The sequence below is a fragment of the Tatumella morbirosei genome (assembly GCF_000757425.2).
Taxonomy (GTDB): domain Bacteria; phylum Pseudomonadota; class Gammaproteobacteria; order Enterobacterales; family Enterobacteriaceae; genus Tatumella; species Tatumella morbirosei.
Map to the genome: position 1 here is coordinate 230,687 of NZ_JPKR02000002.1, position 114,447 is coordinate 345,133.

Here is a 114,447-nt window from a genome sequence, read left to right on the forward strand (position 1 = left end):
AGCGCGAAGATGATGCACCGCTGAAGTCGGTCTCCGCCCGGGTTCAGATGGCCTGGCCGGACTCTGTCGATGAGGGGCATCAGTTCGGTAAAGATGATTTGGACCGAACGACCCTGAAAGCGACTCCTCCGGTGAAGCGGGCCGGGATGTATCCTGATCCCTGGGAAACCAACCCGATTACCCGGATGTGGGGAGCGATGCGTGGACGGGCGAAAAAGCATGTCCATCATGATCAGGCCAGCATTGATGAGCGGATTGCCGAAGAGAAATGGCGTAATGTCGGGACTGTCCGTCGCTACATTCTGCTGCTTCTGACGATGATTCAGACGGTGATTGCAACCTGGTACATGAAAACTATTCTGCCTTACCAGGGCTGGGGGATGATTGATTCCTCTGATCTGCTGAGCCAGAGCTGGGAACAGACGGTGCTGCAGTTACTGCCCTATGTACTGCAAACCGGGATACTGATTCTGTTTGCTATCCTGTTCTGCTGGGTTTCGGCTGGTTTCTGGACCGCGCTGATGGGCTTTTTACAGCTGATGATTGGCCGGGATAAGTACAGTATTTCTTATTCCACCACCGGCGATGAACCCCTCAATCCGGAGCATCGCACGGCGCTGATCATGCCTATCTGTAATGAAGACGTCGAACGAGTATTTGCCGGGTTGCGTGCGACCTGGGAATCGGTGGTCCGTACCGGTAATAGTGAGCATTTCGACGTCTACATACTGAGTGACAGTTATGATGCGGATATTGCGATTGCGGAGCAGAAAGCCTGGATGGAACTGGTCCGTGATGTCGGCGGGGCAGGTAAGATCTTCTACCGTCGCCGTCGCCGCCGCGTAAAACGTAAAAGCGGCAACATCGACGACTTTTGCCGTCGCTGGGGCAGCGCGTACAGCTATATGGTAGTACTGGATGCCGATAGTGTGATGAGTGGAGAATGTCTGACAGGACTGGTTCGTATGATGGAAGCGAATCCTAATGCCGGTATCATCCAGTCTGCACCTAAAGCGTCAGGTATGGATACCCTGTATGCACGCTGTCAGCAGTTTGCCACCCGTGTGTATGGCCCGTTATTTACCGCAGGCCTGCATTTCTGGCAACTGGGAGAGTCACACTACTGGGGCCATAACGCCATTATTCGTGTGAAGCCATTTATCGAGCACTGTGCGCTGGCCCCTTTACCTGGTGAAGGGTCATTTGCCGGCTCTATTTTGTCACACGACTTTGTAGAAGCAGCACTGATGCGTCGTGCCGGTTGGGGGGTGTGGATCGCGTATGATTTGCCGGGTTCCTATGAGGAATTGCCGCCCAATCTGCTGGATGAACTGAAACGTGACCGTCGCTGGTGTCATGGTAACCTGATGAATTTCCGGTTGTTTTGGTTAAGGGAATGCATCCGGTTCACCGCGCCGTGTTCCTGACCGGGGTGATGTCATATCTGTCTGCGCCGTTGTGGTTTATGTTCCTGGCGTTGTCCACCGCCTTGCAGGTGGTCCACACACTGATTGAGCCGCAATACTTCCTGCAACCGAGACAGCTATTCCCGGTATGGCCACAATGGCGGCCTGAACTGGCGATTGCTTTGTTCTCAACCACTCTGGTGTTGCTGTTCCTGCCAAAACTGTTAAGTATTATTCTTATCTGGTTTAAAGGCTCGAAAGCTTATGGTGGTCCGGTGCGATTGTTTATCTCTCTGATGCTGGAAATGCTGTTTTCAGTGTTGCTGGCGCCGGTACGAATGTTGTTTCATACCGTGTTCGTGGTCAGCGCCTTTCTGGGCTGGGAAGCGGTCTGGAACTCACCACAACGCGATGATGATGCTACCCCCTGGCGAGAAGCTTTTGCCCGTCATGGTTCGCAGATGGCTCTGGGCATTATCTGGGCATGGGGAATGGGTTATCTGGACCTGAATTTCCTGTGGTGGCTGGCACCCATTGTCTTCTCGCTGATTTTATCGCCGTTTGTTTCGGTAATTTCGAGCCGGGCTTCGATCGGCCTGAAAACTCAGCGTGCCAAACTGTTCCTGATTCCGGAAGAGTATGATCCGCCGAAAGAACTGGTCGATACCGATGCTTATCTGCAACTTAACCGTGGCAGAGCACTGGACAATGGCTTTATGCATGCCTTGTTTAACCCGGCATTTAATGCGCTGGCCACCGCAATGGCGACTTCCCGTCATAAGCAAAGCCAGTTATTGGATCATGCCAGAGACCGCAGGGTCGATCAGGCACTCAGCGATGCACCGGAAAAACTGAACCGTGATCAACGGTTAGGCATTATCAGTGATCCGGTGGTTCTTGCCCGGGTGCATAGTCGGTTATGGGAGTCAGGTGAGAAATATCACCAGTGGCTCAGCAGCTATCAGAAAGATACGCTCAACCCGGCAGCGTTACCTCATCCGTAACGCTAAGACAGAACGGCCCCTGGCGACCTGTCAGGGGTTTTTTTTATCTTCAGGAAGGCGAATTAACACAATACTGGTATAAAACAGACCATTCCTTATCGGAAAGGCTGTTAAAACCGGGCTAGACTAACGGCCTGTCCGGAGTAAAGGGTTGTTGAATAATGAGAGTCATAATGATAGTTGCCTGCATGATGTTACTGACCGGTTGTGGTAGTATCATCAGTCGCACAGTGCCGGGACAGGGGCACGGACACCAGTATTATCCTGGTGTCCAGTGGGATATGCGTGACGGCGCATGGCGTTATGTGACTTTGCTTGATCTGCCATTATCACTGATAGTAGATACCTTATTACTGCCGGTGGACGCAAAACACGGCGCTTACGACTGAGCCGTCCTCTGGACATGGCTACCAGCGTTCAGATTCACTATCATCATCACTCCATTCATCTGCCGCTGCGGCGCCTTCTTCGGTATCTGTCGGGGGAGACAGCTGAAATTCACCTTCATCCCATTCGTGCAGCGTATTCTCTTCCTGCCATTCCTGCTCCAGTTCTGTAGGCTCAAAGTCACCAGACCAGACTGCCTGTGCGGCTTCATCGTACAGAAGCGGCAGGCATTCACTCTGTTCTTCATTTTCTTCACTGGAAAATTCAGCCTGCCACATGATGTCACCGTCCTGCATGACATATTTTTGCAGCGATAACTGACTAATCTCCGGATCAGAATCTTCATCAGGTGTGTTTGCCAGATATGCTTCACGTGCAGCTTCAATAGCTTCAGTCAGGGTTAAGTAAAGATCCATAGCAAGACCTCGGGTTGTCGGTGAGAGAAAACTAAAGCATAGATCAAAATACGCACCGGACAACCGGCGGATGAGTGGAAAAAACGTACTCTGTCAGGCACAGAATACGTTTACAATATCAGTAAAGTGACGGTTCGCCTTCCGGACGGGTTTTAAAACGGCGGTGCAGCCACATATACTGGTCGGGTGCCATCAATATAGCCTCTTCAACAATCTGATTCATCCGTGTTGCTGTCGCTACTTCATCAGTCAGAGGAATAGACTCACTGGCATCCGGCAAGATCACCATTTCGTATCCACGGCCATTTGGTAACCGGCGCGGAACAAAAGGAATCACGGTCGGGTGACTGGTTCGGAGCAGCATATAAGTTCCCCGGGTTGTCGCTGCTTTATTCACGCCAAAGAAAGGCGCAAACACACTGGCACGTGGGCCATAATCATGATCCGGGGCATACCAGATAATCTGGTTCGCTTTCAGGGAGCGAATCATCCCTTTAATATCTTTGCGGTCTATCATGTCTTTGTTCGACCGCATCCGTCCATAAGTCTGCAACCAGTCCAACAGCTTATTGTCATTTGGCCGGTAAACCCCGATCCCCGGATTAAAGACGCCAAAAATACGCGCGCCCAGCTCCAGCGTTAGAAAATGCATACCAATCAGCAGAACACCCCGGCCAGAGGCCAGCGCATTATCAATATGTTCCAGTCCCGAAACCCTAAACCATTTACGGATACGCCATTCCGGCCAAAACCATGCCATGCCGGTTTCCATCAGACCCATACCCACAGATTCAAAATTATGTACCAGTAATGCTTCACGATCGGCCACCGGCATGGTTGGGAAACAGAGTTCCAGGTTACGTCTGGCCGTTTTGACCCGGTTCTTAAGAAAACGCATCGACAAACGTCCCAGGTTACTGCCAATGAAATGCAGAACCGGATAAGGCAGTAATACCAACAGGTATAACAAACCAATTCCAACCCAGGTAAACCAGTATCTTGGATGAAGCAGGCTGCGGTTAAATTGAGGTAATTGAGTCATAATCTGTATTTTTATCCATGTTTTTATCCTGGCAGGGGAATCATTTCCCCTGAATTTATCTCTATTGTGCCATTTTTTTGACCCTCCGAAAACGGACGATCCTGAACACTGAGCCCTGGCTAAGAGTTCCGGGCCAGGAATTTAGCATGAATTGTCAAAGAAAATGGCAGGATCATTTTGTGCCGATAACAATTCAGGTATCATACCGACCCTCCGATAACAGTATAGATGACAGGAAAGAACACCATGCCAGTGTTACATAACCTTGTTTCGAATAAAGAGCTTAAAGAACGGATGTTGGCGGAAACTGAACCGCGCACTACCGTATCTTTCTACAAATATTTTCAGATTAACGATCCGCAGGCATTCCGTGACAACCTGTATAAGTTATTAACTGCCTTGCAGGTCTTCGGCCGAATTTACGTGGCACATGAAGGGATTAATGCCCAGGTTAGCGTGCCGGCCAGCCGTTATGAAGCGATGAAGCAGACGCTGTATCATTTTGATCCGGCATTAAATAACCTGCGGATGAATATTGCACTGGAAGATGATGGTAAATCGTTCTGGGTACTGCGGCTCAAAGTTCGGGATAGAATTGTGGCGGACGGTATTGAGGACAGTACTTTTAATGCCGCCGATGTTGGGCATTACCTGAAGGCCGACCAGGTTAACCAGATGCTGGATGATCCCGACGCAGTGTTTGTCGATATGCGTAACCACTATGAATATGAAGTGGGGCATTTTGATAATGCAATGGAGATACCGGCCGACACCTTCCGTGATCAGTTGCCTATGGCAGTCGAAATGCTGGAACAGCAGAAAGACAAGAAAATTGTTATGTACTGTACCGGCGGAATCCGTTGCGAGAAGACCAGTGCCTGGATGCGGCACAATGGTTTTGAAAATGTGTACCATATTGAAGGCGGAATTATTGAATATGCCCGTCGGGCTCGTGAACAAGGTTTACCGGTTCGGTTTAAAGGAAAAAACTTTGTCTTTGACGAGCGCATGGGCGAACGAATTTCTGACGACGTGCTGGCACATTGTCATCAGTGTGGTGCCCCCTGTGATACGCATGTTAACTGTCTGAATGATGGCTGCCATTTATTGTTTATTCAGTGTGCGGCATGCGCTGAAAAATACCATGGCTGTTGCAGTCCGATGTGTATGGAAGAATCTCAGTTGTCACCCGAAGAACAACGATTACGTCGCGCCGGACGAGAGACCAGTAATAAGATTTTCAACAAATCGCGGGGTGTATTGCGAATGACATTGCCGCAACCGGTGAAACCGGAATAAATTCAAACGCCTGACAATGTCAGGCGTTTTTTTAGCAGTGACGATAATCAGCCGGGGAACCGTAAAATTTCAGTTAAATCCCCCATTGGTTTTGAGCCGTTTTTTGCCAGGGCTTCATCACGGGTTTTCAGGCCTGGCAATTGCGGCAAATCAAAGACCCGGGTGATCAAACGCAGGATTGAACCGGTATCGTACTGCGTATGTTCCACATGTCCTTTCAGGGCATAAGGCGAAACCACCAGCGCAGGAATACGTGTACCAGGCCCCCAACGGTCCCCTTTCGGTGGTGCCACATGATCCCACCAGCCACCATTTTCATCAAAAGTAATCACCACCAGCGTATTTTCCCACTGCGGACTTTTCTGCAGGCGGTTAACAATATGCGCGATATGACGATCGCCGGACTCAACATCGGAATAGCCGGCATGCATATTCAGGTTACCCTGAGGTTTATAGAATGTGACCGGCGGCAGTTTACCGGCATCCACATCCGCCAGGAATTTATTGGTTTCGGCGCTGTCACCCAGTCCCCCATCGCGCAGATGTTGATTACGTTGTTCCGGATGTTCAGGTCCTAAATCTGCAAAATAGTTGAGTGGCTGGTGATGCAGTTGGAAATCCGGACGAGTGGGGAAGGTAGTCGTATCTTTTTTACCGTCAATCGCAAACTGCCATCCGCCGGCATACCAGGCCCAGTCAATTCCTTTCTCTGAGAGCAGATCACCAATATGCTGGTGGGTCTGAGGCGGCAGAGTTTTTGGAGACGTCATATCCGCCAGTGCCGGATTATTTTTGTCACGGCTACCTGATGGCCAGTACGGAGGTAGCATGGTATTAACGGCAAAGCCATCCGGCGTGAGCTGACTGGGTCCGAATTTAGGTATCCCTTGTAAGGCACTGGCCGGAGAATCTTCTTTCGGTTTGAGGCGCGGATCGGCCGGGTCATCACTCATCAGCGTTGCAACCTGGTCTTTAGCCGGCGACTGGTGCACGTCAGGATAAAACGGAGGACGGGCACAGACCAGATACTGGTGGTTCAGAAACGAACCACCAAAGGCCCCCTGAAAAAAGTTATCACACAGGGTATATTCCTGAGCCAGATTCCATAACCGCATGTTATAGGCGCTGTCCCCGTAATAGCCCATGGTCAGAGCACCTGAATCGGCCCAGGCGACAAATTTGTCATTTTTCCCGCCATTGATCTGCATCTGATTCTGATAAAACACATGCCATAAATCCCGGGTGACCACCCCTTGCGGCAGAGCTTCACCATCGGGTCCTTTGAGCGGAAAGGGTTCATTAGGTAATTGCTGCAAATAGGCGGCATCTTCAGCGACATGGTAAACCGTATGGTTTACGGTCTGCTCATCCGGGACCAGCCCTTTCCAGACCGGCGGGAAATGACTGAGTTCTGAGCCATCGCGGTCACGTTGCTGATAGTGCTCAGGACGAAGTTCAGCCAGCGGCTGACTCACCCCGGGAAAATTGGCAAATAAATTATTAAAACTACGGTTCTCTGCATAAATCACCACAATATTGCGAATATGCTTTCGCAGTAACTGATCCTGTTGTTTTGCAGGGAGTTTGCTCAACGCAATTTGCTGATGAGCAGGGGCAGCTTTGGCACCTGCCAGGGGCAGAATCCCGGAGCTGAGGCCGATGACTGAAGCTCCGGCAAGGAAACGGCGTCGGGCCGGATTATCCGGATTTGATGTCTGTGCTTCGGGCTGACTTCCGTTGTCTTTTTGCTGCTCATTTTCTGGTTTTTTCATTGCAGATAACCTTAATAGATTCATCAGGGTGAAAGCAGGCTGAATCCTATAAGAACCTGATTAAGGAATTATGACAGTGTAGGGCCGCAAAGGCAGGGAACGGTGATACTTCCACCCTAAGTCAGTATTTCCCCTGATACCCCGGTGAATATGAAATTTTTTTGATAGTGACACTCAGGTGACAGGACGGTGAGCAAACCTGCTCTGCCGCACGACCCTTTGAGTGTGCGGCAGGATAAATATCAGCCGTTGAACCGGCGGAGGGAGAAGGGCACCAGGTTGTCCGGCAGCGGCTTACCGGCAGCAAACTGACTGGCGATTTCCCCGAACAGTGGCGCAAATTTAAAGCCGTGTCCGCTAAGTCCGGTAATGACCAGACAATCAGGATTTTCCGGCAATGTATCGATGATAAAGTCTTCATCCGGAGACATATCGTAACTGCATGACTCACCATACAGACAACCGCCGACCCCGGGCAGGCACTGCCTGAGAAAGCTAAAACACTCACTGCCATCCCGGGACTCGCTGCCGAATGCCGGACGAGGTTTTTCCAGTAACAGCGGCTGCCCACCGTCATGGCGTCCTACCTTCAGGGCATTATCCTGCGCAGGAAAGCCGTAATACTGGCTGCCGTCATCCAGCTCAATGCTAAATCCGGGAAAATGGTTATTTTCACTGTAGCGTCCATCGGCCTGAAACCAGGCAAAGACTTTACGTTTTGGAGATACCGGCAGGTCAGGCAATAAGGTCTGTACCCGGGTGCCACAACTTACCAGCAGTTTTTTGGCGAAGTATTCTCCGTCAGCGGTCTGAACTTTTTGCAGACCATCCTGCCGGCTGACAGCACTGACCGGACAATTAAACAGCTGAGCACAACCCTGTTCACGTGCCAGACGCACCCAATTTTCGACCGCGGGTTCGGCGTCCAGATATCCGGCATCTTTTTCAAACACTGCCTGAAAATGATCTGGCAGCATAATTTCCGGCCAACGCTGCCTTGTTTCAGCAGCTGTCAGGGTCTCAGTATTCAGGGACCAGCGTTCAGCGCTAAGCAGAATATTTTTCATAAACTGAGATCCCTGTGGGCCGGCATTCAGCACTCCACAGGGATGAAGGATTTTCGCCCCGGCGTGCTGTTCGAATTCCTGCCACAATGCCTGACATCGCAACAGCAGTGGCAGATATTTTTCGCCTTCGCCATAGGCATAACGAATCAGCCGGTTTTTACCGTGGTGTGATCCTTCGCTATGAGGAGGGTGGTGAGCATCGATCATTAATACCTTCAGCCCAGCCCGGCTGGCGTAATAACCTGCTGCCGCTCCGGCAGATCCGCTGCCGGCAACTATTAAATCGTAAATCATTACCCGTTATCCCCTGTGAAAATGCACAGAAACAGGATAACAGAGCGGGGGGTGATAACAACAATAAAGGCACCCTTGGTGGGTGCCTGCAGATGAGAGATTAATGTCGGGAAAGCTGTCCGGGCCGGTTTTCTGCGGATTCTATCTTGGCAATTCCGGCTTCAAGGATCGATATAAACTGTCGTGCAACGTCGGTAGTTAACCAGTATGTCGGTCCGATATCCGCTTCTTCTTCTTTCTGTTGGAGGGAAGACAGCGAATGAAGGCGAATCATCATTGCATCGTAGACGTCGACGGTACTGATATCCCAGCCGACCAGTGAATGAGTCTGAATAACATCGTTCTCTCTATCCATAAAACCCCCTGATTACTCGTTAAACGACGTGTAGATTGAGGTTTAAATCCGGCCTTATATAAAGTATTGCAAGGCAATATAATTATAACATGTATCCCGTAAAATGGCAGATTAACGATAAAATTTTGTGAATCCAGTTGGGTAAATAGTCGCGTAAATGACCGGGCAGCCTCAGCAATTAATGGCTGTCTGGCAAAGTCCGACTCTGAATATCTGATGCCAGCTCCGTATATTGTTGCCGGAGCTCAGGTGGGTTTTCCAAAGCCTCAGCCTGGTCAGTCAGATAATGAATCATCTGTTGTTGAAGTGTGGGGCTGAGCAGGGTCATCAGTTGTGAGAGGCTTCCTTCCAGCACCTGCAACCGCTGCTGTTGTTGATGGATTAGGGTCAGTAATTCGCCAAATGTCATGGCCTCTTCTGGCTTACTCTGATTCATGACTTATTCTTCCCTTAAAAAACATACTGGGAAAAAGAATAGGCAACATCACACCCTGCGTCCAGTAGCAGATCGGTCAGGGGAGGAGAATAAAAAAACCGGATGGCGACACCCGGCAGGCGTATCAACGCTTAATCGTGACGTGACAGTCAATACATCGCCGGACTAAATCAGTCCCGGCGATATAAGTTTATACTGTATATAAATACAGTAAAAAGCGAATCAGATCAAGTCTGGTATCAATCTCAGGCGACCACTGACCAGTTCAGGGTTTCTCCTGCCAGGAAAGGGATCAACACATCATCACCGGCGGCCACTGATTCAGGAACCGTCCAGGGCTTACGCAACAGAGTGACGGTATCGGTGTTAACCGGTAATCTGTAAAACTGCGGACCATTCAGAGAACAGAAGCCTTCCAGATGCTGCAGTGCGCCCAGTTCTTCGAACACTGTGGCATAGGCCGGCAGGGCTGTCGGTGCGTTAAACACTCCCGCACAACCACAGCTGGCTTCTTTACGGTGGCGCAAATGTGGTGCTGTATCGGTGCCAAGGAAGAAACGAGGGTGACCACTGGCAACCACCGTACGTAATGCTTCCTGATGGATATTCCGTTTCAGAATGGGCAGGCAATACAGATGCGGGCGGATTCCGCCACTCAGCATATGGTTGCGGTTAAACATCAGATGCTGCGGCGTGATGGTGGCGGCCAGGTTCTGATCACCGGCAGTGACGTACTCCGCCGCATCTTTAGTGGTGATATGTTCCATCACTACCCGTAACTCAGGAAACTGGTTACGCAGGGGAATCAGTACCTGTTCGATAAATCTGGCTTCTCTGTCAAAGATATCGACATGAGAGTCCGTCACTTCTCCATGAATCAGTAATGGCATACCCAGTGACTGCATACGATCCAGCACCGCAGCGATGTGCTGAATACTGGTGACGCCGTGGCTGGAGTTGGTGGTGGCATGCGCCGGATACAGTTTAGCCGCCGTGAACACGTTATCGCGGAAACCCTTTTCGATTTCGTCCGGGTCGAGAGAGTCTGTCAGATAGCAGGTCATCAGTGGCTGAAAACGGTGCTCTGCTGGCAATGCTGCCAGAATACGTTCGCGGTAAGCGTTGGCCGCTGCCACACTGGTCACCGGAGGGACAAGGTTAGGCATGACTATCGCCCGGCCAAATACCTCGCTGGTATAGGGCAGAACGGTGTTTAGCATTTCATCATCACGTAAATGGATATGCCAGTCATCGGGGCGGCGTAAAGTGATCTTTTCAGGAAGGGCAGTCATGCATCAGGCTCCGGCGTGGAAAGTAAACGTTTGCGGGTTTTTACCGGGGACTAAGAATAAAGCCCCTGTGGCAGGAATGCACTGATTATTTATACTGATTTTATGCCACAGGGGGATGGGGACTTGTTCGGTTTACGGTGTCAAAGAGATCACCAGTTCTCCTGGTCTGACTTCCAGTCCTTTCGCCAGCTTTTTCGCCAGGGCTTCGCCGGTGCTGTGATCCGCACTCAGGACGTAAGCCGGGTTCTCTTCGAAATAATGCTTCAGTGACTGATTCAGCAACGGCGTCAGGGCGCTTACCACATCATGCAGTTTCTCCGGGGTGACCTGGATATCGGTGATTTGCAGGTCCCGGAGATAGATAGCTGACTGCTGTGGGTCAAAGACTGGCTGAGCTTTCATTTTCAGGTTCACCACCGCGTGCTTATCACCAAACAGTGACTGCAAACGGATATCTGCACTACCAGACAGCATCACTTTATTTGGCTCTTCGCGTCCAATAGCTGCCTGCAGATTACTCAGGACAATATGGGCGTTTGCCAGTCCGTTAACACCAATGTCTTTCTGATAATTATCATGTTTTTGCAGTGCTTTGTTTACCTGCTGTTCACTGATTGAATATTCTGTCAGGTGGTTACAGCCACTGAGCAGCAATACTGTAAAAAACACCGACAGACAGAAAACAAATTTACGCATTTATTCCTCAACTTACAGATAATATCCTGGCTTGTCTGATGATCATTTTGCCTGAGTTCTCCGGGGGTGTCATCCGTAAGACCCGGCAGAGGATGTTACTGCTATTATCAGCCGCGGGGAATGGCGGTGCAGAATCGTCGCAAAACAGTGCGTTTTTAATGGGATAAATTTACTGTTGGTATTAACATAACCTGCCGGCCGGTCAGAAAGGACAGTGCCGCCTATTATCTGCTCATCAGTCAGGGAGTATTTATGTTTGGATATCGTACAGTATCTTCGCGGGTGAGTCTGACCACTGACCGGATGGTGGTGCGTTTGGTGAATGACCGTGATGCGTGGCGAATGGCAGATTATTATGCAGCTAACCGTGATTACCTCACGCCATGGGAGCCTATCCGTGACCAAAGCTATTTTCAGCCTTCCGGCTGGCAGCCACGGTTGTCCATTATGACTGAGCAGCAACGGCAGGGGGCGGCCTACTATTTTATTTTACTGGACCCCACCGGTCAGGAAGTGATGGGCGTGGCGAATTTCAGTAATGTGGTGCGCGGCTGTTTCTATGCCTGTTATCTCGGCTATTCACTGGGAGAAAAATGGCAGGGACAGGGACTGATGCAGGAAGCATTGCAGGCAGCGATTCGTTACATGCAGCGTCAGCACAAAATCCACCGCATCATGGCTAATTACATGCCACGCAATCAACGAAGCGGTAATCTGCTGGCCAGGCTGGGATTCGAGAAAGAAGGTTATGCACGTCAGTATTTATTGATTAATGGCGTCTGGGAGGATCATGTCCTCACCGCACTGACCTGGGCGGAAGGCAGCGCAGATAAATACTGCTAACTCATGCCTTGTAACAAACATCGCTGGTGATTTTTATCAGCCTCAGTAGACTAACGCCGGCTCGCTGGATGAGCGAACCACTGAACGGGAACCTGACTACCGTTCGGGACATACATGTCGTAATTGCAGGATGTCTGAACACTTATGAATTTGCTTAAATCACTGGCTGCGGTCAGTTCTATGACGCTGTTTTCGCGTGTGCTGGGTTTTGCGCGCGATGCGATAGTTGCCCGGGTTTTTGGGGCCGGGATGGCAACTGATGCCTTTTTTGTGGCGTTCAAATTACCCAATCTGTTACGCCGTATCTTCGCCGAAGGGGCATTTTCTCAGGCATTCGTGCCGATTCTGGCTGAATACAAGAATAAACAGGGTGAAGAAGCGACCCGTATTTTTGTGTCGTATGTTTCCGGATTACTGACACTGGTACTGGCGGTGGTAACATTGCTGGGAATGCTGGCGGCCCCTTGGGTTATCTACGTTACCGCGCCCGGGTTTGCAGATACCGCAGATAAATTTGCACTGACCACGGCACTGTTGCGGGTCACCTTTCCCTATATTCTGCTTATCTCTATTGCTTCATTAATTGGCGCTATTCTGAATACCTGGAACCGTTTCTCTGTTCCGGCTTTTGCACCAACCTTATTGAATGTAAGTATGATTTTCTTTGCACTGGTGGCCGCGCCCTGGTTTCACCCGCATGTCATGGCTCTGGCATGGGCAGTGGTCGCCGGTGGGGTACTACAGTTAGGCTACCAGCTGCCGCATTTACGTAAGATAGGTATGCTGGTTTTACCACGAATTAACCTGCGTGATGCTGGTGTCTGGCGGGTCTTACGTCAGATGGGGCCGGCTATCCTGGGGGTTTCCGTCAGCCAGATTTCATTAATTATCAACACTATTTTTGCTTCATTTCTGGTCTCTGGTTCTGTTTCATGGATGTACTACGCAGACCGCCTGATGGAGTTTCCGTCGGGGGTGCTGGGTGTGGCTTTGGGTACAATACTGTTACCCTCATTATCGCGCAGTTTTTCCAGTGGAAATTTTACTGAATATTCTCACCTGATGGACTGGGGACTGCGGTTATGCCTGTTACTCGCGATCCCAAGTTCGGTCGCCATTGGTATTCTTGCCGGACCGTTGACGTCAGCATTGTTCCAGTACGGTAAATTCACTGCGTTCGATGCGCTGATGACCCAACGGGCACTGGTGGCTTATGCGGTAGGCCTGGTTGGGCTGATCGTGGTGAAGGTGTTGGCGCCGGGGTTCTACTCCCGTCAGGACATTAAAACCCCGGTCAAGATTGCCATAGTGACCCTGATTTCGACACAAATTATGAATTTGGCATTTATCGGGCCACTGAAACATGCCGGTTTATCCCTGTCGATTGGTCTGGCAGCCTGTCTGAACGCGGCGTTGTTATTCTGGCAGTTACGTAAGAAAAACTTTTTCCAGCCGCAGCCTGGTTGGGCTCGTTTTCTTATTCGTCTGATTATTTCGGTTCTGATTATGGCCGCCGTGTTATGCGTTATCCTGCATTACATGCCGTCATGGGGTGAAGGCGAAATGGTGTGGCGTATCCTGCGGCTGGCCGGTGTTTGTGCGATTGGCGGGGCGGTTTATTTTGGCAGTCTGGGACTGCTGGGTTTCAGAGTGAAAGATTTTGCCCGTCGTAGCCAGACCTGATTAGGCTTTACCGGCAGTGACAGCTCTGTGGCTGCCGGTTCATTTCCCTTCCTTTACCCTTCCGTGCGATCTGATCTTCACTTTACGCAGGAGATCTGGCTGTGCTTCGCCCGGAGTTCCGGGGCTTATTCGGATGCCGTTATTCACCTTGTCGGAGAATACAATGGTCAGGAAATTCAGGCAAAAAAGCACCGGACAGGGGGAGCGCCCTGTTCCGGGAAGGGATGACGACACTTTTTTTATCCGTTATTTCGTCTGACCATCCGGGCCGTAGAAATGCTGGTTTTTAAGTGGTGTTAATACAGCCAGTGCCTGTTGTGTCCACTGAAACTGCTGCTGTAAAAGCATACCGGTATGCTGATTGGCTTGCTGTAAAACTGACAGTTGATGACACAGATCCAGCCACATTGAGTGCAACTCTTCGGAACGGGCAAATGGCGCGGTCAACCCGACAGGCTGTCCGGTCTCGGTCAGACGGGTATCAAGATAACCCAGGGTATTTAATGCGGCCTGTTTATCTTCGGTCAGACTTTGTAAGCGGTAGCTGTCAGGCCGGGCACTGCTCAGTTCCTGCTGTTCCCTCTGTATCATCAGTTGTAGTGAGGAAAGGACCTGCTGCATATTCTGTATAATGATCTTCAGCTTCCCGCGGACATTAGTCTGCATCACTTTCCATCCTTATCAGGCTGCCGGCAATTCCCTGTGCAACGGCACGGCTGTTTGTCTGATAACTACCCTCTGCCAGAGCCTTGCGAATTTCGTCCACCCGGGACTGCCGGATATCCTGGCTGTTGTCATTATGCAGCATCTGCTGTGTCTGCTGAAGGTTAATCCTTGGAGCCGGAGACCGGGTTTCAGGAGTCGGGGAGCTATTTCGGTTCAGGATAACAGGGCCCCGTGGTTTTGCTGCCGCCTTTATCACTGCGGCAGACAAGGTTTTATCAATGCTCATCATTTTCGCTCCACTACAGAGGGTTCACTACCTGGATATTCAGGCGGGATACACGGGTTATCGGCAACGGAGATCAAAACATTAGGCTTAGGTTTTGCTTTAATTGATGTTTACGCTCAACTTTCCTTGGGCATCGACTACTGCATTAACGATCTGCCCGTTTTCGGTACGAACTTTGACTTCCCCGCCTGCTGCGGCATTGTTTAGTGCAGTACCGGAACTGCTCGCCCTGAATCCTTCGCCGTTGAGTTCGACCTGCACGTTATCACCACTTTTCACTCGCCAGGGTTTGCGAAACAAGCTGGAAATAATCACTTTTCCAGGCGGAACAGACTGCAATGCGATAGCGGGTAGCAGTGTTTCCGGAACCAGCAAGGCTCGTGCCGGCAGCTTGTCCAGCCTGCCACTCTGTACTGACAACATATTCCGGCTGACCAGGCTGCCTCTGCTGATGGCTTGTGATGAAACATAATATTGACCGGTGACCTGGAGTTCTATCTGTAGAAAATTTCGTCGTTGTCCGCAACTTGCGCTGACCGTCATTCTTCCCCAGCGCTGGCTGTTCCCGGGCAAGCTAAACACTGGTTGTGTGCAGTCTGGCCATTGTTTCGACGGTGTGCGAACCACCACCTGCATATGGGCTGCATAGCCTGGATCCCTGCTGGCAAAAAACACCTTTAGCTGCTGTGAAAGATCGTTGGCCTGGCCGAAAAAGGCAGGGAATAATAACAGTAAACTCAGGTGTTTTCTCATCGGGGTAACTCTAATTGACTGTAATTTAGGTTAATTTTAGACATTAACTGCAATTCTCAAACGATAAACTAGCGCTGTTTTTTTTGGCTATTCTGCCGATTTCCTGATGTTCCGATCCCGTATTGTGACCAGACTTATTTGCTAACCGGAGCAACTTATGTCCGACAAACTGGATGCCAGCCTGAACTTTGCCAGTCAGGCATTAAATCTGCGTGATCAGCGCCAGAAGATACTCGCATCTAACATTGCCAATGCAGACACTCCCGGATATCAGGCCAGGGACATTGATTTTTCTGAGCAACTGACCCGGGCTATCCGTGAGGGCCAACCCCAAGCCCGGGGACTGTCTCTGAACCTGACTTCCGGGCGGCATATTGCCGCGCAAAGTCAAACGTTTCTCTCTCCTGATTTACTCTATCGCGTACCCGATCAGCCAGCCGCGGACGGGAATACCGTCGATATGGACAGAGAGCGGGTACAGTTTGCGGATAACAGTATGAAGTATCAGGCTGACCTGACCATTTTATCTTCACAAATCAAACAGATGATAAGCGTAATGCAAGGATAACTGATGCCATGAGCCTCTTTTCTATTTTTGATATCTCCGGGTCAGCACTGACAGCAGAGTCACAACGACTGAATGTCAGCGCCAGTAATCTGGCTAATGCTGACAGCCGGACCGGACCGGATGGCCAGCCATACCGGGCTAAACAGGTGATTTTCAGGAGTAATGCTTCTGCCGCGAATGGTGCTGGTGGGGTACATGTGGCCGGGATAGTGGATGATCCTGTCCCGTTCAAACGAGTTTACGCCCCGGGCGACCCTCAGGCAGATGGCCAAGGGTACATACGGATGCCAAACGTGGATGTGGTCGCTGAAACCGTTAACACCATTTCAGCTTCGCGCAGTTACCAGGCCAATGTGGAAGTGATGAATACCGCCAAAAGCCTGATGATGAAAACGCTGACCCTGGGTCAGTAAAGGAGACAACATGAGTATTAGTGCGACGGTGGAAAGAGCCAGCAACCAGCCGGTAATACGCGACAGCACAGCCAGCAACAGTAATGGCAACAGCGCCGCAGACCTGCAGAATCAGTTTATGACGTTGCTGGTGGCTCAGCTGAAAAATCAGGATCCCACCAATCCAATGGATAATAGTGCTCTGACCTCACAGCTGGCACAAATCAATACGCTGAGTGGCATTGAGCAGCTTAATACCACCCTGAATTCGGTATCAGGACAAATTTCCGCGGGCCAGTCTATGGAAAATACCTTACTGATTGGCCATGGGGTGATGGTGCCGGGCAACACACTGCTGTCAGGCAAAGACAGCTCTTCAGATGACGGCGCAATGACCACAACCCCGTTTGGTGTCGAGACTCCGGTCAGCATCAGTAGTGCGGTAGCCACCATTACCGACAGCGACGGCAATGTTGTCGCGAAACTGGATCTCGGCAGTATGGATGCCGGGGTACATACCTTCCAGTGGGATGGGACCGGTGAAGACGGTAGCCCGGCTCCGGAAGGGAAATACACGGTAACTATTAGTGCCAGTGCCGATGATACCCCGGTGGATGTGACCAGCCTGAGCTATGCCCAGGTATATGGTGTGACTCCGGGAGTGAACGGTAATCCCGGTGTGCTAAATCTCGGGGCTTTTGGCAACGCGACTCTCGATCAGATACGTCAGATTCTTTAACTTACTTAGGAGCTATTATGTCTTTTTCACAGGCTGTCAGTGGGCTTAATGCCGCTTCAGCGAATCTGGATGTCATAGGTAACAATATTGCTAACTCAGCAACGTCTGGTTTTAAAGCCAGTACCGCAGCCTTTGCCGATATGTTTGCCGCCTCGCAGATAGGGCTGGGGACCAAAGTGTCGAAAGTGATTCAGGACTTCGGCGACGGGGCGACAACCTCGACGGGACGAGCCCTGGATGTGGCACTGAGTGGTAACGGCTTTTTCCGCCTGACCGATACCAGCGGTAATGTTTACTATTCACGAAATGGTCAGTTCTCGCTGGATGCCAACCGTAATCTGGTGAATACCGGAGGACTGAATGTGACCGGTTATCCGGCCAGTGGGATTCCGGCGGTGATTCAAACCGGGGCTAATCCGGGCCCGTTGAAAATTCCGGATACCCAGATGCAGGCCAATGCAACCACCAAAGCCTCATTAGTGGCAAAGCTGAATTCGACCGATTCGGTTCCCGATGTGACCCCTTTTGATCCTACTAATGTGGATAGCTTCAATGCGAAAAGTACCGTTACGGTGTTTGACTCACAGGGCAATCAGCATCAGCTTGACCTTTATTTTGTAAAGAATGCGGATAATCAATGGACCTGTAACCCGATAGATTCAACCACCGGTCAGGCCAGTGCCTCTTTCGGGATGACTTTTGATGAAAATGGGGTACTGACCAGCTCACCGCAACAAACGTTGGTGATTCAGGGCAGTAATGGCGCCGCCGCTAATCAGTCTATTACCCTGAGCCTGTTGAACAGTATGCAGCAGAACACCGGAGCGAGTACTTTTGGCAGCCCTGAACAGGATGGATTTGCACCAGGCGATCTGACGGGTTATCGCATCAATGATGACGGTACTATTACAGGCACATACTCCAACCAGAAAACTCAGCTACTGGGGCAGATTGTGTTGTCATCTTTTGCCAACCCGGAAGGGCTTCAGTCACAGGGGGATAATGTCTGGGCAGAAACCAGTGCCTCGGGTCAGCCGGCGCTCGGTGTTGCCGATACCGGCAACTTTGGTTCACTGACCGCCGGAGCCCTTGAAGCTTCAAATGTGGATATGAGTAAAGAGCTGGTGAATATGATTGTCGCACAACGTAATTATCAGTCGAATGCGCAGACAATCAAAACCCAGGATCAGATCCTTAACACGCTGGTTAACCTGCGTTAAGCGAAGGGCTTTGCAATGGATCATGCGATTTATACCGCCATGGGAGGGGCCAGCCAGACTCTGGAAATGCAGGCCATTACCACCGCGAACCTGGCAAATATTTCGACACCCGGCTTCAGAGCTCAGCTCAGCGCGATGCGGGCTGTTCCCGTCAACGGGCCAACGCTAGCTACACGGACCTTAGTCGCAGCATCCACGCCCGGTGCCGATATGTCGGCCGGTAAACTGGATTACACCGAACGTCCGTTGGATGTCGCGGCCGAGCCTGAGGGTTGGCTGGCTATCCGGATGGCCGATGGCAGTGAAGCCTACACCCGTAACGGTAATATGCAGCTGGATTCGCAGGGAATGCTGACCATTGCCGGCCATCCGGTGGTTGGCGAGGACGGGCCGATTGCGCTACCTCAGAATGCACAGCTGACCATCGCTGCCGACGGTTCAATTACCGCACTGAACCCGGGAGATCAGCCTAATGCCACCGTACAGGTGGCAAGACTGAAACTGGTTCATGCCGGCCCCACTACTCTGCAACGCTCTGACGATGGTTTTTTTCGGCCAACCCCACAGGTGATTCGGCAGTCAGGCGCCGTATTACCGGCAGATTTGAATTTGCGGGTGATGCCCGGCGTGCTGGAGGGCAGTAACGTTAATCCGGCCGAAACCATGGTGGCAATGATCAATCAGGCCCGGCGCTTTGAAATGCAGATGAAAGTGATAGGCAGCGTTGACCAGAACGAACAGAAGGCCAACCAGTTATTGTCATTAAACAGCTAAGGGAACCGACTGACAATGATACGTTCTTTATGGATAGCAAAAACCGGTCTGGATGCACAACAGACCAATATGGATGTCATTTCCAACAACCTGGCTAACGTCAGTACTAATGGTTTTAAGCGTTCACGGGCAGTATTTGAAGATTTGATCTACCAGACGCTGCGCCAGCCAGGAACGCAGTCTTCAGAACAGGATACGTTGCCCTCAGGGTTACAGATTGGTACGGGGGTTCGCCCGGTGACCACCGAACGGCTGCATTCGCAGGGCAACCTGTCTAAAACGGATAATGCCAAGGATATTGCCATCAATGGGCAGGGGTATTTTCAGGTACTGTTGCCGGATGGCAGTTCGGCGTACACCCGTGATGGTTCATTCCAGGTGGATCAGAATGGACAGTTGGTGAACAACGCAGGGTTTCAGGTACAGCCCGGGATTACTATTCCTGCAAATGCGTTGAGTATTACCGTTTCCCGTGACGGTGTTGTAAGTGTCACGCAGCCCGGTCAAACCCGTGCCGCCCAGGTAGGTCAGCTCACTCTGAATACTTTTGTGAATGATGCCGGTCTCGACAGCAAAGGGGAGAACCTCTATCAGGAAACTCAGGCATCAGGCGCTCCGACAGAAAGCACCCCCGGGCAGAACGGTGCCGGGTTGTTGTATCAGGGCTATGTTGAAACCTCGAACGTTAATGTTGCCGAAGAGCTGGTATCGATGATTCAGACTCAGCGAGCCTATGAAATTAACAGCAAAGCAATCAGTACCTCGGATCAGATGCTACAACGTCTGACACAACTCTGATTACACTGACGACCGGCTGCCGCAGGCGGCCGGTGTATTATCACTGAAGAGCGAGTGCTACTGTGGCGAAGTTTGCTTTATATAAAGGAATGGTCACGTCCCTGTTACTGATGACGGGCGGATGCGCCCTGATCCCTCCGACCCCGCTGGTCAAAGGTTCCACCACTGCAGTGCCGCCACCGCCAGGTAACCCGGTGGTGGACGGTTCAATTTTTCAGGGGGTTGCCCCTGTCAGTTACGGCTATCAGCCGTTATTTGAAGACCGCCGACCACGAAATATTGGCGATACTCTGACAATTGTATTGCAGGAAAATGTCAGCGCCAGCAAAAGTTCTTCCAGTAATGCCAGTCGTAAAGGCAGCAGCAGTTTCGGACTCACTGCGACTCCCCGTTTCCTGAACGGACTGCTGGGGGGGGATAAAACCAGTTTTGACGGCAGTGGTGGTCACGATTTTAATGGCAAAGGAGGCGCTACTGCTAATAACACCTTTACCGGTACCATTACCGTTACCGTGGATAAAGTCCTGACCAACGGCAATCTCAATGTCGTTGGTGAGAAACAGATTGCGATTAATCAGGGCGCCGAATTTATCCGATTCTCCGGGGTAGTCAATCCGCGCACCATTAATGCCAGTAATTCCGTGGTATCTACCTCCGTCGCTGATGCCCGCATTGAGTATGTCGGTAACGGTTATATCAATGAAGCGCAACAGATGGGCTGGCTGCAACGCTTTTTCCTGAATGTTTCCCCTATGTAGGAGGCCAGACTGATGACGGCTTTATTCCGATGGACCACCGGGCTGCTTATCTGCAGCGTGCTCTGTTTATCTGCACGTGCGGAACGTATCCGTGATTTAACCACCGTTCAGGGGGTCCGCGAAAACCAGTTGATAGGTTACGGGCTGGTGGTAGGACTGGACGGTACCGGGGACCAGACGACCCAAACTCCGTTTACCACTCAGACCATGACCAATATGTTGTCACAGCTGGGGATTACTGTGCCCGGAGGGACCAATATACAGCTTAAAAATGTGGCTGCCGTGATGGTCACTGCCAGTTTGCCGGCGTTTGCGCATCAGGGACAAAAGATTGATGTTGTTGTCTCGTCAATGGGTAACTCAAAGAGTCTGCGGGGCGGAACCTTGCTTCTGACACCGATGAAAGGGGTGGATAATCAGGTCTATGCGCTGGCTCAGGGGAATATTCTGGTGGGCGGTGCAGGTGCTCAGGCCGGTGGCAGCAGTGTTCAGGTCAATCAGTTAAACGGTGGACGGATTACTGCCGGTGCCATCGTTGAGCGGGAACTGCCCAGTGATTTTGGAACCCGTAATGAACTGGTACTGCAACTGAATCAGCAGGATTTCACGACCGCCCAGCGGATTGCGGATGTTATTAATCGTTATACCGGTTACCCGGCCGCAGCACCACTGGATGGAAGTACGATTCGGGTGAAAGCATCGCCTTCTCACACTCAGCAGGTAGAGTTGCTGGCGGGCATCCAGAATCTGGATGTCACAGTACCGGTGGAAGATGCCCGGGTGATTATCAACTCACGAACCGGGGCGGTCGTCATGAACCGGGAGGTTCAGCTCGGCACCTGTGCAGTGGCTCAGGGAAGTCTCTCGGTCACGATAGACAGGCAGCAGCAGGTCAGTCAGCCCGATACCCCGCTGGCCGGAGGCCAGACAGTCACTACACCGCGCACATCGATAGATATGCGACAACAGGGCGGGTCATTACAGCATGTACAGGCCAGCGCCAGTCTGAACAGTGTTATCCGTGCGCTTAATACCCTGGGAGCTACCCCGAATGACCTTATGTCTATTCTGCAGGCGATGCAGTCGGCCGGATGTCTGCGGGCGAAGCTGGAGATCATCTAATGAAGATCAGTGATACGGTGAGCAACCTGGCCTATGACAGTAATGCGCTGGATAAACTCAGACGAGAGGCCAGAGCACACCCCCGGACTCAGGCGATGGCGGTGGCCCGTCAGGTGGAAAGCCTGTTTATGCAGATGATGCTGAAAAGTATGCGTCAGGCCCTGCCTGAGGACCCGTTGTTTGGTAGCCAACAGAGTAAGTTGTTTACTTCACTGTACGACCAGCAAATTTCTCAGATGGCTGGCAACCGGGGGTTGGGAATGGCACAGATGATAGCCCGACAAATGATTCCTGCCGAAAAACCCGACGAACGGGCGGGTACTGTACCTATGCCACTGGGCACGGAGCGGCGGACCGTGGTATCACAGGCCTCCGCGATACAGCAACAGATCCGTGCGGCTGTGCCTGATTTTTCAACCGCGTCTGGCGGACCAGAAGAATTTCTGAAACGGCTGTTGCAGCCAGCGCGTCAGGTGAGTGCTATCAGTGGTATACCCCATCATCTGATCCTCGCTCAGGCGGCACTGGAAACAGGCTGGGGTCGTCGACAAATATTGCGTAATAACGGTCTGCCCAGTTTTAATCTGTTCGGTATTAAAGCAGGTAATGGCTGGCAGGGAGAAACCACCCGGGTGGTAACCACAGAATATCAGCAAGGGCAGGCGGTGAAACAACTGGCCAGTTTCCGTGTTTATCACTCATACCGCGAGGCTCTGGAAGATTATGCGCGGCTGCTGACCAGTAATCCTCGTTATCACCAGGTGACGACCGCAGATTCGGCAGAATCGGGGGCTCGTGCGCTGCAGGATGCGGGTTACGCGACCGATCCGCGCTATGCGGGTAAATTGATCGTACTGATCCGCCAGCTTAAACAAAACAGCCAACAGATGCTGCAGAGCGTCCCTCAGGATCTACGTGATTTATTCTGATTTTCATTCAGGTTCACTGAAAATTAACCGATAACTGTGAAAGGTAACCAGGTTTCAGGCCGGTGACGGCTTGTCGCAACATCAATTTCCGGAGACAACCATGTCAGCTCTGATTAATTCAGCAATGAGCGGGCTGAGTGCCGCTCAGTCAGCACTCAATATCACCAGTGCCAACATTAGTAATTATACCGTTGCCGGATACAACCGACAGCTGGTGCTACTGGCACAGGCGAACAGTACATTCAATGGTAATGCCTGGTATGGCAATGGAGTAAAAGTGGATGGTGTGCAAAGACAATATGATGAACTGATTAACCGTCAGTTGCGGGCTGCCAGCGCGCTGAACAGTGCTGCCGGTAGCCAGTATACCCAATTGTCGGGTATCGATAACCTGATGACCATGAACGGCAATGATCTGTCTAATGCTTTCCAGTCATTTTTTAAAAATATCCAGAACGTCATCGATAATGCAGAAGACCCGTCGGCGCGCCAGGCGATGTTCAGTGATGCTCAGTCACTGGCCGGGCAGCTGCGTACCATGCAGCAATACCTGGATAACCTGCAAACCAATACCAATGATCAAATCAGCGATACGATTAGTGCTGTCAATAATTATACCCGGCAAATTGCTTCACTCAATAAACAGATAGCCAGGCTGTCCGGTCACGGTGAAGCCCCGAATAATTTGCTGGACCAGCGGGATCAACTGGTGAGTGAACTCAACAGCATGACTGCAGTGAATGTTTCGATGCAGGACGGCAATATGGTGGTGTCGTTGCCAAACGGTCTGACGTTGGTCAATGGTGATCAGACCACGCAGATGAAAGCCATGCCATCGGCGGCAGACCCAACCCGACTGGTGCCAGGCTATACCGATAAAACGGCGGGAGATACTGAACTTCCGGATAAATTATTTAGCGGGGGTTCTTTGAGCGGGTTGCTTAAATTCCGCAGCGAAGATCTGGCTAAGGTACAGAGTCAGTTGGGACAAATGGCGGTGACCTTTGCTACCCGGATGAATCAGATCCAGCATCAGGGTTTTGACAGTGAGGGGAATGAAGGGAGTGATTTCTTTACCGTTGGCTCACCGGTAATTTTCGGTAACAGTAAAAACAGTTCTGATACCTCTGTCAGCGCGGTGTATTCAGATACCAGTGCCCTGCAGGCTTCTGATTATCGTGTCGCTTATCAGGGCGGACAGTGGACGGTGACCCGGCTCTCAGATAATCAAACACTCACCCCAAAGATAAGTAATGAGCAGGGACAAACCCATTTATCATTTGACGGGCTGGATTTGACCGTTAAGGGTTCTCCGGCCGAAAAAGACAGCTTTCTGGTGAAACCCCTCAGTGAGGCTGGCCGGGATTTCACCGTGGCCCTGACCAGTGGTTCTCAGATTGCTGCGGCCGGGGAAACAGGAGCGGCCAGTGATAACAGTAATGTGAAAAAAATGCTGGAGTTGCAGGATGAAAAAATGGTCGGTGGTAAGGCCACTCTGACCCAGGCCTACGGCTCAATGGTTAGCTATGTCGGGAATAAAACCAGCAGTTTGCAAAGCAGTTGTGATACACAGCAAATGGTGGTTGATCAACTGACTCAGCGTCAGCAGTCGGTTTCCGGTGTCAACCTGGATGAAGAGTACTCCATGCTGATGCAATACCAGCAATATTACATCGCCAACACTAAAGTCCTGCAAACCGCAGATACATTATTCAATTCATTGATCGGCATAACCGGCTGATTCAGCGCTAACTTAAGGGAGGCAGAGTATGCGGCTCAGTAACAGTTTTATTTTTGCACGGCAGATGCAGGGGATGAGCAACGCGCAAAACCGTTGGCTGGAGAGCGGAATGCGGATTTCCACAGGAAAAAGGGTCACCAAACCCTCCGATGATCCTATTTCAGCGTCTCAGGCGGTTAACGTTTCTCAGACACAAAACAAAGATGCCCAGTTTGCACTGGCGCAGTCCTTCGCCAGTCAGTCCTTGTCTAATGAAGAAAATGCATTAAGCAGTGTCAGTGATTGTATTCAGACAGCGCTGACTCAGGTGATCTACGGTGCCACCGGGACATTGAATGACGATGACCGGGCCTCAATTGCTACGCAGTTGACAGGAATTCGCAATCAGTTGGTGAATCTGGCGAATACTCAGGATAGCAATGGTCGTTATATTTTTGCCGGGTATAAGACCCAGCAGCCGCCATTTGTTAACGATGGAGCAAAAGTGGTTTATCAGGGTGGGGAAGACGCTATCAGCCAGAAAGTCAGCAGCCAGCGAACGATGACTATCGGACATCCTGGCTCTCAGGTTTTTATGTCTCTGACCAGTAATGCCACGCCGGAGCCCGATGGTTCCGCCAGTGAAACCAGCGTTTTTAATATGCTCGATGCTGCTATCCAGGCGCTGAGCGTGCCACAGTCAGGCGCTTCTGACGATACGATTAAGCAGTTTGGTGAAAGCATGGATAAAGTGAATCGTGGCTTACATAATGCGTTAAATAATGTTCTGAGTGTGCGTTCAGAAATTGGCACCGAACTGTCGGAGCTGGATAAGCTGGACAGTCAGGGGCAGGATCGAAGTGTCATTCTCAGTGCTCAGATGAGCCAACTGACCGATGCTGATATTACTCAGTCGATCTCCGATTACACGATGCAGGAAACGGCTCTGCAGGCGTGTTATAAAACATTCAGTACCATGTCTAAGTTATCGCTGTTTCAGCTTAACAGCTAATATAAAAAAACCTGACCGGTAAGAGTCAGGTTTTTTTTGGCCGGGTGTGAATACCAGGGAGTATTACTGCACTAGTTCCCTGAGGCCTTAGTGACAGGTGCTGTCGCATGATGGCTGGCGGTGTGTCCACCGGCAGCACCTTTCCCTGCAAAATGATACACCGGACGGACCCAGTCACTGTGACGTGCTGGCTCAGCAACCCATTCAGGGGCCGGAGCCCGGGTCATTGGAGCCGTTGCGTGGAAACGAGGGTTAGTCGTCGGTATTGCCGTTGCATTGGCGGCTGGGACGGGTTTAGCTTCCTGTGGAGCCGGAGCCGGAGCCTCTGGCTCAGCACTGACCGGGGCCGGAATTTCGGTAACGGCAGGGCTGACACCTTCAGTCACAGCGGTTGTTGTCTCCGGTTGTGCTTCTGTCTCTTTCGTTTCAACTACTTGCGGTGAGCTAATCACGTCTTCCGGGACAGATTCTGCCGGAGTCACCGCTTCTGTGGTTTCCGAAGCCGGGACAACCTCAGTCCGGTCAGCCGCCAATGGCTGTCTGGCTTTTTCTGCTTCAGTAACCTCTGCCGTCGCCGGTTCAGACGTTTCATTCCCGGAAGTCGCTACCGGGTCAACGACCGGCGCGACAGGAGCTACCGGGGCCTCAGGTGCGGTTTCCACCGGAGTCATCTCTTCCTGAGCCGCAGGGGTTTCCGTCGGGATGGCCGCAGGTTCAGTAGCGAACGGCTCGTCATCCACAGGCGCTTCAGCGACTGCGGGTTCACTCTCCGGTTGCGGTGTAGAGACTTCAGTGGTTGCCGCAGCAGCGACCACCGGCTCAACGGTGGTTTCGTTCAGCGGTTTCTCCTGTACTTCCTCAGGCTGAACATGTTCATCCTGCTGAACCGGGGCTGAGTAACTGATCCATACTTTACCTGATGCTAATTCCGGGGAAGCAACTGCGGTTTCCAGCGGCATTGCAGACTGTTGCGGATAACGTTCATCACGGTAACGACGACGACGTTGGCCGCTGACACGCAGATGGCGTGGTGACCGACGCGAGCGACGAGGAATATTACCGTTGTTTTCACGATTATCCTGGCCATCATCACGGGTGTTTTCACCGCTAACAGCCTCATCGCTGACCGTTACCGTTTCGACCGGGGCGGTGACTTCAGCAGCGTGGGTGCTGTCCTGAGTATCTTCAACACCATAACGAATTTTCTGTGTCAGGGTACGCTGTTTACGGCGAACGCTGGTCTGCACCGGCTCTTCTGCAACAGCCTCGTTTGGCTGAACCTCTGCAACGACCGACGGTTGTTCTGCGGCAGTGGCTTCCTGCTGCTGACGACGCTCTTCCTGGCGACGACGCTGGCGTTCTGCACGCTGCTCACGGCGTTGTTGTTCGCGTTGCTGACGGGCTTCGTCGGTCAGTGGCGTATTCTGACGAGCTGGCTGTGACTCGTCACGATTCTCTGTGGCAGCATTATTCCGGCGGTTATTATTCCGGCGGTTATCCTGGCTGTTCGCATTATCGTTAGAACGAGTCTGTCCTGAACGTTCATTACGTTCATTACGGTCGTTACGCTCTGAGCGTTCGTTGCGTTCTGTTTTCTGCTCGCTGTTACGGTCAGTCCGGTCATTACGCTCGTTGCGGTTATTCCGGTTATTACGCCGACGATCATTACGGTTGGCCGTAGAAGACGTTTCGCTGCTGCGGGCAGGGGTTGCTACTTTAGCAGGCGCTTCACTGACGGCTTCTTTTTCAGCGCCGCCAAACAGATTTTTCAGGCCCTTCAGCAGACGACTAAAGATACAGTTGCCTTTGGTTGCAGGGGCTTTTTCTGTAACCACAGGTGTGACTGCCGGGGCTTCAGTAATCACCGGCGGTGCTTCGGTCATCGCAAAGGCTGCCAGAGCCGGTTGTTCCGGGCGACGGCGTTCAGCAGGCTCTTCATCAGAAATGGCAGCAATTTCGATTTCATGCAGTTTCGGCAGGTGATAGCTGAGGGTCTTGGTCTCTTCACCCTTGCGCACACGCAATACCGAATAGTGTGGAGTTTCCATCCGATCATCAGGAACGATAATCGCCCGCACACCCCCCTGACGGGTTTCGATAGCATTAACGGCTTCACGCTTTTCATTGAGCAGGTAAGAGGCAATCTGTACCGGCACAATGGCATGAACTTCTTTGGTATTCTCTTTTAACGCTTCTTCTTCAATCAGACGCAAAATTGACAGTGACAGCGATTCGTTATCACGGATAGTCCCGGTACCACTACAACGCGGGCAGACGTGATGACTGGACTCACCCAGTGACGGGCTCAGACGCTGACGGGACATTTCAAGTAAGCCGAAGCGTGAAATATGACTGATCTGAATACGGGCCCGATCCTGACGCACCGCTTCACGCAGCCGGTTTTCCACGGCGCGCTGGTGGCGTACCGGGGTCATATCGATAAAGTCGATAACGATCAGTCCGCCCAGGTCACGCAGGCGTAACTGACGGGCAATTTCATCGGCCGCTTCCAGGTTGGTATTAAAAGCGGTTTCCTCGATATCGCCTCCGCGGGTGGCTCGGGCGGAGTTAATATCGATGGCAGTCAGCGCTTCGGTACTGTCGATAACAATCGACCCGCCGGAAGGCAGACGGACTTCTCGCTGGAATGCAGATTCAATCTGCGATTCAATCTGATAATGACTGAACAGCGGGATCTCGCCGGTATACAGTTTGATTTTGCTGCTGAAGTCGGGACGGCCGAGGGCTGCGATATGCTGACGTGCCAGTTCCAGTACTTTCGGGTTATCAATCAGAATTTCACCGATGTCCTGACGCAGATAATCGCGGAAGGCGCGGACGATAACATTACTTTCCTGATGGATCAGGAACGGAGCAGGGCGGTTTTCTGCCGCTTTCTGAATAGCTTCCCAGTGTTTCAGACGAAAGCTAAGGTCCCACTGCAATGCCTCGGCCGATTTACCTACCCCGGCAGTCCGGACAATCAATCCCATGCCTTCCGGCAATTGCAGAGAAGAAAGCGCTTCTTTCAGTTCAGTGCGGTCATCACCCTCGATACGACGGGAAATTCCGCCTGCCCGTGGGTTATTGGGCATCAGCACCAGATAACTACCGGCCAGACTGATAAAAGTGGTGAGGGCTGCGCCTTTGTTTCCGCGCTCTTCTTTGTCTATCTGAACGATAACTTCCTGACCTTCACGCAACACATCCTTGATATTCGGACGGCCGTGCATGGAATAATTAGCAGGGAAGTACTCGCGGGAGATTTCTTTCAGAGGGAGGAAACCGTGACGTTCAGCACCGTAATCCACAAATGCTGCTTCAAGACTGGGTTCAATACGGGTGATTTTGCCTTTATAAATATTTGCCTTTTTCTGTTCATGGCCGGGACTTTCAATATCCAGGTCATACAGACGTTGTCCATCTACAAGGGCGACACGCAACTCTTCCTGCTGAGTTGCGTTGATTAACATTCTTTTCATTTTGAGGTACTCGTCATTTTCTCATAAGTGACTCAGCTGCGGGCATCATTGCCCTGGACGACGATTAACCGATGGCTCCGTGGCTTATTGCAATCACGTCAGCCTCACGGCTGTCGATCGCTAAAGGAGCGCAAAAAATGTCGGAGGTGAGGTTTCAGGCAGAAACCGCGACCAGATGAGGAGAAACCCACTATAAAGGCAGTGATACGTACACCCCACTACGTCCAGGCTACAACCCGCAGCCCGCTAAGTGCCTGATTAAACATTACGTCTTATGCCATTGCTGCGTGTCTGTTCAATCCGGCAAAAATTCTTCTTACATGATCTTTTTTCCCGGGCTTTCCCGGCAAAGATACCTGAGCATTATTCCATTGCTGATACGAATATAGCAAGGTGACTTTCACTGTAGAGATCACTTTATTTGTTATTTATTTGATCTTCCGGACGGCAATACCAGGATATTGCTTAAAAAGCCTGCGCTTTGCCGTTGTAACTGCCTGCAGCGTTGTCAGCGTCGACAAATAAGTAGCACCCGGCAGCCAGTCTCTATTACAATCGCACCCATGAAAAATGAGAACCCGGGCGTACAATTTGTCGCCATCACGGCGGAACACGCCGGACAAAGAATTGATAACTTTTTGCGTACCTTTCTGAAAGGGGTACCGAAGAGTATGATCTACCGTATTTTGCGTAAGGGTGAAGTACGGGTTAATAAAAAACGTATTAAACCTGAGTATAAGTTACTGGACGGTGATGAAATTCGGGTGCCGCCGATCCGTGTCTCTGAAAAAGAGGTGCCTGAAGTATCGCCGAAGCTGGATAAAGTGGCAGAACTGGAACGTGCTGTTATTTATGAAGATGATTCCATTCTGGTGCTGAACAAACCTTCCGGAACGGCGGTGCACGGTGGCAGCGGTCTGAGCTTTGGGGTGATAGAAGGCTTACGGGCATTGCGTCCCGAGGCACGTTTCCTGGAGCTGGTTCACCGGCTGGACAGGGATACCTCTGGCGTGCTGTTGGTGGCGAAGAAGCGTTCAGCACTGCGTTCGCTGCATGAGCAATTGCGTGAAAAAGGGATGCAAAAAGATTATCTGGCGCTGGTCAAAGGTCAGTGGCCATCCCATCTGAAATCGGTTAAGGCACCTTTGCTGAAAAATATTCTGCAAAGTGGAGAGCGGGTGGTGCGGGTAAGTTCCGAAGGTAAGCCTTCCGAAACCCGTTTCAAAGTGGAAGAGCGTTATCAGTTCGCCAGCCTGGTCAAAGCCAGCCCGATCACCGGCCGGACCCATCAGATTAGGGTACATACGTTACATGCCGACCACCCGATTGCCTTTGATGGTCGCTATGGAGACCGGGCCTTTGATCAGCAACTCTCTGATACCGGGCTTAATCGTCTGTTCCTGCATGCTGCGGCCCTGACGTTTACTCATCCTTCGACCGGTGAAACTTTGCGCCTGGAAGCGCCAATGGATGAAACTTTGCGTCACTGCCTGACGCGCCTGCGCCAGCAAAAGGGCTGACCTTCCACCCGGGAGGGGCCCTGCAGCCCTGTGATTTGTGATCTTCGACACTCATCCTGCCGGCTCCCCCTGAGGAAAACTCTGCCGGGAGGATGGCGCAGAGTGGCACCTGTGCCACACTGCGTCATCCCTCCCTGGCGGAGCCCTCTATGAAACCGTTGCTGTTATCGCTGCTGATATTGCCTGTTCCGGTGCTGGCTGACTGGAGTGCTGCGGACTTTCCTGCTTTCCGGCAGACCTTACCTGGCGTTTATGAATCTTCAGCCCACTTGTCAAAAGGTGTCCGGCCGTTAACCCTGAAACTGGATGATCAGTGCTGGCAGCCTGAGACTTCGGTCAGACTGAATCAGAGCCTTTCTTTACGAACCTGTAATGGCGTAGCTCCTTCATGGCATTTATATCGTGAGGGTGATTATCAGCTGCAACTGGATACCCGCAGCGGTACGCCGACAATGAAAATGACGGTACAACCGATAGCTTCAGCAACGTCGGCCGTCACGGTTGCGCGTTGCCTGGTCTGGGATGGTAAGCCACTGAGTATTGATGTCAGCAGCACTTTTGCTGAAGGTAGTCGGGTTCGTGAATTTTATAGCGGCGTGGTCAGTGTGGTACATCAGGGGCATATCACGTTACAGCCGGCTCCGGGCAGCGATGGTTTGCTGCTGCTTGAGGCCGCAGAAACACCGGGACCTGCCGCCTTTAACTGGCATAATGCGACGGTGTATTTTGTCCTGACGGATCGGTACGTCAATGGTAATCCGGCTAACGATCACAGTTACGGTCGGCAGAATGACAATATGCAGGAGATTGCTACCTTCCACGGCGGGGATTTACAGGGCCTGGCCAGTAAACTCGACTATCTGCAACAATTGGGAGTGAATGCGTTATGGATAAGCTCACCGCTTGAGCAGATTCATGGCTGGCTAGGGGGAGGGACCAAAGGGGATTTTCCGCATTATGCCTATCATGGCTATTATACATTGGACTGGACCCGACTGGATGCCAATATGGGAACAGGGGCCGATCTGAAGGCTCTGGTTGATGCTGCTCATCAGCGGGGGATCCGGGTGGTGTTTGATGTGGTACTTAATCACACCGGCTATGCCACTCTCGCAGATATGCAGCAGTTTGGTTTCGGGTCACTCTATTTAACCGCAGAGCAGCAACGTCAGGTATTAGGAAAAAACTGGACAGACTGGCGGCCGGGTAAGGGTCAGACCTGGCACAGTTATAATGACTATATCAACTTTTCGGATAAAGCCGGCTGGGACCGCTGGTGGGGCAAGCCGTGGGTCAGAAGTGATATCGGGGACTACGATTCACCTGGCTATGATGATTTGACCATGTCACTGGCCTTTTTACCCGATCTGAAAACGGAATCACCACAAGCGGTCAGTGTCCCCTGGTTTTTGCAGCATAAACCGGATAGCGGAGCAAAAACGATAGCGGGATATACGGTGCGTGATTATCTGACCCACTGGCTCAGCCAATGGGTGAGGGACTACGGCATTGACGGATTCCGGGTAGACACCGCCAAACATGTGGAAGGCGCCACGCTCAGGCAGCTCAAGCAACAGGCGACCACCGCACTGGCCGCATGGAAACAGCAACATCCGGCGGAAAAAATTGACGATTCTGCCTTTTGGATGGTGGGAGAAGCCTGGGGGCATGGTGTGATGCGCAGTAGCTACTACGACAATGGTTTTGATGCGATGATCAATTTTGATTATCAGCAACAGGCCGCCGACGCGGTCAACTGCCTTGCGCAAATCGACCCTGTCTGGCAACAAATGGCCGGTAAGTTACAAAATTTCGATGTCATGAGTTATCTGTCGTCGCATGATACGCGTTTGTTCCGTGAAGGTGGGCAACGGGCCGCAGAATTGCTGCTGCTGACCCCCGGCACAGTGCAACTTTTTTATGGCGATGAGACGGCCAGACTTTTTGGTCCGACCGGTTCTGATCCGTTACAAGGTACCCGTTCGCAGATGAACTGGCAGGATGTGCAGGGGAAAAGTGCGGCAACACTGGCGCACTGGCAAAAAATCAGTCAGTTCCGTGCGCGGCATCCGGCCATTGGTGCGGGCACCCAGACCACGCTCCCTTTAAAACAGGGATACGGCTTTACTCGCCAGCTTGGAGAGGACAAAGTGATGGTGGTATGGGCCGGACAGCAGTAACCTGAATGACCCGCGGCGGGATGTTTCGCCGCGGGTCACTGTTCTACAGGGCGTCCGGCAGGCAGGTGAGTGGGTCGAGCCCGGCCTCGCGCAGAAATCCGCACAGGGCAATTAACGGCAGACCGACCAGAGTGTTCGGGTCACGTCCCTGTAATGATTCGAACAGAGTAATCCCCAATCCTTCAGACTTAAAACTCCCTGCGCAGTTAAGGGGTTGCTCTCTGGCTATATAGGCCTCAATTTCTTCATCGCGCAGATCACGAAAGGTGACCTGGTAGGTTTCGCAGCATTGCCAGAACTGGCGACGGCGGGCACAGTAGAGCGCCAGTCCGGTATAAAAAGTCACACACTGGCCACTGGCGGCACGCAGCTGCTCATGAGCCCTGGCTGCGGTATGGGGTTTACCTAAAAAAGTGCCATTCAGGACGCCTGCCTGATCGGAACCAATAATCAGACTCTGTGGCGCACTGTCTGCCAGAGCCAGCGCTTTTTGTTGCGCCAGTCGGACCACCAGTTGTCCGGCCGTTTCTCCTTGCAGTGGCGACTCGTCAATGTCTGGAGAAGCGCAGGTAAAAGGCAGGCCGAGTTTAGCCAGCAAAGCCTGACGAAACGGGGAGGATGAAGCGAGTAGCAGGGGTTGTTTCATATTTTTTTCATAATCTGTAGCGAATTAGACTCAGTCATTTTAAACTAACGCCCGCTACAGATGCGAATATTGGGTGAAAGATGCCGTAATGCGGCCTTTTTCTTTGACTCTATGACATTACAAAGTTAATATGCGCGCCCTATGCAAAAGGTAAAATTACCCCTGACACTGGATCTGCTGCGTTCTGCTCAGAAGCGCCTTGATTATCACGGCGTGTATACTCCTGAAATTACGGAACGTATTGCGGCTTCGGTTGTGAGTGTGGACAGTGATGTAGAATGTAACATGTCGTTTGCAATCGACGAACAGCGCCTTGCGGTGCTGCAGGGGACGGCCAGTGTACAGGTCACCCTGAGTTGTCAGCGTTGCAACCAACCTTTTCCACATGCTGTGCACGTAAGCTATACCTTCAGTCCTGTGCGTAATGACGAACAGGCGGAGGCGTTACCGGAAGGTTACGAGCCAGTTGAAGTCGATGAGTATGGCGAAGTCGATTTGCTTGCGGTAATTGAGGATGAAATTATCCTCGCATTGCCAGTCGTTCCGGTGCATGATTCTGAACACTGTGAAGTGTCCGACGCGGATATGGTCTTTGGTGAACTGCCTGCAGAGGCTGAGAAACCAAACCCGTTTGCCGTATTAGCCAGTTTAAAGCGTAAGTAATAGGAGTAAGGTCCATGGCCGTACAACAGAATAAACCCACCCGTTCTAAGCGTGGTATGCGCCGTTCGCACGATGCGCTGACCACTACCACTCTGTCAGTAGATAAAGTTTCAGGCGAAACTCATCTGCGTCACCACATGACTGCCGACGGTTACTACCGTGGTCGTAAGGTCATCACTAAGTAATTTCTTGCTGCGACGCAAGGCGTTACTTTGACACGTTTGACCCTGGCAGTTGATGCTATGGGCGGGGATTTCGGTCCTCCCGTGACGGTGCCTGCTGCATTGCAGGCACTGGCCTCTCACTCGCAACTTGAACTTCTTTTAGTCGGTTTTCCCGACGAAATTCAGCCATTACTCGCCAGAGCAGATTCCTCGGTACATCAGCGGGTGACGATAGTCCCTGCCGAGTCTGTTATTGCCAGTGATGCCGCTCCCCCGGGGGCGATTCGTCACAGTCACGGCTCTTCGATGCGTATCGCGCTGGAGTTGTTGAAAGAGGGACGAGCATCAGCCTGTGTCAGCGCCGGAAATACCGGGGCACTGATGGGGCTGTCGACGTTATTGTTACGCCCGGCCGAGGGAATTCGCCGCCCGGCATTAGTGACAGTGGTGCCACATGTTCATCGTGGCCACACTGTGTTACTGGATTTAGGAGCTAATGCCAGTGCTGACAGCACGATGTTAGTACAGTTTGCGGTGATGGGTGCGGTTATGGCCGAGGAAGTGCTGGGAATACCGGCGCCCCGTGTCGCTTTACTCAATATTGGTCAGGAAGCCTGCAAAGGTCCGGAGCATATCCGAAATGCTGCGGTTACACTAAAACAGATGGAACAGTTAAACTATGTTGGTTTTCTTGAAGGTAGTGAATTACTGACCGGTAAGACAGATGTATTAGTTTGTGATGGCTTCGCAGGAAATGTCTCATTAAAAACCATGGAAGGGGTTATAAAAACATTTCTGAACCTGATGACAGGCACGGAACAGACAAAGAAGCGATCATGGTGGCGTCACCTGGTTGTTCGCAGTATGAAGGGACGTCTGATGAAGCGTTTTGGTGAAATCGACCCCGATCAGTATAACGGTGCATCCCTGTTGGGATTGCCCGGGATTGTTATTAAGAGTCATGGTGCCGCAAGTGAGCGAGCCTTTGCAGTAGCCATCGAACACGCAATTCAGGCGGTAATCCATAATATCCCTGAAAAAATTTCGGTTCGGCTTGATACAGTACTAGCCAGGAGTGACATAGCCTAGATGTTTAGCAAAATTATTGGTACCGGCAGCTATCTGCCAGAACAGGTCCGCACCAATGCAGACCTGGAAAAAATGGTAGACACTTCCGACGAGTGGATTGTCACCCGTACAGGTATTCATGAGCGGCGTATTGCGGCTGCCCACGAAACCGTTGCTACTATGGGATTCACTGCAGCGACAAACGCTCTGGAAATGGCAGGAATTACCGCCAATGACATTGGTCTGATTATCGTCGCCACCACCTCTTCCTCACATGCATTCCCGAGTTCAGCATGTATGATCCAGCAGCAACTGGGAATAAAAGACTGCCCGGCGTTTGACCTGGCGGCGGCCTGTGCCGGATTTACCTATGCCCTGAGCGTGGCTGACCAGTACGTGAAAAGCGGTGCTGTCAAAAATGCGCTGGTGATTGGTTCAGATACGCTGTCACGCACACTGGATCCTAACGATCGCGGTACCATCATTTTATTTGGTGATGGTGCCGGTGCTGTGGTGTTGAGTCAGAGCGAGCAACCTGGCATTATCTCCACCCACCTGCATGCTGATGGTAATTATGGTCAGTTGCTGACGCTGGCCTATCAGGATCGGGAGCATCAGGAAACCCCTTCTTACGTCACTATGGCCGGTAACGAAGTGTTCAAGGTTGCGGTGACCGAACTGGCACATATTGTGGATGAAACCCTGACGGCGAATAATATCGATCGCCAGGAACTGGACTGGCTGGTGCCTCATCAGGCCAATTTACGCATCATCAGTGCCACCGCCAAAAAACTGGGCATGGGGATGGATAAAGTGGTTGTCACCCTTGACCGTCACGGGAATACTTCAGCGGCATCAGTGCCGACCGCACTGGATGAAGCGGTACGTGATGGCCGTATTCAACAAGGACAGTTAGTATTGCTGGAAGCTTTCGGCGGTGGTTTTACCTGGGGCTCAGCGTTAGTCCGTTTTTGATTGACAGGAACTGAAAATGACACAATTTGCAATCGTATTCCCTGGTCAGGGTTCACAGACTGTAGGCATGCTGGCTGAACTGGCGGCGCAATTCCCGTTAGTCGAAGAAACTTTTGCCGAAGCCTCTGCTGCACTGGGTTATGACTTATGGCAATTGGTCCAGCAGGGACCTGCAGAAGAACTAAATAAAACCTGGCAGACTCAGCCGGCATTACTGGCAGCGTCGGTGGCTATTTACCGTGTCTGGTTAGCGCAAGGGGGGAAACAACCCGCACTGCTGGCCGGCCATAGCCTGGGTGAATATTCTGCACTGGTCTGTGCCGGAGTTCTGGATTTTGCAGATGCAGTACGTCTGGTTGAACTACGCGGCAAGTTAATGCAGGAAGCGGTGCCGGAAGGTACCGGAGCGATGCAGGCCATTATTGGTCTGGATGATGCAGCTATCCGCCAGGCATGTGAAGAAAGTGCTCAGGGGCAGGTGGTCTCTCCGGTGAACTTTAACTCTCCGGGCCAGGTGGTTATCGCCGGTAATAAAGAAGCGGTAGAACGCGCGGGGGCCGCCTGTAAAGCCGCCGGTGCAAAACGTGCGCTCCCTCTGCCCGTCAGCGTACCTTCACACTGTGCACTGATGAAACCGGCTGCAGAAAAACTGGCAGTCGCGCTGGAAAAACTAACCTTCAATGCTCCGCAGGTGCCGGTGGTTAACAACGTAGATGTGAAATGTGAACATACACCAGCCGCGATCCGCGATGCGCTGGTCCGCCAGTTATACAGTCCGGTCCGCTGGACCGAAAGTGTTGAACTTATTGCTTCCCGGGGCGTCAGCCAGTTAGTGGAAGCCGGACCTGGTAAAGTTTTGACCGGGTTAACAAAACGCATTGCAGATTCATTGACTGCGGTAGCCGTCAATGATCCGGCATCTTTAAATGCGGCCCTGACACAAGAATAAGAGGATAATCATGGACTTCAATGGTAAAATCGCCCTGGTGACGGGTGCGAGCCGCGGGATTGGCAAAGCCATCGCCGAAAAACTGGCCGCGCATGGCGCGACTGTCATCGGTACGGCGACCAGCGACAGAGGGGCTGATGATATCAGCACTTACCTGGGCACCTCAGGTAAGGGTATGACCCTGAATGTGACCGATGCCGATTCTGTGGAAACAGTTTTAAAAAACATCCGTGCAGAATTTGGCGAAATTGATATTTTGGTGAATAATGCCGGAGTTACCCGTGATAATCTGCTGATGCGTATGAAAGATGACGAATGGCAGGATATCCTGGACACCAACCTGACCTCTGTGTTCAGGCTGTCCAAAGCAGTATTGCGTGCTATGATGAAAAAACGCAGCGGAAGAATCATTACCATTGGTTCAGTTGTTGGAACAATGGGTAATGCGGGCCAGGCAAACTATGCAGCAGCAAAAGCAGGTTTGATTGGTTTTAGCAAATCACTGGCGCGCGAAGTTGCGTCACGTGGTATTACTGTAAACGTTGTGGCTCCGGGCTTTATTGAGACGGACATGACGCGAGCACTTAATGAAGAGCAACGTGCCGGTATATTGGCAGAAGTCCCCGCGGGTCGTCTGGGTGGCCCCGGAGATATTGCCAATGCAGTCGCATTTTTGTCCTCAGATGAGGCGGGTTACATCACTGGTGAAACCCTTCATGTGAATGGCGGGATGTACATGGTCTGATAACTGCGAAATTTATTTGCTTTTTTTGTGCAATAAAACGCAAAATAGGGCAAATCGTGGTTTGACCAGACCGGTTTTAGTTGCATCTTTTTCAACATTTTATACACTACGAAAACCGTCGCGAAAGCGAGTTTTGATAGGAAATTAAATAGTATGAGCGATATCGAACAACGCGTTAAGAAAATCATTGCTGAGCAGCTGGGTGTTAAAGAAGATGAAGTGACTAACTCTGCTTCTTTCGTAGAAGACCTGGGTGCCGATTCTCTTGACACCGTTGAGCTGGTGATGGCTCTGGAAGAAGAGTTTGATACTGAGATTCCAGACGAAGAAGCTGAAAAAATCACTACCGTTCAGGCAGCGATCGACTACATCAATAGCCATCAGGGCTAATGAACATCATCAGGCGGTCATTCGACCGCCTGAGTTTTATGTCCGCCCCCTTAGTGTTGTTTTTTTCCCCCTCTTTGGAGGACAAACGTGTCTAAGCGTCGTGTAGTTGTGACTGGTCTTGGCATGCTGTCTCCTGTCGGCAATACCGTAGAGTCTACCTGGAGTGCTCTCCTTGCCGGTCAGAGCGGCATCAGCATGATTGACCACTTTGATACCAGTGCCTATGCAACCCGTTTTGCTGGTCTGGTCAAAGATTTTAATTGTGACGATATCATTTCGCGTAAAGAACAACGCAAAATGGATATCTTCATTCAGTATGGAATTGCGGCGGGCGTTCAGGCAATGCAGGACTCAGGTCTGGTTGTTACTGAAGAGAATGCTACGCGCATCGGAGCGGCTATTGGTTCCGGTATCGGTGGCCTGGGGTTAATTGAAGAGAACCACTCTTCACTCACCAATGGCGGCCCGCGTAAAATCAGTCCGTTTTTTGTGCCATCCACCATTGTTAATATGGTGGCAGGACATCTGACCATTATGTATGGCATCAAAGGTCCGAGTATCAGTATTGCGACTGCCTGTACTTCAGGAGTTCACAATATTGGTCATGCGGCCCGGATGATTGCTTATGACGATGCGGATGTCATGCTGGCCGGGGGTGCCGAAAAAGCCAGTACTCCATTAGGTGTCGGTGGTTTTGGTGCCGCACGGGCGCTTTCGACCCGAAACGATGATCCACAGGGCGCCAGCCGTCCGTGGGATAAAGATCGTGACGGTTTTGTACTTGGAGATGGTGCCGGAATTCTGGTACTGGAAGAGTATGAACATGCGAAAAAGCGTGGCGCAAAAATTTATGCCGAAATTGTTGGTTTCGGGATGAGTAGCGATGCCTATCATATGACATCTCCGCCGGAAGACGGCGCAGGGGCTGCACTGGCTATGGCTAATGCCCTGCGCGATTCAGGCTTGTCAGTTGAACAGATTGGTTATATCAATGCCCACGGAACATCTACCCCGGCGGGGGATAAAGCCGAGGCGCAGGCCGTGAAATCAATTTTTGGTTCGGTTGCAGATAAAGTGATGGTCAGTTCGACGAAGTCGATGACAGGTCATTTGCTGGGTGCGGCTGGTGCAATAGAGTCGATTTTTTCGATTCTTGCGCTGCGTGATCAGGCCGTTCCCCCGACCATAAATCTGGATAATCCGGACGAAGGTTGTGATCTGGACTTTGTTCCTCATACTGCCCGCCAGGTCAGTGGAATGGAATACACACTGTGTAATTCATTCGGATTCGGCGGTACTAACGGTTCGGTAATTTTCCGTAAAATCTGATCCGTCTGTTAACCTGTCAGGCCCGCTTTGCGGGCCTTTTTTTTGCCTTTGGCGCTTTCGATTATTAACCTGAGTGACCAGGCTGCAAGGAGAAAACCGTGATACTGGTTGACGGAACTGAAACCGATAATATTTCTGTGACTGACCGGGGGTTACAATTCGGTGATGGCTGTTTTACAACTGCTTTGGTATTAAATGGCCAGGTTGTCAGAATCAATGATCACTTGCTACGTCTACAGGAAGCCTGCCTCAGGCTGGCAATTCCATTCAGCGACTGGTCTGTAACTGAGCAGGAAATGCAACGTCTGGCGGCAGGCCATTCGCGGGGTGTGGTAAAAGTTCTCATCAGCCGTGGGTCCGGTGGTCGTGGCTACGCCGTGAGTGGTTGCGACCACCCACGGCGTATTATCAGCGTCTCAGCTTATCCTGTGCACTACACGCAGTGGCGGGAACAGGGAATACGACTGGCAACATCGCCTGTCCGACTGGGGCTGAATCCGGCCCTGGCGGGGATCAAGCACCTTAACCGGCTGGAACAGGTACTTATTCGCCAGTTTATAGACAGTGTCGGAGTTGATGAGGCATTGGTACTGGATTACCACGGTCGAATTATTGAGTGTTGTACCGCCAACATATTTTGGCGCTGTGGTGAGGAAATATTGACCCCACGACTGGACGAAGCAGGTGTGGACGGTACAATGCGGCGTTATCTTATTCGTCTGCTGACAGCGCAAGGATATGCTGTGCAACAGGTAGCCGCAGATGCCAGCGTTTTACAGGCGGCTGATGAAGTGTTTATTTGCAACTCATTAATGCCGGTTGTCCCTGTCATCAGTATTGATGGCCAGAATTATGCCCCCGGCAGGCTGACACGCAAACTTTCAGAAACAGGGAATACACCAGGGTAAGCATGCACAAAAAAATAAAATCGACACTCGCTACAGTGATTATTGTTGGAGCAATAGTTGGCGGCGGTATCTGGAAAACCCGGCAATTTGCCGGCTCGCCGTTATTAATCACAGGGCAGACGATTTATACTCTCCCGGCAGGTACCGGGCGGGTTGCTTTGGAACAACAACTTGAACAACAGAAAATTATTCCTGAAAGCTTCTGGTTCAGTTGGCTGCTTAAGGCCGAACCTGAACTGGCTCGATTCAAGGCCGGAACATACCGGCTGGAACCCGGAATGACGGTCAGGGGTTTACTGCAATTGCTCGCCAGTGGTAAAGAAGCTCAGTTTCCGGTACGTTTTATTGATGGTCAGCGCCTGAGTGAGTGGCTGAAGACATTACGGGATGCACCTTATCTGAAACACCAACTGCCGGACGACCAGTTGTCAACCGTTGCCAAAGCCTTGAAATTACCTTCCGATGATCCTGAAGGCTGGTTCTACCCGGATACCTATCTTTATACCGCTCATATGAGTGATATTGCATTGCTGACTCAGGCACATCAGCGTATGGAAAAGCTGGTGGATCAGGTATGGGCACAGCGTGCCCCGGGTCTGCCCTATGCTGACAAAAACCAGTTGGTCACCATGGCTTCGATAATCGAAAAAGAGACGGCCCTGAGTGATGAACGTGAAAAAATTGCCTCAGTGTTTGTCAACCGGCTACGGATGGGGATGAAACTGCAAACCGACCCGACAGTGATCTACGGGATGGGCGATAACTATCATGGTGTGTTGACCCGCAAGGATCTTGAAACCCCGACGGCGTATAACACCTACGTCATTCCGGGTCTGCCCCCGGGACCGATAGCGATTCCGGGCAAAGCCTCACTGGAAGCCGCGGCACATCCGCTAACCACGAATTACCTTTATTTTGTCGCCAATGGCAGTGGGGGACACACGTTTTCTACTAATCTCGCCAGCCACAACCGGGCAGTTCAGGCCTGGCGAACACTGGAAGATAAACAGGCCACGGCTTCGCCAGCACCGATGGCGGAAAAAAGTGCCACAGAAAAAACTGAGCCGCAGAGTGCCGGCGACGGGAAATCATTAACTTCCGGGACAACCCGTGATAACGTTTCTGCCGGCAGCGATCCTCAGAAAACTACGTCCGCTGATGACAGCCGGCAAACTGATTCCCCGCCGGCGGCTGGACAGGATAAGAAAACTATAAATGAAAAATAAATTTATTGTTATTGAAGGGCTTGAAGGCGCAGGGAAAACTTCGGCCCGCGATTTATTGCTGGAAATACTTGCACAACACGGTATTACGGAGGTGGTACTGACCCGGGAACCGGGCGGTACGCCGTTAGCCGAACAATTACGTACTCTGATTAAGCAGGGTGTCAGTGATGAACCGGTGACTGATAAAGCGGAATTACTGATGCTTTACGCGGCACGGGTTCAACTGGTGGAAAATATTATCAAACCGGCGCTCCGTCGGGGGGCATGGGTGGTAGGCGATCGCCATGATCTTTCTTCCCGTGCCTATCAGGGCGGAGGACGTGGGTTCGATCAGCGACTGATGGATACACTGCGTCAGGCGGTACTGGGCGATTTTAAACCGGATCTGACTCTGTACCTGGACGTGACCCCGGAAATTGGTTTACAACGTGCCCGCAGCCGTGGCGAACTGGATCGTATCGAACAAGAGTCACTGGATTTTTTCCGTCGTACCCGGGCTCGGTACCTCGAAATTGCAGCCACCGATCCGACGATTCGTACCATTGATGCTAATGGCACGCCGCAACAGGTCAGAGCGGCATTAACCGAAACCCTCACCCACTGGCTGACGGAAAACTGCTGATGCAATGGTACCCGTGGCTTAATGCCTCTTATAAACATATTATCAGTCAGCATCAGGCCGGCAGGGCACATCACGCCCTGTTAGTTCAGTCTTTGCCCGGAATGGGGGACAGCGCCCTGGTCTGGGGAGTGTCGCGCTGGCTGATGTGTACCCAGCCGACAGGAATGAAGAGCTGTGGTGAGTGTCATGGTTGCCAGTTAATGGCTGCATATAATCACCCCGACTGGTATTCCCTGACCGCAGAGAAAGGTAAATCTTCGATCGGTGTTGATGCCATACGGCAGGTCACCGATAAACTGTATCATTTTGCCCAGCAAGGTGGCGCTAAAGTCATCCATATTCCTGTGGCAGAGCAGTTAACCGAAGCGGCAGCTAACGCATTGCTGAAAACACTCGAAGAGCCCCCGGCAAATTGCTGGTTCTTTCTCAGCACCCATCAGCCCTCTGCCTTACCCGCAACCTTACGCAGCCGTTGTATGACACTGCACCTGTCGGTCCCCGCAGAGCAGCAGAGTCTGCACTGGCTGGCGGGACAGACGACTCAGCAGGAGTCTGATACACAGACCGCTCTCCGTCTGGCGGGGGGCGCTCCGGCGGCAGCGCTGGAGATGCTGACCGGCAGTCAGTGGCAACAGCGCAACAAACTGTGCCAGGTGCTGATTGAGTCACTACCGGATAACACCCTGGCGCTGCTTCCGTTACTCAGTCAGGATGATGTGGCTTTGCGTATACACTGGCTGATGGCCTTGCTGCTGGACGCGGTCAAGTATCATCAGCAGAACCTGCGCTGGATGACCAATATCGATCAACAACCGTTGGTCGCAAAACTAGCCGCCCTGATGCCGGTGGCTGTACTGCATCATAGCCTGAGCCTGTGGATGCAATGCCGTCATCATATTCTTGAAACCCCATCCGTAAATCATGAATTGTTAGTCACTGAAGCTCTGCTGGACTGGGAACAGTCCTTTCATGCAGGCTGAAAGGCGTTAAATAAGTAAGAGAGCAGATTATGTTTTTAGTCGATTCCCATTGTCATCTTGATTGTCTGGATTATGAAAAGGAACACAGCAATCTGGACGATGTGATCAGTAAGGCTGCCGGGCAGGATGTCCGTTTTATGCTGGCTGTGGCAACCACCCTGCAGGGATTCACCGGACTGAAAGCGCTGGTCAGTCAACGGCCGGAAATCGCGCTGTCATGCGGGGTGCACCCGCTGAATATGGAACAACCGTACCAGCAGGAGACCTTGTTGCAGCTGGCTGCTGACCCACAGGTGGTGGCACTGGGTGAAACCGGTCTGGATTATTTTTACCAGAAGGAAGTTGAACAGCAGCGGGAACAACAGCTCTCGTTTCGTCAGCACATTCGGGTCGGACGGCAACTGAATAAACCGGTGATTGTCCATACCCGTGATGCCAGGGAAGATACACTGGCGTTACTGCGTGAAGAGAAAGCAGAAGAGTGTGGCGGTGTGCTGCATTGTTTTACTGAAGACAAACAGACAGCGGCACAACTGCTGGATATAGGCTTTTATATTTCGTTCTCCGGAATGGTTACTTTCCGTAATGCAGAGCAGATTCGTGAAGCTGCCCGCTATATCCCACTGGACAGAATCCTTGTGGAAACCGACTCTCCGTATCTGGCCCCTGTACCACACCGCGGTAAACCCAACCAGCCGGCGTATACCCGCGACGTGGCAGAGTATATGGCGGAACTGAAAGGGGTGGATATCGATACCCTGGCACGGCAGACAACTGAAAACTTTTCACGCCTGTTCCATATTCCGATGGACAGATTGGGGGCCTGAGTCTGGCCGCTACGGGGCCTGTCCAGCCTGGTGAATGAGAAAGAAAAATCTGCCGGCCCCCGGATTGCTGACTAAGCTTGTCTGTGCAGGGTGAGCAGAATTCGCGCGCTGCACGGATATGAACCATTGCCATTTCCCGGGGTACCATATTTTAATGGCCTTACCCTGAGGGGATAATGTAAAGTTGTACAACGACTTACCGCTGATTGCCGGGTTGTAACGGCCCGGGTCAGGGAATAAGATCTTTATTGCTGTTACTTTTATCAGGAAATCAGCTCATGGCCGAAGAAACTATTTTCAGTAAAATTATTCGCCGGGAAATTCCCGCTGATATCGTCTATCAGGACGAACTGGTGACCGCATTTCGCGATATTTCACCCCAGGCGCCTACCCATATTCTTATCATCCCAAATCAGTTAATTCCCACGGTAAATGATCTGAGCACTGAGCATGAACCTGCCCTGGGCCGTATGATGACGGTGGCTGCTTCCATCGCGAAACAGCAGGGAATTGATGAAGATGGCTACCGGCTAATCGTTAACTGCAACCGTCATGGCGGCCAGGAAGTTTATCATATCCATATGCACCTGCTGGGTGGCCGCGCGCTTGGGCCAATGTTATCCCGTTAAGTTTATGGAGGGGTCAGATGCGTGCAGGTCTGTTTTATTTTCCGCTGGTACTGCTACTGACCGCATGCGGCAGCAGTCAGCCACAGATCAGTATTTCACAGCCGTTAGTGATGGAATCAGATGTGTTATCGGCGGGTATTACGGCTGACGGGCCGAAGCTCAGCAGTGACAGTGGACAGCAAAAAGCGACTGTCATTCTTTATAATGATCGTGACGTTGCGGTGACGCTACATTATCGTTATTACTGGTATGATGACAAAGGACTGGAAATTCTGCCGGAACAGTCAGCTGAAACCGTGGTTGTGCCTGCACACCAGAGTCGTGAAGCAATCTCCTGGTCGGGAAATCTGAGCGCAAGTCAGGTACGTGTATCCCTTTATCTCTGAGGATGTTCAAGTGATTCGCAGCATAAAATTCAGTATTCCGTTATTATTTGCGTTTATTTTATCCGGGTGTGTGGTTAATCAATCTCAAAAACCAGCACCGGTTGAACAGGCGCCTCAGCCGGAACAACCGGCACCGGTTATCGGCGCACAGCAGCCGCCACCTCCATCTGTGACTCAACCTCAGCCGGTGCCAGAACCCCCTAAGCTGAAAACTATTAACTGGCAATCCAGCGTTCAGCCATTAGTTAACCAGATGATGAACACCCAGGGGATTACTCCGGGTAGTGTGTTACTGGTGGATCGCCTGAAAAACAGTACCAACGGGTCGATTCAGAGTGCAAATGCCGACCTGGCGATTAACCAGGCGTTGCAGAGCAACAGCAAATTTACCCTGGTGACAACCGCACAGCTAAATCAGGCTAAGCAGGCACTGGGTCTGTCTCCGCAGGACAGCCTCAATTCACGCAGCAAGGCTATTGGCCTGGCCCGTAATCTGAATGCGCAATATGTTTTGTACAGTACGGCACATGGTGATGCCAAAGCACCACGGCTGCAAATGCAACTGATGCTGGTACAGACCGGCGAAATCGTCTGGACCGGCAGTGCCAGCGTCGCCAATTGATCCCTCGCTGTTACAACTGGTCCGCCAGTCTCAACCGGCAGAGCTTTCTGCCGGTTGTTTTTTCCCCCTGTCCGGATTAAGCCATCATTCATTTAAAATTGTTTTGCCACAACAGAACCTGCTGGCAAGGCGGCAGCCTCGATTACCTATACCCTTTGTCGATCGCCGGCGTGAGTATCGGGTGCTGAAAAAACTTTCGGCCGGTGGCATGGTTAAGCGACCGGTGGGGTATAATCAGCACTGGTTGTTATTAAGCTGGCAACCCGGTGAAACTCTGTCCTCTCAGGAATTTGCTGAGTATTTACGGCCGGTTTGCCGGGCTTTGGTCCATCTGCATCATCAGCCACTGACCGGCTATCGTCTGTCGCTAACCGCCTTACTGGAAAAGTACTGGCAGTTATGTCGTCAGAAGACGCATCACTGGTTACAGTTCTGGCAGCGTCTGAAATCACAGGGTGAACCTCTGCCGTTACGCCTGGTGCCGATACATATGGATATTCATGCCGGGAATGTAGTAAAGGACAGTCAGTGCTGCAGATTTATCGACTGGGAATACACTGCCGATGGTGATATTGCCCTTGATCTGGCTGTGATATGCCTGAATGATTCGGCGAATGAAACGCAGTGGATCGACTACTATGCCGGGATTGCCGGGCTGACGCCGGAACGACTGGCACGCCAGGTGAACCGTTGGAAACCCTGGCTGAAGTTGCTTATGGCCTGCTGGTATCAGTTACGGGCCGAACAAACGGCCAGCCCGCAGATGCAGACGCTGGCCCGCCAGTACTGGCAAAATTTATCATTTTGAAAATAATGCTTCATCGCAAGGACACAGGAACAGCACTATGACGACTTCAATCCCGGGACCACTGATGCTGGATGTGGAAAGCTATGAACTGGATGGCGAAGAGCGTGAGTTATTACGCCATCCGCTGACCGGGGGGGTGATCCTGTTCAGCCGTAACTATCATGATCCCCGGCAGCTGGCAGAACTGGTTCGTCAGATTCGTGCCGCCTCTCATACCCGTCTGGTGGTGGCCGTCGACCAGGAAGGGGGAAGGGTGCAGCGCTTTCGTGACGGATTTACCCGTCTGCCGGCGATGCAGTCATTTTCAGCGCTGAGTGAATCAGTGCATCAGGCAGGATTACTGGCCAGAGAAGCGGGCTGGCAAATGGCTGCTGAGATGACTGCGATGGATATCGACATCAGTTTCGCGCCGGTGTTAGACATCGGCCATATCAGCGCCGCCATCGGTGATCGTGCATTTCATGAAGACCCGCGGATAGCGTTACCCGTAGCAGAACAATTTATTGCCGGTATGCACGAGGCTGGAATGAAAACTACCGGTAAGCATTTCCCCGGGCACGGTGCAGTCCAGGCAGACTCCCACAAAGAAACGCCGGTCGACCCGCGTGATGCACAGACCATTCGTCAACAGGATATGGCTGTTTTCAGTCGGCTGATCCAGGACGGTAAGCTGGATGCTGTCATGCCGGCCCATGTGATTTATCCGGCCATCGATCCAATGCCGGCCAGTGGATCGCCATACTGGCTGAAAAACGTGCTGCGTCAGGAGTTGGGGTTTGATGGGGTGATCTTCTCCGATGACTTATCCATGGAAGGGGCCGCGGTGATGGGCAGTTATACCGAACGGGCGCAACAATCCTTATCTGCCGGCTGTGATGTGATTTTGGTCTGTAATCACCGGCCTGGTGTAGTAGCCATTCTTGATAACTTACCGATAACTTCAGCGGAGCGGCTGACCCGGCTTTATCATCGTGGTCGCTTAAGTGACGCAGAGCTTCGTCAACACAATCGCTGGAAAGAAAATCATCAGCAACTTTCACAATTACAACTGCGCTGGCTGGAACAAAAACAAGCAGTTTAACCGCTCATCTGGCCCGGTATCCTCGCCGGGCCATCGTCAGGTCTTTTGTCAGTCTTTAACGCCTGTCGATTCATCTGTGATGTGACCTCTCTGCATTCCTGACGTTTTTTTATGCTTCCCTCGCCGGGTTCTGCCGGTACAATCGTGTAAAATTGATCCAGATCATTTTGATAGGAACCCGTTACCCGGTCGTGTTATCCTGATTTTAGTAACTCTTAATCGGGTATAACCCTATGTTAGCAAAGGTTTAATTTAACCGTTTGTTAACTTCAAGCTCACAAATCAGGGGGTATGGTTGACTACTTCTGTACAAAAAATCATCATCGTGGGTGGCGGTGCCGGCGGCCTGGAACTGGCCACTCAGCTAGGTAACAAGCTGGGACGTCACAAAAAAGCGGAAATTACGCTGGTGGACCGTAATCAGACTCACTTGTGGAAACCGCTATTGCACGAAATTGCGGCGGGCTCAATGGATGAAGGTATCGATGCTCTCAGCTATCTGGCGCATGCACACCATCATCATTTCCGTTTTCAGTTAGGGACTCTGACGGAAATCGACCGCGAGAATAAGGCGATTCAGCTGGCTGAAATTCGTGATGAGCAGGGCAATCTGTTAGTGGCAGAGCGCAGCCTGAATTACGACACGCTGATCATGGCGATTGGCAGTTCATCCAATGATTTCGGTACTGCCGGGGTTAAAGAGAACTGCATTTTCCTGGATAACCCGGCTCAGGCCCGACGTTTCCATAATCAGATGCTAAATCTGTTTCTCAAATACACTTCCGGTCAGCAAACTGATCATAAGGTGAATATCGCGATAGTGGGCGGTGGTGCGACAGGCGTTGAACTGTCGGCTGAACTGTACAACGCGGTTAAGGAACTGCATAGTTATGGTTATGAACAACTGAATAAAGACGCTCTGAATGTCACGCTGGTTGAGGCTGGAGAGCGTATTCTGCCGGCACTTCCCCCCCGTATTTCTGCTTCGGCACAACAGGAACTCCAGAAACTAGGGGTAAAGGTTCTGACGCAGACTATGGTGACCAGTGCGGGACCTGAAGGACTCAACACCAAATCCGGTGAATTAATCAATGCTGACCTGATGGTATGGGCCGCAGGGATAAAAGCCCCTGATTTTATGAAAGAGATTGCCGGGCTGGAAACCAACCGTATCAATCAGCTGGTAGTGACTCCGACCCTGCAAACGACGCGGGATGAAGATATTTACGCGATTGGTGACTGTGCCTCCTGCGCATTACCTCAGGGCGGATTTGTGCCGCCACGGGCTCAGTCCGCTCACCAGATGGCCTCCTGCGTACTGCATAACATTCTGGCACGGCGTAAAGGCAAGGCGCAGAAAGAGTATGTCTACAAGGATCATGGCTCGCTGGTGTCATTGTCCCGCTTTACTACGGTAGGTAGCCTGATGGGTAACCTGATGCGCGGCTCTATGATGGTAGAAGGGCGCATTGCCCGGATGGTATACATTTCTCTGTATCGTATGCATCAGATTGCATTGCACGGTTATTTTAAAACCCTGCTGATGATGCTTTCCGGCAGTATTAACCGGGTGATCCGTCCTAAACTAAAACTGCATTAATTGCTGTCTGTCGCCCCGGACTCAATTTCCGGGGCTTTATAAGAAGCTTCTCAAAATCATCCTTAGCCGACCCTCTTCCTGTGTTTTTTCCGTTTGTCTGATGGTCTCAGAAACCAGCTTCTGGGAAACTGCCGCACATCAGGCGAGGCACGCACGCCGTCAGTAGCATACTGATAGTTAAATGAATTTCATGCGTGGTTATCAGATAAGTCAGGAGGAACCCTGTGAATAAATCAATGCTCGCAGGTATCGGTATTGGCGTAGCCGCTGCGCTCGGGGTGGCTTCGGTAGCGGGAGTCAGCGCTTTTCACCGTGGACCAGAGTATGCCCGGGTGGTATCAGCGACTCCTATCCGGGAAGTAATTAAAAATCCACGCCAGGAATGTCGTGATATTCAGGTGGTTCATCGCCGTCCGGTCCAGGATGAAAACCGACTGACTGGTTCAATCCTGGGTGCCGTGGCAGGTGGAGTGCTGGGACATCAGTTTGGCGGAGGACATGGCCGTAGTCTGGCAACCGTCGCCGGGGCTGTAGCCGGTGGTTACGCCGGTAATCAGGCCCAGGCAGGATTACAAAACCGTGATACTTACACCACGACTCGTCAGCAATGCCGTACCGTGTATGACAAACAGGAGAAAACCCTGGGCTATGATGTCACCTATAAAATTGGTGACGAGCAGGGTAAAGTCCGGATGGATAATGCCCCCGGTCCCCGTATTCCACTGGATAATAATGGCCAGCTCATTATTAATAGTACGCGTAGTTAAGTCATTCAGCCGGTTTCCCCCGCGACGCGGGGGACGGCTATGTTACAGGCGATGTTCCTGCATCTGTTGCAGTAACCCGGTGACCCACTCCATCCGCTGTTTCCTCTCAGCCAGATCAACAGTGAAGCGTAATTTTACCGGGCCTTCCAGTTTCCATTGCTGCGGCGCGCTTTGCAATAATCCAATGAGCCAGCCAGGATCAACATGGTTTTTCTCTGAAAATTCGATGTAACCACCTTTTTCACTGGCCTCAATTTTACGGATACCGATGGTGACGGCCTGTTGACGTAACAAGGCAATATCCAGCAGGTTACGTGCCGGATCCGGAAGTAAACCAAAGCGGTCGATCAACTCAATCTTCAGATCCTGAATGTCATTGTCGCTGGCAGCACTGGCAATCCGTTTATAAAACGACAGACGGGTGTTGACGTCAGGAATAAATTCTTCCGGCAGCAGGGCTGGCATACGCAGTTCTACTTCGGTCTGCTGACTGGTCAAATCTTCCAGAGACGGTTCACGACCAGCTTTCAGTGCCTCTACGGCATTCTCCAGCAATTCCATATACAGTGTGAAGCCCAGGGTCTCCATCTGACCACTCTGGTCCTCTCCCAGGAGCTCCCCGGCACCACGAATTTCCAGGTCGTGAGTCGCCAGCGCAAATCCGGCGCCCAGGTCTTCGAGCGAAGCAATCGCTTCCAGCCGCTTTGCTGCATCACTGGTCATGGCCTTCGGATGCGGTGTCAACAGCCAGGCATAGGCCTGGTGATGAGACCGACCGACCCTGCCACGGAGCTGGTGCAACTGCGCCAGACCAAAATGGTCGGCGCGTTCGATAATAATGGTATTGGCGCTGGGAATATCGATGCCGGTTTCAATAATGGTGGTACAGACCAGTACATTGAAACGCTGGTGGTGGAAATCATTCATCACCCGTTCAAGTTCCCGCTCCCGCATCTGTCCATGACCAATACCCACCCGGGCTTCCGGGACCAGTGTCGACAGCCTTTCAGCCGCTTTGCTGATATTTTCTACGTCGTTGTACAGGTAATAGACCTGGCCGCCACGCAGGATTTCCCTGAGGATGGCTTCCCGCACCACCAGTTCGTCATATTCGCGGACAAAGGTTTTCACCGCCAGTCGGCGGGCCGGCGGTGTGGCAATGATCGACAAGTCCCGCATTCCGCTCATCGCCATATTCAGGGTCCTGGGGATGGGGGTTGCGGTCAGCGTAAGAATATCCACATCCGCACGCATGGCTTTGATACGCTCTTTGTGTCGTACCCCAAAACGGTGCTCTTCATCGACAATCAGCAAGCCAAGATCCTGCCATTGCAGGTCACTCATCAGCAGCTTATGGGTGCCAATCAGGATATCAATTTTTCCCTCACTGGCCTGTTGCAGTATCTGGTTTTGTTCTTTGGTGGTACGAAAACGGGATAACATTTCGATACGGATAGGCCAGTCAGCAAACCGGTCACGGAAATTGTCAAAATGCTGTTGAGCCAGCAGAGTGGTCGGCACCAGCACGGCCACCTGCTTATGGTTTTCCACCGCCAGGAAAGCCGCACGCATCGCTACTTCTGTTTTACCAAAGCCAACATCACCACATACCAGTCTGTCCATCGCCAGTGGCTGGCACATATCACTCAGTACGGCATTAATCGCCTGAGCCTGATCTGTCGTGGTCTCGTACGGAAAACTGTCACAGAATTTCTGATACATCTCGCGATTATGTTTAAACGCAAAGCCAGTTTTTGCTGCACGCTGGGCATAAATATCCAGTAATTCTGCGGCCACATCGCGAACTTTTTCTGCGGCTTTTTGACGCGCACGGCTCCAGCTGTCGCTGCCCAACCGGTGTAACGGAGCGTTTTCGTCCGCCCCCCCGGCATAGCGGCTGATCATGTGCAGTGATGAGACCGGTACATAGAGATTGGCATCCCCCGCGTAAGTCAGCATCAGATACTCTGCCGTGACCCCGCCGGTTTCTAACGTGGTCAGCCCGGCATACCGGCCGACCCCATGTTCAAGATGGACGACCGGTTGCCCCGGATGCAGTTCCGCCAGGTTGCGAATAAGCACATCCGGATTGATAGTCCTACGATTGTCCTGACGACGCCGTACTACCCGTTCGCCCAATAAATCCGTCTCGGTAATGACCGCCCGCTGCCGGCTATGATCAATAAATCCGGTTTCAGCCGGCCCCATCATCAGATAGTGGCCAGGTTTATCTGCGTCGGCCAGTCGCTCTATCTCGACAGGGCGTATTTTAATTTTGCTTAGTTGTTCCTGAAGCCTTTCACGCCGCCCCTGACTCTCGGCCGAGAAAATAATCGCACCATTGAAAGACTCACTGAATTTACGTAGTGCTTCCAGAGGACTTTTGGCCTGAGACTGTAAACTGATTTCCGGCAACGGACTGTAAGCAAGATTAGTATTGGCCGGTTTATCGGTCAGCGTCTGCGCCGACAAACGAACCATTGGCCACTGTTTGAGTGCCGACATGAGTGAGTCCGGATGTAACCACAGTCTGTCCGGAGGCAGTAACGGGCGCAACGGGTCAACCTTGCGGTTTTCATAGCGTTGTCTGGTATCCTGCCAGAAACGCTCGCTGCCAGCCTGCAGATCACTACTACAAAGCAACAGTGTGTTGGCTGGCAGATAATCGAATAACGGCTGCAGTTCCCCGGAGAAAAATAGCGGTTGCCAGTATTCTATCCCTACCGGCAAACTGCCTTTACTCACCTGCTGGTAGATATGGCCTGCATCGCGCAGTACATCAAAATGTTCCCGCCACTGGCTGCGAAACAGTTCAATTGACTGTTTATCGGTGGGAAATTCGTGAGCCGGCAACAGGTTAATCGCGTCAACTGCATCCAGTGTCCGTTGGCTGTCAACATCAAACAACCGCAGACTGTCGATTTCATCATCAAAGAAATCGATCCGGAAGGGTTGTTCACTGCCCATCGGGAACAGATCCAGCAAAGCGCCACGGATGGCGTATTCCCCGTGTTCCATTACCTGGTCAACGTGCCGGTAACCGGCCTGGTCCAGTTGTTCACGCAGTAAATCACGCGACATCTTTTGGCCGCTTTTCATCACCAGCGCATGGCCCTGCAGGAACTGATGCGGACATACCCGTTGCATCAGGGTATTCACCGGCAGAATCAGAACGCCTCTTTCCATGGAAGGCAAATGGTAGAGGGTGGACAGACGTGCGGAAATAATGTCCTGATGTGGCGAAAAGCTGTCATAGGGGAGAGTTTCCCAGTCAGGCAGATGGCTGACCGGCAGAGCGGTAAACTGGCGAATCTCATCCTGTAAATGCAAGGCGGTCTGCATATCACTGGTGATCAGAAGTAACGGACCGGGATGACGTTCAGCAATGTCTGCACACTCTGCGGCAAGGGCCGCACCTGTCAGTTGGCCAAGTTGACGGTGATCACCGGCTTTGACTGGCAGGGAGTAATTTGTCTTATCTGACATGGGGATAATTATTCTCTCCAAAATTTCCAGGCAGCTATAATTTCACATAAACACATATGATTCATCTGCCTTAATAAATTTTCCTGTGAATCTGCGAGAAAAGTGAAAAGCAGGGTTCAGGGCAGGGAATACTGTGATACTGAGTAAAAAATGAACGGTCCGGTCTGTTTTTAATCCGTCTCTGCGGATAATCAGATAACTTTACCTTTCAAACCGGAGGTCAGAGGTTTTCATAACCGGCTGGCTCCATTATCATCCACTTACTGAATTTCAGGCAACCGTCCGGGACGGATTTAATGTACCAACCCGTAGCTCTGTTTATTGGTCTGCGTTATATGCGTGGACGTGCATCCGACCGCTTTGGTCGCTTTGTTTCCTGGCTATCCGCCATAGGTATCACTTTAGGCGTCCTGGCGTTGGTCACGGTACTGTCGGTGATGAATGGATTTGAACGCCAGCTGGAAGGCAATATTCTGGGGCTGATGCCACAGGCGTTAATCACCAGTGACAACGGCAGTATTAATCCACAACAAACTCCGGCGTCTGGCCTTGGACTGCAGGGCGTTTCACGGATAGCCCCTCTGACGACGGCGGATGTGGTGCTGCAAAGTGCCAGTAGTGTAGCCGTCGGTGTCATGTTGGGTATCAATCCGGATGAGAAGGACCCGCTGTTACCTTATCTGGTTAACGGATCGGCCAGCCAGCTTCAGCCTGGCAGTTATCACGTGATTCTGGGCGAGCAACTTGCCAGTCAACTGGGTATTCACACCGGCGACACTCTGCGCTTAATGGTTCCGTCGGTCAGTCAGTTCACCCCCGTCGGCAGGGTGCCGAGTGAACGTATTTTCACTGTGGTCGGGACTTATGCCGCGGACAGCGAAGTCGACAGCTATCAGATTCTGGTGAATCAACAGGATGCGTCCAGGGTGATGCATTATCCGGTGGGTAACATCACTGGCTGGCGGTTATGGCTTAACCATCCATTGGATGTGGATAGCCTTAGCCAGCAGACTCTGGCGCCGGGCCTGCAATGGAAAGACTGGCGTGAGCGTAAAGGCGATCTGTTCCAGGCGGTACGGATGGAGAAAAACATGATGGGGCTGTTACTCAGTCTGATAGTGGCAGTGGCTGCCTTCAATATTGTGACTTCTCTTGGTCTGCTGATTATGGAAAAACAGGGTGAAGTGGCGATTCTGCAAACCCAGGGGCTGACCCGCGGGCAAATTATGAGCGTATTTATGGTGCAGGGCGCCAGTGCCGGGATTGCAGGGGCACTATTAGGCACTCTGGGTGGCGTGTTACTGGCCAGCCAGCTTAACCATCTGCTGCCGGTACTGGGGTTGTTTCTGGATGGTGCCGCACTGCCGGTAGATATCAATCCGACTCAGGTCGTTGCCATCGCGGTGACCGCAATGATTGTGGCATTACTGGCGACACTTTATCCTTCATGGCGCGCTGCCGCCGTACAACCCGCCGAGGCATTACGCTATGAATAATCCGTTACTTTTACAATGTGATCAGTTATGCAAACGCTATCAGGAAGGTAACCTGCAGACCGACGTATTGCGCAATGTCTCGTTTACCCTACAACCGGGAGAAATGACGGCGATTGTCGGCAGTTCAGGGTCAGGGAAAAGTACTTTGTTGCATCTGCTGGGGGGGCTGGACTCCCCTACGTCAGGTGATGTGCTGTTTAAGGGCCAGTCACTGAATCAGATGTCATCCTCAGCCAAAGCTGAACTGCGTAACCGCGAACTGGGGTTTATTTATCAGTTCCACCATCTGTTGCCTGATTTTACGGCACTGGAAAATGTGGCCATGCCACTACTGATTGGTAAAAAGAACAGCAGTGAAGCATTGCAGCGTGCTACAGAGATGCTGGCCGCGGTGGGGCTGGAAAAGCGTGCCAGTCACCGCCCGTCTGAATTATCCGGTGGAGAACGTCAGCGGGTGGCGATTGCCCGTGCGCTGGTCAACCGGCCCAGTCTGGTGATGGCCGATGAACCTACCGGTAACCTCGATGCCCGCAATGCGGATGCTATTTTCCAGTTGTTGGGTGAGCTCAACCAGATGCAGGGCACCGCTTTTCTGGTGGTGACTCATGATTTATCGTTGGCCAAACGTCTGAATCGTCAAATGGAAATGCGTGACGGGCAGTTAACGGCGGAAGTCACCCTGACAGGAGCCTTGTAATGATTCGACCGTTATCCCTGCAGCTGGCATTACGCTTTAGCCGCGGGCGTCGTCGTGGCGGCATGGTTTCTCTGATATCGGTCATCTCGACAGTCGGTATTGCCCTTGGGGTGGCGGTGCTGATTATCGGACTCAGTGCAATGAATGGCTTCGAACGTCAACTGAATGAACGTATTTTGAGTGTGGTACCACACGGCGAAATAGAACCGGTGAATCAGCCATTCAGCCAGTGGCAACAGTTGATTGCTCCGATAGAAAAGGTGCCGGGAATTGCGGCGGCAGCTCCCTATATTAATTTTACCGGACTGGTGGAAAGTGCCAGTAAATTACAGGCTCTGACGGTTCGTGGTGTCGATCCGAAGCAGGAACCGCGACTGAGTGCCTTACCGAAGTTCGTTCAGGGTAATGCCTGGGCAGGATTCAGTGCCGGTAAACAGCAGATCATCCTCGGCGGAGGAATTGCCAAGAGTCTGTCGGTGAAAGCGGGTGACTGGATAACCATTATGATTCCGAACAGTGATGGTAAGAATCATCTGCTGCAACCTAAACGTATCCGTTTACAGGTGGAAGGTATTCTGCAACTCAGTGGCATGCTGGATCACAGCCTGGCTCTAGTGCCGTTGGCCGATGCCCAGCAGTATCTGGATATGGGCGACAGCGTGACCGGAATTGCGTTGAAAATGACCGATCCGTTTCAGGCGGTGAAGGTGGTCAGAGCAGCCGGAGAAGTGACCCACAGCTACGTTTATATCCGCAACTGGATCAGCACTTATGGCTATATGTATCACGATATCCAGATGATCCGCGCAATTATGTATCTGGCCATGATTCTGGTAATAGGTGTTGCCTGCTTTAATATCGTCTCGACACTGGTCATGGCAGTAAAAGACAAGAGCAGTGATATTGCGGTACTGCGTACCCTGGGGGCCGGGGATAAACTGATCCGTACGGTCTTTGTCTGGTACGGTTTGCTGGCGGGTATGGCCGGCAGTATCCTCGGCGTAGTGGCCGGGGTGTTGGGTGCTCTGAATCTGACATCGATAATTCGTGGACTTGAAAAACTGACCGGCCATCACTTCCTGTCCGGTGATATCTATTTCATCGATTTTCTTCCCTCAGAACTTCACTGGCTGGATGTCTGGTCAGTGCTGATCACTGCCATAATCCTCACCTTGCTGGCCAGTTGGTATCCGTCGCGCCGTGCCAGCCGTATCGATCCTGCCCGGGTGCTGAGCGGCCAGTAATCTCGGTGGCCAGTAAAGACTGGCCACCGACTGATTTTGCTTTACCTGGCATGGGCTAAGGCTCTGTCGGGCTACTCACTCCCAGTGCCTTCAGGAGTTGCTGCCGGTAAATCTCATGTTGCTCCGGTTGCCTGGCCGAATGCTGGCCGATAGCGATTTCAAGAGAGATCCCCCCCTGGTCCAGAACAATGACCCGTTGAGCCAGGGCAATAGCTTCATCAACATCATGGGTGACCAGCAGAACTGTCAGATGGTATTGGTGACAGAGGCGACGTAACAGTGCCTGCATATTTAATCGGGTCAGTGCATCCAGAGCACCAAAAGGCTCATCCGCCAGTAATAAGGCAGGTTTCCGGACCAGGCAGCGGGCTAGTGCTGCCCGCTGCTGTTCGCCCCCGGAGAGATCTGCCGGCCAGTCGCGTTCTCTGCCCGCCAGCCCGACCTCAGCCAGCACCTGCTGTCCCTCGCGACGAAAACTTTTGCTGTTGTCACCAAGCACAATATTATCCAGTACCCGCAGCCAGGGCAGTAACCGGGAATCCTGAAATGCCACCGCGAAATTCTCCGGCACCTGCAATTCACCACTGCCGTTGGCCCGCGGATCCAGTCCTGCCAGCGCTTTCAGCAACGTGCTCTTACCTGAACCGCTGCGTCCCAGCAGCGCCACAAATTCGCCCTGTTGCAGCTCCAGATGAATATTGCTGAGTACCGTACGGTCGGCATATTGCCGGGAAAGCCCCTGAACCGACACCAGTGGCGGGGCTAACTGCCCAGAGATTTGCGCCATGACAATACCCTCCTTTCAGCCATTCTGACCAGCCCGTCAGAAAACAGGCCAAACAATGCGTATAACACCAGCCCGACCATGATAATGTCAGTCTGACCGTAGGCTCTCGCCCGGGTCATCAGATAGCCAATACCGGACGTCGCGTTAATCTGTTCCACGACCACCAGTGAGGTCCATGAGTGGGCAACCGCCAGCCGCAAGCCGGTAAAGAAGCCTGGCATGGCACCGGGCAGGATAATACGGCGGATAAATGTCAGTCGGTTGATTTTCAGCGTCTCCGCCAGTTCGACATAACGTTCATCGACACCTCTTACCGCAGCGTGAGTATTGATATAGACCGGAATAATCACGCTGAACATGATGATGGTAATTTTGGTAGCTTCACCGATGCCCAGCCAGACGATAAACAGCGGGATCATCGCCAGGGTAGGGATCGACCGTTTTATCTGCATCGGTCCGTCAATCAGTGACTCACCCCAGCGACTGAGACCGGAAATCAGTGCCAGTACCAGACCTGTCAGGGTGCCCGCCAGCAGGGCGGTCAAAGAGCGCCATGCGGAAACCTCAATGCCCGGGATGAGGCGTCCGTCGTTTACCAGCCGGACAAAGGTTGCCAGAACCTGGCCGGGTGACGGCAGCGTCATGCTGTCTGTCCAGCCAGCGACAGCCGATGTCTGCCAGAGGATCAGCAGCAGCAGTGGCCCAAGTGTGCGCCACGGCAGAGTCGTCCGGGGCGGAGTGAGGAGGCCGGGATGATTCCCCCGGCGCCAGAGAGGACTATTTTTCATTCGCTGCCTGCTGTATCACCTGGTCGAATCGCACATCAAACTCTTTTGCAGCATCCACCTTCTGACGGATGCTGCCTGACTTCAGTAGTAAATCGGCGGTATGTTGTTGGGTGGCAAACAGTGCCTGGTCAATGCGTGGAAAGTGGGTCGGTCCGGCGACGTCATTGATGAGCTTACCTTCCGCCGCAGTCAGTCCCTGATTTTTTACATAGTAATCATTGACCCAGGACTGGGGATGTTGGTTAGCCCACTGCCAGCCTTTTACCCAATGAGTAACAAATTCACGCAGGGCTGCTGCTTTTGCCGGATCTTCGACAGCGCTTTGTCGCGCATACAGATATCGCAGGCCGGTTGATCCTCCGGCGGTCACTTCTGTCCCCAACACTGTTCCGCCTTTGGCTTTATAAGCATTCAGATACTGTGTCAGATTAGGCTCTTTTAATGCTGCCGCATCCACTTCTCCTGAACGTACAGCATCGGTAAAATTACCGGTCTGCAGGGTCACCAGTTTGACATCACCGGGTTGTAATCCTGCTTTCTCCAGTACCCGATACAGATAGGCTTCCCGGCCAGTCCCCGGAGCGTTAGCTATTTTTTTGCCCCGCAGGTCCGCAAGGGTTCGGATATGTGCCTCAGGAGCGATGGCCAGCTGATACTCTCTGTCACTGTTTTGCTGAACCCCGACAATCAGTACCGGGTTGCCATTGGCCTGAGCCTGAATAGGGGGAGCATCACCGACCACCGCCACATCAACAGCCCCCGCACGGAAAGCTTCAAGGATCTCGGGACCGTCACTAAAATTACCGAAATGGACTTTCGAGGTCAGTCCGTTATCCTGGCCAGAAGATTTAAACAGCGTCTGCAGCACTTCATCCTGATCAGCCACATTAAGCTGCGTCCCAGCGGGGACATTGTCAGGTAAAGGGGAGTTAAGTGCCAAAGTTGCTGCGCTGGCCCCTTTGACCGCCAGTATCAGAGCCGCCGCCAGTAAAGTCGTTTTATTCATAATGATTCCCGGTTGAGGTAATAAATGTCGTGGTTGTATCTAAATGTAAAAATGAATGCATAGCACAAGTAAGGTAACCAACAGTAGCAAAGGGATGAAGCATCGATTTCAGATAAGCTTTTGCGCAGGATGGGATTGGCAGGGAGAAGTTCTGTGCAGGTTGCTAAGCAAGACGGGATGAAGATATCGCCGGAGAAACGTACACCTGCCGGCGATGGGTAATTATTACTGTTTATCCGCTGACCAGAGTGCTGTGCGGACATTAACGCTCACCGGTATGACTCCCGCACGTTTGAGTGTATCTGCCAGTGTCTGCTGTTCAGCAAATACTGCCGGGGTCATACGGCTGGCGCCGAAAGGAATTCGCTTCAGCGCTTTTATCCAGATAGCTTTTGACAGCCCGGTAGAACCGGCCAGAACGGTAGCGGCCTGCTCCTGATGTTGATTAGCCCAGTCGCTGGTGGATTGTAATTCAGTGATCAGTTGTTTGGCGGTCTGCGGATAGCTGTCGGCAAATTTTCTTCCTGCCAGGAAGAAAGTGTAGTGGGGCACCAGACCGGTGGCATTACTGATTTCACGTGCCCCGGCATGGGTTTCCACTTCAGCCAGGAACGGGTCCCAGATAACCCAGGCATCGACAGCTCCGTGCTGGAAGGCAGCACGGGCATCACCAGGAGCCAGATAGACCGGGGTAATATCCTGGTAGGTCAGTCCGGCTTTTTCCAGCGCGGCTATCAGCAGATAGTTGACATCTGAACCTTTATTCAGTGCTATCCGTTTCCCTTTAAGATCGGCGACCGTTTTAATTGATGAACCTGTGGGCACCACAATCGCTTCAGATTCCGGATTGGCAGGGGAATGAGCCAGGTAAACCAGATCGGCGCGGGCTGCCTGAGCAATCACCGGCGGTGCATCACCGGTGGCGGCGAGATCGATACTGCCAACGTTCAGGCCTTCGAGCATCTGTGGGCCTGCAGTAAATTCAACCCAGTGCACACGAATTCCCTGCTGTGCAAAATCTTTATCGAGAGTGCCACGATATTTCAGCAATGCGAAAATATTGGCTTTCTGATAACCAATATTGACAACTTTGGGCAGATTTTCCGCCCGGGCAGCGGCAGGTAACAATATGGCTGCTAACAGAGTGGCCGATAACAGGCCGGATAGCGTGTATTTCATTTTATTTTTCCTGAGTAAATAAAGCGGTCAGACAGATCACAGGAAAAACATAACAAACAGGGAGTCACAGGCTTAATACAATTAAATCATTAAGTTATCTGAAAACCGCCAGTTCTTTGCCCTTGTTCCACTGGTTAATGGTTTTTTAGAGGAGGTACTGCCAAATCCGGCGGGATGGGGACCCTTGCCAGGACCCGCAGCCCGTTGGCCTGAAATGCTGTAAATGAAACAGTGCCCTGGCAATAACTGCTGCATATGCAACACTCCTTATCAAGAGGGCACTTTGCATCATTATGATTTTTAGAGGTTTTTAATCGTACTGAAAGCTGGCATGCTTCGTGCTGTTGGTTATAACTAAATGGTTGGTTTTCTATTTCTTATATCGGCATTAGGTTATAAAAAAATCAGCTATCGCAGTGAAAATCTGAATAATGCAATAAGTGCTGGCCAGGTTGCCGTCCACCAGATACGCAAAACTGACAACCTTCGGTGATTGCTGTTTCCAAAGAGATAACCAGGGAGATCTGTATGAGTAACCCTCAGAGTCATAAGCCGTTACAGTTTGCTTACTGGGTACCCAATGTATCCGGTGGGCTGGTGATCAGCGATATTGAACAACGTACTCGCTGGGATTTTGACTACAATCGTAAACTGGCTCAGATAGCGGAACAGTCAGGTTTCGATTATGCACTGACCCAGATCCGTTTTACCGCCGGTTATGGTGCGGATAATCAGCATGAATCCGTCAGTTTCTCACAGGGCCTGCTCGGCGCGACAGAGAAGTTAAAAGTGATCGCTGCTTTGTTACCCGGTCCCTGGAATCCGACGCTCGCCGCCAAGCAGATTGCCACCATTAGTCACCTGACCGGTGGCAGGATTGCGGTGAATGTAGTCAGCGGCTGGTTTCGGGGTGAATTTAAAGCGATAGGCGAGCCCTGGCTGGATCATGAGGAGCGTTATCTGCGATCCGAGGAATTTATCCGCTGTCTGAAGGGCATCTGGCAGCAGGAGAGTTTCAGTTTTGCCGGTGATTTTTATCGCTACCGGGATTATGTTATGAAACCCAAGCCGTTGTTGCCTTTGCCGGAGATCTTTCAGGGCGGCAGCTCAAGAGCAGCAAGAGATATGGCGGCACGGGTGTCTGACTGGTATTTTACCAATGGCAACACCCCGGCAGAAATCGCCCGTCAGGTCACGGATATCCGCCAAAAAGCAGCACAAAATCAGCATCAGGTCAGGATCGGAGTCAATGGATTTGTGGTAGCCCGCGATACGGAAGAACAGGCGCAACAGGTGGTCCGCGACATTGTGGCCGGGGCTAACCCTGAAGCAGTGAGAGGATTTGCGGACCAGGTCACCAACGCAGGCAAATCCTCCCCGGAGGGTGAGGGGAACTGGGCTAATTCCGGTTTTGAAGACCTGGTGCAGTATAACGACGGATTTAAAAGTCAGCTGATTGGGACCCCACAACAGATTGCAGAACGGATTATTGAGTTCAAAAACGCCGGTGCTGATCTGCTACTGTTGGGCTTTTTGCATTTCCAGGAAGAAATTGAAAGGTTTGGGCGTGAGATCCTGCCGAGAGTGCGTGAACTGGAACGCCTTCAGCAACAATCAACCGTCAGCAGTTAATCATGATTATTCTCCCACTATCTGAAGGTGGCGGTTTCAGGGCAGATCAGCCGTTATGGCGAGCTTTGCCCTGAAAATCCTGATAATGACTCCCCACTAAGCACTCTTTTGCCCCACATCCTGCCGTGCCAGGGCTGAATCACCGTGATATTGGTGAGGTTTTGTTATTTCCGGGGCGGCAGATGGTTCAGAGACACCGTAAAAACTGTTATCCTGCTGGCGTATCAGCGGGATGCTTTGTCGTGCAATGATTACAGCCGGCAGGTATAACCTGATAGTCAGGGTTACGGACAGTGATTTGGTCGAAGCACCGTGACCGGAAATTATCAGTGAATGAGTACCAGAGGGATAGTTATGCTCACACCGCGACGTCGCGTCCGGATTGCCCGTTACAGGAAACATAAACGCAAGCTGCATCAGCGTCACCGGCAGTCTATTTTCGAGTGTGATCGGGAGCAGCAGAATATGGCAAAAAACCGCTTACCGAAGGTGGTGGTGTTGACCGGTGCGGGGATTTCCGCAGAGTCAGGTATCCGTACCTTCCGTGCCAGTGACGGGCTGTGGGAAGATCACCGGGTAGAGGATGTCGCTACCCCGGAAGGGTTTCGTCGTGCACCGGAACGGGTTCAGGAATTTTATAATCAGCGCCGCCGGCAACTACATTCAGAGGATATTGCACCCAATAAAGCGCATCTGGCACTGGCACGGCTGGAGTCGGTGCTGGGAGATAATCTGCTGCTGGTCACACAGAATATCGATAACCTGCATGAGAGGGCCGGGAGTCAACGGGTGGTTCATATGCATGGTGAATTGCTTAAAGTACGCTGTGAAGAAAGTGGTCAGGTTATCCAGTGGACCGGCGATATCATGGCCGATGATCGTTGTACCTGTTGTCAGTTCCCATCGCGACTCCGACCTCACATTGTCTGGTTTGGTGAAATGCCACTGGAGATGGAGCGTATTTATCACGCTTTATCAGAAGCGAATATTTTTATTGCTATCGGCACGTCCGGACATGTTTATCCTGCCGCCGGGTTTGTGCATGAGGCCACCCTGCAGGGGGCACATACTGTAGAACTCAATCTGGAACCGAGCGAGGTGAATAATGAGTTTGCCGAATGCCATTACGGACCGGCAACCACGCTGGTGCCCGAATATATCAGCGAATTACTGAAGCATCTGCACCAGTAAATAGTGATTTCCGGGGAAGTCGCCGCCACGCTGCCGGGATATCACTCTGGTTTGCCTGCCAGGTCTTTGGCCGTGTCGACCAGTTTGCGACCTGGCGCTAAAGGGGATGACGGGTAAATCAGACATTCGTCTGCAGGGGATAACGGGCGGTAAACATAATCACCGCGCCGACTTCAGTTACCGTGACTTCACGAAACAGTTGACCGAGCTGCGACTCAAGCAGGGCGGCGCTGTCATGATAATTGGTGAAGATCCCCTTGCGATTCATAACCTTCATCAGTATCCGGCCGAACAGATTGTGCCGTTGCAGTTCACCACTAATGGTCGCTCCGAACATTATTCCGTCAGCAGTAAGTGCCTGTGTGGCATTTTTCAGGGCAGTAAATTTGTCTTCGGCACTGCCATTAAGGCAATGCAATACGTAGTACAGCGCCACGGAGTTATAACGCTGATGCAGATGTTCGGGAAATGGCAGAAAAATGTCATGACGGACCGTTGCTTTCACCCGGGCAGGGCCGATACGCCGCAGCGCCTGAAACAGGCATTCGGTATTAAGATCCAGTAAGGTTAGCTGGCTGATGTTCATGCAATGGCGGGGGTAATAGCCGGTACCTGCACCAATCTCCAGGTGACGGCTGGACAAATGTTGGCGGTAAAAGGGTAACTGAACTTCGGAGGTAGAGCACCGCCAGGCAAAACGATTAGCAACCGATAAAACCCACCAGTTATATAAACTCAGTGAGACGCTATTATAGGCTTTGATTCCGGGCTGGCTGTCCATTGTTATCACTCCCTGTGATCCGCTAAATGCTCAAAACGGGTAATTTTCCTCGTCACTTCTCTCGCCTGACGGCCATCTCCTGACAGCTACAAGCCTGATGAATTTAACAGCATTATCAGAAAACCCCAAACATTTTGTGATTATTTTGCCGGGAAATTGTACAGCCGACTGAAAGTACCCCCTTGTTTTTAAAGGTAATGGGATTAGGGGATAGGGGCTGAGGTTTCTGCGGGAAAAATCTGAGCACGACCCGCAGGCCAACTGACTAACACAGACTCACCAGGCGCTGAGGCTAACTGACTGGCCGGATCATTCACCCACCGGCAGGCAGTGATTGATTCACCGTGATGAAGCCTGACCCGGGTCTCTAATATCCGTCCCTGGTATTCAGTTGCCTGGATAATACCGGCAAGACCTTCGGCTGGCTGGCTCTCCCCGGTCGGGCGAAGGCAAAGATCTTCAGGGCGGACTACTAGCTGTACCCATTCTCCCGCACGGACGGGGAACCGGCACTGCGCACGGCACTGGTAGCCATGAAGAGTGACCAGCGCTTCCTCGCCTGCAGAGCATGACAGAACCTGAGCACTCAACTGATTCACCTCGCCGGTAAATCCGGCGACAAACAGGCTGGCCGGTTGCTGATAAATGGACTGCGGGCTGCCTTCCTGCAGGATCCGACCCTCCTTTAATATGACTATCCGGTCTGACAGTGCCATAGCCTCTTGTCGGTCATGGGTTACAAAAACAAAGGTGATTCCCAGACGTTCCTGCAACATTTTTAACTGGCTCTGCATCTGTTTGCGTAACGGAAAATCCAGTGCCGATAAAGGTTCATCAAGTAATAACAATGCGGGCTGACTGATAATGGCCCGGGCTATCGCCACCCGTTGCTGCTGGCCGCCGGACAACTGCGAGGGGCGGTAGTTGGCAAAATCCTCCAGTTGAACCATCCCCAGCACTTCTGCCACCCGCCGTCTGATTTCGGCCGAGGGACGATGTTGCATACGCAGACTGAAACTGACGTTATCCGACACACTCATGTGGGGAAACAGGGCATAGTTTTGAAACACGGTACCCACAGGGCGTTGTTCGGCAGGCTGGTGGGTGATATCAACCCCGTTAAGCATGATAGTGCCCTGCCCGGGACTCTCCAGTCCGGCAATCAACCTCAATAGCGTGGTTTTACCGCAGCCGGACGGCCCCAGCAACGTTACAAATTCACCCTGTGCCAGACTCAGGCTGATATCGGGGATCACGATTTTTTGGTCAAATACTTTGCGGATTCCATTAAGCATCACCAGTGCCGGAGGGGATGGCATCATATAAGTTACTCTGTGTCAGTCATCAGAAAGCAGCCGTTCAGTAAGAGCTGCCGCCGGCCATTTCCCCGGATAATACCTTAACAGCCGGAGACTGTCAGAAAAACCGCGGTAAGGGGAGGGATTGTGTAAACCAGACCTGACGGAATTTAGCTGATGTAAATACAACAGTATTTAATTAATTAATATAAACGAATGCTTTATGACTTTGGACAAAATAACCAGGCTCCGATGTGTCAATAATAACCCCCGATGACAAAGGAGCCTGAGATGGAAAAATTACTGGATAGATTTTTACAATATGTTCAGGTAGATACGCAGTCGAAAGTGCAATGTCGTTCCGGACAGGTGCCCAGCAGTGAGGGGCAATGGCAACTGGCCAGAATACTGATGGCAGAATTGGAAACACTGGGATGTGTAGAGATCAGTTTAAGTGAACATTGTTGTCTGACCGCGACATTACCCGCCACGGTCAGTGAACCGGTGCCGGTGGTGGGGTTTATCGCCCACCTGGATACCTCTCCGGATTGCAGCGGGAAAAATATACAACCGCAACTGGTAGAGAATTATCGTGGCGGTGATATCGCGTTGGGTATTGGCGAGGAAATTCTTTCGCCGGTACTGATACCTGTTCTTCACCAGTTGCATGGACACACCCTGATTACCACCGATGGTAAGACATTGCTCGGTGCTGATGATAAAGCAGGTATTGCCGAAATTATCACCGCACTGGCACGGCTAAAACAACAGCAACGGCCACATGGTAAGATCCGTGTTGCCTTCACTCCGGATGAAGAAACGGGAACCGGGGCCGCACTATTCGATATTGAAAGCTTCGGAGCTGACTGGGCCTACACGGTGGATGGCAATGGTGCCGGTGAATTTGAGTATGAAAATTTTAACGCCGGCAAGGCAGTCGTAAAAATTACCGGGAATAGTGCCCATACCGGTGAAGCAAAGGGCAAACTGGTTAATGCGTTAGAACTGGCCTGGGAATTCCATGCACAGTTACCGGCAGAAGAAAAGCCGGAGAATACCACCGGTTATCAGGGTTTTTATCACCTTGATTCGCTGAAAGGCCATGCTGGGCGGGCTGAAATACATTATCTGGTACGTGATTTTGTCTGGCAGGATTTTCTGCTGCGCCAGCAATACCTGGAAGCTATCGCGGGCAGGATGGATCATCATTACGGCAACCATGTGTCAGTCTCAGTGAGTTTTCAGCAAAGCTACCGTAATATGCGCGAGAAAATCGAGGCCCAACCTCAGGTGATTGCTCTGGCCTTGCTGGCCATTGAACGATGCGGAGTTCAACCGGTGGTAAAACCCGTGCGGGGAGGAACTGACGGCGCAGTGTTGTCATGGCAGGGATTACCTTGCCCGAATCTGTTTACCGGCGGATTTAACTTTCATGGTAAACATGAATTTGCTTCGCTCAACATTATGGACCTGAGTGTACGGGTGATAATGCAGATTGCCGAACTGGCAGCCGCAGGCGGTGAACCGGCGCGTTGATCATTCACAGAATTGCCCCGGCGGGACAATTCTGTGCTGCGAAAAATTATTCGTCACAATCCCTGTCTTCAAAATACCAGTAACCATTGTTAACCAGTCCGGCCAACTGATTCAGGAAGGCAGGATCGTCCAGCGCGTCTGAAAAATCATCAACGTTCAGGGTGATTTTATTTGCCAGTGCATGCAAGGCTTGTGGCCAGCGACAACTCAGACTTTCGCCGTTGATAAACACCGAATCGCCAAGCGTAATTACTCTCAGACCTCCCAGACGGGTCAGAGTATCCCCCTGTTGCAGAGCATCAAGGATTTCATCGGGCTGATAGGGTGGCTCGGGTGGTGCAATATCCAGCTCATGGCGGGACTGGGAAATAAATTCGCCAAACCACTGGTTAAAATGGGCGGATTCACTAATAAGTCCCAGCATCATGCCCCGGATCGCCTCAGTTTCAGCCGGCAGAATATCGGATGGATTGCTGCGGGTCTTAATCTGTGGATCACTATAGCGGTGGGTGCCTATCTCATTCGCCAGAGCATAGTCCGCAAAACTGCTTAACAGCTCTTTACCGGAGGGGGCGCGAAAGCCTACAGAATAATTCAGGGCATTCTCCAATGAATATCCATCATGCGGGAAGCCAGGCGGAATGTAGACAATATCTCCGGGTTCCAGAACTTCATCAATAATCGCGTCAAAAGGCTCAACCTGCAGCAAATCAGGATGCGGGCAGTGCTGTTTAATCTGTACATTATTCCCTACGCGCCACCGGCGACGACCACTGCCCTGGATAATAAACACATCGTACTGGTCAAGATGTGGGCCGACGCCGCCACCAGGCACAGAAAACGAGACCATCAGGTCATCCATGCGCCAGTCTGGCAGGGTACGAAAGGGCTGCATGAGCGCAGCAGAAGGAGCATGCCAGTGATCGACAGCCTGAACCAGCAGTGACCAGTGAGTCTCCCCGAGGTGATCAAAGCTTTCAAACGGACCGTGGCTGACCTGCCATTTATCATTATCCTGGCTAACCAGTCGGCTGTCCGTTTCATTTTCCATCGCCAGCCCGGCGAGTTCATCAGGAGTGATTGGATCGACGAAATCCTTAAATCCTTGTTTGATCACTACCGGCTTTTTCTGCCAGTAAGTTGCCAGAAATTCCGGCCAGTTGATGGAAAGTTGGTAGTCCATAGAAACCTTCTGTTTTGCTGAAGTCAGGGCTCAGTATATCAGGCTGACCGGGGCGAAGTCTGGCAGAATTTACATCTGTTGCTGACGGAATATCACTTCCATTCGGGTACCGCCAAGAGGGCTGTTATGTGCAATAATATCTCCCTGATAGATATCGACGATTTCACGGGCCACTGCCAGCCCGATACCCTGGCCTGGACGCAGAGTATCAGCCCGCTGCCCGCGCTGGAAAATCAGATCACGTTTACTAACCGGAATCCCGGGGCCGTCGTCATCAATAAAAATATGCAATTCAGTTTCGCTTTGCATGGCGGTGACTTCAATAAATTCCAGGCAGTATTTACAGGCGTTATCCAGCACATTGCCCAACACCTCCATAAAGTCATTTTGATCTCCACAAAAGGTGATTTCTGGAGAGATATCCAGAGACAGATCGACCCCTTTTCGTTGGTAGACTTTGTTCAGTGCCGAACAGAGGCTGTCCGATAAGGCCGGGACTGAATGAAGGTCACGTTGTAGTGGGTTATGATCGGCATGCAGGCTGGCACGGTGAAGGTAATAGCCAATCTGCTGTGATATGCGGCTAATTTGCTCCAGCATTACCGGTTCCGCCTCTTCAACACTCAGTCGCTGACCGCCACGCAGTGATCGCAACGTACTCTGCAATACCGCCAGCGGTGTTTTGAGGCTATGAGTCAGGTCAGACAGCGTGGTGTGATACCGCATACCTCGTTGACGTTCGTTATTCAGCAGCAGGTTGAGGTTACGTACCAGGCTACGCAACTCCTGCGGTGGGCTGGTGTCCAGACTGTCACGCTGGTTGGTTTCCAGTTCATGGATTTGAGCAGCCAGATGGCCAATCGGTTTCAGGCTCCAGCGGGCGGCCAGCCAGAGTAGCGGGATCACCAGCAGCAGATTAGCGGCCAGTACATAACTGAACCATAGCCAGACTACATCAGAGTGCTGTAGCTCCTGAGGAATCGAATCTACCACCACAATGGTCAGTGCCGGCAGGTTCGGAGTGGCATCATAGCGGTTGACTGCCACGGAGTGGGTGAAGGTATCGTCATTCGCCAGTTCGCTCATTTTTTGTCGGGCGACCCGGTCATCACCAATAGCTTCCAGGCTGGCATGGTTGTTGGTATCTATTTCGTAGAAGTCACTTTTCAGTAACCAACTGGGATGTATTTTTGAGCGAATCTCCGGAACGTCGCGTAACTGCCACAGCAACTTGCCATGTTCATTGTAGATAAATACCAGCGTGGGGAAATTAAGCTTGATACGCTCCGGTTTGGCAATGGTCAGTTGGTTATCCTGCCACTGTGCCAGGGTGAAGAACAGGTTACTTTCGCCGCGCATAACGCGGTAGGTATTATTATCGAAACCAATCACATAACCAACAACCGCCACCACCCCGTAACTGAGTGACAAAAATAGCACCAGCACCGACGCTGCCAGCAAAAACCGTACCCGTAATGAAAGTGGACCATGTGGCGAAATGATATGACGCAGGCGTTTAGCAATGCTCAAAACGATAACCCTGGCTGCGGACTGTGGTAATCACGTCGCCGTCGTGCAGTTGTTGTATCTTTTTGCGCAGTCTGCCCATCAGTACATCAATGGTATGGCTCTCACGCAATTCGGCATCCGGATAGAGTTGCAGCATTAGTGACTCTTTGCTGACCACTTTGCCGGCATTGCGAATCAGAGTTTCAACGATGGTATATTCAAATACCGTCAGCTTCACCGGTTGTTGATGGATGGTCAGTTCTTTACGTGATAAATCCACCTGGAAGGGTCCGCAATCAATCACCTGAGAAGCGTGGCCGCTATTGCGACGCATCAGGGCCTGTAACCGGGCCGCCACTTCTTCGATATGAAAGGGTTTGGTGACATAGTCATCGGCACCGGCTTCGAGTGCTTCTACTTTAGCCTGCCAGCCTTCCCGGGCGGTCAGCACCAGAATGGGTTGTTTTACCGAACGGGCGCGCCAGCGGCGTATCAATGTCATACCATCTTCTCCCGGTAAGCCGAGATCGATCAGGGCAACATCAGGTTCATGTTCTGACAGAAAATAATCAGCTTCTTTGGCGTCTTCGGCAGCATCAACCTGATGCCCCATATCACGTAACTGAACGGCCAGGTGATGACGCAACAGAGCGTTATCTTCAATAACCAGCACACGCATAATTAAACCTCGAACCAGGCAGGAAAGACTATCTGGTCAGTATACGTGATTTGAGGTAAACAGGGGATTAACGCAGACCGGATAATCCGGCCTGCGTAGGCAGATTATTTCAGTTCATCAACCAGTGTGACGGCACGGCCCAGATAGTTGGCCGGAGTCATTGCTTTCAGGCGGGTTTTTTCTTCTTCCGGCAGGGGCAGGGTATCGATAAATTCCTGCATTCCTTTGGCATCGACGCGCTTGCCGCGTGTCAGCTCTTTCAGTTTTTCGTAAGGTTTTTCGATACCGTAGCGGCGCATCACGGTCTGTACCGGTTCTGCCAGCACTTCCCAGTTATGGTCCAGTTCATCCAGCAGGCGCTCACGGTTGACTTCCAGTTTGGAGATCCCCTTCAGGGTTGACTGGTAAGCAATCACGGCATAACCGATGCCCACACCCAGGTTACGCAGCACGGTAGAGTCCGTCAGATCACGCTGCCAGCGGGAAACCGGCAGTTTAGCCGCCAGATGCTGCAGAACAGCATTCGCCAGGCCCAGGTTACCTTCTGAGTTTTCGAAATCGATCGGGTTCACTTTATGCGGCATGGTCGAAGAACCGATTTCACCGGCAATTGTTTTCTGCTTAAAGTGGTTCAGGGCAATATAACCCCAGATATCACGGTCGAAATCGATCAGGATGGTATTAAAGCGAGCCACACAGTCGAACAGTTCGGCAATATAGTCGTGCGGCTCAATCTGCGTGGTGTACGGGTTCCAGCGAATACCCAGCGAGGTGACAAATTCCTCACTTAGTTGGTGCCAGTTGACTTCCGGGTAAGCGGCGATATGGGCATTATAGTTACCTACTGCACCATTGATTTTACCGAGGATTTCGACCTGCTCCAGTTGACGAACCTGGCGAGCCATTCGGTAAGCCACGTTAGCCATCTCTTTACCCAGTGTTGAAGGGGTTGCAGGCTGACCGTGGGTACGGGAAAGTAACGGCAGATCGCGGTATTCGGCGGCCAGAGTTTCCAGCGCCTGAGTCAGTTGCTGCCAGTAGGGCAGAATGACTTCACGACGGGCCGTTTCCAGCATCAGCGCGTGGGACAGGTTATTAATATCTTCAGAAGTACAGGCAAAGTGAATAAATTCGGAAACAGCCTGAAGAGCCGGAACCGATTCAACTTTTTCTTTAAGGAAATACTCGACCGCTTTCACATCGTGGTTGGTGGTGCGTTCGATGGTTTTGATACGGGCTGCGTCTTCTTCGCTGAAACTGGCGACAATCTGGTCAAGGTAAGCGTTTGCGTCAGCGTCAAATGCAGGAACTTCCCTGATTTCTGCGGTTGAGGCCAGTTTCTGTAACCAGCGAACTTCAACCTGAACACGAAATTTCAGTAACCCAAACTCACTGAAAATCGCGCGCAGCGGGCTGACTTTGTCCCCATAGCGTCCATCAACAGGGGAAACGGCGGTCAGTGCGGATAATTCCATCAGTGCAACTCCTGAATCATTGTAAAAGCAGTCATGCTGCCGCCAGTTAACATCCGGGCGACAAACGGGATAAAATTGATTTCGCTTCTCCGACAATCCGGGAGCGACTAAACATTAAATGCAGGCGGCTACCCCCCACCTGTTGCCAGAGCACCGCGCTGCGGATACCGGTCAGTAGTGCGGCCCGGACTTTACTCTGAACCTGACTGTTCTGTAATACCGCTGACGAGCCGCTCACCTGAATTCTCGGACCAATCGGGCTGATAACATCCACATAGATGCCAGCGATAGCGGCTATCACAGTATCAGAGTCCAGCGCATAATGCTGCAACTGATGATCAAGCCCGGAAATTCGCTGTGTCAGCTGCTGCAGGGCTTTGCGGTTATTGTGCAGCTTACGTTCCAGCATCAGAAGACTGAGAGTATAACGGGTCAGTTCGGCGCTGGCACCCTGGCGCGAAGGATTATGCAGGACGGCAATCAGGGTTTCCAGACCAAAACGCAGGTTGGCTTGATCACCGCCGTAAACAGCGAGGGTATCTGGTGGATTGAGATCCACCAGACTTTGTAATGACACGCGAAACACCTCTGGTGGGCAGCTGCCCTGATGAGCTAATTGCTGTGCCAGATGTGCTGCCTGGCAAACACCGGCCAGAGCCAGTGTGATTTCCCTGATATTTTTGGCCACGGCGTCCCCGTTATTTATCAGCGTCAGGCAGAGGCAGGCGCTGTTCGATAACGCCGCCGCCCAGACAAATATCATCCAGATAGAATACCGCTGACTGTCCGGGGGTGACTGCTGCCACCGGTTCATCAAACCGGACCTCAATACGTTGATCCGACAACGGAATCACTTCGCAGGGAATATCGGTCTGGCGGTAGCGGGTTTTCACGGTACAACGGAACGGCGCGGTGACAGGCTGGCGATCTACCCAGTCCAGTTGCTGAGCTACCAGGCCGACAGACATCAGGCGCGGATGTTCAGCACCCTGAGCTACAATCAGCCGGTTAGTGGCCACATCTTTATCCACCACATACCAGGGATCATCGTTGCTGTCTTTCAGCCCGCCGATCCCCAGCCCTTTGCGCTGGCCAAGAGTATGATACATCAGGCCCTGATGCTCACCGAGCACCTGACCTTCGGTATTTTCGATAACTCCCGGCTGAGCGGGCAGGTAGCGACCGAGGAAATCGCGGAATTTACGCTCACCGATAAAGCAGATACCGGTGGAGTCTTTCTTACGGGCAGTGACCAGATCCAGTTGTTCAGCAATACGGCGTACTTCCGGTTTTTCCAGTTCTCCGACCGGGAACAGGCTCTGGGCAACCTGTTGGTGGCTCAGGGTGTACAGGAAATAGCTTTGATCTTTATTGGCATCCAGACCACGCAGTAACCGGCTTTTACCGCCAACATCCTGACGGCGAACATAGTGACCAGTGGCTATCAAATCTGCCCCGAGATCTTCGGCAGCAAATTCAAGGAAGGCTTTAAACTTGATCTCTTTATTACAGAGAATATCCGGATTTGGTGTGCGTCCGGCTTTGTATTCTTCCAGGAAATGTTCGAACACATTGTCCCAGTACTCGGCCGCAAAATTAATCTTATGCAGACGGATACCCAGTTTATCGCATACGGCTTGTGCATCGGCCAAATCTTCGGCAGCAGTACAGTATTCTTCCCCGTCGTCTTCTTCCCAGTTCTTCATGAAAAGACCTTCAACCTGGTATCCCTGCTGTAACAGCAGCCAGGCTGACACGGAAGAATCTACCCCGCCGGACATACCGACGATTACTTTTTTTTGACTATTGTCAGACATGACCTACTCACACAAGACGTATTTATAAAAAACCGGCGGCGTATTCTACCATGACACAGCCTGTTACGCATCCCTGGCGGATGGCCAATTATAGGCGGATACCAGACTGAGCGGATATCGTTCCGGCAGCAGCCAAAGCCGTACAGATTCGGCGACCAGCGGAGAACGCAGGTTATCTGCCGTGAGAATCGCATCAGGGGCTAGCCAGTGACAGCGATCGATATCGCTGTCCTGCGGAGAGGTTTCCGCACAAAACGCGAGATCCAGCCCGAACAGAAAGCGAATAAAGGGCGTCTTATCAGGGGCAATCCATTGCTGAACCCCCAGGAAATAGTGCGGTTCAGCGTTCAGACCGGTCTCTTCATATAATTCACGACTCACGGCTTCACTCAGTGTTTCTCCGGCCTCCAGATGACCCGCTGGCTGATTGAGAGTGGGCAATCCGTTAATCCGTTCTTCTACCACCAGTAATTTGCCTTCGGCGTGGACCAGGCAGGCGACCGTAATATGTGGGCTAAACATAACTACTCCCGGAGAAAAGGAAAAGAGAGTGCCGGAAGTCCGTTATCAGACTCCCTGCACGGAACTGACTTCACGCCACTCGCCTGAAGCCAGATTATCCAGAGTATAACTGCCGATAGCATAGCGGATAAGGCGTAAGGTCGGGAAACCGATAAACGCGGTCATCCGCCGGACCTGGCGGTTACGCCCCTCATGCAGCACAATTTTCAGCCAGCAGTCAGGAACCGATTTACGTTCGCGAATCGGGGGATGTCGCGGCCACAACCAGGCCGGTTCCGCAACCCGTTCGATGGTGGCGGGCAGAGTAGGGCCATCTTTCAGGGTAACGCCGTCGCGCAAGCGCTGCAGATCCTGCTCCGTGGGATCACCTTCGACCTGCACAAAATAGGTTTTCCCGGTGCGCTTGCCAGGCTGAGTCAGTTGCGCCTGTAATTTACCGTCGTTAGTCAGTAACAGCAGTCCTTCACTGTCACGATCTAAACGCCCGGCAGCATAAACACCACTTAACGGAATAAACTCTTTCAGGGTACGTCGCCCGCCTTCATCGGTGAACTGAGGCAGTACATCGAAGGGTTTGTTAAACAGGATGATCTTCCGGGCTTGCTGGCTGACCGGGGTGCCGATAGGGCGGGAAGAGCGCTTAGGATGTCGGGATTTGTTAAACATAATGAGTATTATTGACCAGAATCACAGCAGTATAACCCGGATAGCGTATTTTGGCTGTAGGATGTTGGCGTATCGGTCGGGGAAAGATATCCTAACTGCCGGTTTTTCGTACAGTTATTCGGCTGGTCAGACAATTCAGCCCGTAACCCGCCACCGGCATCACAATTCCCCGTTCAGGGAAATAAAATACTTATCATCGGTGAAAATTTGCGGTAATACTCTTTGTCACCATGTCCCCGGCAACGGGTATGCGGATACATTTTTTTGCAAGCTATTGCCTGCGTATTCGGGTACTATTGTCCGGCATCTTACAAATCATTAACATAAAATCGCTCGAAGGAGAGGTTGATGGAAAGCAAAGTTGTTGTTCCGGCGGAAGGTCAGAAAATTACTGTTAGTCAGGGAAAACTTGTTGTACCAAATAACCCTGTGATCCCTTACATCGAAGGGGACGGGATTGGGGTTGATGTCTCTCCTGTCATGCTGAAAGTGGTTGATGCCGCCGTAGAGAAAGCTTACAAGGGCGACCGTAAGATTTCCTGGATGGAAATCTACACCGGCGAGAAATCTGTTGAACTGTATGGTCCGGATGTCTGGCTGCCGAAGGAAACCCTCGACCTTATCAAAGAATACCGCGTTGCCATTAAAGGCCCATTAACCACTCCGGTTGGCGGAGGCATTCGTTCACTGAACGTTGCGCTGCGTCAGGAGCTCGATCTGTACATCTGTTTGCGCCCGGTTCGATACTACACCGGCACCCCAAGCCCTCTGAAACGCCCTGAAGATACCGATATGGTCATCTTCCGTGAAAACTCCGAAGATATTTATGCCGGTATCGAATGGAAAGCCGGTACTGCAGAAGCAGATAAAGTGATTAAATTCCTGCGTGAGGAAATGGGTGTTAAAAAAATCCGTTTCCCTGAGCAGTGTGGTATCGGTGTTAAACCTTGTTCAGAAGAAGGTACCAAACGTCTGGTGCGTGCTGCGGTGGAATACACCATTGCCAACGACCGTGACAGCCTGACTCTGGTTCATAAAGGCAACATCATGAAATTCACCGAAGGTTCTTTCAAAGACTGGGGCTACCAGTTAGTGAAAGAAGAATTCGGCGCTGAGCTGCTGGATGGCGGCCCATGGATGAAGTTTAAAAACCCGAAAACCGGCAAAGAGATCATCGTTAAAGATGTTATCGCCGATGCCTTCCTGCAGCAAATCCTGCTGCGTCCTGCCGAATACGACGTTATCGCCTGTATGAACCTGAACGGCGACTATATTTCAGACGCCCTGGCAGCCCAGGTAGGCGGTATTGGTATTGCCCCGGGTGCCAACATTGGTGACGAATGCGCACTGTTCGAAGCTACCCACGGTACTGCACCAAAATACGCCGGTCAGGATAAAGTGAACCCGGGTTCAGTGATCCTGTCTGCCGAAATGATGCTGCGTCATATGGGTTGGACCGAAGCGGCCGACCTGATTGTTAAGGGAATGGAAGGTGCTATCGCCGCCAAAACCGTGACCTACGATTTCGAACGTCTGATGGACGGCGCTAAGTTGCTGAAATCCTCAGAGTTTGGTGATGCTATCATCAAAAATATGTAATCAGGCGTCACCGCTGATACATAAGCACGGGTTCTGAAAAGAGCCCGTTTTTTTTATGCCCGAAAACCTTTCCCCAAAACTCTTCCCCAAAACCCTCCGTTCGGCGGACTGGGATTTATCAGTAATTCTTACATTTCAAGCTCTGGATTTTGTCATTACGGGTGGGGATTCGGGCTGTTTATTTGGTTAATTCCTTCCCCGAAGGGAGATTGTAGTCAAGCCTGTTCAGGCCATTATTTTTGAGGTGAGTGGGTAGAGGGAGGGTGTAGCGATGGAATGGTCAGTGAGTTCGTCCGCATTGTGCCAAAAGCTGACATTGTGAAAGCCATAAAGTCCTTAACTTGATGCCCATCGGAATTGTTTACTTTACAATGCCAACCACAAACAGCCTAAACAGAGCCGGGAGATCACGTGCACACCAACATGATTGAATACCTAAATATTTTCATCCAGGTTGTTGAGCAGGGTAGTTTCTCTAAAGCCGCTGACGTGCTTCAAATCCATCGTCCCACCGTGAGCAAAGCGATACAGCAAATTGAGCATGATCTGGGTGTAAAACTGATTCATCGCACAACCCGCAAGCTTAACATTACTGCTGAAGGAGATGAGTTTTATCATCATGCCAGGCATGTGCTGGCCGAAGTGAATGACATGATGGCTAGTTTTTCACCGACTCTTCCCCCCCGGGGGCGGCTCAGGCTTGATGTCCCGCTGGCGCTGGCTCACGCCATACTGATCCCTAATCTCAAACATTTCCAGTCACTATATCCTGATATTGACGTCGTACTTGTTTCATCAGACAAAAAAACCGATTTGATCGCTGAAGGTGTGGACTGTCTTGTCCGCATGGGCGAGCTTCAGGATTCGAGTTTTATCTCCAGACGTCTTGGTTACATCAGGATGGTTACCTGTGCAGCCCCATCATACCTGCAACAACATGGACGACCCGAAACACTTGCGGATCTGGGCCTGCATCGGGCGATCAATTTTTTCAGCGAACACAGTCGTGACGTGATGGAATGGAAATTTATCAAAGACGGAAACGTTGTATCGTTTCGCCCTGCGGGCAATATGCTGGTTGATAATTCGGATATTCTGCTTTCCTGTGGCCTGGCCGGTTTAGGTATTATCCAGGCCACATTTGACGGCCTCGCCCCCCATATTGCTTCCGGCGCTCTTGAAGAAGTTCTTCCGCAGTACCCTTCAGTATCCAAGCCTGTGTCGGTGATGTATCCGGACAGGCGCTATCTTTCTCCAAAAGTACGGGTCTTTATCGACTGGTTCAGTGAAGTTCTGACCAAGCAGATCTGCTGAAAGCATAGATTATTAACAGATAATTAATACTGAAGTTCCCTGCCAGCTATTTTTGGTGCGTGTATAGCAGCGTAGATTGTCAGTAAATGAAACGGGCATGTCTTCAACAATATTCTGAAGATGTGCTGCTAACTGACGAGAGCTGAATATGTCTAAAGTGGTTACCTTTAACCGTACCGGTGGTGCGGAAGTACTGGAAGTAGTAGATGTGGAAGTGCCCGCACCAGCAGCGGATGAGGTTCAGATTCGCGTACACGCGATTGGGCTCAATCGTGCAGAAATCATGTACCGCAACGGTCAGTATGTCATTGAGCCAGAATTTCCGGCACGCCTGGGTTACGAGGCCTCGGGCGTAGTGCAGGCCGTTGGTGAGCTTGTAGAAGGGTTGGTTAACGGAGATCGGGTCAGCGTTATCCCTTCGTTTATGTTTAATGAATACGGTATGTACGGTGAACTGGTCAATGCTCCGTTAAATGCTGTGGTGAAGCATCCTGAAAATCTTTCCTTCGAGGAGGCTGCTGCAAGCTGGATGATGTATGTCACTGCATATGGCGCGCTGGTTGAATATGGCAACCTTAAGGCTGGTCAGAATGTTGTTATCCGTGCGGCATCAAGCAGTGTAGGCCTGGCTGCCATACAGATAGCTAACATGCTGGGTGCCAGACCCATTGCTCTTACCCGGACTTCCGAAAAAAGCGAAATGCTTCTTAAATCTGGTGCCACCACAGTTATAGCGACTGCTGAGCAGGATATGGTTGCGGAAATCAATCATGCGACAGATGGCATTGGGGCGCATATTGTTTTTGATCCTGTCGGTGGTCCGGACGTGGCAAAACTGACCCAGGTGATGGCACCGCAAGGTATGTTCTTCCAGTACGGGGCGCTCGACAGCCGCGACATGCTTGTGCCTGTCTTTGATATTCTCGGTAAGCATCTTACGCTCCGTGGATACGAGTTGTTTGAAATCACGACGAACCCTGAAAAAATGGCACGCGCAAAATCCTTCGTCACCGAAGGGTTACGTTCCGGCAAACTGAAACCTGTCATTGATAAAACATTCCCGCTTCAGGATATTGCGGATGCACAGCGCTATATGGAAGCAAATGGACAGGTTGGCAAAATCGTCGTAGTGGTTGGGTAAACCTTAAACCCACTATGAGAAAGTTGCATTCACCAGTCGGTTTATTTTCTGTAATAACTTCATCGCAGCGGAGTAACACATGATTTCACAACACAACTGGCAGGCACCGGCCATTAATCGCAAAAAAGTGGGCGATATGGCAGTGACCATGCTTAGTGATGGTTATCTGGACGTATCTTTTGAGTTGTTGTCCGGGATTGATGGCTCCCGGGCGGAGGCGTTACTCCGGAAGCGTGGTGCACCTGCATCGCCTCGTATTAATATCAACGTATACGTTATTAAGACCCCTGAGCACACTATCCTGATAGACAGCGGTGCTGGCGGTATCAATGGCTGGGGCGGTCGGCTTCAGGTTGCTCTGGCCGCTGCAGGTATTGACCCACTCGCTATCGACACCATTTTACTGACTCACGCGCACCCGGATCATATCGGTGGTCTTGCAGGTCCTCTCCAGACTCCGGTTTTCCGTAATGTCCAACAGCTTTTTGTACATGAAAAAGAACTCGCTTTCTGGCGCGATGAAACTATTTCGGCCAGCGCACCTGATGCGTTCAGGCCTTTCTTTGAGGTAGCTAAAAACGCTTTTAACGCGTACGACGACAAACTGGTGCCTTTCCGTAAGGAAGCAATCCTGCCGGGGATCCAGGCCGTTGAACTGTTTGGCCACACGCCGGGCCACAGCGGATATCTGCTGGGAGATGAAAAAAGAATCTCTGCTCATCTGGGGCGATATCGTTCATTTCCCGCACGTCCAGGTCGCTCAGCCTGATGTCACTATCGCCTTCGACAGCGATCCTGTTGCCGCTGCTGCGGTCCGGAGCAGACTGCTTGACCGCGCTGCGAGTGATAATCTGGCCGTTAGCGGAATGCATTTTAACCTGCCAACTACTGGTAAGGTTGTGCGAGATGGTAACAGCTTTGCATTGAACTATGACATCTGGTCACCAGTAGTCTGAACTTGCCCCTTCCCGGCAGATCTTCCGGGAAGGCATTTCTTACTTTCACTCGCTTATCTATGGTCTTGTGAATATTTAATATTTTCAGACAAATGGCTTATTAGCACCACGCCCTTGTTCTTTGTTCTTCCCTTGAGTCCAGGTTTTTTCCTGATTAATATTTTTGTTGCTTGTCTGCCTTTAAAATTTAACGTCCGCTCCTAGCGGACTGCCGTATTTATAGAAAGCATCTCACCCAACTACCACCCAATCCTTTCCCCGGTCATCATTATATCTGTCGGTCATTTTTTGGGATTTATGTCCCGGCAGCTTTTGCGTATCCAGTCCCTGTGCCCGGTACAGACGTTCAGACAGGGAACGCTGTTCATGGAAAGTTGGCGCGGTGCCTTCTGTCCAGGTGATACCGCAGCGGTTTCTGGCTTTTTTAAAGGGGGTTGTAATCGCGTTGGCCGACACTCTGGCGCTACGGGTGGCTTGAGAGGTGGTGTGACGGAAATGGGCCAGGTACTTACTCAGTACGGCGTCCCGGCATTCGGCAACTACCTGCCGCAGAAATGCCTACAAATATTTTCTTGTTTAATCCCGACCGGATTAATCATACAACCAGCGGCCAGCCTTTGCTGATTCGATCAGCATGCGGATAGTGAAATCCGGGACAGGTATTGGCGGAGATTTACTGAAGGGATTCCAGAATAAAGGTGCAGAGGGGTAGTAAGTTTCAATTTTGAAATTTCCCCGCTCGACATTGAGCTCCCTGAAGAAGTCATTCATCAGATCTTCAACTTCAGTCCCGTTAATACTTAGATCGGTATCCAGATCAGTGTCAGGTTTCAGCTCTACCTTTTTTTGATTAAACAGATAGATGCCGGCATAAGCCCTACCAGCTTATAAACTCTGTGCTCAATATTTTCGTCCTCTTGCGTCCCTGCTGGATTATTCATATAACCAACGTCCCGTTCTGGCTGATTCAGCGAACATTCTGACTGTGAGCGGCCTTTTTAATTGTTTTACAGGTCTTTTTGTAAACCAACTACGAAAGAACCACGGGATAATCCAGGGCAGATATTGATCTATGTGTAGTGATGAAATGTCAGTATTAAATTCTACTGAGTATTTATCAATAGTCGGTGCAAGGTCGTCAATTTCTGCATACTCCTGAAGAATACTATCTAAACTGAGCGTAACAGGTTTTAGTAACAGTGATTTAACTACAGGTAACTCAGTTCGAAAAAATTTCAGAACTTCTTCATCAGTCACCATATCCGGTCATTTCCCCTGGCAATGCGGTTGTAGTTTACTGCATTCCTGAAAGCGATAGTAGCCACATCAGAGGCGACGATAAACCATCCCAATACAGGCACTGTATGCCCGACGAATGCCCCGGGATGGTTAACCCGTATGGGTTTTAAGGTTCGCAGGCTGGCGTTAGTGAATGTCGGAAGACGAAACGGACTCCAGATTCAGACACCGTTAGGCCATTTCAGGTGTTATAGATGTTCCTTTCGTTGTCCCGCCAAATTTATCCCTTGTGGACGATCAGGCTGACCTGGGATTAACCACGCAGCGGCCGCAAAGTCAGATGTACCAATCTGCTTATTAACAGCCTTAGGAAAAATCCGTAAGAATAATTCTCCTGCCGGAAGGTTGGGGATTCCCCTGTAAAAGTACGAACCACCGGGTTATTTAACCGTATCTATACGATTTCCTGTTTATTTAAGTCAGATTTACCCTACAGGAATATTGTGGTTTTTTATATGGGAAATTTTCAGTTGACTCAGGTTAAGCGTACTGAGGTCGATATTTTTGTAATGTCATAAAGGTGATGCTGAGAAGACTAATATTCTCATTTTTTTATTACACACTGACTTCGCATAGATGGGGAATGACCAGGAAAATGATGTTCAGAAATTTTTCTATTATATAACCCTGGTTCTGCTAACACCGGGTCTCAGTTTTAGCATTAGCAAAGTCTTTCGTTGGGTGTATTGCGAGGTGCGGATTTATACTGACAGATATCGATGGATGTATACTGATGGCAGTGATATAAGAGTAATCTGCATCACTTCAAAAAGGATTTTATTGTGGGATTTAATAAATTAATTACACCTCAGATAATTACAGTATTATATGCCTTGACTCTGGTATTATCCTTACTTGGCGCGTTTATTAACCTGTCTAAAGGAAAAGTAAGCGAAGCCATAGTTTTACTGGTCATCGCTGTATTTAGCAGGGTGTTCTTTGAATGTGTTATCGTTAACTTTAAAAATAATGAATATCTTAAACGGATAGCTGAAGCACTTCAAAAACGACAGCCCTAGTGGTTTCAGATAAATATCCCTTCCGGGATGTCTATGACTGTTTCGGCTTTAAATCCGTCCACGGGCAGCATCTGAAAGGTTGAATATCCGCTGAGTAGGGTGCAGTTTTTACCCGAAAAGATAAAGTTTTCGGATGGCGCCGTGGTCCGGTAGTGGGGGTAAAGAATGGCTCTTTAGCCCCGTAGTCAGGCTGGATGACCCGGGACCTGTTGAAATTTTAAGTTGAAGGCAACTTTGCCCATTTGCCTGGCTGATGCCAGAAGCGGCTCCACATTCTGTAAGCCGCTTACTCACAGAATGTTAGCATGAGAATCATCGGGTAATTCGTAATGCATCCACAACCAGTGAAAACGCCGGGGAAAGTTGTTTACGGCTGGGATAATAAAGATAGTATCCTGGAAAAGGGTGGCACCATGACTCCAGTACACGAATCAGACGACCTTCGCTGATATGCGACCCACACTCCTGTTCAGGTAAAAAGGCGATTCCCAGCCCCGCAAGTGCTGCGTCGACAACATGTTCAGAAGTATTAAACGTAAGCTGTCCGTTAACCCGCACATTTAACTCGCCTCCCTGCTGGTCAAACTCCCAGACATAAATTGCTCCCGACCGGATCATACGCAGATTAATACACTGATGCTCCGTTAGGTCATAAGGTGTCTGCGGGACAGGGTAACGACTGAAGTAATCAGGCGAAGCTATCGCCGCCATGCGGAGTCGTGGGCCAATAGGTATCGCTATCATGTCCTTGTCAATCGTATCACCCAAACGCACACCAGCATCGAAACGATCCGCCACAATGTCACGAAATCCGTGGTTAGCATCGAACTCAATATGAATATCCGGATATTCCCTTAATAACGGGGTAAGTTTAGGCAGCAAGGTCGTTTTCAACACATTTGGACCGCAGGTAATACGCACGGTGCCGGCAGGCTTGTCCCGAAGTTCGGTGAGCATATCCAGTTCGGCCTCAATCTCGTCAATACGATGACCCACCGACTTTAGCAGACGTTCTCCCGCAGCCGTAGGCGATACACTACGGGTAGTCCGGGTGAGCAGGCGAATTTTCATCCGCTCTTCCAGTCCGGAAATCGCCTGGCTCAGGGCCGACTGAGTTACGCCAAGTTGCGCGGCAGCACGTGTAAAGCTGGATTCCCGGGCTACGGTCACAAAGGAAAGTAAGTCGTTAAGGTTGCGTCTGGCCATGGTTGTTGCTGCCTTTTTTATTAATTTTACTTATAAGCTTATTAAGTATTCATTAGTTAGTTTTAGCGATTTCTATTGGTAACAATAATGAGATGTAAAAGTCAATACTCATAGCTACGCAATTCCAGCAGCGTAGAAAGTCATATTTGCTGATGTCCTGTTTTGTCTTACTGTCCGTTGCGTTGCAAAAAGGCATGACAGAGGATAATGATCCGGGAGTCTTAACAGCGGCAATGAGCTGTCTACTGTGGGTGCCGAGCCGCTGGGAAGTTAGCTGGGGTCGGTTATCGGCTGGCGGGGGGCTGATGGTCGCCACGGTACAACTGTCGCTTGCACTGGGCTCTACGGTAGGTGGTCTGCTTTTCGACTATCAGGGTTACCAAAGTACATTTCTGGCCAGTGCCCTGATGTTAATTATTTCTACTGTACTTATATTCCTGACTTCTGGTGCAGATAACCGGGTAACCCGCAGAGATAACTCTGGTACCCCACCGGGGGGTACCGGAAGAATCTGGCCTGATAATACAGTTTCAGAGCTGAATACGATTTATAAGCATTTTCATGGCTTTTATAAACAGTAGCAGGTGCGCTCAAATACCCGCTCAGCATTATCTGACCGGGTAAGTGCGACTCTCAAAGTAAAAAGGGCTGTTTATTCGCCTGAGACCATAAAGGGAGTTCAACGGTCCCGGGATTATCGTATCCGGCTCAGATAAACGGTCGGGAAATTAACTCCAGCCCGGACAGTACCAGGAACAGAAGAAAGCACTGCCGGAAGTGCCTGGAACTGATACGTGCCCGAACCTTCTGTCCGATCCACATTCCGGCCAGCGCTGGCAACAGGGATAAAAAGGATAACGAAAACTGCCCGATTCTGAGAGCATCATTCAGATAAAGTCCGGTGGCCAGCGCCAGGGTCGAAACGGTAAATGACAAGCCAAGCGCCTGCACCAGTTCATCCTTACTGAAACGAAGCGACTGAAGAAAGGGAACGGCCGGCATCACAAAGACGCCAGTAGCTCCGGTGATCATTCCGGTGATACCCCCAATGACCGGCGCCAGCCATTTTTCCCGGGTCTGTGAAACGGTGAACGAAGGCGAAATCAGGGCAAAAACAGCATAGGTAATTAAAGCCACTCCCAGGCTAAATGCAGACCAGGAAGGATTTATCCGGGATATCAGCGAAGATGTCGCTACTGTACCCACCATAATCAGCAGCATCATCAGCCACAAACGCCGGAAAACCAGCCTCACTGACGGTCCTGAAAACAGCTGCAGTAGGTTAGTGACAAAAGAAGGAACAACCAGCAGTGCTGCCGCGACAGGAAGAGGTAAAAACAATCCCAGCAGACCCATTGCCACCGTGGGCAAGCCCATACCGGTTACGCCTTTAACAAAACCGGCGAGCATAAAGATAAGCAGTAGACAGAGATACAGTTGTTCGCCCACGAAATTTGTCCTGATAAAAGAGGTTAAGTGATTCAACCATCTCCGCTCAGAGTGGACAATCTGGTTTTAGTGGACCATGCTTCGGATAATCCGAAGAGTCAGGTGATTTCATATGAGACTGGATCTGTCCGATTTAACACTGGTCGTCTGCATCGCTGATGCGGGTAGCATTACCCGCGGCGCTCAAACTGCCAGTCTGGCGGTGGCTTCGGCCAGTGAGAGACTGAAAAGTATTGAAGAAGATAGCGGGGCAAAACTATTCTTTCGACATCCCAGAGGAGTCAGCCTGACGGAGGCGGGTGAGATACTGGTGGGCCATGCACGCGAACTCCTTGCCGGACACCAGCGGCTTAAAACCGAACTTGATGCTTATCTCAAAGGCGGCAGAGGGAAAATCCGGTTATATGCCAACACTTCATCAATGGCCAGTTTTCTGCCGGGCAGGCTGGCAGGTTGGCTGTCAGAACATCCCGATGTGACTATTGAACTGGAAGAGCGGACCAGTGAAGATATTATTAACAGCATTAGCAGAGGTATTGCAGAGGCCGGTCTTGTCTCGGATGCAGTTAATACCGGAGAACTTATGCTTGAACCCATAGCAGATGACAGGCTTGCCCTTATCCTGCCTGCGACTCATCCATTGAGATTTAGGGATAATGTCACTCTGCAGGATGCCATCAGTGAGCCTTTTATTGGCCTTTACCCGGGGAATGCGCTACAGGACCACATCAGCGGCCATGCTCGCAGGCTGGGTCATTCATTGTTTTATCGCATCAGAATGAGCAGCTTTGAAGGTGTTTGTGAGATGGTCAGCAGTGGGACAGGGGTCGCTGTCATTCCTGCTTCAATAGCAGAACGCTTCAGAAAAAAATTTAACTACCATACTTTGCCATTAAACGACCCATGGGCACGGCGACGGATCTGTATTTGCTATAAAACAGCGGAATCACTGAGCCCGGGCATGGCAGAGTTAATCGACTTTCTCAGAACTTAAATTTTATAAAATGTTGAAGGGTACCCGGCTCTGCGGGTACAGCCCGGTCATACACACCGTCTGTCGGATATCAGTTTTCCGAATCAAATCCTGCCATACAATAATATCCTTCTATCCGCTGAACAAACTATGGGTTAATCAATCCCGGGATGATCAGCTTTGCGAGTCCGGTAAGTCAGTTTGTTTTGCAGCATGATCACCATTAAAGGAAAAACACCGGCGGATAATGCACTGACAATCAATAACCGGTTCAGATGTTGCGTGGTTATCAATGCTTCAGGAAGCAACAAAGAAGACAGGAAGAAGGCGAGGGTAGTAAACAGGAACATTAGCGTGGTCTGTAGTGAAGAAAAACCGGCGCGTTGTTTATTATCAGGATAGCGGACAGCCAATGACGAAGCAGCAACCAGCCGGCTATATGAGGCTGCAAGAAATAAGCTGATAAACAGCAATGATCTGTCAGAACCCGTTGCAGGGATCAGCAAACTGGTGGCAAATAACAGCGTTGACACGGTTGCCAGAGACAAGACTGAGACACGCGAGATCAGGATACCGGTCATTTTGGTTGACAGATATCCGACAATTCCTCCGGTGAGGAACAAGCCGGGTAACTGCTGTTGCTGTGCTCCCATAAACTGCATCAATAATGGAGTCAGAACAGGAATAATCAGCATCGGGCTGAACTGCACTACTGCCGTACAGGAGGCGAAAACCAGGGTCTGTTTATCCATCGCAATCTTGTTCCGGCTGCCAGACGGAGGTGTATCGCCGGGTACGATAAAAATGATTAATGGTAAACAAAACAGACAAAGCACACTGACTGACCACAGAGCAAAATGCCAGCCGTAGTGAGTGCACAAAAATAACACTGCCGGCATTCCGGCAATACTGACCATTGGAAACGAGGCAATGACTGTTGCGAGGACTTTGCCACGTAAATTTTCCGGAGCGCAGTTGATAAGAATAGTGATCCCCACTCCCATCGTGGTGCCACCCACGACTCCTGCGAAAAATCGCAGTGCCAGCAAAGTACCAAATTGCGTTGTGAGTGTGGAGCAATAAGTGACTGCTGCCAGTAACAACATATTCATCATCAGGAATTGTTTTTTATTAACCCGGTCAATCCGGTAAAAAGCAGCGCTGCCGGAAAGGACGGCTCCCAGGGTGTAGAGTCCGGAGGCATAACCGGAAAAGGAGACAGGCACTGAAAACGTGTCTGCCATAAAAGCAAAAACCGGTGTTGAAGCCATGTACTCCAGTGCATTAGCGAACTGGATAAAAGCTATAACCATGGCCAGTCGCATAACCGCTTTATAATCCATTGTTTTTGTAAGCAGGGGCATAACAGTTAACCTGTGAGTGAAAGTGGGCTAAGTCTAACTGCTATCGTCGATGATGTTTATATGCTAAAAATGGTGCATATTGTTATCAAACCCGGGATTATTGATGCGTCCTGTACTTGAATTTAACAGCCTTAACGTGTTTATTGCGGTTGCTGAAAAAGAAAGTTTTGTAGGTGCAGCAAAATTCCTCGAAATGCCGACCTCGAATGTCAGTCGTTGTATTTCTCAGTTAGAAGAAAAGCTCAATCTTCAACTGATTGAGCGCAGTACCCGACATATGAAACTTACCCAGGCCGGCCAGTTACTGTATAGCCGCGCGGTACCTTTACTGGAGACTCTGGAGCAGACTGAGACAGAACTGACCATGCGCCAAATGCAACTCAGAGGGCCGCTACGTCTGTGCATCCCCAATGAATTAGGTCCCGCATTACTTGGTTCGGTGATCGCTGACTTTGCGTATCAGTACCCTGAACTTGAGATAAGCTGTGTCACAAATCTCTCGGGGTTAGAATCCCTGCGGGATGACCTGGATTTAGCCATCATTGTCACTCGCGGCCAGTTGGATAACAGTGACTATATCGCCCGCCATCTGTTGACTATTCCCTGTACTATCGTGGCAGCGCCTTCCGTTATTCAGCGTTATGGTACTCCGTCTGATATCCGGCAGTTCGCACAATTACCCTGTATCTCTACGGTCAGTGCTCTGCAAGGTGCCGCATGGCAGTTTGTGGATAAAAAAGGGAGATTTGAGACCATCAGGGTGAGAGGGCACTATCGGGTCAACAGCGGAGAGATGGCAGGGCGGGCTGCACTGGCAGGTGTCGGTTTTGCAATTCTGTCTAAACAAGCCTGCCAACCCTATATCGACGATGGACGGTTAATTGAGATTCGGTTTCAACAGACCGCGGCTCCTTTGCAGTTATTGGCGCTCTATTCAGACCGCCGTTTTCTGCCGGCTAAAATCAGAACATTGATTGATTTTATCCATCTGCAACTAAACCCTCCGCTGTGAACCCCCTGAAGTCAGAGGATTTCGTAACGCAGTGTTGATTTTCGTTATTTATCGCCGTATACCCGAAGACTTTCCCCTGCAATATTCTGCAGGGGAAGCAACGTTCTCAGCCTTGGTGCCCGGTCGCTTAAATGGCCCCATGAAATGTCGGGAAATCAGTATAGCCATGGGCATCACCACCAAAAAAAGTCTCGCGCTGATAGTGGGTCAGTGGATGACTGTGGCGGATTCTATCAGGCAGATCCGGGTTCGATGTGAACAGGCGACCGAAGGCAATCAGATCAGCATCGCCACTTTGCAGCATTTTCTCCGCGTCCTCCGGCTTGAATCCACCGGCAGCGATAATCGTTCCCGGGTAATAAGGCCGAAGATCGTGGCTGGCGACCGGTTCTGCATAATGGTCTGTCGATTTATCTTCCGGGCCGACAATCCGTGGCTCAATAATATGCAGGTAAGCCAGCTTAAAAGCGGCTAGCTGGCTTACCAGGTAGCGGAAGGTGGCTTGCGGATTACTGTCATGCATATCACCGTAAATACCGCTGGGTGAAATCCGAACGGCTACCCGTCCAGGACCCCATATTTCTGTTAGTACCGCGACCGATTCCAGCAGGAAGCGGGCACGATTCTCCAGGCTACCGCCATAATTATCGGTACGCAGATTACTGCCATCCAGCAGGAATTGCTCAGGCAGGTAACCATTCGCGGCATGCAGTTCTACACCATCAAAGCCGGCGGCTTTCGCCCGTTTAGCTGCCTGACGCAATTCATTCATCAGTAGCGGAATTTCGGTGGTTTCCAGTGCCCGTGGTTGTGGAAATAATTTTCCTTCATAACCCCCTTGTTCATTTCTCACCACACCGTAGGTTTCTTTGGCAATCAAAGCGGAAGGTGCCACAGGCTGTTGTCCACCGGACAGTTCAGGCAGTGACTGGCGGCCCGGATGCCAGAGCTGCAAAATAATCTGGCTGCCCCGCGCGTGAACGGCATCGGTGAGTCGTTTCCATCCGGCCTGTTGATGGTCGGTAAATATACCGGGGGCATCCTGATAAGCATTAGCGTAAGGTGATATCGCTGTCGCTTCAGCAATCAGCAGTCCACCCTTGCTGGCCCGCTGACGGTAGTACTCCGTCATCAGTTCTCCCGGTACTCCTCCCGGTTCCGTTCTCATTCGGGTGGCAGGGGCCATGACGACGCGGTGTTCGAGTTGCAATTTGCCGGCACCGGCTGCGGACAGTAATTTTTTCATCATTAATACTCCATAACTGTGGGGGATGTCTGTGCGGATTCCCTGTGAATATTGGGTCCCGGGTCATTTAACCGTTTCAGGATTCCGGCTGTGCCATATTGCGCGCAACCTGGGCCGCACTGATGCCTTCCAGTGCCAGGCCATAGCCAATACCTTCATCCAGTAAGCGTTTCAGACGTTGTGTCAGTGCAATGCGGGTATAGCGCGAGGTGAGTGGTGGCAGGGCTGCAATCCCGTCTGCAATTTCATGGGCACGAGCCAGCAGTTTGTCTGCAGGAACAATTTCATTAACCACTCCCCATTGTCTGGCGGTTTCTGCATCCAGTTGCTGGCGGGTCAGCAGAAAATAACGGCCACGAACAGAGCCAATCACTTCCGGCCACAGGATATGGACACCATCGCCCGGTACTATCCCGAACTCAAAGTGAGGTTTGTCCTGAAATATGGTTTCTGGTGTTGCCAGTATGATATCGGTCAGCAGGGCATATTCGCTGTGCAACAGTACAGGGCCATTCAGCGCGGTGATCATGGGCACTTCAATATCAAGAATGTTGTTAAGAACTTTTCTCCCTTCGCGCAGAATCTTGTCGAATCCGGAGGGGTTGAAAAAGTCGAAACCTTCAGGGCTAATAGCATCCATAAAGGCACCGCCGGAACCGGTCAGGATGACTGCACGGTTATTACGATCCTCCCCAATGGCATGGAACAACTCAACGAACTGTTCGTGGGTATGGCCGTCGAACACCAGCTTTTCATCGTCAGTGTGAAATTTCACTTCCAGGACTCCGTTTTCTTTTCGGGTCAGACGGGCGTTAGCGAAGGCGTTACGGTAGGTTTCAAATGCTGACATGGCGATATTCCTCAGGTAGTCCGGGCCGGAGTGGCGGGGTGTGAAATCACAATATTCTATTCCTGATGAAATGGGATCGGCTTTGATTTAGATAATGCCTATTCCTAAATGGAATGGATTTGAACAGAAAAGCTCAATAAGTAACCCTGCTGTACCAGCAGTGGCCTTTGCGTGGACAGATGTTCCTGAAGCTTACGGACCCACAGTATTCGATAAAATCAACTAATGTGGCTTCTCACGTTAGTTACAGTACCTAAAGCGACTCCGGTTGTTCATGCGGTTAAAACGGGAAAAACTAATAAGTTTGCCCATCTTAATCTATGCCGCAGTGTAGAATATCCTCTGCCTGGCGGACAGCTGGGTCACATCCCGGGGATTTTTTCTTAAACAATAACACCAGATTTGAAACCTCACCGGTTTAGCCTATCCTTGATAGGTGGGTGATAATTAAGGTGTTTATGTTTTAAGGAAAAAAGATGCTAAAAATAAAACGTAAAAAAGTTAAACCAATGCGACTCAAGGACGTCACGATTATCGACGACGCCCGGCTAAAAAAAGCCATCACGGCGGCCGCATTAGGTAATGCAATGGAGTGGTTTGACTTTGGTGTGTATGGATATGTTGCGACAGTATTAGGTAAAGTGTTTTTCCCTAACGCCTCTCCTGCTATCCAGATCATTGCTGCATTAGGAACTTTCTCGGTACCTTTTATTATCCGTCCGCTTGGTGGGATGTTCTTTGGGGTGCTGGGGGATAAATATGGCCGGCAAAAGATACTGGCAACCACCATTATTCTGATGACTCTCAGTACCTTCTGTATTGGTTTGATTCCTTCATATGCCACTATCGGTTTCTGGGCGCCGGTATTGCTGCTTATCGCTAAGATGGTGCAGGGCTTTTCTGTCGGTGGCGAGTATACGGGGGCATCTATTTTTGTGGCCGAATATTCGCCGGACCGGAAACGCGGTTTTATGGGGAGTTGGCTGGATTTTGGTTCACTGGTGGGGTTTGTGTGTGGTGCCGGAATAGTGGTACTGCTAACCACTATGCTGGGGCAGGAAACCTTTAACGAATGGGGCTGGAGGATTCCGTTCTTCCTGGCATTACCTCTGGGATTAATTGGTCTCTATCTGCGTAACGCTCTGGAAGAGACTCCGGCGTTCCAGAAACATGTGGACTCTCTGGAAGAAGGGTCTAAACAGGGACTGAGCGAAGGTCCCTCAGTGCCATTTAAAGAAGTGGCGCGCAAACACTGGCGTAACCTGATCTCCTGTATCGGAATAGTCATTACCACCAATGTGGCGTATTACATGCTACTGACTTACGTACCGAGCTACCTGACTCACGACCTGCACTACTCTGAAGACCGGGGTGTATTGATTATCGTGGTGATTATGCTGGCAATGCTGTTTGTACAGCCGGTGATGGGCCTGCTCAGCGATAAGTTCGGTCGTCGTCCGTTTATCGTTATCGGTAGCATTGCGATGGTTGTTTTTTCCATCCCGTCATTTATGCTGATCACACATAACAGTCTGCCGGCGTTGTTTTTTGGGTTATTGATTCAGGCGGTGATACTTAACTGCCTGATTGGGGTCATGGCGGCGACTCTGCCCGCTTTGTTCCCGACAGAAGTCCGTTACAGTGCGTTGGCCAGTACCTATAATATTTCTATCCTGGTGGCGGGTATAACTCCGACACTGACCGCCTGGTTGGTGGAAGTGAGTGGAAATCTGTATATGCCGGCTTTTTACCTGATGGTGGTGGGTGTTATTGGGGTAGTGACCGGCCTTTCTATGCGCGAGACAGCCAATAAACCGCTCTATGGTGGCACTCCGGCAGCTTCTTCGCTGGAAGAAGCGAAAGAACTACTGCAGGAACATCATGACGGTATTGAACAGCGAATCGAAGATATTGATGAGCAGATTGAACAGTTGCAGATCAAACGTCGCAATTTAGTCGACCAGCATCCGGATATCACTCATTAAACCAGACTAACCGCTGTCTCCGGACGGCGGTTTTTCCCCCATCGCCGCTTGCATCCTCACAGAGAATTCTCAGTCCGCATAAAATCAACGTCTTTTCAGTATTGGCTTGGCAAATCAGTGAGATTGTACATCTAATTTTTTCGGCAGAAAATATACTGGCATCTCCTCTTGCTGAGGCTCAGGCGACTGGTCCGGTTATCACCCTCTGAGATACACTACAGGCTCTCTCAGATCACACAGCAGGAATATATGACCAATTCTATCGGAATTCTGGCCGGCATGGGGCCGCGATCGACCGCACCTTTTATCGATATGCTGGTATCTGAATGCCAGTCACAGTATGGCGCATGTTTTGATATGGATTTTCCAAGAATGCATATCATTTCTCTGCCAACACCGTTCTGGCCTGGCCAGCCTGTTGATGATCAGGCGATGATTGCTGCCTTACGTTCAGGGGTACGGGAACTGGTGCAGGCCGGAGTCAGTTTTATCGCGGTCCCATGTAATCTGGCACATAATTATTTCAGCGAAATGGAACAGGTTGCCGGAGGTATTCCGGTGTTGCATATCGCTGCAAGTGCCGTGCAACAGATACCGCCGCCCGTGAATTATGTGACTTTACTGGCGACTGAACCCACGCTGGATGCAGGGTACTGGCAGCAAAAATTGCTGGCTGAGGGTAAACAACTCTTCGATAACCCGCAGCTACGCAGTCTGACGACCGCGCTGATCACCAGTATAAAACAGCAAGGTTATCAGAGTGAGACCGTCAGCAGGTTATGGCAGCAGATAACGGGTCTGATCACGGAAAATCGTAGTGGGGCAGTCCTGATCGCCTGCACCGATATCAGTCCGTTGCTGGATAGCGGCGAATATCCGTTTGTGACTATCGACAGTGCAGCCAGTCTGGCGAAGGATGTTATCCGCCGCTATCAGCAACAACGCCAGGCCGCAGGAAGGTGAGTCTGAAGGGGGGCTCTGCATTCGTTTTTTTGATGTAGCCGGACAGAGCTTTTAGCGAAAATACTCAGTGACCTCACTGATAAACAGCTGGCAGCGGCTCTCTTTCATGCGCTGCGGGTCACAGAGCAGATTAAGTGGTCGTTCCGGGACAGGGAAATTCTCGAGTACGGGGATTAATTCACCGCGCTGTAGTGGCTGCTCAAGGCCTTTCTCATAGCCGATAATAATCCCGTTTCCTTTCACTGCGGCGGCCAGTATCGCTCCCCAGTCATTGATAACCAAAGGGCCATTCACAGAGACCTGAATAATTTGCTGCCCGCAGGTAAATGGCCACTCGTGGGCCAGTCCGGCCGGCCATGGCGAGAATCCTATGCAATCATGATGTTGTAAATCCTCCGGGTGCTCTGGTGTTCCACGGCGGGCCAGATAGTTGGGGGATGCACAGGCGATAAACCGGTATGGAGGTAAGGGCCTGGCGACGTAACGCAGGTTTTTATCCGGCTTACCAATCCGGAACACGAAATCGAAATATTCCGCCGCAGGATTGATAATGCCGTCACTCAGTGTTAGTTCAACCTTCATCTGCGGATAGCGCTGCAAAAACAGACTCACAAAATCTACCAGGCTGTAGCGACCCAATGAAACCGGAGCATTAATGCGCAATGTTCCTGAAGGCGTATCCGTAAGACCGCTGGCTTCATTGTCGGCCTGGTTCACAGCTTCGAGTATCGCTTCGCAACGTTTCAGGTACTGCTCTCCTGCCGGAGTCAGGCTTTGTGAACGGGTTGTCCGGTTTAACAGTCGTACAGATAACTGATGTTCCAGTGCAGTAATATGCCGGGCAACCATTTGCGGCGACATGGCCAGTTTATTGGCGGCAACAACAAAAGAGCCTCCCCGGGCCGCTGCCACAAAGGTTCGCATGCTGGTAAGCTTATCAGGCATTAAACACTCCTGGTTGTTTCTGAACTTTATAAATGGGTATTTTAAATACTGCCGATGGTTATTATGCTTGATTTTTAACACATCAACCGAGGCACAACCAATGAACATTTACCTGGTGACTATGGAACACCCTGAAGGTCCTGAGTGGGGTACCTTTGTCCGTGAACATGTGTTGTATCTTAAACAACTGATCCGCAACGGAACGCTGATAGCCTCAGGCCCGTTGAAAAATACCGCGTTACGGGCTGGTTTTTTGATTTTCCGGGCAGAAAGTCTGCAACAGGTTCATATGCTGGTGGATGCCGACCCGTTTGCACGGGAGAAACTGATAGCGAAGCTGGAAATACAACAGTGGGACCCCCTGTTTGGTCAGTTGAGTGCTATTTCCAGCCGGCAGACTGTCGGTGAACTACAGGATTTGGTTGATTGAACCGTCTCTGGTGAGTAGTTACGGCTTCAGCCATAAGCGTATCGCCTAAAACAGCGATTCATCGACAAAAATGTTGTGATGAATGCTGCCAAAACAGAACTAACCGGTTAAGGTAGAGGTTCTTCCGGCACTGTCCGGTGAGTCAGCCAGGCACCGTCCAACACTGACACAGCAATGATGATTCACGGAGCACAGGATGAATGATTCAGTCAGGCTTGGTCGCATTGCCGCTATCTTAGCGGTAAAAAATATTCAGCGAGCAGAGCAGTTTTATACTGAAGGACTTCATTTTACCGCAGTATTTAAGAATGGTAACCCGACAGGTTTTATGATCCTCAGGCGTGATGCTGCTGAGTTACACCTTACCGTCCAGCCATTTCATAAATCAGTTGCCTATCCGGTGGCGCATCTGCTGGTGGATGATGCAGCCGCATTCTACACATGCTGTCGTCAGGCCGGAGCAAAAATTATCAAAGATCTCCAGGATAAAGATTATGGGTTAAGGACATTTGTGTTTGCTGACCCCGACGGAAACCGTATAGATGTCGGGCAAATTCTGCCGAAGTGAGACGATGAACAGACAGACGGGTAGCTGCAACTGGCTCGTCTGCCTGATATATGAGCTTAACGAGGCATGGCGGCAAAGACTTCACTGACGGCTTTAGCTCCGGGGTCAATATGCCCCTGCAGGCTGTCAGCATTCAGATAAGCCGATCGCCCGGCACCGGCTTTACTCATTTTAGCAGTAGACTCCGCGCCTTTTCGTGCGGCTGCCACGACTTCATCCCAGCCGCTATCTGCGGCCATGGCTTCAAAGGCCGGTTGCAGAGCATCAATCATGGTCCGATCTCCGGGACGAGCCCCACCATACTCTTTCATCTGTTCCAGCCCTTTAAGGAAAGCTTTTCCGGGATTTTGCTGCGGATCATAACCTTCTGCTGCCGCGGTAAACAGTAGCGATAACAATACACCGCCGGAGCCTCCCATGGGGGTAGTGATACTCTCTCCCAGCCAGCCCAACAAAGCTGCGGGATCATTGAGCGGTAACTGTTTATCCTTCAATGCCTTGAGAACGTAACGGGCACCGGTGGCCAGAGTACTGCCCGTGTCGCCGTCACCCACATGACTGTCGAGGGTATTCAGTGCCTCTTCATTATCAATCAGTGTCTGGCAGGCCGATTCAAGCATTGCAGCTATGTCGGGATTATCGGAAGGGGTGACTGCCGTATTTTCCGGTAAGGCCTGCGCCTGCTGCCAGTGCATTTCTGCGGGTGAATAAAGCGGTGACCATCCGGAGACGTCGACCGGTGATTTGAGAGCTTCTTCGAGTTCGTCATTCAGTGGCAGAACAGTCAGTGAAACGCCTTTCATGTCCAGTGCGCTGACCAGAGTTGCCGGCCCCTGTAACAAGCGAACACGTTTTCCCAAAGGTGAGGCTAGCAGATGTTGGCTGAGTAAAGCCAGTTCCAGTACCGAAAATCCGCCAAGATTATTAATCATCAGCAGTAAGTCCGATTTATCACCAATGTGTTCTAATAGTCGTTTAGTTATCTGTTCACAAATTTCACGGCTGTTCTGGGTGTCCAAAGTGGCCACGCCATGTTCACCATGAATGCCCATCCCAAGCTCACTTTTGCCGGCAGGTAGCCTGTCGTTGTTCCCGGCTCCCGGCAGATGGCAGGAAGAGAGAGCAACACCCAGAGTTGCGATTTGCTTTAGTGCTGAGCGGGTTTGGCTGGCGACCTCCTGTAAGGAAAGCCCCTGACTGGCGGCAAAACCGGCAATTTTATGGGCTAAAATAGTGCCTGACAGGCCGCGGGGCTGGGGATTGTCCGGGAGCGCGATATCATCCTCCACCAGAACGGTTTCTACCTTATAGCCCAAAGCTCTGGCTTTCTCTGCGGCCAGTCCGAAATTCAGGCGGTCCCCGGTATAGTTTTTAACAATCAACAGACATCCGGCATCGCCAGTGACATTAATAATTGCACTAAGAACGGCATCTACCCCGGGGGAAGCAAAAATATCACCACAAATGGCCCCGGTCAGCATCCCTTTCCCGACAAAACCGGCATGCATGGGTTCGTGACCAGAGCCTCCGCCGGACAGTAATGCGACCTGCTTTTTATCCCAGTCATTGCGAACAACCACCCGCAAGCCCGAATCTGTTTTCAGACGGGTTAAGTTTGCATGTGGGCTGGTTCTAATAATGCCTTCAATGACAAGGTCAATGAGGTTTTCTTTACTGTCATAGAAAAAATGACTCATCGAAATCACTCCTTAATAAGATAAACCGCGACCCTAAGTGTGAGCCAGTTTATCTCAGACATCGGCACGACAAGCGATTAGTGTGATCTTCATCACATAATAATCGATGTGGAGCTTGTGTCCTGAAACAGGAAAAACAGACATTAATCGTTAAAACGGGAAGGGCGAAAATTGGCCAGCCATTAGCTAAAGTGCCTGTTTCAGCAAAGTCAGGGGCAGTCCCTGGCTACGGCATGTTTTGCCGTCGGAGGTTATCTGGCTGCTGAGGGCCGGAGTACCGGACAGCGTGGCACAGAGATTGATGATTGGCCTGAAAGACTGCTTTTGGGTATGATCGGCCGCCTGAAAGGGAGTAACCAGATGATATCTGAAATTAATGATACCTTTATTGCGCCGCTTTGTGAGCAACAGATAGAGATTCTCTATCAGGATGACTCTTTGCTACTGATTGATAAACCTGCCGGGTTACTTAGCCTGTCAGGGAAAAACCCGCAAAATCTGGATTCGGTACATTACCGGCTGGTGAAAGAGTATCCCGGTTGTACTCTGGTGCACCGGTTGGATTTTGGCACCTCCGGGCTGATGGTGATTGCACTGAATAAGTCGGTGAATGCGTTACTCTGTCAGCAATTTAGTCAGCGTAGTGTGACTAAACATTATCAGGCACTGGTCTGCGGGCATACGGAGCAGGACTCCGGCGCAATTGAAGCGGCAATTGCCAGTAATCCGGCATTATTTCCGCGCATGGGCTTGTGTCCGGAGAAGGGAAAACCTGCCCGTTCCGGTTATCAGGTAGTAGAGAGGGAGTTTTTCATTACGCCGGATAAAAAAAGTCTGCCGGTCACCAGGCTACAGCTGTTACCCGAAACGGGAAGGACCCATCAGTTACGTATCCATTGCCAGTATCTGGGACACCCGATTTTGGGCTGTGATTTATATGGCGGAAAAGAGTGGCCGGGTACAGCCAAAATTCCACGACTGATGTTGCATGCCAGCCAACTTAATTTTGTGCATCCGGTCACCCTACAACCGATGGTTGCCCGTAGCACCGTACCTTTCTGACTAGGCCTCAGGCGGCCCGGCCAGATATGATGTCTTAGACCTTACCACATCAGGTCATCAGGGATTTTAAAATCTGCGTAGGGATCATCTTCATCCGGCTCCTGATCACTAACCGGACTGTTCAGGATGATATAATCAGCATCGCGTTGGGCAATTTTATCTGCCACGATGGCCGGGATAATCGCATATTCGCTGCGGTTATTCTCAGTAATCAGCCGTGCGATAGCCAGCCGTCCCTGAGTTAACTGGGTATGTGTTTTATTATCCACTGACAAATTTTTGATCAGATTGTTGTCGGTGAAATTAAAGCTGACCGGGCCATCGGTTCGCGGAATCCGGTTCATTTCGATCAACTGACGAATTTGCGCCTTATACTCTTTAGACTGTGCTGCCTGCTTCTGTTGCTCACTGAGTTGCCTGTCACGCGCCTGCTGTGCTTTTTTATTCTCTTCAACTGCTTCTCTGGCTTCTCTGGCTTGTACCCGCGACTTTTTTGCAGTCCGTTGTACTTTTTCCATTTTCTTGCTGCTGACCAGTCCGGCTTTCAGCATCTGTTCCTGTAAGGTGAGTTTTGTCATTCTGTTTCCTGAACCGGTTAATGGGTTTGCCGGAGTATATCGTTAATTTGGCTGAAAGTGGTGATTTTGCAGACCTGATGGCCAGAGCCTTGCGGGGAACAGTGGAGTAATGTCTGACATCACAGAAAAGTGGAAAAAAATCCCGCCGTAGCGGGAAATGGATTATAGGCAAACTGCAATATTTGTTCTAAACGACTTTTCCGGTTAAACGAGGATTAACCGGTATTGCATTGATACGACCAGGTATCGGGGCAACAGTTCCCTCTGCACGTAAGAAAATTACCGTCAGAATTTCGTTAAGTTATTGATAACGAATCACTGTAACCGTTGCGATGCTATCAACCAGACACTCTGCAAGGCCATTGTCTTTAGTGTAATTAAGGGTAAACCTGCTGTAACCATGATATCTGAAGGGGTATTATACCAGAATTACCCGTATGTTCGATAACTGACACGAATAGAAAAATGCGTGGTGACAAATTAATGTAACCTGACTATAGGATGATTCACAGGTAGCAAAAAAAAGGAAAATTTATGTTAGCAAAAATGTTTTTACACGGGCGTCATTGTTACGTCGCTGTCACTGAGATGACAGAAATCGAAAATGGCCATCTGACTGCCGGGAGTAAAGAGTTTGTGGTCAAACTGGCTAATGGTATGCAGGAAAAAGTAATTATGCGGGGCGAGAGTCTGGCTGGTATTGATAATGGTTGTATTCGTCTGGGCTAAGACTTCCCTGTATAGCAGTAAGCAGTAAGCAGTAAGCAGTAAGCAGTAAGCAGTAAATAATAAATACCGTAATTGTAATGAGCTCTGTCAGATTCGCTGGCAGGCTCTGAGCAATGTCGAACCCCTTCCTGCATTGAGTCCATCCATAGCGACAAGTCATGTAAACTCTGTCAGCGGTCAAAACTCTCCTGAATTATCTTTTATCATCACAGGATGATTGACGATACTGTACCCATTAGTTGTTGATCCGGACAAAAAAAAGCCCGCGGTCAGCGGGCAAAGATAACTGGAAGCAATGTGAGCAATGTCGTGTCGAGTAGTTGATTAAAACAGTCAACTATTCGACAGAGCTAAAGATAGTGGTAATGATTCTCAATTGCAACCCCTGAATGTGTGTGGATTACCAAATTTTTTAAAATATTTCTACAATTGTCGCGGACTGACCATTATGCGAAGGTTTGTCACCGGACTTTCAGATTCATCCGGTTAACTCTTTATCAGCAGGGGAATTAACTCCGGTATCTGAAACCCGGGAGTCATGTGGTTGGCGTGGTATCGTCAGCAGCCACACGGGCAATCAGTTGCGGGATTTGATGCTCAGAAAATACCTCGATACCATGGCGGCGTAACAGGGTTGTTGCAATCCCACTGCCGTTAATTTGGCACCCTGAAAAATCACCACGATAAATTTTCTGACTGCCACAGGTAGGACTGCCATCGGTCAGCAAAGCATAACGACATCCTGCCTGTTGCGCTACCTGCAGGGCCAGTCTGGCACCTTTAAGGTATTCCTCGGTCACATCATTTCCATGATTTTCCAGAATCACCGCATTCCCGGTCAGGACATCTTCGCCATCACCCCCGCAGATCTCTGCAGGAAGTCGCGGCGTCGGAAGTCCGGCGGCTTGTTCCGGGCAACAAATCACCAGGCGCTTACCAGTATTTTATTCTTCATTAATGTTGGTCAATAATTTGCAGAACAGAGAGCAATTATGCCGCGCTTTCTGTAAAAGTGGCAGGTCCTTTGATGGCAGACCGGAAGCAAAATTAAAAAACCCCGGGGTATCACCCACGGGGTTTTGACATAAAACAGATGCTGTATTAAGAAGTTATCTTAAGCAGCGCAGGCTGACTTACTTGCGGCCAAGCAGATAACCAAAGACTACACCGATAGCCGCGGCAATCGCAACACCGGTGTAAGGTTTGTCAGAGACCTGCGTCTTAATGGTATCCGCAGCATCACGTACCGCATAGCTGGCGTGTGATGCGTACTTACGCGCGGCTCCTTTCAAAGAATGCTCAGGTGAATCGGTAATGTCACCGTAAGCTTCCTGTGCTGCACCTGCCAGTTCTTCAGCTTTATCCTGAATTTTACCACTCATGCACAACTCTCCTTTGATTGACTGTTTTATCAGATGTTTTTAAGTATAGCAGAGGAATTTTTTCTTACTGCTGAACCGGAATTTTCTGAGCCTCCCGGACAAAGGTTCAGCACACGGCTTGATATCAGCGTACCAGTTCACCTTCGACCAGACTGGCTCTGACAATAGTCACTGCCGGGATTTGCAGGGCCTGCATATAGCCTTGTACCAGCAATAAATTACTTACATCGGTTGTGCGATAATCACCCTTAAGCTGACTGTCATCTTTTTTGACTTGTTGTTTTGCCAGACGGGTCAGTTGCTGCAGGGTATAGCTGTTCGGTTTTCCTGGTAGCTGATCACGTAGTGAATAATCATGAACACCACCAATACCCAGCACTTTCTTACCCGAAATCATCCGTTTCATTGCTGAATCCACATCATTGCTGGCATAAAAACGGACAAATTTCAGCGTACTGTCGGCATAATTCCCGACCGGATTGGGTGAGCTGTCAGCGGTTAAAGGCTGATTCTTCAGCAGGCTGACGATATAGTTTTTTAAGGTGACAGAAGCCAGTTTTCCCTGATAGATATGTGGAATTTTTTTACCCTGTTCTTCGGTCCAGGTGGTCATCTGCATCGATGCTCCGCCAATATCCCAGACCAGAATATCTTCATCCTGAATATCCGGTTGATGTAATGATGCTTTAGCGGAGGCGAAACCGAGCAGAGCTTCTTGTTTCTGGCTGATAATTTTTATTCCTGCCCCGGTCTGTTGATTAAGCCAGGCTATGGTCTGCGGTCCGTTTTTAGCACTGCGAAATACTGCTGTTGCAACACCTGAAACAGAAACCGGATGGAAACGGCGGATGTTTTTCATTTCGGTTTGCAGGGCAGACAATCCCTGATTTATCACAGCCTGTGGCAGACGGTTATCGGCAGCATGCATCAGGGCATCGTTGTAAGGTACGGCTATTTGTTGCTGATAGCGCATCTTAATAATCTGATGGCGGCAGATATCGACATCCGCGACGGCAATTTTGCTGGAACCTGATCCAATATCCAGCGCCGCGCGGGTTTGCAGACAACCAGCGTAAGCTGACAGAGTAAACAGGGGTATCAAAGTGCCGAGGCAAAACAGTGTCATGCTGCGATTTATGGACATAGGCTAATCCAGAGAGTCACGGAAATTTTAATACAAAATATGTCAGGCAGCGCAGGAGGTCACAATAGCGCAACCGGCGGATTACTCAGTGCCGGGTGCAGGGCAGGTCCAGGTAATCATCAGATTCTGCGGCGCGTTGATTAACCGGAAACGGTTATTACCCAACCGTTGGGCATAATATCCCTCAGCGGTCACAGAAGAGGGGATGTAACGCTGATTGTCCGTGGACGAAAGCAAACCACTGTCAATCCTGACAGACTGCTTGCTGATAGTGAAATGCGTCACCTGGTCAAAAATCCATGCATTGGTTTTACCCAGACTTTTTCCGTACAGGCTGGCCACTTCACCGTCACACAGCCGTCCCTGAGGGCGTGAAGCACAACCACTTATCAGAACCAGAAGCGTAGCAATCAGCAGATAACGCATAACATCACCTTAATCCATTGCGGGTAATCATTGTCATCACAAAGGCTAAGCATAACATTGTCGCCTGATGACTGGTGAGAGATTGTCGATAACGGCGTTATTTTTTTATCGTTCCGGATGACGGCGGATGGGTAATCTCGCGTTGCAACCAGTAAAAAATCACTCCACAAATGTATCGCTGGCTGGCAGAGCTAAGTGGCTGATGGGCTGTGATATTATGCCATTTTTCCAGGCAACCCCGGCAGCAGGTCGCTGTAGCGTGCTGGGCAATAAAAACCGGATGACCACGCATCGGTGTCTGCTTCCCGTCATTCACAGGTTCGGCATCTGACAACCTCAGCCGGACAAAATCAGCAGCATGTTGCATGATGACATCTGCACCTTTATCCATGCAGTATTGCCTTTCTTTAACCCCCAGATGAAAGCGACTGCGGAACGGAGAACCCGCCAGCCGGCGGAACAGTTGTTGATGAGTGCTCATCGGTTGGTATTCCTGCAAATTATGTATAACCTGTCATTAATTTTATTATGTTGTAACCTCCAATAATAGTGTCAGTGAATCATCCTGGTTAGTATGGGTTATCACCAGTTAAACTCACTAAATCTCAGGATGAGACATGAAAACACTGATTGCCATGATTGCTATCACAGCCGGTATTGCTTATTCACAGACTGCTGCAGCTTATGCGGCGCCAGATGATGGAGATGAATTTCAGATTTCCTGTCCCGGGCGTCCAACCATGACGATTGACCGTGCAGAATACGGGATCTCCACGCTTATGTGGGGAGACGATAATTTTCAGATAGCCGCGGGTCAGGATCGCATGCGGCTGCAGGATGGCCAGCCGGTATCAATTACCTTATTTCGTAATGGTGACCAGCTCATGGTGGATAAAGCCACAGGGGATACCTTTTTTGTGTATGCGGGCACGACGAAACTGGTGCCTTGTGAAAGAACGGATACCCGGCCAGATCCGTTACTGACGCTGACCCCCTGGAATAAAGACATGACATCCGGACAGTCTGCTACCGGATAAACCCGATGGTTTTATTTTTCGGGAGCAGAACCTAATACCGGATAGTGGCTAAGAACCAGCGTCCGCGCAGTGCCGAGGCTGTTAAGCCGGGCAGAGGCGCCAATGGGCAAGGTGACCGTTTCCTGCTCATGACCGAACTGCAGACCATCAATAAAGGGGACACCGCATAACTCCTGCATATACTGCCAGACCGTGTCCAGACTAAATCCGTTATCATAGTCGGACAACGTCCCGCCACTGAAGCTTCCGGTGATGACTGCCTGCTGACGTTGCAAAATTCCCGCATGCCACAATTGCAACAGCATCCTCTCTATTCTGAAAGGATGTTCATTAATATCTTCGATGAACAAAATACCATTATCGATATCTGGCATCCAACGAGTCCCGGTAAGCGATGTCAGCATGGCCAGATTCCCGCCCCACAGCACGCCTTCGGCACTGAAATCTTTTTGTATATTTCCCGACCAGTGGATGGTATAACTTTTTTGCCTGAGGAGTTTCCAAAAATGCTGCAGAGTAAATTCTGATGGCGGACTGGCGCCAAAATTGCCTGCCAGCATCGGTGAACTAAAGGTAATTAATCCGCATTGTGATAACAGTGCCAACTGAATGGCGGTGAAATCGCTGTGGCCACACAGTGCTACAGGTTGGCCGGTTAAACGTTCAGCCAGTGCCGGGTAATCTATTTTTGTCAGCAGTCGGCTGGCACCGTAGCCACCGCGCACCGCCAGGGCTATATCCGGTAATTCCGTGCAGTGTGCCAGTTGATTGATATCTGTGAGTCGCTGTTCATCAGTTCCGGCGAAACGCTGAAAGCGCCGTTGGATAACAGTGTCGTTTTCCAGCCGGTGACCGGCATCCCGTAAAAACTGTAAACCGCGCTCAGCGGCTGGTTGATTAATGCAGTATCCCGAAGGGGCGATCAGTCGAATCGTATGGCTGGCAGACATAACTATAACTCTGCAGGAGATAAGCAAAACAATAGACTCATCATGGCGAAAACAGCGGCGGAAGTCACGCCTTTCAGTGAACGGTGAATTCAGACAAATGGTAATTTTACCGGCAGGAGAGTTCTGTATCATAGGCGACGCAAAATTATCAGGATAAAGATAACGTGAAAATAAAATTTCTTGTGCTTTCTGCCTTATTTTTGGCAGGGTGCGCCAGTGAGCCGCCGAAGCAAGTTATTCAGCAAAAGTATACGCCGTTAATTCAGGCACCACCCTCCAAAGTACTGACCAATACTAATGATGATTGGTCCCTTTTCACCGAAGACGCTGCCAGTCATTATGGTGTTGATCAACGTTTAATCAGCGCCATTATTAGTGTCGAGTCCGGTGGAAATCCAAATGCTGTTAGCCGTTCTAATGCCATAGGTTTAATGCAGATTAAAGCATCTACCGCAGGTCGTGAAGTTTACCGGGTACAAGGCAAGCGTGGACAACCATCCCGCAGCCAGTTGCGCGATCCGGCAGTGAATATTGAAATTGGTACGGCTTACATCAAAATTCTGCAAGATACGATTCTTTCCGGTATCCACAATCCGGTGACATTGCGATATGCGACCATTGTTTCTTATTCTAATGGCGCCGGGGCATTGTTACGAACGTTCTCGTCGAACCGTGACAAAGCTATCGCCATGATTAATGATATGACCCCACAGCAGTTCTATCGCTTTATCGAACGTAAACATCCCGCGACCCAAGCCCCGCGTTATCTCTGGAAAGTCACCACGGCTTACCAGGAGGACAGCTAATATTTGCCTGTCGGCTGACTGAGTTCAGCCGGCAGTCTGGTTTTGCAACCCGCCACGCTTTATCACATCTCACTGATGGTTTTATGACCGGAAAATTGTTCAGCTCACTATTTTCCCCGGGCTTTTTACGTTAAAAAGCTGACAGCTTGTAAAAATGTACTACGCTAAATCACAGATAACCTAAAGGTTGTCTCGCTGGTTTTACCACCAGACGTTGATCTGTTTTACGTTATCCGGATTTACTTAACGTCATCAAATGTAAGGAGCAGTTATGGGTATTATTTCATGGATCATTTTTGGACTGATCGCCGGTATTTTGGCTAAATGGATTATGCCAGGTAAAGATGGCGGCGGCTTCATCATGACAGTGATTTTAGGGATTATTGGTGCGGTAGTCGGTGGCTGGATCAGTACGCTGTTTGGTTTCGGCAAAGTCGATGGCTTTAATTTCGGCAGTTTTGTAGTCGCCGTCATCGGTGCTCTGGTAGTGCTGTGGATTTACAAGAAAGTCAGAGACTAACCACTGACCAGAGAAGATACCTTAACGTGGCGTAAGAGCCACGGCTGAATCTGCCGGCATTATTGTCACTCGGGTATCAGGGGCCTGTGCTTTAGCACCGGCCCTTTTGTTTTACCTGTCTCATGGGCGACTCCCTGACGTTTATTATCCCACCTGGCGAGAGAATCACCGGTTATTGCTGAAAATTAACACAATAACTGATAGCCTTAGTGCGGGTCAGGGTATTTCTGTCGCTGGCAGGGCCCTGAGTTCATTGAAATCTCCCTGTCATGGTTTTGTCTTAGCCTGCGGGTAAAGGCGACCCGGACTATCACAAAAAGTCACACTGCAGAATGCCATACCAGAAATTTATCTGAGGGAGTGATGCAGTAAGCCAGTGCAGTGCCAGGGAATTAATCTCCGGACCTATCGGGCTATGGAGTTTCACCTGTTTTCCGGGTTATCCCGGTACTGATAAAAGGAGTGAGTCATGTACCCTGTTGATCTTCATATGCATACTGTTGCCAGTACCCACGCTTACAGTACGCTTCATGATTATATTCGCGAGGCGAAATCGCGCGGTATTCGTTTGTTTAGCATCACCGATCACGGTCCGGATATGGCTGATGCACCTCACTACTGGCACTTTATGAATATGCGGATTTGGCCGAGAGTAGTAGACGGAGTAGGGATACTGCGTGGAATTGAAGCCAATATTAAAAACCGCCAGGGAGAGATTGACTGCACGGGCCCGATGCTGGATGCCCTGGATCTGATTCTGGCCGGTTTTCACGAACCGGTGTTGGCACCTTCGGATAAAGTCATGCATACCGATGCGATGATAGCCACTATTTCGGCGGGTGATGTACATATTATCAGCCATCCGGGTAACCCTAAATATCCCATCGATATTGCTGAAGTGGCTAAAGCGGCCGCCGCCTGCAATGTCGCGCTTGAGATCAATAACTCCTCGTTTATCCATTCACGACCAGGCAGTGAACCTCAGTGTCGGGCGATTGCTGAAGCAGTGGGTAATGCCGGAGGCCTTGTGGCATTGGGTTCGGACTCGCACACCGCATTCACCCTTGGCCACTTTGAGCAGAGTTTGCGAATTCTGCGGCAGGTCGATTTCCCTGAAGGGCAGATTCTGAATACCTCGCCGCGCAACTTACTGGATTTCCTTGAGATGCGTGGCGGAAAACCTATCGAAGAACTGGCGGATTTAAGCTGACAGAGATTTTTATTCCCCTTAGGCTTACAGGATTCGGGTGTGAATGCCGGAGCCTGCTACAGATTGTCCGGTTGACAATCACCGGCGAGCGACTTTAAATACCGCGCCTAACCACTGCCGTCCGCGACTGCTACGCTGTTTTTCCACATAGCGCCAGAGGCGGGCAGATTTCATCTCCCACAGGAAGCTAGTCTGATGAATGAATTTTCACTGATCTGCCGTATTCTCGGCTCTTTATTTAACCGGGCTCCGACTGATCCGGTGATTCAGCCACTACTGAGTCTGATACGCGAAGGAAAACTGCAGCAACAATGGCCGCTGGAGCAGGAGGAATTGCTGGCTGTTTTACAGAAAAGTTGTGATTTACCTGCGCTGGAAGAAGACTATCGCTTACTATTTACTGGCGAACATCCGGCTGTTTCGCTGTCAGGCTCTGACTGGGAAGATGGCCCTGAAGAGCAGGAGGTCAGGACCTTCCTGCAACAGCGTGGTATGCCCCTCAGTGAAACTCCGGCGAATCAGTTTGGGGTCTTATTGCTGGCCACTTCGTGGCTTGAAGATCAGTCACAACAGGATGAGTTCCTGGCTCAGGTCACGCTATTTGAAGAATATCTGCTGCCATGGTGCGGGGCTTTTCTGGGTAAGGTGGAAGCGAATGCGCGTACGCCGTTTTATCGTAGCCTGGCAGGGTTAACCCGTGGGGCGATTCAGGCGATGTATGAAGAACTGTCTGAACAGATCAACCCTCAGCAGAACGAATCTGGCAACACAGAACAGCCGTAAATGGCAGAAACCGGCTCAGGGTGGTGAGACTCTGCCCTGAGCCAGGTCCTCTGCTTATCGTTGCGTCCAGTGATGGGTACAACGATAAACCCAGGCGGGTGGGACGTTTTTGAGCACCCGCTGGCGTTCCCAGGTAAAATACCGGGAAAGTTCGGACTGAGTAAGCGAAGTATATTGAAACTGCACGAACACACCACCGGGTGCCAGAGTTTTATGCACGGCAGAAAGGACCGCGTGACGAACTGGCGGCTCCAGTGACAATAGTGGCAGGCCTGAAAAAATCACATCATACTGACCCAGCAACCGTTCTGCTGATTTCGCATGAACACTGACCCGTGGATCATTAATCATGCGTAATGTTCTGACCAGCGGCGGGCTTATTTCAAACACATCAATTTCCGCATCAGCAGACATATGCTTAAGCAATACTTTGGTGAGTACGCCATCTCCGGCCCCCAGTTCAGCCACACGACGTACGTCCTGCCAGTTGGCAGCGGAAGCCATGGTTTCACACAATGCGATTGAAGACGGGGTAATGCTGCCCACTTTCCGTGGGTTACGAATAAACTGCTGAACAAAACCTGCCTTTGAACGAACCAGACTAATGGCAGATGCTAGCATGCAGACCTCCATGACCAAGTTAACTTCTATAACTATGTACCCGATTCGCCGATAAAGTGCCTGTATTCATCCGGAAACATAACATTATCAGAATAGTCTGCAACTTCTCATTGTGCGATACCAATACTGATCAGCGTTGCCATTATTTTTTATCGCAAAAAGACACGGCCTTCAGGCGGGTAGTTAGCTCCTCGCTTATAAACATAAGGAAAGTGTTTTTATTCCTTTTTATGCATAAGTTTTGCTTATTTCTTGGTTGGGCTCGCTGGCTACTCCCCGCATAATCCCGGGCTAACATCACCAGTCTAAGTCGTTTGTCCGGCTTGAAATGGCTGAATTTTTTTGTTCCGGAAACCAACGTTCCGGAATGAGTGTACAAAATAACTGATAACTCCGGGGTTAACTAATGAAGAAAACGTTGACGGCGTTACTAATACTAAGTGGTATATGGGAGGCAGCACAGGCTGCTGAAAATTATCCTGCAGAGGTCAGAGTTGCTTATAGCGGCGGCTCTCAGGTCATTCTGCTGGCAAAAGCAGACGGTTCACTGGATAAAGCGCTGCACAGCAAAGTGAAATGGGTTCAGTTTGCCTCAGGTGCTGATGCTCTCAATTACTTTGCCAGTCATTCCATCGATATTGCTAATTTCGGTTCCAGCCCTGCCACTGCAGGAATCGTTCAGAAACTGCCAATTGAAATTGTTGGAGTTTCCGGAGTGATTGCCAGTTATGAACGCCTGATTGGCAAACCGGATGTGAAAAGTCTGAATGACCTGATTGGCAAGCGTGTAGCTTATCCACCGAACTCAACCTCACAATATGCGCTGGAAGCGGCGATAAAGGTCAGTCATCTGGATCGCAGAAAAATAACCCTAATCCCGCTGCGTCCCGCAGAAATGGTTGCGGCCTGGAAACGCGGTGATATCGACGCCGGCTATGTCTGGGCGCCTTTTGCGCAGCAACTGGAAACTTCCGGAGGCCATCAGGTCTATCAGACTAAGGATCTTCAGAAATCGGGATATCTGATTTATAACAACTATGTGGTCAGCAAAGCCTTTGCAGAGAAATACCCTCAGGAAGTCGTCGCCTTTTTAAAGGTTCATCAACAAAAGGTTGACGAATTCAGGGCTAACCCGGACAAAGCCGCTGCGATTGTCGCTCAGGTAGTGGGTGCCCCATTGACCACAGCCCAAAATACACTGGGCGGACTGGAGTATCCTTCGCTGAAAGAACAGGGCACCGCGGCATGGCTGGGTAATGGTACTGAGACCTCGGACAGTGGAATTGGTAAGGCTCTGACTAAAACCGCGAATTTCCTGGCAACCACCGGGGATATTCGTCAGCGGGATATTCCGAGCAACTGGGACAGAGCGATTAACTCATCATTTATTCGTCAGGCAGCAGAAGCGAACAGCCAATGAAACCCGGAAGTTACCGGCTAATCAGCCTGGTCAGCGTGATTTTTTTCTTTGCGGTCTGGCAACTGGCGTCCGTCAGAGGATGGGTGGATCCGTTGCTTCTGCCATCATTGAAAGATATTGCGATTACTGCCGGAGAATTAGCCACGGAGGGATACCGGCAGGTTTCACTGTGGCAAAGCATTGCAGTCAGTCTTGCCAGAGCGTTGAGTGCTTTTGCTGCATCGGTAGTCATTGGTATTCCGCTTGGACTGATGATGGGAATTTCTCCGATGTTATCGGCTATTCTTAATCCGTTTGTTCAGTTCCTGAGGCCTTTACCCAAGATTGCGTTGATTCCGTTGGCGGTTGTCTGGCTGGGAATTGGTGAGGCCTCTAAATTCTTCCTGATTTTTATTGCCACGGTACTTAGCATTATTGTTGGCGCTGTTTCTGCGGTAGAGAAAATCAGCCCGGCACATATTCGGGTTGCCAGGACACTCGGGGCTACGTCCCGACAGATTTTTCTACGGGTGATTTTGCCTGAAACACTACCCGATTTGTTCACCACGGTACGTTTATCGATTGGAATTGGCTGGACATCATTAATTGCAGCCGAAATGGTCGCAGCGGATTCCGGCCTGGGTTGGATGGTGATTAATGCCAGTTCTTACCTTCGCACTGATATTGTCATGATAGGTATTTTGTTGCTGGGTGGTGTGGGATATGCACTTGACCTGCTGTTACAGAAACTGCAACAGGTTATGGTGCCATGGGCAGGAAAAGAGTAATGACTGAACAAATTGTAATTGACGGGGTTTCACTGCAGTACAGTACAAATGCCCATTCTCTGACAGTGTTGAAAGAGGTCAGTCTGTCGGTAAATAAAGGAGAACTGGTGGTACTGCTTGGCCCCTCTGGCTGTGGTAAGTCCACTATCTTAAATCTGTTGGCAGGCTTTATTCAGCCTGATCAGGGGAAAATCCTTTACCAGGGGCAACCGGTACGTAAACCTGGCCCTGAACGCGGTATGATTTTTCAGCAACCTAATCTGTTCCCGTGGCTGACGGTGCTGGATAATGTGACTTTCGGGCTGCGGTTAAGCTCGCACAACAATCATGAGGTTAAACAGAAAGCCGAAGAATGGATTAACAAGGTAGGACTGAACGGGTTTGCACATCATTATCCCTGGCAGCTTTCAGGCGGTATGAAACAGCGGGTTGCCCTGGCCAGGGCCTGGGTAGCACAACCAGAAGTGTTGCTACTCGACGAACCTTTCGGAGCTCTGGATGCACAGACCCGACTGATGATGCAGGAACTATTACGTAATGCCTGGCTGGACACCGAAACCACACTGCTGTTTGTCACACATGATGTCGATGAGGCAATTTTTTTGGCAGACAGGGTTCTGATCATGTCGGCCCGACCGGGAGAAATTGTCAGTGACATCCGGCTGCCTTTTGGTCGCCAGCGGGATATAGAGACTCTGGCGGAAAGTGAAGAGTACCGGCATATTCGCCAGCAGATATTGCATCAGGTTCGTACTGAAGTCAGAAAGCATCTGAATCCGTAGGAAAAACAGGCGCCGGCCAGCTCAGGCTGTACCGGCGACAAGTGGGTTATTTAAAGAACATGACCGACACACACAGGATACCAATAATCAGCACCAGCAGATTAGCCACTGACCGGTATGAACGTAGCGCAGGCACCAGCCAGCAGGAGAGTGTCGGCATAATAAACAGGATGAGGGCGATCAACGGACCACTAATCGCATAAATCATCGATAATGCGTTTGGATTCATGCAGCAAACGATAAAGGTGATCGCCGAGACGATAGCCACCGACAGACCGCGACTCAGTTTTGCTCCCGGGTGATATCCGGCTTGTTGGGCAGCGGAGGAGACCAGTTGGCTGGCTCCTTCGATTACACCAAAATAGGTGCCGAGGAAGGATTTTGACATTGCGACCACTGCCACAATAATTCCAGCAATGCTCAGCCAGCCCGCAGAAGAGGGCATCATTGCCAGTGCAGAGAGAATGGTCAGACCCTGTTGTTTGGCCAGCAACACATTCGACGCCGGAATCGACATAAAACAGCTGAATACAAAAAACATCACGCTGACAGCAATAATCAGGTAGGCAACTTTCATGATCTTTTTGCATTTAGCCATAGCCTGATCAGCATATTTTTCGCGTTGTGCCACGGCAAACGTCGAAATGATCGGTGTATGGCTAAACGCAAACACCATTACTGGAACAGAGAACCAGATATCATGCAGCGTGGAGGGTGTGTATGTCAGTCCGGAAGTGAGCAGTGAAGGCTGCCAGTGGCTGGTGAGGTAAAACGACAGAAACAGGAACCAGGCAATCAACGGAAACACCAGAAGACCCATGACTCTGATGGTTACCGTGCGACCGGTCAGAAATATCAGATTTAGCACTGCCACGACTCCCAGACTCAGCATCACCCGGGTACTTTGACCGACCTGCATATGCTGCGCCAGTTGTTCTGCCAGCGAATTAGTAATGGCCACTGCATAAATCAGGATAACCACAAAAAATGCAATGAAATACAGGCCAGAGATGAAATTGCCGACTTTCTGGCCAAAAAACTGCCGGACTGCAGCGGTGATCCCATCCTGATGAGGATCGCATTGAGATGCCAGAATAAACTGACACAGCGCTTTATGCGGCCAGTAGGTTAAAGGCCAGGCAAGAATTGCAGTCAGGAATAACACAACCGCACCTGCTGAACCTAGCTGAATAGGCAAAAATAACGTGCCGGCGCCAACGGCAGTTCCATATAGTGCAAAACTCCACAAAGTCTCTTCTTTTGACCAATATTTCATCATTGTGCGGTAATTTCCACCAGATAACTAATAAAAAGTGGCTTAATCTATCATAATAAACAGTGATATGTTAGCAGGGTGGGTCAGACATAAATGTAAGAGAAATGGTTATTCATCTGGTTTTGATGTCCCGACAGGTTATTTATTGAGTTATCCGGGCGAGAAGCTTGTCGGGCAGGCCATAAACCAAGGGTAGTAAATAAAAATCCAGTCGCTTCACGCCATGATTTTAATTTCCGTTATAATTGCCAGCCGGGCATCTGCCTTAAATGGATACTGAGTAAACAGCCTGTCTGTGGCAGCAGAATGCAGCTGGCATAATTTGAAGAGGAAATGCTATGAAAATCTGGGCTCTGGGTGACGCAGTAGTCGATTTGCTTCCTGTCGGAGATATGCGTTATCAGGCCTGTGCCGGTGGTGCGCCCTTTAATGTGGCCGTCGGCGCTGCTCGTCTGGCCTGTGATACCGCTTTTATTGGCCGTGTCGGTGAGGATCAGTTTGGACGCTTTTTGCAAAAAACACTGGAAGAGCAGGGCGTGGATGCCGGACATATTGTCCGTGATGCCGCCCATCGAACCAGCACGGTGATGGTTGAGCTGGCTGAAAATGGTGAACGCAGTTTTTCGTTTCTGGTCAATCCCTCGGCGGACCAGTTCCTGACTACCGATGACCTGCCGGTTTTTCGACGTGATATTCTGCACTATTGCTCACTGGCCCTGGCGGCACCGTCCTGTCGTGAAACCACCAAACTGGCGGTGACACGGATAAAAGCGCAGGGTGGCTGGGTCAGTTTTGACCTCAATCTGCGTGAGCAGATGTGGACTGACAAGCAACAGATGCGCACCATTATCGAACAGCAATGCATGAATGCCGATATTTTAAAATTGTCAGATGAAGAGTTGCTGTGGCTGGCAAATGATGACAGTACACAGTGGCAACAGGCACTGGAAACATTGCAGCGTTTTCCCGCTACTCTGAAAATAATTACCCGTGGCAAACAGGGTGGAATAGTGATTTATCAGGATAAAACGGTCATTTTCCCGGGCTACAATGTGGAGAGTATTGATACTACCGGTGCCGGAGACGCATTTATGGCTGGATTACTGGCCTGGCTGGCGCGACACGGTATGCCTGAACACTCCAGACTGAGTTCGATGATTTCTCAGGCAAGCGCTTGTGGTGCACTGGCGACTACCCGTAAAGGGGCACTCCCGGCATTACCTACGCCGGTGCAATTGAACAGTTTTTTAAATGCCTCTGGTCTGCTTTCTGCTACCAGCGCCTGACGGGCAGTAGACTAATTTTCTGTTACGGGTAAATATGCCGCTAAGATTGGGCTGGGTAGTTTATTACACTGCTATCTGCCTAACTCTTGTTCTGTGTCAAACATGGTGAGAACAGTTCTCATTATAGTTCAGTGGGTAAATATTATGGCTGAATAAGGACTGTTTCTATGCCTGTACTTCCCGGACAGAGCTATCTTATCTGTGCTTTTGATCCGCAAATGCCACCGGCTTTCCGGCAAAAGCTGCTATCCCTGGGCCTGTTGCCGGGAACCCGCTTCCGTGCAGGGCGGATAGCGCCGTTGGGCGATCCTCTTGAGATACATACTGCCAGCCTGACGCTGATGCTGCGTCAAAGTGATTTACGCTTACTGATGCTGGAACCCT

The 114,447-nt window shown here is 50.8% G+C and carries 108 protein-coding genes and 7 pseudogenes (2 of these 115 only partly in view); 67 read left to right on the top strand and 48 right to left on the bottom strand.

Annotated features, from left to right (window positions below):
* Both mdoH and HA49_RS02145 read left to right on the top strand, forming a co-directional pair.
* Nucleotides 1–2,410 (top strand): annotated as a pseudogene (mdoH, locus tag HA49_RS02140) (glucans biosynthesis glucosyltransferase MdoH) (it extends 142 nt beyond the left edge of the window).
* A gap of 161 nt (nucleotides 2,411–2,571) precedes the next feature.
* On the top strand, nucleotides 2,572–2,799 hold the full coding sequence (locus HA49_RS02145) for a YceK/YidQ family lipoprotein (protein WP_038020003.1): 228 nt from the start codon (nucleotides 2,572–2,574) through the stop codon (nucleotides 2,797–2,799).
* Nucleotides 2,800–2,817: 18 nt separating this feature from the next.
* On the opposite strand, the gene HA49_RS02150 is transcribed toward HA49_RS02145, so the two are convergent.
* Nucleotides 2,818–3,213, bottom strand: a complete 396-nt coding sequence (locus tag HA49_RS02150) for a MysB family protein (protein WP_038020005.1) — start codon at nucleotides 3,211–3,213, stop codon at nucleotides 2,818–2,820.
* A gap of 118 nt (nucleotides 3,214–3,331) precedes the next feature.
* Nucleotides 3,332–4,255 carry a Kdo(2)-lipid IV(A) acyltransferase gene (locus HA49_RS02155; protein ID WP_038020006.1) on the bottom strand — a complete coding sequence of 308 codons (924 nt, stop codon included), beginning with the start codon at nucleotides 4,253–4,255 and terminating at the stop codon, nucleotides 3,332–3,334.
* Between the two features lie 246 nt (nucleotides 4,256–4,501).
* Here HA49_RS02155 and trhO point away from each other — a divergent pair, with 246 nt between their 5' ends.
* Complete coding sequence (gene trhO / locus HA49_RS02160) at nucleotides 4,502–5,554, top strand: oxygen-dependent tRNA uridine(34) hydroxylase TrhO (RefSeq protein ID WP_038020009.1); 1,053 nt, start codon at nucleotides 4,502–4,504, stop codon at nucleotides 5,552–5,554.
* A gap of 47 nt (nucleotides 5,555–5,601) precedes the next feature.
* Here the strand turns inward: trhO and acpA are convergent, their stop codons facing one another.
* The 6 genes from acpA to HA49_RS02190 all read right to left on the bottom strand — a co-directional run bounded on the left by acpA (nucleotide 5,602) and on the right by HA49_RS02190 (nucleotide 11,466).
* Nucleotides 5,602–7,326 (bottom strand): acid phosphatase, encoded by a 1,725-nt coding sequence (acpA, locus tag HA49_RS02165; protein ID WP_038020011.1) that lies wholly within the window; start codon nucleotides 7,324–7,326, stop codon nucleotides 5,602–5,604.
* Nucleotides 7,327–7,568: 242 nt separating this feature from the next.
* Nucleotides 7,569–8,687, bottom strand: coding sequence for an N-methyl-L-tryptophan oxidase (gene solA, locus HA49_RS02170; RefSeq protein WP_038020014.1), 1,119 nt, complete (start codon nucleotides 8,685–8,687; stop codon nucleotides 7,569–7,571).
* Between the two features lie 100 nt (nucleotides 8,688–8,787).
* Nucleotides 8,788–9,042, bottom strand: coding sequence for a biofilm formation regulator BssS (gene bssS / locus HA49_RS02175; RefSeq protein ID WP_038020017.1), 255 nt, complete (start codon nucleotides 9,040–9,042; stop codon nucleotides 8,788–8,790).
* Between the two features lie 178 nt (nucleotides 9,043–9,220).
* Nucleotides 9,221–9,478 (bottom strand): hypothetical protein, encoded by a 258-nt coding sequence (locus tag HA49_RS02180; protein WP_038020019.1) that lies wholly within the window; start codon nucleotides 9,476–9,478, stop codon nucleotides 9,221–9,223.
* Nucleotides 9,479–9,723: 245 nt separating this feature from the next.
* The gene (gene pyrC / locus HA49_RS02185; protein WP_038020021.1) at nucleotides 9,724–10,770 is read right to left on the bottom strand and encodes a dihydroorotase; all 1,047 of its coding nucleotides are present in this window, start codon (nucleotides 10,768–10,770) and stop codon (nucleotides 9,724–9,726) included.
* 132 nt (nucleotides 10,771–10,902) lie between these two features.
* Nucleotides 10,903–11,466 carry a lipoprotein gene (locus HA49_RS02190; protein ID WP_038020023.1) on the bottom strand — a complete coding sequence of 188 codons (564 nt, stop codon included), beginning with the start codon at nucleotides 11,464–11,466 and terminating at the stop codon, nucleotides 10,903–10,905.
* A gap of 252 nt (nucleotides 11,467–11,718) precedes the next feature.
* On the opposite strand from HA49_RS02190, the gene rimJ reads away from it, so the two are divergent.
* The gene (rimJ, locus tag HA49_RS02195; protein ID WP_038020025.1) at nucleotides 11,719–12,309 is read left to right on the top strand and encodes a ribosomal protein S5-alanine N-acetyltransferase; all 591 of its coding nucleotides are present in this window, start codon (nucleotides 11,719–11,721) and stop codon (nucleotides 12,307–12,309) included.
* Nucleotides 12,310–12,453: 144 nt separating this feature from the next.
* Entirely contained in the window at nucleotides 12,454–13,992 is a 1,539-nt protein-coding gene (gene murJ, locus HA49_RS02200) for a murein biosynthesis integral membrane protein MurJ (RefSeq protein ID WP_038020028.1), read from the top strand.
* A 246-nt stretch (nucleotides 13,993–14,238) separates the two neighbouring features.
* Here the strand turns inward: murJ and HA49_RS02205 are convergent, their stop codons facing one another.
* From HA49_RS02205 to flgA, 3 genes are all read right to left on the bottom strand, one after another.
* Complete coding sequence (locus HA49_RS02205) at nucleotides 14,239–14,658, bottom strand: flagella synthesis protein FlgN (protein WP_038020030.1); 420 nt, start codon at nucleotides 14,656–14,658, stop codon at nucleotides 14,239–14,241.
* On the bottom strand, nucleotides 14,648–14,947 hold the full coding sequence (gene flgM, locus HA49_RS02210) for a flagellar biosynthesis anti-sigma factor FlgM (RefSeq protein WP_084706345.1): 300 nt from the start codon (nucleotides 14,945–14,947) through the stop codon (nucleotides 14,648–14,650). Before flgM ends, HA49_RS02205 begins: the two co-directional genes overlap by 11 nt.
* Nucleotides 14,948–15,043: 96 nt before the next feature.
* Complete coding sequence (gene flgA, locus HA49_RS02215; RefSeq protein WP_038020036.1) at nucleotides 15,044–15,697, bottom strand: flagellar basal body P-ring formation chaperone FlgA; 654 nt, start codon at nucleotides 15,695–15,697, stop codon at nucleotides 15,044–15,046.
* Nucleotides 15,698–15,854: 157 nt separating this feature from the next.
* Here flgA and flgB point away from each other — a divergent pair, with 157 nt between their 5' ends.
* The 11 genes from flgB to flgL all read left to right on the top strand — a co-directional run bounded on the left by flgB (nucleotide 15,855) and on the right by flgL (nucleotide 25,729).
* Nucleotides 15,855–16,265, top strand: coding sequence for a flagellar basal body rod protein FlgB (gene flgB, locus HA49_RS02220; RefSeq protein ID WP_038020039.1), 411 nt, complete (start codon nucleotides 15,855–15,857; stop codon nucleotides 16,263–16,265).
* 8 nt (nucleotides 16,266–16,273) lie between these two features.
* Complete coding sequence (flgC, locus tag HA49_RS02225) at nucleotides 16,274–16,678, top strand: flagellar basal body rod protein FlgC (RefSeq protein WP_038020042.1); 405 nt, start codon at nucleotides 16,274–16,276, stop codon at nucleotides 16,676–16,678.
* A 10-nt stretch (nucleotides 16,679–16,688) separates the two neighbouring features.
* Nucleotides 16,689–17,396 carry a flagellar hook assembly protein FlgD gene (locus tag HA49_RS02230; RefSeq protein WP_038020045.1) on the top strand — a complete coding sequence of 236 codons (708 nt, stop codon included), beginning with the start codon at nucleotides 16,689–16,691 and terminating at the stop codon, nucleotides 17,394–17,396.
* Nucleotides 17,397–17,413: 17 nt separating this feature from the next.
* Complete coding sequence (flgE, locus tag HA49_RS02235) at nucleotides 17,414–18,616, top strand: flagellar hook protein FlgE (RefSeq protein WP_038020047.1); 1,203 nt, start codon at nucleotides 17,414–17,416, stop codon at nucleotides 18,614–18,616.
* A 15-nt stretch (nucleotides 18,617–18,631) separates the two neighbouring features.
* Complete coding sequence (locus HA49_RS02240; protein WP_038020050.1) at nucleotides 18,632–19,390, top strand: flagellar basal body rod protein FlgF; 759 nt, start codon at nucleotides 18,632–18,634, stop codon at nucleotides 19,388–19,390.
* Between the two features lie 15 nt (nucleotides 19,391–19,405).
* Nucleotides 19,406–20,188, top strand: coding sequence for a flagellar basal-body rod protein FlgG (flgG, locus tag HA49_RS02245; RefSeq protein ID WP_038020053.1), 783 nt, complete (start codon nucleotides 19,406–19,408; stop codon nucleotides 20,186–20,188).
* An 89-nt stretch (nucleotides 20,189–20,277) separates the two neighbouring features.
* Nucleotides 20,278–20,946, top strand: coding sequence for a flagellar basal body L-ring protein FlgH (locus HA49_RS02250; RefSeq protein WP_156994513.1), 669 nt, complete (start codon nucleotides 20,278–20,280; stop codon nucleotides 20,944–20,946).
* Nucleotides 20,947–20,958: 12 nt separating this feature from the next.
* Nucleotides 20,959–22,068: a flagellar basal body P-ring protein FlgI gene (locus tag HA49_RS02255; protein ID WP_038020056.1), complete on the top strand. Its 1,110-nt coding sequence runs from the start codon at nucleotides 20,959–20,961 to the stop codon at nucleotides 22,066–22,068.
* The gene (gene flgJ / locus HA49_RS02260) at nucleotides 22,068–22,997 is read left to right on the top strand and encodes a flagellar assembly peptidoglycan hydrolase FlgJ (RefSeq protein WP_038020058.1); all 930 of its coding nucleotides are present in this window, start codon (nucleotides 22,068–22,070) and stop codon (nucleotides 22,995–22,997) included. Before HA49_RS02255 ends, flgJ begins: the two co-directional genes overlap by 1 nt.
* A 100-nt stretch (nucleotides 22,998–23,097) precedes the next feature.
* Nucleotides 23,098–24,738 carry a flagellar hook-associated protein FlgK gene (flgK, locus tag HA49_RS02265; RefSeq protein WP_038020061.1) on the top strand — a complete coding sequence of 547 codons (1,641 nt, stop codon included), beginning with the start codon at nucleotides 23,098–23,100 and terminating at the stop codon, nucleotides 24,736–24,738.
* Nucleotides 24,739–24,766: 28 nt separating this feature from the next.
* The gene (gene flgL, locus HA49_RS02270) at nucleotides 24,767–25,729 is read left to right on the top strand and encodes a flagellar hook-associated protein FlgL (RefSeq protein WP_038020064.1); all 963 of its coding nucleotides are present in this window, start codon (nucleotides 24,767–24,769) and stop codon (nucleotides 25,727–25,729) included.
* A gap of 71 nt (nucleotides 25,730–25,800) precedes the next feature.
* Here flgL and rne read toward each other — a convergent pair whose 3' ends face one another.
* Nucleotides 25,801–29,211 (bottom strand): ribonuclease E, encoded by a 3,411-nt coding sequence (rne, locus tag HA49_RS02275; protein WP_038020065.1) that lies wholly within the window; start codon nucleotides 29,209–29,211, stop codon nucleotides 25,801–25,803.
* Between the two features lie 563 nt (nucleotides 29,212–29,774).
* On the opposite strand from rne, the gene rluC reads away from it, so the two are divergent.
* Both rluC and HA49_RS02285 read left to right on the top strand, forming a co-directional pair.
* Nucleotides 29,775–30,731 carry a 23S rRNA pseudouridine(955/2504/2580) synthase RluC gene (gene rluC, locus HA49_RS02280; RefSeq protein ID WP_038020067.1) on the top strand — a complete coding sequence of 319 codons (957 nt, stop codon included), beginning with the start codon at nucleotides 29,775–29,777 and terminating at the stop codon, nucleotides 30,729–30,731.
* A gap of 149 nt (nucleotides 30,732–30,880) precedes the next feature.
* A complete protein-coding gene (locus tag HA49_RS02285; protein ID WP_038020402.1) occupies nucleotides 30,881–32,911 on the top strand; it encodes an alpha-amylase in 2,031 nt (676 codons plus the stop codon).
* Between the two features lie 43 nt (nucleotides 32,912–32,954).
* Here the strand turns inward: HA49_RS02285 and HA49_RS02290 are convergent, their stop codons facing one another.
* Nucleotides 32,955–33,557, bottom strand: a complete 603-nt coding sequence (locus HA49_RS02290) for a Maf family protein (RefSeq protein WP_038020069.1) — start codon at nucleotides 33,555–33,557, stop codon at nucleotides 32,955–32,957.
* 141 nt (nucleotides 33,558–33,698) lie between these two features.
* Between HA49_RS02290 and yceD the strand changes: the two genes are divergently transcribed.
* The 20 genes and pseudogenes from yceD to HA49_RS02390 all read left to right on the top strand — a co-directional run bounded on the left by yceD (nucleotide 33,699) and on the right by HA49_RS02390 (nucleotide 50,296).
* Nucleotides 33,699–34,220 carry a 23S rRNA accumulation protein YceD gene (gene yceD, locus HA49_RS02295; protein WP_038020070.1) on the top strand — a complete coding sequence of 174 codons (522 nt, stop codon included), beginning with the start codon at nucleotides 33,699–33,701 and terminating at the stop codon, nucleotides 34,218–34,220.
* A 14-nt stretch (nucleotides 34,221–34,234) separates the two neighbouring features.
* On the top strand, nucleotides 34,235–34,405 hold the full coding sequence (gene rpmF / locus HA49_RS02300) for a 50S ribosomal protein L32 (RefSeq protein ID WP_025901766.1): 171 nt from the start codon (nucleotides 34,235–34,237) through the stop codon (nucleotides 34,403–34,405).
* Nucleotides 34,406–34,432: 27 nt separating this feature from the next.
* On the top strand, nucleotides 34,433–35,473 hold the full coding sequence (gene plsX, locus HA49_RS02305) for a phosphate acyltransferase PlsX (protein ID WP_038020073.1): 1,041 nt from the start codon (nucleotides 34,433–34,435) through the stop codon (nucleotides 35,471–35,473).
* Nucleotides 35,474–36,427, top strand: coding sequence for a beta-ketoacyl-ACP synthase III (locus tag HA49_RS02310; RefSeq protein ID WP_038020075.1), 954 nt, complete (start codon nucleotides 35,474–35,476; stop codon nucleotides 36,425–36,427).
* A 16-nt stretch (nucleotides 36,428–36,443) separates the two neighbouring features.
* Nucleotides 36,444–37,376: an ACP S-malonyltransferase gene (fabD, locus tag HA49_RS02315; RefSeq protein WP_038020077.1), complete on the top strand. Its 933-nt coding sequence runs from the start codon at nucleotides 36,444–36,446 to the stop codon at nucleotides 37,374–37,376.
* 10 nt (nucleotides 37,377–37,386) lie between these two features.
* Nucleotides 37,387–38,121 (top strand): 3-oxoacyl-ACP reductase FabG, encoded by a 735-nt coding sequence (gene fabG / locus HA49_RS02320; protein ID WP_038020080.1) that lies wholly within the window; start codon nucleotides 37,387–37,389, stop codon nucleotides 38,119–38,121.
* 153 nt (nucleotides 38,122–38,274) lie between these two features.
* Nucleotides 38,275–38,511 (top strand): acyl carrier protein, encoded by a 237-nt coding sequence (gene acpP / locus HA49_RS02325; RefSeq protein ID WP_025901771.1) that lies wholly within the window; start codon nucleotides 38,275–38,277, stop codon nucleotides 38,509–38,511.
* An 87-nt stretch (nucleotides 38,512–38,598) separates the two neighbouring features.
* A complete protein-coding gene (fabF, locus tag HA49_RS02330) occupies nucleotides 38,599–39,840 on the top strand; it encodes a beta-ketoacyl-ACP synthase II (protein ID WP_038020084.1) in 1,242 nt (413 codons plus the stop codon).
* A 98-nt stretch (nucleotides 39,841–39,938) separates the two neighbouring features.
* Nucleotides 39,939–40,748, top strand: a complete 810-nt coding sequence (pabC, locus tag HA49_RS02335; RefSeq protein ID WP_038020087.1) for an aminodeoxychorismate lyase — start codon at nucleotides 39,939–39,941, stop codon at nucleotides 40,746–40,748.
* Between the two features lie 2 nt (nucleotides 40,749–40,750).
* Nucleotides 40,751–41,755, top strand: a pseudogene (gene mltG / locus HA49_RS02340) (endolytic transglycosylase MltG); the annotation flags it as partial.
* A gap of 208 nt (nucleotides 41,756–41,963) precedes the next feature.
* The gene (gene tmk, locus HA49_RS02345; RefSeq protein ID WP_038020089.1) at nucleotides 41,964–42,596 is read left to right on the top strand and encodes a dTMP kinase; all 633 of its coding nucleotides are present in this window, start codon (nucleotides 41,964–41,966) and stop codon (nucleotides 42,594–42,596) included.
* Nucleotides 42,596–43,576, top strand: coding sequence for a DNA polymerase III subunit delta' (gene holB / locus HA49_RS02350; RefSeq protein ID WP_038020092.1), 981 nt, complete (start codon nucleotides 42,596–42,598; stop codon nucleotides 43,574–43,576). Before tmk ends, holB begins: the two co-directional genes overlap by 1 nt.
* A gap of 29 nt (nucleotides 43,577–43,605) precedes the next feature.
* Nucleotides 43,606–44,403, top strand: coding sequence for a metal-dependent hydrolase (locus HA49_RS02355; protein WP_038020096.1), 798 nt, complete (start codon nucleotides 43,606–43,608; stop codon nucleotides 44,401–44,403).
* Between the two features lie 278 nt (nucleotides 44,404–44,681).
* Nucleotides 44,682–45,032 (top strand): purine nucleoside phosphoramidase, encoded by a 351-nt coding sequence (gene hinT, locus HA49_RS02360; RefSeq protein ID WP_038020099.1) that lies wholly within the window; start codon nucleotides 44,682–44,684, stop codon nucleotides 45,030–45,032.
* A gap of 17 nt (nucleotides 45,033–45,049) precedes the next feature.
* Entirely contained in the window at nucleotides 45,050–45,418 is a 369-nt protein-coding gene (locus HA49_RS02365) for a YcfL family putative periplasmic lipoprotein (RefSeq protein ID WP_038020102.1), read from the top strand.
* 10 nt (nucleotides 45,419–45,428) lie between these two features.
* Entirely contained in the window at nucleotides 45,429–46,040 is a 612-nt protein-coding gene (gene lpoB, locus HA49_RS02370) for a penicillin-binding protein activator LpoB (RefSeq protein ID WP_038020105.1), read from the top strand.
* A complete protein-coding gene (gene thiK / locus HA49_RS02375) occupies nucleotides 46,021–46,848 on the top strand; it encodes a thiamine kinase (RefSeq protein ID WP_038020107.1) in 828 nt (275 codons plus the stop codon). The genes lpoB and thiK overlap by 20 nt, the downstream gene beginning before the upstream one ends.
* A gap of 37 nt (nucleotides 46,849–46,885) precedes the next feature.
* Entirely contained in the window at nucleotides 46,886–47,929 is a 1,044-nt protein-coding gene (gene nagZ, locus HA49_RS02380; protein WP_038020111.1) for a beta-N-acetylhexosaminidase, read from the top strand.
* A gap of 295 nt (nucleotides 47,930–48,224) precedes the next feature.
* Entirely contained in the window at nucleotides 48,225–49,529 is a 1,305-nt protein-coding gene (locus HA49_RS02385) for an NAD(P)/FAD-dependent oxidoreductase (RefSeq protein WP_038020114.1), read from the top strand.
* Nucleotides 49,530–49,753: 224 nt separating this feature from the next.
* Nucleotides 49,754–50,296, top strand: coding sequence for a glycine zipper 2TM domain-containing protein (locus tag HA49_RS02390; protein WP_038020117.1), 543 nt, complete (start codon nucleotides 49,754–49,756; stop codon nucleotides 50,294–50,296).
* A 42-nt stretch (nucleotides 50,297–50,338) separates the two neighbouring features.
* On the opposite strand, the gene mfd is transcribed toward HA49_RS02390, so the two are convergent.
* Complete coding sequence (gene mfd, locus HA49_RS02395; protein WP_038020120.1) at nucleotides 50,339–53,782, bottom strand: transcription-repair coupling factor; 3,444 nt, start codon at nucleotides 53,780–53,782, stop codon at nucleotides 50,339–50,341.
* 296 nt (nucleotides 53,783–54,078) lie between these two features.
* On the opposite strand from mfd, the gene lolC reads away from it, so the two are divergent.
* From lolC to lolE, 3 genes are read left to right on the top strand one after another with little or no spacing between them, the layout of a single operon-like run.
* Nucleotides 54,079–55,278: a lipoprotein-releasing ABC transporter permease subunit LolC gene (lolC, locus tag HA49_RS02400; RefSeq protein ID WP_038020123.1), complete on the top strand. Its 1,200-nt coding sequence runs from the start codon at nucleotides 54,079–54,081 to the stop codon at nucleotides 55,276–55,278.
* A complete protein-coding gene (lolD, locus tag HA49_RS02405; protein WP_038020125.1) occupies nucleotides 55,271–55,975 on the top strand; it encodes a lipoprotein-releasing ABC transporter ATP-binding protein LolD in 705 nt (234 codons plus the stop codon). Before lolC ends, lolD begins: the two co-directional genes overlap by 8 nt.
* Nucleotides 55,975–57,219 (top strand): lipoprotein-releasing ABC transporter permease subunit LolE, encoded by a 1,245-nt coding sequence (lolE, locus tag HA49_RS02410; RefSeq protein WP_038020127.1) that lies wholly within the window; start codon nucleotides 55,975–55,977, stop codon nucleotides 57,217–57,219. The genes lolD and lolE overlap by 1 nt, the downstream gene beginning before the upstream one ends.
* Nucleotides 57,220–57,274: 55 nt before the next feature.
* Here the strand turns inward: lolE and HA49_RS02415 are convergent, their stop codons facing one another.
* From HA49_RS02415 to HA49_RS02430, 4 genes are all read right to left on the bottom strand, one after another.
* A complete protein-coding gene (locus tag HA49_RS02415) occupies nucleotides 57,275–58,006 on the bottom strand; it encodes an ABC transporter ATP-binding protein (protein ID WP_038020130.1) in 732 nt (243 codons plus the stop codon).
* Nucleotides 57,982–58,794, bottom strand: coding sequence for an ABC transporter permease (locus tag HA49_RS02420; protein WP_046791641.1), 813 nt, complete (start codon nucleotides 58,792–58,794; stop codon nucleotides 57,982–57,984). Before HA49_RS02420 ends, HA49_RS02415 begins: the two co-directional genes overlap by 25 nt.
* Nucleotides 58,784–59,800 carry an ABC transporter substrate-binding protein gene (locus tag HA49_RS02425; protein WP_052752418.1) on the bottom strand — a complete coding sequence of 339 codons (1,017 nt, stop codon included), beginning with the start codon at nucleotides 59,798–59,800 and terminating at the stop codon, nucleotides 58,784–58,786. The genes HA49_RS02420 and HA49_RS02425 overlap by 11 nt, the downstream gene beginning before the upstream one ends.
* A 225-nt stretch (nucleotides 59,801–60,025) precedes the next feature.
* Nucleotides 60,026–60,979 carry an aliphatic sulfonate ABC transporter substrate-binding protein gene (locus HA49_RS02430; protein WP_038020133.1) on the bottom strand — a complete coding sequence of 318 codons (954 nt, stop codon included), beginning with the start codon at nucleotides 60,977–60,979 and terminating at the stop codon, nucleotides 60,026–60,028.
* 528 nt (nucleotides 60,980–61,507) lie between these two features.
* Here HA49_RS02430 and sfnG point away from each other — a divergent pair.
* Complete coding sequence (gene sfnG, locus HA49_RS02435) at nucleotides 61,508–62,611, top strand: dimethylsulfone monooxygenase SfnG (protein ID WP_038020136.1); 1,104 nt, start codon at nucleotides 61,508–61,510, stop codon at nucleotides 62,609–62,611.
* A 354-nt stretch (nucleotides 62,612–62,965) separates the two neighbouring features.
* Entirely contained in the window at nucleotides 62,966–63,802 is an 837-nt protein-coding gene (gene cobB / locus HA49_RS02440; protein WP_038020138.1) for a Sir2 family NAD+-dependent deacetylase, read from the top strand.
* A 118-nt stretch (nucleotides 63,803–63,920) separates the two neighbouring features.
* On the opposite strand, the gene HA49_RS02445 is transcribed toward cobB, so the two are convergent.
* Both HA49_RS02445 and HA49_RS02450 read right to left on the bottom strand, forming a co-directional pair.
* The gene (locus tag HA49_RS02445) at nucleotides 63,921–64,583 is read right to left on the bottom strand and encodes a class I SAM-dependent methyltransferase (protein WP_038020141.1); all 663 of its coding nucleotides are present in this window, start codon (nucleotides 64,581–64,583) and stop codon (nucleotides 63,921–63,923) included.
* Nucleotides 64,584–64,786: 203 nt separating this feature from the next.
* Nucleotides 64,787–65,905, bottom strand: a complete 1,119-nt coding sequence (locus HA49_RS02450; RefSeq protein ID WP_046791642.1) for an ABC transporter ATP-binding protein — start codon at nucleotides 65,903–65,905, stop codon at nucleotides 64,787–64,789.
* A gap of 267 nt (nucleotides 65,906–66,172) precedes the next feature.
* On the opposite strand from HA49_RS02450, the gene pepT reads away from it, so the two are divergent.
* Nucleotides 66,173–67,417 (top strand): peptidase T, encoded by a 1,245-nt coding sequence (gene pepT, locus HA49_RS02455; RefSeq protein ID WP_038020145.1) that lies wholly within the window; start codon nucleotides 66,173–66,175, stop codon nucleotides 67,415–67,417.
* A 46-nt stretch (nucleotides 67,418–67,463) separates the two neighbouring features.
* Here pepT and HA49_RS02460 read toward each other — a convergent pair whose 3' ends face one another.
* The 8 genes from HA49_RS02460 to rluE all read right to left on the bottom strand — a co-directional run bounded on the left by HA49_RS02460 (nucleotide 67,464) and on the right by rluE (nucleotide 75,268).
* Nucleotides 67,464–68,600 (bottom strand): ribosomal protein uL16 3-hydroxylase, encoded by a 1,137-nt coding sequence (locus HA49_RS02460; RefSeq protein ID WP_038020148.1) that lies wholly within the window; start codon nucleotides 68,598–68,600, stop codon nucleotides 67,464–67,466.
* A gap of 69 nt (nucleotides 68,601–68,669) precedes the next feature.
* A complete protein-coding gene (gene phoQ, locus HA49_RS02465) occupies nucleotides 68,670–70,136 on the bottom strand; it encodes a two-component system sensor histidine kinase PhoQ (RefSeq protein ID WP_425427700.1) in 1,467 nt (488 codons plus the stop codon).
* Complete coding sequence (phoP, locus tag HA49_RS02470; protein WP_038020154.1) at nucleotides 70,117–70,788, bottom strand: two-component system response regulator PhoP; 672 nt, start codon at nucleotides 70,786–70,788, stop codon at nucleotides 70,117–70,119. The genes phoQ and phoP overlap by 20 nt, the downstream gene beginning before the upstream one ends.
* 104 nt (nucleotides 70,789–70,892) lie before the next feature.
* Nucleotides 70,893–72,263: an adenylosuccinate lyase gene (gene purB, locus HA49_RS02475; protein ID WP_038020157.1), complete on the bottom strand. Its 1,371-nt coding sequence runs from the start codon at nucleotides 72,261–72,263 to the stop codon at nucleotides 70,893–70,895.
* Between the two features lie 46 nt (nucleotides 72,264–72,309).
* The gene (gene hflD / locus HA49_RS02480) at nucleotides 72,310–72,951 is read right to left on the bottom strand and encodes a high frequency lysogenization protein HflD (protein WP_038020160.1); all 642 of its coding nucleotides are present in this window, start codon (nucleotides 72,949–72,951) and stop codon (nucleotides 72,310–72,312) included.
* Nucleotides 72,952–72,961: 10 nt separating this feature from the next.
* Complete coding sequence (mnmA, locus tag HA49_RS02485; RefSeq protein ID WP_038020162.1) at nucleotides 72,962–74,080, bottom strand: tRNA 2-thiouridine(34) synthase MnmA; 1,119 nt, start codon at nucleotides 74,078–74,080, stop codon at nucleotides 72,962–72,964.
* Between the two features lie 63 nt (nucleotides 74,081–74,143).
* Nucleotides 74,144–74,602 carry an NUDIX domain-containing protein gene (locus tag HA49_RS02490; protein WP_038020165.1) on the bottom strand — a complete coding sequence of 153 codons (459 nt, stop codon included), beginning with the start codon at nucleotides 74,600–74,602 and terminating at the stop codon, nucleotides 74,144–74,146.
* 45 nt (nucleotides 74,603–74,647) lie between these two features.
* Nucleotides 74,648–75,268: a 23S rRNA pseudouridine(2457) synthase RluE gene (gene rluE, locus HA49_RS02495; protein ID WP_038020167.1), complete on the bottom strand. Its 621-nt coding sequence runs from the start codon at nucleotides 75,266–75,268 to the stop codon at nucleotides 74,648–74,650.
* Nucleotides 75,269–75,616: 348 nt separating this feature from the next.
* On the opposite strand from rluE, the gene icd reads away from it, so the two are divergent.
* From icd to HA49_RS02515, 4 genes are all read left to right on the top strand, one after another.
* Nucleotides 75,617–76,867: an NADP-dependent isocitrate dehydrogenase gene (gene icd / locus HA49_RS02500; protein WP_038020170.1), complete on the top strand. Its 1,251-nt coding sequence runs from the start codon at nucleotides 75,617–75,619 to the stop codon at nucleotides 76,865–76,867.
* Between the two features lie 423 nt (nucleotides 76,868–77,290).
* Complete coding sequence (locus tag HA49_RS02505) at nucleotides 77,291–78,181, top strand: LysR family transcriptional regulator (RefSeq protein ID WP_084706347.1); 891 nt, start codon at nucleotides 77,291–77,293, stop codon at nucleotides 78,179–78,181.
* 148 nt (nucleotides 78,182–78,329) lie between these two features.
* Nucleotides 78,330–79,322, top strand: coding sequence for a zinc-dependent alcohol dehydrogenase family protein (locus HA49_RS02510; protein WP_038020173.1), 993 nt, complete (start codon nucleotides 78,330–78,332; stop codon nucleotides 79,320–79,322).
* A gap of 79 nt (nucleotides 79,323–79,401) precedes the next feature.
* Nucleotides 79,402–80,091, top strand: a complete 690-nt coding sequence (locus HA49_RS02515; RefSeq protein WP_245610140.1) for an MBL fold metallo-hydrolase — start codon at nucleotides 79,402–79,404, stop codon at nucleotides 80,089–80,091.
* A gap of 418 nt (nucleotides 80,092–80,509) precedes the next feature.
* Here HA49_RS02515 and HA49_RS02520 read toward each other — a convergent pair.
* From HA49_RS02520 to HA49_RS02535, 5 genes and pseudogenes are all read right to left on the bottom strand, one after another.
* A pseudogene (locus HA49_RS02520) lies at nucleotides 80,510–80,830 on the bottom strand (tyrosine-type recombinase/integrase); the annotation flags it as partial.
* Between the two features lie 39 nt (nucleotides 80,831–80,869).
* Nucleotides 80,870–81,219 (bottom strand): annotated as a pseudogene (locus tag HA49_RS20755) (DUF1493 family protein).
* Entirely contained in the window at nucleotides 81,212–81,538 is a 327-nt protein-coding gene (locus HA49_RS02525; protein WP_038020178.1) for a DUF1493 family protein, read from the bottom strand. Before HA49_RS02525 ends, HA49_RS20755 begins: the two are co-directional and overlap by 8 nt.
* Nucleotides 81,532–81,894: pseudogene (locus HA49_RS22035) on the bottom strand (STM2901 family protein). The gene HA49_RS02525 and the pseudogene HA49_RS22035 overlap by 7 nt, the downstream one beginning before the upstream one ends.
* Nucleotides 81,895–82,908: 1,014 nt before the next feature.
* Nucleotides 82,909–83,802, bottom strand: coding sequence for a LysR family transcriptional regulator (locus HA49_RS02535; protein WP_038020182.1), 894 nt, complete (start codon nucleotides 83,800–83,802; stop codon nucleotides 82,909–82,911).
* 287 nt (nucleotides 83,803–84,089) lie between these two features.
* Here HA49_RS02535 and HA49_RS21100 point away from each other — a divergent pair.
* Nucleotides 84,090–84,257 (top strand): annotated as a pseudogene (locus HA49_RS21100) (MFS transporter); the annotation flags it as partial.
* 253 nt (nucleotides 84,258–84,510) lie between these two features.
* Here HA49_RS21100 and HA49_RS02545 read toward each other — a convergent pair.
* Nucleotides 84,511–85,212, bottom strand: a complete 702-nt coding sequence (locus tag HA49_RS02545; protein WP_046791650.1) for a sulfite exporter TauE/SafE family protein — start codon at nucleotides 85,210–85,212, stop codon at nucleotides 84,511–84,513.
* Nucleotides 85,213–85,363: 151 nt separating this feature from the next.
* Here HA49_RS02545 and HA49_RS02550 point away from each other — a divergent pair, with 151 nt between their 5' ends.
* Nucleotides 85,364–86,245, top strand: coding sequence for a LysR family transcriptional regulator (locus HA49_RS02550; protein ID WP_038020188.1), 882 nt, complete (start codon nucleotides 85,364–85,366; stop codon nucleotides 86,243–86,245).
* A 134-nt stretch (nucleotides 86,246–86,379) separates the two neighbouring features.
* Here the strand turns inward: HA49_RS02550 and HA49_RS02555 are convergent, their stop codons facing one another.
* The gene (locus HA49_RS02555; protein ID WP_038020190.1) at nucleotides 86,380–87,588 is read right to left on the bottom strand and encodes an MFS transporter; all 1,209 of its coding nucleotides are present in this window, start codon (nucleotides 87,586–87,588) and stop codon (nucleotides 86,380–86,382) included.
* Between the two features lie 103 nt (nucleotides 87,589–87,691).
* Here HA49_RS02555 and HA49_RS02560 point away from each other — a divergent pair, with 103 nt between their 5' ends.
* Nucleotides 87,692–88,600, top strand: a complete 909-nt coding sequence (locus HA49_RS02560) for a LysR family transcriptional regulator (protein WP_038020192.1) — start codon at nucleotides 87,692–87,694, stop codon at nucleotides 88,598–88,600.
* A gap of 127 nt (nucleotides 88,601–88,727) precedes the next feature.
* Here HA49_RS02560 and HA49_RS02565 read toward each other — a convergent pair whose 3' ends face one another.
* Both HA49_RS02565 and HA49_RS02570 read right to left on the bottom strand, forming a co-directional pair.
* Nucleotides 88,728–89,849, bottom strand: coding sequence for an alkene reductase (locus tag HA49_RS02565; RefSeq protein WP_245610142.1), 1,122 nt, complete (start codon nucleotides 89,847–89,849; stop codon nucleotides 88,728–88,730).
* Nucleotides 89,850–89,922: 73 nt separating this feature from the next.
* Nucleotides 89,923–90,696 carry an enoyl-CoA hydratase/isomerase family protein gene (locus HA49_RS02570; RefSeq protein WP_038020194.1) on the bottom strand — a complete coding sequence of 258 codons (774 nt, stop codon included), beginning with the start codon at nucleotides 90,694–90,696 and terminating at the stop codon, nucleotides 89,923–89,925.
* Between the two features lie 476 nt (nucleotides 90,697–91,172).
* Between HA49_RS02570 and proP the strand changes: the two genes are divergently transcribed.
* Nucleotides 91,173–92,681 carry a glycine betaine/L-proline transporter ProP gene (gene proP, locus HA49_RS02575; RefSeq protein WP_038020198.1) on the top strand — a complete coding sequence of 503 codons (1,509 nt, stop codon included), beginning with the start codon at nucleotides 91,173–91,175 and terminating at the stop codon, nucleotides 92,679–92,681.
* Between the two features lie 249 nt (nucleotides 92,682–92,930).
* Nucleotides 92,931–93,644 carry an aspartate/glutamate racemase family protein gene (locus tag HA49_RS02580; protein ID WP_038020202.1) on the top strand — a complete coding sequence of 238 codons (714 nt, stop codon included), beginning with the start codon at nucleotides 92,931–92,933 and terminating at the stop codon, nucleotides 93,642–93,644.
* Nucleotides 93,645–93,695: 51 nt separating this feature from the next.
* Here the strand turns inward: HA49_RS02580 and HA49_RS02585 are convergent, their stop codons facing one another.
* A complete protein-coding gene (locus HA49_RS02585) occupies nucleotides 93,696–94,589 on the bottom strand; it encodes a LysR family transcriptional regulator (protein WP_038020204.1) in 894 nt (297 codons plus the stop codon).
* Nucleotides 94,590–94,689: 100 nt separating this feature from the next.
* Here HA49_RS02585 and HA49_RS02590 point away from each other — a divergent pair, with 100 nt between their 5' ends.
* Complete coding sequence (locus tag HA49_RS02590) at nucleotides 94,690–95,019, top strand: YciI family protein (protein WP_038020207.1); 330 nt, start codon at nucleotides 94,690–94,692, stop codon at nucleotides 95,017–95,019.
* A gap of 196 nt (nucleotides 95,020–95,215) precedes the next feature.
* Nucleotides 95,216–95,587, top strand: a complete 372-nt coding sequence (locus tag HA49_RS02595; protein WP_038020210.1) for a VOC family protein — start codon at nucleotides 95,216–95,218, stop codon at nucleotides 95,585–95,587.
* A gap of 56 nt (nucleotides 95,588–95,643) precedes the next feature.
* On the opposite strand, the gene HA49_RS02600 is transcribed toward HA49_RS02595, so the two are convergent.
* The gene (locus tag HA49_RS02600) at nucleotides 95,644–97,284 is read right to left on the bottom strand and encodes a dihydroxyacetone kinase subunit DhaK (protein ID WP_038020213.1); all 1,641 of its coding nucleotides are present in this window, start codon (nucleotides 97,282–97,284) and stop codon (nucleotides 95,644–95,646) included.
* Between the two features lie 363 nt (nucleotides 97,285–97,647).
* On the opposite strand from HA49_RS02600, the gene HA49_RS02605 reads away from it, so the two are divergent.
* Nucleotides 97,648–98,346 carry an RluA family pseudouridine synthase gene (locus tag HA49_RS02605; RefSeq protein WP_038020414.1) on the top strand — a complete coding sequence of 233 codons (699 nt, stop codon included), beginning with the start codon at nucleotides 97,648–97,650 and terminating at the stop codon, nucleotides 98,344–98,346.
* A gap of 41 nt (nucleotides 98,347–98,387) precedes the next feature.
* On the opposite strand, the gene HA49_RS02610 is transcribed toward HA49_RS02605, so the two are convergent.
* Nucleotides 98,388–98,924: a DUF2058 domain-containing protein gene (locus HA49_RS02610; RefSeq protein WP_038020216.1), complete on the bottom strand. Its 537-nt coding sequence runs from the start codon at nucleotides 98,922–98,924 to the stop codon at nucleotides 98,388–98,390.
* 534 nt (nucleotides 98,925–99,458) lie between these two features.
* On the opposite strand from HA49_RS02610, the gene HA49_RS02615 reads away from it, so the two are divergent.
* A complete protein-coding gene (locus tag HA49_RS02615) occupies nucleotides 99,459–99,653 on the top strand; it encodes a hypothetical protein (RefSeq protein ID WP_038020221.1) in 195 nt (64 codons plus the stop codon).
* 536 nt (nucleotides 99,654–100,189) lie between these two features.
* Here the strand turns inward: HA49_RS02615 and HA49_RS02620 are convergent.
* The 5 genes and pseudogenes from HA49_RS02620 to HA49_RS02640 form a co-directional block, all read right to left on the bottom strand.
* Nucleotides 100,190–100,585: pseudogene (locus tag HA49_RS02620) on the bottom strand (2-thiouracil desulfurase family protein); the annotation flags it as partial.
* A 201-nt stretch (nucleotides 100,586–100,786) separates the two neighbouring features.
* Nucleotides 100,787–101,035 carry an ElaB/YgaM/YqjD family protein gene (locus HA49_RS02625; protein ID WP_038020224.1) on the bottom strand — a complete coding sequence of 83 codons (249 nt, stop codon included), beginning with the start codon at nucleotides 101,033–101,035 and terminating at the stop codon, nucleotides 100,787–100,789.
* Nucleotides 101,036–101,159: 124 nt separating this feature from the next.
* Entirely contained in the window at nucleotides 101,160–102,179 is a 1,020-nt protein-coding gene (locus tag HA49_RS02630; RefSeq protein WP_245610143.1) for a Ppx/GppA phosphatase family protein, read from the bottom strand.
* 81 nt (nucleotides 102,180–102,260) lie between these two features.
* Entirely contained in the window at nucleotides 102,261–102,605 is a 345-nt protein-coding gene (locus HA49_RS02635; protein WP_038020227.1) for a hypothetical protein, read from the bottom strand.
* 97 nt (nucleotides 102,606–102,702) lie between these two features.
* Complete coding sequence (locus HA49_RS02640) at nucleotides 102,703–103,086, bottom strand: DUF4186 domain-containing protein (protein ID WP_038020230.1); 384 nt, start codon at nucleotides 103,084–103,086, stop codon at nucleotides 102,703–102,705.
* Between the two features lie 136 nt (nucleotides 103,087–103,222).
* Here HA49_RS02640 and HA49_RS02645 point away from each other — a divergent pair, with 136 nt between their 5' ends.
* A complete protein-coding gene (locus HA49_RS02645; RefSeq protein ID WP_038020234.1) occupies nucleotides 103,223–103,642 on the top strand; it encodes a hypothetical protein in 420 nt (139 codons plus the stop codon).
* A gap of 11 nt (nucleotides 103,643–103,653) precedes the next feature.
* Here HA49_RS02645 and ldcA read toward each other — a convergent pair whose 3' ends face one another.
* Nucleotides 103,654–104,592: a muramoyltetrapeptide carboxypeptidase gene (ldcA, locus tag HA49_RS02650; RefSeq protein WP_038020420.1), complete on the bottom strand. Its 939-nt coding sequence runs from the start codon at nucleotides 104,590–104,592 to the stop codon at nucleotides 103,654–103,656.
* A 164-nt stretch (nucleotides 104,593–104,756) separates the two neighbouring features.
* Here ldcA and HA49_RS02655 point away from each other — a divergent pair, with 164 nt between their 5' ends.
* From HA49_RS02655 to HA49_RS02670, 4 genes are all read left to right on the top strand, one after another.
* Nucleotides 104,757–105,398, top strand: a complete 642-nt coding sequence (locus tag HA49_RS02655; RefSeq protein ID WP_084706350.1) for a transglycosylase SLT domain-containing protein — start codon at nucleotides 104,757–104,759, stop codon at nucleotides 105,396–105,398.
* A 271-nt stretch (nucleotides 105,399–105,669) separates the two neighbouring features.
* Nucleotides 105,670–105,918 carry a GlsB/YeaQ/YmgE family stress response membrane protein gene (locus tag HA49_RS02660; RefSeq protein ID WP_038020237.1) on the top strand — a complete coding sequence of 83 codons (249 nt, stop codon included), beginning with the start codon at nucleotides 105,670–105,672 and terminating at the stop codon, nucleotides 105,916–105,918.
* Between the two features lie 469 nt (nucleotides 105,919–106,387).
* Complete coding sequence (locus HA49_RS02665) at nucleotides 106,388–107,128, top strand: phosphatase (protein ID WP_038020241.1); 741 nt, start codon at nucleotides 106,388–106,390, stop codon at nucleotides 107,126–107,128.
* A 195-nt stretch (nucleotides 107,129–107,323) separates the two neighbouring features.
* On the top strand, nucleotides 107,324–107,911 hold the full coding sequence (locus HA49_RS02670; protein WP_038020244.1) for a TorD/DmsD family molecular chaperone: 588 nt from the start codon (nucleotides 107,324–107,326) through the stop codon (nucleotides 107,909–107,911).
* Between the two features lie 54 nt (nucleotides 107,912–107,965).
* Here HA49_RS02670 and HA49_RS02675 read toward each other — a convergent pair whose 3' ends face one another.
* Complete coding sequence (locus HA49_RS02675) at nucleotides 107,966–108,532, bottom strand: class I SAM-dependent methyltransferase (protein WP_038020249.1); 567 nt, start codon at nucleotides 108,530–108,532, stop codon at nucleotides 107,966–107,968.
* Nucleotides 108,533–108,938: 406 nt separating this feature from the next.
* Between HA49_RS02675 and HA49_RS02680 the strand changes: the two genes are divergently transcribed.
* From HA49_RS02680 to HA49_RS02690, 3 genes are read left to right on the top strand one after another with little or no spacing between them, the layout of a single operon-like run.
* Nucleotides 108,939–109,952 carry a taurine ABC transporter substrate-binding protein gene (locus HA49_RS02680; RefSeq protein WP_038020252.1) on the top strand — a complete coding sequence of 338 codons (1,014 nt, stop codon included), beginning with the start codon at nucleotides 108,939–108,941 and terminating at the stop codon, nucleotides 109,950–109,952.
* Nucleotides 109,949–110,719, top strand: coding sequence for an ABC transporter permease (locus tag HA49_RS02685; RefSeq protein ID WP_038020254.1), 771 nt, complete (start codon nucleotides 109,949–109,951; stop codon nucleotides 110,717–110,719). Before HA49_RS02680 ends, HA49_RS02685 begins: the two co-directional genes overlap by 4 nt.
* A complete protein-coding gene (locus HA49_RS02690) occupies nucleotides 110,719–111,501 on the top strand; it encodes an ABC transporter ATP-binding protein (protein ID WP_038020257.1) in 783 nt (260 codons plus the stop codon). The genes HA49_RS02685 and HA49_RS02690 overlap by 1 nt, the downstream gene beginning before the upstream one ends.
* Nucleotides 111,502–111,547: 46 nt before the next feature.
* Here HA49_RS02690 and HA49_RS02695 read toward each other — a convergent pair whose 3' ends face one another.
* Nucleotides 111,548–112,780 (bottom strand): aromatic amino acid transport family protein, encoded by a 1,233-nt coding sequence (locus HA49_RS02695; protein WP_038020260.1) that lies wholly within the window; start codon nucleotides 112,778–112,780, stop codon nucleotides 111,548–111,550.
* A 335-nt stretch (nucleotides 112,781–113,115) separates the two neighbouring features.
* Here HA49_RS02695 and HA49_RS02700 point away from each other — a divergent pair, with 335 nt between their 5' ends.
* Entirely contained in the window at nucleotides 113,116–114,063 is a 948-nt protein-coding gene (locus HA49_RS02700) for an aminoimidazole riboside kinase (RefSeq protein ID WP_038020262.1), read from the top strand.
* A 167-nt stretch (nucleotides 114,064–114,230) separates the two neighbouring features.
* Nucleotides 114,231–114,447: the 5' portion of a FeoA domain-containing protein gene (locus HA49_RS02705; RefSeq protein ID WP_038020265.1), read on the top strand. It continues 32 nt past the right edge of the window; only the first 217 of its 249 coding nucleotides appear in the window; the start codon lies at nucleotides 114,231–114,233; the stop codon falls past the right edge of the window.

What these genes read in the sequence shown, in the direction of transcription:
- pepT (WP_038020145.1), top strand. Translation starts at nt 66,173, where the DNA reads ATGGAAAAATTACTGGATAGATTTTTACAATATGTTCAGGTAGATACG.
- HA49_RS02510 (WP_038020173.1), top strand. Translation starts at nt 78,330, where the DNA reads ATGTCTAAAGTGGTTACCTTTAACCGTACCGGTGGTGCGGAAGTACTG.
- HA49_RS02420 (WP_046791641.1), bottom strand. Translation starts at nt 58,794, where the DNA reads ATGAAAAATAGTCCTCTCTGGCGCCGGGGGAATCATCCCGGCCTCCTC.
- solA (WP_038020014.1), bottom strand. Translation starts at nt 8,687, where the DNA reads ATGATTTACGATTTAATAGTTGCCGGCAGCGGATCTGCCGGAGCGGCA.
- HA49_RS02355 (WP_038020096.1), top strand. Translation starts at nt 43,606, where the DNA reads ATGTTTTTAGTCGATTCCCATTGTCATCTTGATTGTCTGGATTATGAA.
- HA49_RS02640 (WP_038020230.1), bottom strand. Translation starts at nt 103,086, where the DNA reads ATGAGCACTCATCAACAACTGTTCCGCCGGCTGGCGGGTTCTCCGTTC.
- cobB (WP_038020138.1), top strand. Translation starts at nt 62,966, where the DNA reads ATGCTCACACCGCGACGTCGCGTCCGGATTGCCCGTTACAGGAAACAT.
- HA49_RS02415 (WP_038020130.1), bottom strand. Translation starts at nt 58,006, where the DNA reads ATGGCGCAAATCTCTGGGCAGTTAGCCCCGCCACTGGTGTCGGTTCAG.
- acpP (WP_025901771.1), top strand. Translation starts at nt 38,275, where the DNA reads ATGAGCGATATCGAACAACGCGTTAAGAAAATCATTGCTGAGCAGCTG.
- mfd (WP_038020120.1), bottom strand. Translation starts at nt 53,782, where the DNA reads ATGTCAGATAAGACAAATTACTCCCTGCCAGTCAAAGCCGGTGATCAC.
- acpA (WP_038020011.1), bottom strand. Translation starts at nt 7,326, where the DNA reads ATGAAAAAACCAGAAAATGAGCAGCAAAAAGACAACGGAAGTCAGCCC.
- HA49_RS02595 (WP_038020210.1), top strand. Translation starts at nt 95,216, where the DNA reads ATGAATGATTCAGTCAGGCTTGGTCGCATTGCCGCTATCTTAGCGGTA.
- HA49_RS02180 (WP_038020019.1), bottom strand. Translation starts at nt 9,478, where the DNA reads ATGAATCAGAGTAAGCCAGAAGAGGCCATGACATTTGGCGAATTACTG.
- rluE (WP_038020167.1), bottom strand. Translation starts at nt 75,268, where the DNA reads ATGTTTAACAAATCCCGACATCCTAAGCGCTCTTCCCGCCCTATCGGC.
- flgE (WP_038020047.1), top strand. Translation starts at nt 17,414, where the DNA reads ATGTCTTTTTCACAGGCTGTCAGTGGGCTTAATGCCGCTTCAGCGAAT.
- murJ (WP_038020028.1), top strand. Translation starts at nt 12,454, where the DNA reads ATGAATTTGCTTAAATCACTGGCTGCGGTCAGTTCTATGACGCTGTTT.
- bssS (WP_038020017.1), bottom strand. Translation starts at nt 9,042, where the DNA reads ATGGATAGAGAGAACGATGTTATTCAGACTCATTCACTGGTCGGCTGG.
- holB (WP_038020092.1), top strand. Translation starts at nt 42,596, where the DNA reads ATGCAATGGTACCCGTGGCTTAATGCCTCTTATAAACATATTATCAGT.
- HA49_RS02675 (WP_038020249.1), bottom strand. Translation starts at nt 108,532, where the DNA reads ATGCTAGCATCTGCCATTAGTCTGGTTCGTTCAAAGGCAGGTTTTGTT.
- HA49_RS02625 (WP_038020224.1), bottom strand. Translation starts at nt 101,035, where the DNA reads ATGAGTGGTAAAATTCAGGATAAAGCTGAAGAACTGGCAGGTGCAGCA.
- HA49_RS02525 (WP_038020178.1), bottom strand. Translation starts at nt 81,538, where the DNA reads ATGGTGACTGATGAAGAAGTTCTGAAATTTTTTCGAACTGAGTTACCT.
- HA49_RS02600 (WP_038020213.1), bottom strand. Translation starts at nt 97,284, where the DNA reads ATGAGTCATTTTTTCTATGACAGTAAAGAAAACCTCATTGACCTTGTC.
- rpmF (WP_025901766.1), top strand. Translation starts at nt 34,235, where the DNA reads ATGGCCGTACAACAGAATAAACCCACCCGTTCTAAGCGTGGTATGCGC.
- HA49_RS02250 (WP_156994513.1), top strand. Translation starts at nt 20,278, where the DNA reads ATGGTCACGTCCCTGTTACTGATGACGGGCGGATGCGCCCTGATCCCT.
- flgG (WP_038020053.1), top strand. Translation starts at nt 19,406, where the DNA reads ATGATACGTTCTTTATGGATAGCAAAAACCGGTCTGGATGCACAACAG.
- HA49_RS02585 (WP_038020204.1), bottom strand. Translation starts at nt 94,589, where the DNA reads ATGCCTGATAAGCTTACCAGCATGCGAACCTTTGTGGCAGCGGCCCGG.
- HA49_RS02580 (WP_038020202.1), top strand. Translation starts at nt 92,931, where the DNA reads ATGACCAATTCTATCGGAATTCTGGCCGGCATGGGGCCGCGATCGACC.
- HA49_RS02565 (WP_245610142.1), bottom strand. Translation starts at nt 89,849, where the DNA reads ATGATGAAAAAATTACTGTCCGCAGCCGGTGCCGGCAAATTGCAACTC.
- sfnG (WP_038020136.1), top strand. Translation starts at nt 61,508, where the DNA reads ATGAGTAACCCTCAGAGTCATAAGCCGTTACAGTTTGCTTACTGGGTA.
- HA49_RS02285 (WP_038020402.1), top strand. Translation starts at nt 30,881, where the DNA reads ATGAAACCGTTGCTGTTATCGCTGCTGATATTGCCTGTTCCGGTGCTG.
- HA49_RS02430 (WP_038020133.1), bottom strand. Translation starts at nt 60,979, where the DNA reads ATGAAATACACGCTATCCGGCCTGTTATCGGCCACTCTGTTAGCAGCC.
- HA49_RS02450 (WP_046791642.1), bottom strand. Translation starts at nt 65,905, where the DNA reads ATGATGCCATCCCCTCCGGCACTGGTGATGCTTAATGGAATCCGCAAA.
- HA49_RS02205 (WP_038020030.1), bottom strand. Translation starts at nt 14,658, where the DNA reads ATGCAGACTAATGTCCGCGGGAAGCTGAAGATCATTATACAGAATATG.
- flgB (WP_038020039.1), top strand. Translation starts at nt 15,855, where the DNA reads ATGTCCGACAAACTGGATGCCAGCCTGAACTTTGCCAGTCAGGCATTA.
- flgA (WP_038020036.1), bottom strand. Translation starts at nt 15,697, where the DNA reads ATGAGAAAACACCTGAGTTTACTGTTATTATTCCCTGCCTTTTTCGGC.
- rluC (WP_038020067.1), top strand. Translation starts at nt 29,775, where the DNA reads ATGAAAAATGAGAACCCGGGCGTACAATTTGTCGCCATCACGGCGGAA.
- HA49_RS02255 (WP_038020056.1), top strand. Translation starts at nt 20,959, where the DNA reads ATGACGGCTTTATTCCGATGGACCACCGGGCTGCTTATCTGCAGCGTG.
- HA49_RS02365 (WP_038020102.1), top strand. Translation starts at nt 45,050, where the DNA reads ATGCGTGCAGGTCTGTTTTATTTTCCGCTGGTACTGCTACTGACCGCA.
- HA49_RS02240 (WP_038020050.1), top strand. Translation starts at nt 18,632, where the DNA reads ATGGATCATGCGATTTATACCGCCATGGGAGGGGCCAGCCAGACTCTG.
- flgM (WP_084706345.1), bottom strand. Translation starts at nt 14,947, where the DNA reads ATGATGAGCATTGATAAAACCTTGTCTGCCGCAGTGATAAAGGCGGCA.
- HA49_RS02310 (WP_038020075.1), top strand. Translation starts at nt 35,474, where the DNA reads ATGTTTAGCAAAATTATTGGTACCGGCAGCTATCTGCCAGAACAGGTC.
- HA49_RS02460 (WP_038020148.1), bottom strand. Translation starts at nt 68,600, where the DNA reads ATGGACTACCAACTTTCCATCAACTGGCCGGAATTTCTGGCAACTTAC.
- HA49_RS02290 (WP_038020069.1), bottom strand. Translation starts at nt 33,557, where the DNA reads ATGAAACAACCCCTGCTACTCGCTTCATCCTCCCCGTTTCGTCAGGCT.
- HA49_RS02590 (WP_038020207.1), top strand. Translation starts at nt 94,690, where the DNA reads ATGAACATTTACCTGGTGACTATGGAACACCCTGAAGGTCCTGAGTGG.
- flgC (WP_038020042.1), top strand. Translation starts at nt 16,274, where the DNA reads ATGAGCCTCTTTTCTATTTTTGATATCTCCGGGTCAGCACTGACAGCA.
- HA49_RS02490 (WP_038020165.1), bottom strand. Translation starts at nt 74,602, where the DNA reads ATGTTTAGCCCACATATTACGGTCGCCTGCCTGGTCCACGCCGAAGGC.
- HA49_RS02570 (WP_038020194.1), bottom strand. Translation starts at nt 90,696, where the DNA reads ATGTCAGCATTTGAAACCTACCGTAACGCCTTCGCTAACGCCCGTCTG.
- lolE (WP_038020127.1), top strand. Translation starts at nt 55,975, where the DNA reads ATGATTCGACCGTTATCCCTGCAGCTGGCATTACGCTTTAGCCGCGGG.
- flgJ (WP_038020058.1), top strand. Translation starts at nt 22,068, where the DNA reads ATGAAGATCAGTGATACGGTGAGCAACCTGGCCTATGACAGTAATGCG.
- HA49_RS02700 (WP_038020262.1), top strand. Translation starts at nt 113,116, where the DNA reads ATGAAAATCTGGGCTCTGGGTGACGCAGTAGTCGATTTGCTTCCTGTC.
- HA49_RS02635 (WP_038020227.1), bottom strand. Translation starts at nt 102,605, where the DNA reads ATGCGTTATCTGCTGATTGCTACGCTTCTGGTTCTGATAAGTGGTTGT.
- HA49_RS02230 (WP_038020045.1), top strand. Translation starts at nt 16,689, where the DNA reads ATGAGTATTAGTGCGACGGTGGAAAGAGCCAGCAACCAGCCGGTAATA.
- mnmA (WP_038020162.1), bottom strand. Translation starts at nt 74,080, where the DNA reads ATGTCTGACAATAGTCAAAAAAAAGTAATCGTCGGTATGTCCGGCGGG.
- HA49_RS02630 (WP_245610143.1), bottom strand. Translation starts at nt 102,179, where the DNA reads ATGTCCATAAATCGCAGCATGACACTGTTTTGCCTCGGCACTTTGATA.
- HA49_RS02680 (WP_038020252.1), top strand. Translation starts at nt 108,939, where the DNA reads ATGAAGAAAACGTTGACGGCGTTACTAATACTAAGTGGTATATGGGAG.
- HA49_RS02535 (WP_038020182.1), bottom strand. Translation starts at nt 83,802, where the DNA reads ATGGCCAGACGCAACCTTAACGACTTACTTTCCTTTGTGACCGTAGCC.
- HA49_RS02665 (WP_038020241.1), top strand. Translation starts at nt 106,388, where the DNA reads ATGTACCCTGTTGATCTTCATATGCATACTGTTGCCAGTACCCACGCT.
- pyrC (WP_038020021.1), bottom strand. Translation starts at nt 10,770, where the DNA reads ATGACTGCCCTTCCTGAAAAGATCACTTTACGCCGCCCCGATGACTGG.
- proP (WP_038020198.1), top strand. Translation starts at nt 91,173, where the DNA reads ATGCTAAAAATAAAACGTAAAAAAGTTAAACCAATGCGACTCAAGGAC.
- HA49_RS02610 (WP_038020216.1), bottom strand. Translation starts at nt 98,924, where the DNA reads ATGACAAAACTCACCTTACAGGAACAGATGCTGAAAGCCGGACTGGTC.
- HA49_RS02505 (WP_084706347.1), top strand. Translation starts at nt 77,291, where the DNA reads ATGATTGAATACCTAAATATTTTCATCCAGGTTGTTGAGCAGGGTAGT.
- HA49_RS02660 (WP_038020237.1), top strand. Translation starts at nt 105,670, where the DNA reads ATGGGTATTATTTCATGGATCATTTTTGGACTGATCGCCGGTATTTTG.
- phoP (WP_038020154.1), bottom strand. Translation starts at nt 70,788, where the DNA reads ATGCGTGTGCTGGTTATTGAAGATAACGCTCTGTTGCGTCATCACCTG.
- fabG (WP_038020080.1), top strand. Translation starts at nt 37,387, where the DNA reads ATGGACTTCAATGGTAAAATCGCCCTGGTGACGGGTGCGAGCCGCGGG.
- tmk (WP_038020089.1), top strand. Translation starts at nt 41,964, where the DNA reads ATGAAAAATAAATTTATTGTTATTGAAGGGCTTGAAGGCGCAGGGAAA.
- HA49_RS02560 (WP_038020192.1), top strand. Translation starts at nt 87,692, where the DNA reads ATGCGTCCTGTACTTGAATTTAACAGCCTTAACGTGTTTATTGCGGTT.
- nagZ (WP_038020111.1), top strand. Translation starts at nt 46,886, where the DNA reads ATGACGACTTCAATCCCGGGACCACTGATGCTGGATGTGGAAAGCTAT.
- HA49_RS02690 (WP_038020257.1), top strand. Translation starts at nt 110,719, where the DNA reads ATGACTGAACAAATTGTAATTGACGGGGTTTCACTGCAGTACAGTACA.
- rimJ (WP_038020025.1), top strand. Translation starts at nt 11,719, where the DNA reads ATGTTTGGATATCGTACAGTATCTTCGCGGGTGAGTCTGACCACTGAC.
- flgL (WP_038020064.1), top strand. Translation starts at nt 24,767, where the DNA reads ATGCGGCTCAGTAACAGTTTTATTTTTGCACGGCAGATGCAGGGGATG.
- lolD (WP_038020125.1), top strand. Translation starts at nt 55,271, where the DNA reads ATGAATAATCCGTTACTTTTACAATGTGATCAGTTATGCAAACGCTAT.
- lolC (WP_038020123.1), top strand. Translation starts at nt 54,079, where the DNA reads ATGTACCAACCCGTAGCTCTGTTTATTGGTCTGCGTTATATGCGTGGA.
- HA49_RS02685 (WP_038020254.1), top strand. Translation starts at nt 109,949, where the DNA reads ATGAAACCCGGAAGTTACCGGCTAATCAGCCTGGTCAGCGTGATTTTT.
- hinT (WP_038020099.1), top strand. Translation starts at nt 44,682, where the DNA reads ATGGCCGAAGAAACTATTTTCAGTAAAATTATTCGCCGGGAAATTCCC.
- rne (WP_038020065.1), bottom strand. Translation starts at nt 29,211, where the DNA reads ATGAAAAGAATGTTAATCAACGCAACTCAGCAGGAAGAGTTGCGTGTC.
- fabD (WP_038020077.1), top strand. Translation starts at nt 36,444, where the DNA reads ATGACACAATTTGCAATCGTATTCCCTGGTCAGGGTTCACAGACTGTA.
- HA49_RS02145 (WP_038020003.1), top strand. Translation starts at nt 2,572, where the DNA reads ATGAGAGTCATAATGATAGTTGCCTGCATGATGTTACTGACCGGTTGT.
- HA49_RS02150 (WP_038020005.1), bottom strand. Translation starts at nt 3,213, where the DNA reads ATGGATCTTTACTTAACCCTGACTGAAGCTATTGAAGCTGCACGTGAA.
- HA49_RS02425 (WP_052752418.1), bottom strand. Translation starts at nt 59,800, where the DNA reads ATGAATAAAACGACTTTACTGGCGGCGGCTCTGATACTGGCGGTCAAA.
- HA49_RS02550 (WP_038020188.1), top strand. Translation starts at nt 85,364, where the DNA reads ATGAGACTGGATCTGTCCGATTTAACACTGGTCGTCTGCATCGCTGAT.
- HA49_RS02155 (WP_038020006.1), bottom strand. Translation starts at nt 4,255, where the DNA reads ATGACTCAATTACCTCAATTTAACCGCAGCCTGCTTCATCCAAGATAC.
- HA49_RS02645 (WP_038020234.1), top strand. Translation starts at nt 103,223, where the DNA reads ATGAAAACACTGATTGCCATGATTGCTATCACAGCCGGTATTGCTTAT.
- HA49_RS02190 (WP_038020023.1), bottom strand. Translation starts at nt 11,466, where the DNA reads ATGCGTAAATTTGTTTTCTGTCTGTCGGTGTTTTTTACAGTATTGCTG.
- HA49_RS02545 (WP_046791650.1), bottom strand. Translation starts at nt 85,212, where the DNA reads ATGCTCGCCGGTTTTGTTAAAGGCGTAACCGGTATGGGCTTGCCCACG.
- HA49_RS02515 (WP_245610140.1), top strand. Translation starts at nt 79,402, where the DNA reads ATGATTTCACAACACAACTGGCAGGCACCGGCCATTAATCGCAAAAAA.
- flgK (WP_038020061.1), top strand. Translation starts at nt 23,098, where the DNA reads ATGTCAGCTCTGATTAATTCAGCAATGAGCGGGCTGAGTGCCGCTCAG.
- icd (WP_038020170.1), top strand. Translation starts at nt 75,617, where the DNA reads ATGGAAAGCAAAGTTGTTGTTCCGGCGGAAGGTCAGAAAATTACTGTT.
- HA49_RS02670 (WP_038020244.1), top strand. Translation starts at nt 107,324, where the DNA reads ATGAATGAATTTTCACTGATCTGCCGTATTCTCGGCTCTTTATTTAAC.
- HA49_RS02555 (WP_038020190.1), bottom strand. Translation starts at nt 87,588, where the DNA reads ATGCCCCTGCTTACAAAAACAATGGATTATAAAGCGGTTATGCGACTG.
- HA49_RS02445 (WP_038020141.1), bottom strand. Translation starts at nt 64,583, where the DNA reads ATGGACAGCCAGCCCGGAATCAAAGCCTATAATAGCGTCTCACTGAGT.
- HA49_RS02615 (WP_038020221.1), top strand. Translation starts at nt 99,459, where the DNA reads ATGTTAGCAAAAATGTTTTTACACGGGCGTCATTGTTACGTCGCTGTC.
- purB (WP_038020157.1), bottom strand. Translation starts at nt 72,263, where the DNA reads ATGGAATTATCCGCACTGACCGCCGTTTCCCCTGTTGATGGACGCTAT.
- HA49_RS02695 (WP_038020260.1), bottom strand. Translation starts at nt 112,780, where the DNA reads ATGATGAAATATTGGTCAAAAGAAGAGACTTTGTGGAGTTTTGCACTA.
- ldcA (WP_038020420.1), bottom strand. Translation starts at nt 104,592, where the DNA reads ATGTCTGCCAGCCATACGATTCGACTGATCGCCCCTTCGGGATACTGC.
- yceD (WP_038020070.1), top strand. Translation starts at nt 33,699, where the DNA reads ATGCAAAAGGTAAAATTACCCCTGACACTGGATCTGCTGCGTTCTGCT.
- trhO (WP_038020009.1), top strand. Translation starts at nt 4,502, where the DNA reads ATGCCAGTGTTACATAACCTTGTTTCGAATAAAGAGCTTAAAGAACGG.